The sequence below is a fragment of the Caballeronia sp. TF1N1 genome, assembly GCF_022878925.1.
GTDB lineage: Bacteria > Pseudomonadota > Gammaproteobacteria > Burkholderiales > Burkholderiaceae > Caballeronia.
On sequence record NZ_CP084628.1, the window covers coordinates 517,036 to 630,780 of the forward strand.

At 62.8% G+C, this 113,745-nt stretch carries 103 protein-coding genes and 1 riboswitch (2 of these 104 cut by a window edge); of the genes, 58 read left to right on the forward strand and 45 right to left on the reverse strand.

The features are described 5' to 3' along the window. Positions 1-101 carry the 3' portion of an FKBP-type peptidyl-prolyl cis-trans isomerase gene (locus LDZ28_RS23100; protein WP_244830929.1) on the forward strand. The gene continues 298 nt to the left of window position 1, outside the view, so only the last 101 of its 399 coding nucleotides appear in the window; its start codon lies off the left edge, out of view; its stop codon occupies positions 99-101. A gap of 89 nt (positions 102-190) precedes the next feature. Here the strand turns inward: LDZ28_RS23100 and LDZ28_RS23105 are convergent, their stop codons facing one another. Next, complete coding sequence (locus tag LDZ28_RS23105; protein WP_244830930.1) at positions 191-733, reverse strand: carbonic anhydrase; 543 nt, start codon at positions 731-733, stop codon at positions 191-193. A 269-nt stretch (positions 734-1,002) separates the two neighbouring features. On the opposite strand from LDZ28_RS23105, the gene LDZ28_RS23110 reads away from it, so the two are divergent. The 6 genes from LDZ28_RS23110 to LDZ28_RS23135 all read left to right on the forward strand — a co-directional run bounded on the left by LDZ28_RS23110 (position 1,003) and on the right by LDZ28_RS23135 (position 8,517). Continuing rightward, positions 1,003-1,950: a GlxA family transcriptional regulator gene (locus LDZ28_RS23110; RefSeq protein WP_244830931.1), complete on the forward strand. Its 948-nt coding sequence runs from the start codon at positions 1,003-1,005 to the stop codon at positions 1,948-1,950. 234 nt (positions 1,951-2,184) lie between these two features. Continuing rightward, a complete protein-coding gene (locus LDZ28_RS23115; RefSeq protein ID WP_244830932.1) occupies positions 2,185-2,676 on the forward strand; it encodes a polyhydroxyalkanoate granule-associated phasin in 492 nt (163 codons plus the stop codon). A 77-nt stretch (positions 2,677-2,753) separates the two neighbouring features. Then, positions 2,754-3,554, forward strand: coding sequence for a class I SAM-dependent methyltransferase (locus LDZ28_RS23120; protein ID WP_244830933.1), 801 nt, complete (start codon positions 2,754-2,756; stop codon positions 3,552-3,554). A gap of 482 nt (positions 3,555-4,036) precedes the next feature. Next, complete coding sequence (locus LDZ28_RS23125; protein WP_244830934.1) at positions 4,037-4,228, forward strand: hypothetical protein; 192 nt, start codon at positions 4,037-4,039, stop codon at positions 4,226-4,228. Between the two features lie 282 nt (positions 4,229-4,510). Beyond that, positions 4,511-6,112 carry a histidine kinase famiy protein gene (locus LDZ28_RS23130; RefSeq protein ID WP_244830935.1) on the forward strand — a complete coding sequence of 534 codons (1,602 nt, stop codon included), beginning with the start codon at positions 4,511-4,513 and terminating at the stop codon, positions 6,110-6,112. A gap of 107 nt (positions 6,113-6,219) precedes the next feature. Continuing rightward, positions 6,220-8,517 (forward strand): FdhF/YdeP family oxidoreductase, encoded by a 2,298-nt coding sequence (locus LDZ28_RS23135; protein ID WP_244830936.1) that lies wholly within the window; start codon positions 6,220-6,222, stop codon positions 8,515-8,517. On the opposite strand, the gene recD is transcribed toward LDZ28_RS23135, so the two are convergent. From recD to recC, 3 genes are read right to left on the reverse strand one after another with little or no spacing between them, the layout of a single operon-like run. Continuing rightward, the gene (recD, locus tag LDZ28_RS23140) at positions 8,514-10,631 is read right to left on the reverse strand and encodes an exodeoxyribonuclease V subunit alpha (RefSeq protein ID WP_244830937.1); all 2,118 of its coding nucleotides are present in this window, start codon (positions 10,629-10,631) and stop codon (positions 8,514-8,516) included. The two genes, LDZ28_RS23135 and recD, sit on opposite strands and share 4 nt — an antisense overlap. Beyond that, positions 10,628-14,350 (reverse strand): exodeoxyribonuclease V subunit beta, encoded by a 3,723-nt coding sequence (gene recB, locus LDZ28_RS23145; RefSeq protein WP_244830938.1) that lies wholly within the window; start codon positions 14,348-14,350, stop codon positions 10,628-10,630. The genes recD and recB overlap by 4 nt, the downstream gene beginning before the upstream one ends. Next, positions 14,347-17,907, reverse strand: a complete 3,561-nt coding sequence (gene recC, locus LDZ28_RS23150) for an exodeoxyribonuclease V subunit gamma (RefSeq protein ID WP_244830939.1) — start codon at positions 17,905-17,907, stop codon at positions 14,347-14,349. Before recC ends, recB begins: the two co-directional genes overlap by 4 nt. A gap of 182 nt (positions 17,908-18,089) precedes the next feature. Between recC and LDZ28_RS23155 the strand changes: the two genes are divergently transcribed. From LDZ28_RS23155 to LDZ28_RS23170, 4 genes are all read left to right on the forward strand, one after another. After that, complete coding sequence (locus LDZ28_RS23155) at positions 18,090-18,716, forward strand: glutathione S-transferase family protein (protein WP_244830940.1); 627 nt, start codon at positions 18,090-18,092, stop codon at positions 18,714-18,716. Positions 18,717-18,743: 27 nt separating this feature from the next. Beyond that, positions 18,744-19,376 (forward strand): glutathione S-transferase family protein, encoded by a 633-nt coding sequence (locus LDZ28_RS23160; RefSeq protein WP_244830941.1) that lies wholly within the window; start codon positions 18,744-18,746, stop codon positions 19,374-19,376. A gap of 64 nt (positions 19,377-19,440) precedes the next feature. Further along, positions 19,441-21,084, forward strand: a complete 1,644-nt coding sequence (locus tag LDZ28_RS23165) for an acyl-CoA synthetase (protein WP_244830942.1) — start codon at positions 19,441-19,443, stop codon at positions 21,082-21,084. A 13-nt stretch (positions 21,085-21,097) separates the two neighbouring features. After that, positions 21,098-21,886 (forward strand): enoyl-CoA hydratase, encoded by a 789-nt coding sequence (locus LDZ28_RS23170; RefSeq protein WP_244830943.1) that lies wholly within the window; start codon positions 21,098-21,100, stop codon positions 21,884-21,886. 3 nt (positions 21,887-21,889) lie between these two features. Here the strand turns inward: LDZ28_RS23170 and LDZ28_RS23175 are convergent, their stop codons facing one another. Then, positions 21,890-22,279 carry a DUF779 domain-containing protein gene (locus tag LDZ28_RS23175; RefSeq protein ID WP_244830944.1) on the reverse strand — a complete coding sequence of 130 codons (390 nt, stop codon included), beginning with the start codon at positions 22,277-22,279 and terminating at the stop codon, positions 21,890-21,892. 68 nt (positions 22,280-22,347) lie between these two features. After that, entirely contained in the window at positions 22,348-23,868 is a 1,521-nt protein-coding gene (gene adh / locus LDZ28_RS23180) for an aldehyde dehydrogenase (RefSeq protein ID WP_244830945.1), read from the reverse strand. Between the two features lie 383 nt (positions 23,869-24,251). Between adh and LDZ28_RS23185 the strand changes: the two genes are divergently transcribed. The 3 genes from LDZ28_RS23185 to LDZ28_RS23195 all read left to right on the forward strand — a co-directional run bounded on the left by LDZ28_RS23185 (position 24,252) and on the right by LDZ28_RS23195 (position 26,549). Continuing rightward, positions 24,252-25,640 carry an OFA family MFS transporter gene (locus LDZ28_RS23185; RefSeq protein WP_244830946.1) on the forward strand — a complete coding sequence of 463 codons (1,389 nt, stop codon included), beginning with the start codon at positions 24,252-24,254 and terminating at the stop codon, positions 25,638-25,640. Between the two features lie 13 nt (positions 25,641-25,653). Then, entirely contained in the window at positions 25,654-25,782 is a 129-nt protein-coding gene (locus tag LDZ28_RS23190) for an oxalate:formate antiporter (RefSeq protein ID WP_244830947.1), read from the forward strand. A 461-nt stretch (positions 25,783-26,243) separates the two neighbouring features. Beyond that, complete coding sequence (locus LDZ28_RS23195) at positions 26,244-26,549, forward strand: high-potential iron-sulfur protein (RefSeq protein WP_244830948.1); 306 nt, start codon at positions 26,244-26,246, stop codon at positions 26,547-26,549. 13 nt (positions 26,550-26,562) lie between these two features. Here LDZ28_RS23195 and LDZ28_RS23200 read toward each other — a convergent pair whose 3' ends face one another. After that, positions 26,563-27,063, reverse strand: a complete 501-nt coding sequence (locus LDZ28_RS23200) for a DUF4019 domain-containing protein (RefSeq protein ID WP_244830949.1) — start codon at positions 27,061-27,063, stop codon at positions 26,563-26,565. A 154-nt stretch (positions 27,064-27,217) separates the two neighbouring features. Beyond that, a complete protein-coding gene (locus LDZ28_RS23205) occupies positions 27,218-27,790 on the reverse strand; it encodes a hypothetical protein (protein WP_244830950.1) in 573 nt (190 codons plus the stop codon). A 451-nt stretch (positions 27,791-28,241) separates the two neighbouring features. Here LDZ28_RS23205 and LDZ28_RS23210 point away from each other — a divergent pair, with 451 nt between their 5' ends. From LDZ28_RS23210 to gstA, 8 genes are all read left to right on the forward strand, one after another. Further along, positions 28,242-29,558, forward strand: a complete 1,317-nt coding sequence (locus tag LDZ28_RS23210; RefSeq protein WP_244830951.1) for an MFS transporter — start codon at positions 28,242-28,244, stop codon at positions 29,556-29,558. 785 nt (positions 29,559-30,343) lie between these two features. After that, positions 30,344-30,973: a (2Fe-2S)-binding protein gene (locus tag LDZ28_RS23215; RefSeq protein WP_370652257.1), complete on the forward strand. Its 630-nt coding sequence runs from the start codon at positions 30,344-30,346 to the stop codon at positions 30,971-30,973. Between the two features lie 10 nt (positions 30,974-30,983). Then, positions 30,984-31,988: a xanthine dehydrogenase family protein subunit M gene (locus tag LDZ28_RS23220; protein WP_284503939.1), complete on the forward strand. Its 1,005-nt coding sequence runs from the start codon at positions 30,984-30,986 to the stop codon at positions 31,986-31,988. Between the two features lie 21 nt (positions 31,989-32,009). Continuing rightward, on the forward strand, positions 32,010-34,244 hold the full coding sequence (locus LDZ28_RS23225) for a xanthine dehydrogenase family protein molybdopterin-binding subunit (RefSeq protein ID WP_244830952.1): 2,235 nt from the start codon (positions 32,010-32,012) through the stop codon (positions 34,242-34,244). A gap of 133 nt (positions 34,245-34,377) precedes the next feature. After that, the gene (locus tag LDZ28_RS23230) at positions 34,378-35,088 is read left to right on the forward strand and encodes a UPF0149 family protein (RefSeq protein ID WP_244830953.1); all 711 of its coding nucleotides are present in this window, start codon (positions 34,378-34,380) and stop codon (positions 35,086-35,088) included. A 172-nt stretch (positions 35,089-35,260) separates the two neighbouring features. Next, positions 35,261-37,435 (forward strand): malate synthase G, encoded by a 2,175-nt coding sequence (locus tag LDZ28_RS23235; protein ID WP_244830954.1) that lies wholly within the window; start codon positions 35,261-35,263, stop codon positions 37,433-37,435. Between the two features lie 184 nt (positions 37,436-37,619). Beyond that, the gene (locus LDZ28_RS23240) at positions 37,620-38,588 is read left to right on the forward strand and encodes a LysR family transcriptional regulator (protein ID WP_244830955.1); all 969 of its coding nucleotides are present in this window, start codon (positions 37,620-37,622) and stop codon (positions 38,586-38,588) included. A gap of 172 nt (positions 38,589-38,760) precedes the next feature. Then, entirely contained in the window at positions 38,761-39,372 is a 612-nt protein-coding gene (gstA, locus tag LDZ28_RS23245; protein ID WP_244830956.1) for a glutathione transferase GstA, read from the forward strand. A gap of 95 nt (positions 39,373-39,467) precedes the next feature. Here gstA and LDZ28_RS23250 read toward each other — a convergent pair whose 3' ends face one another. The 5 genes from LDZ28_RS23250 to LDZ28_RS23270 form a co-directional block, all read right to left on the reverse strand. After that, positions 39,468-39,653: a 4-oxalocrotonate tautomerase gene (locus LDZ28_RS23250; protein ID WP_016347879.1), complete on the reverse strand. Its 186-nt coding sequence runs from the start codon at positions 39,651-39,653 to the stop codon at positions 39,468-39,470. Positions 39,654-39,680: 27 nt separating this feature from the next. After that, positions 39,681-40,457 carry a class II aldolase/adducin family protein gene (locus LDZ28_RS23255; protein ID WP_244830957.1) on the reverse strand — a complete coding sequence of 259 codons (777 nt, stop codon included), beginning with the start codon at positions 40,455-40,457 and terminating at the stop codon, positions 39,681-39,683. Further along, positions 40,435-41,385: an urea transporter gene (locus LDZ28_RS23260; RefSeq protein ID WP_244830958.1), complete on the reverse strand. Its 951-nt coding sequence runs from the start codon at positions 41,383-41,385 to the stop codon at positions 40,435-40,437. The genes LDZ28_RS23255 and LDZ28_RS23260 overlap by 23 nt, the downstream gene beginning before the upstream one ends. 128 nt (positions 41,386-41,513) lie before the next feature. Next, a complete protein-coding gene (locus LDZ28_RS23265) occupies positions 41,514-41,717 on the reverse strand; it encodes a hypothetical protein (RefSeq protein WP_244830959.1) in 204 nt (67 codons plus the stop codon). A 114-nt stretch (positions 41,718-41,831) separates the two neighbouring features. Next, positions 41,832-42,971, reverse strand: a complete 1,140-nt coding sequence (locus tag LDZ28_RS23270) for an iron-containing alcohol dehydrogenase (protein ID WP_244830960.1) — start codon at positions 42,969-42,971, stop codon at positions 41,832-41,834. 126 nt (positions 42,972-43,097) lie between these two features. On the opposite strand from LDZ28_RS23270, the gene LDZ28_RS23275 reads away from it, so the two are divergent. Next, the gene (locus tag LDZ28_RS23275; protein WP_244830961.1) at positions 43,098-44,027 is read left to right on the forward strand and encodes a LysR family transcriptional regulator; all 930 of its coding nucleotides are present in this window, start codon (positions 43,098-43,100) and stop codon (positions 44,025-44,027) included. Between the two features lie 7 nt (positions 44,028-44,034). Here the strand turns inward: LDZ28_RS23275 and LDZ28_RS23280 are convergent, their stop codons facing one another. The 6 genes from LDZ28_RS23280 to LDZ28_RS23305 are packed head-to-tail and all read right to left on the reverse strand — an operon-like array spanning position 44,035 to position 50,565. Continuing rightward, positions 44,035-45,054 (reverse strand): GntR family transcriptional regulator, encoded by a 1,020-nt coding sequence (locus LDZ28_RS23280; protein ID WP_244830962.1) that lies wholly within the window; start codon positions 45,052-45,054, stop codon positions 44,035-44,037. A gap of 56 nt (positions 45,055-45,110) precedes the next feature. Next, positions 45,111-46,106: an alpha/beta fold hydrolase gene (locus LDZ28_RS23285; protein ID WP_244830963.1), complete on the reverse strand. Its 996-nt coding sequence runs from the start codon at positions 46,104-46,106 to the stop codon at positions 45,111-45,113. A 9-nt stretch (positions 46,107-46,115) separates the two neighbouring features. After that, positions 46,116-47,225, reverse strand: a complete 1,110-nt coding sequence (locus LDZ28_RS23290) for a Zn-dependent alcohol dehydrogenase (RefSeq protein ID WP_244830964.1) — start codon at positions 47,223-47,225, stop codon at positions 46,116-46,118. A gap of 4 nt (positions 47,226-47,229) precedes the next feature. Continuing rightward, positions 47,230-48,066: a phytanoyl-CoA dioxygenase family protein gene (locus LDZ28_RS23295; RefSeq protein ID WP_244830965.1), complete on the reverse strand. Its 837-nt coding sequence runs from the start codon at positions 48,064-48,066 to the stop codon at positions 47,230-47,232. 26 nt (positions 48,067-48,092) lie between these two features. After that, a complete protein-coding gene (locus tag LDZ28_RS23300; RefSeq protein ID WP_244830966.1) occupies positions 48,093-49,286 on the reverse strand; it encodes an alpha-hydroxy acid oxidase in 1,194 nt (397 codons plus the stop codon). Between the two features lie 13 nt (positions 49,287-49,299). Continuing rightward, positions 49,300-50,565, reverse strand: coding sequence for an MFS transporter (locus tag LDZ28_RS23305; protein WP_244830967.1), 1,266 nt, complete (start codon positions 50,563-50,565; stop codon positions 49,300-49,302). A gap of 263 nt (positions 50,566-50,828) precedes the next feature. On the opposite strand from LDZ28_RS23305, the gene LDZ28_RS23310 reads away from it, so the two are divergent. From LDZ28_RS23310 to LDZ28_RS23320, 3 genes are all read left to right on the forward strand, one after another. After that, the gene (locus LDZ28_RS23310) at positions 50,829-52,019 is read left to right on the forward strand and encodes a GGDEF domain-containing protein (RefSeq protein WP_244830968.1); all 1,191 of its coding nucleotides are present in this window, start codon (positions 50,829-50,831) and stop codon (positions 52,017-52,019) included. A 372-nt stretch (positions 52,020-52,391) separates the two neighbouring features. Beyond that, a complete protein-coding gene (locus tag LDZ28_RS23315; protein ID WP_244830969.1) occupies positions 52,392-54,851 on the forward strand; it encodes a PAS domain S-box protein in 2,460 nt (819 codons plus the stop codon). A 197-nt stretch (positions 54,852-55,048) separates the two neighbouring features. Beyond that, positions 55,049-56,425 carry a CoA transferase gene (locus LDZ28_RS23320; RefSeq protein ID WP_244830970.1) on the forward strand — a complete coding sequence of 459 codons (1,377 nt, stop codon included), beginning with the start codon at positions 55,049-55,051 and terminating at the stop codon, positions 56,423-56,425. A 48-nt stretch (positions 56,426-56,473) separates the two neighbouring features. Here the strand turns inward: LDZ28_RS23320 and mntP are convergent, their stop codons facing one another. Further along, complete coding sequence (gene mntP, locus LDZ28_RS23325; RefSeq protein ID WP_244830971.1) at positions 56,474-57,043, reverse strand: manganese efflux pump MntP; 570 nt, start codon at positions 57,041-57,043, stop codon at positions 56,474-56,476. 15 nt (positions 57,044-57,058) lie between these two features. Then, positions 57,059-57,225: riboswitch (yybP-ykoY riboswitch) on the reverse strand. 85 nt (positions 57,226-57,310) lie between these two features. Here mntP and LDZ28_RS23330 point away from each other — a divergent pair. Beyond that, a complete protein-coding gene (locus tag LDZ28_RS23330; protein ID WP_244830972.1) occupies positions 57,311-57,757 on the forward strand; it encodes an ester cyclase in 447 nt (148 codons plus the stop codon). Positions 57,758-58,422: 665 nt separating this feature from the next. Continuing rightward, complete coding sequence (locus LDZ28_RS23335) at positions 58,423-59,322, forward strand: lipopolysaccharide biosynthesis protein (RefSeq protein ID WP_244830973.1); 900 nt, start codon at positions 58,423-58,425, stop codon at positions 59,320-59,322. A 6-nt stretch (positions 59,323-59,328) separates the two neighbouring features. Here the strand turns inward: LDZ28_RS23335 and LDZ28_RS23340 are convergent, their stop codons facing one another. Beyond that, a complete protein-coding gene (locus tag LDZ28_RS23340; protein WP_244830974.1) occupies positions 59,329-60,831 on the reverse strand; it encodes a PQQ-binding-like beta-propeller repeat protein in 1,503 nt (500 codons plus the stop codon). Positions 60,832-61,367: 536 nt separating this feature from the next. Between LDZ28_RS23340 and LDZ28_RS23345 the strand changes: the two genes are divergently transcribed. Continuing rightward, positions 61,368-61,505, forward strand: a complete 138-nt coding sequence (locus tag LDZ28_RS23345; protein ID WP_244830975.1) for a hypothetical protein — start codon at positions 61,368-61,370, stop codon at positions 61,503-61,505. 97 nt (positions 61,506-61,602) lie between these two features. On the opposite strand, the gene LDZ28_RS23350 is transcribed toward LDZ28_RS23345, so the two are convergent. From LDZ28_RS23350 to LDZ28_RS23360, 3 genes are all read right to left on the reverse strand, one after another. Continuing rightward, positions 61,603-64,179: a glucose/quinate/shikimate family membrane-bound PQQ-dependent dehydrogenase gene (locus tag LDZ28_RS23350; protein WP_244830976.1), complete on the reverse strand. Its 2,577-nt coding sequence runs from the start codon at positions 64,177-64,179 to the stop codon at positions 61,603-61,605. A 117-nt stretch (positions 64,180-64,296) separates the two neighbouring features. Next, positions 64,297-64,623, reverse strand: a complete 327-nt coding sequence (locus tag LDZ28_RS23355) for a hypothetical protein (RefSeq protein ID WP_244830977.1) — start codon at positions 64,621-64,623, stop codon at positions 64,297-64,299. A 50-nt stretch (positions 64,624-64,673) separates the two neighbouring features. After that, positions 64,674-64,922, reverse strand: coding sequence for a hypothetical protein (locus LDZ28_RS23360; protein WP_244830978.1), 249 nt, complete (start codon positions 64,920-64,922; stop codon positions 64,674-64,676). A 117-nt stretch (positions 64,923-65,039) separates the two neighbouring features. Here LDZ28_RS23360 and LDZ28_RS23365 point away from each other — a divergent pair, with 117 nt between their 5' ends. Continuing rightward, positions 65,040-65,408: a hypothetical protein gene (locus LDZ28_RS23365; protein ID WP_244830979.1), complete on the forward strand. Its 369-nt coding sequence runs from the start codon at positions 65,040-65,042 to the stop codon at positions 65,406-65,408. Here the strand turns inward: LDZ28_RS23365 and LDZ28_RS23370 are convergent, their stop codons facing one another. Continuing rightward, positions 65,409-66,605 carry an amino acid aminotransferase gene (locus LDZ28_RS23370; protein WP_244830980.1) on the reverse strand — a complete coding sequence of 399 codons (1,197 nt, stop codon included), beginning with the start codon at positions 66,603-66,605 and terminating at the stop codon, positions 65,409-65,411. Positions 66,606-66,636: 31 nt separating this feature from the next. Next, entirely contained in the window at positions 66,637-68,049 is a 1,413-nt protein-coding gene (locus LDZ28_RS23375; protein ID WP_244830981.1) for an amino acid permease, read from the reverse strand. Positions 68,050-68,357: 308 nt separating this feature from the next. On the opposite strand from LDZ28_RS23375, the gene LDZ28_RS23380 reads away from it, so the two are divergent. Both LDZ28_RS23380 and LDZ28_RS23385 read left to right on the forward strand, forming a co-directional pair. Then, positions 68,358-68,597 carry a hypothetical protein gene (locus tag LDZ28_RS23380; RefSeq protein WP_244830982.1) on the forward strand — a complete coding sequence of 80 codons (240 nt, stop codon included), beginning with the start codon at positions 68,358-68,360 and terminating at the stop codon, positions 68,595-68,597. Between the two features lie 88 nt (positions 68,598-68,685). Next, complete coding sequence (locus tag LDZ28_RS23385; protein ID WP_244830983.1) at positions 68,686-68,847, forward strand: hypothetical protein; 162 nt, start codon at positions 68,686-68,688, stop codon at positions 68,845-68,847. Between the two features lie 75 nt (positions 68,848-68,922). On the opposite strand, the gene aroQ is transcribed toward LDZ28_RS23385, so the two are convergent. Further along, positions 68,923-69,360 (reverse strand): type II 3-dehydroquinate dehydratase, encoded by a 438-nt coding sequence (gene aroQ, locus LDZ28_RS23390; RefSeq protein ID WP_244830984.1) that lies wholly within the window; start codon positions 69,358-69,360, stop codon positions 68,923-68,925. A gap of 216 nt (positions 69,361-69,576) precedes the next feature. Between aroQ and LDZ28_RS23395 the strand changes: the two genes are divergently transcribed. Continuing rightward, the gene (locus LDZ28_RS23395) at positions 69,577-71,136 is read left to right on the forward strand and encodes a sensor domain-containing diguanylate cyclase (protein WP_244830985.1); all 1,560 of its coding nucleotides are present in this window, start codon (positions 69,577-69,579) and stop codon (positions 71,134-71,136) included. A 93-nt stretch (positions 71,137-71,229) separates the two neighbouring features. Beyond that, positions 71,230-72,444 carry an MFS transporter gene (locus tag LDZ28_RS23400; RefSeq protein ID WP_244830986.1) on the forward strand — a complete coding sequence of 405 codons (1,215 nt, stop codon included), beginning with the start codon at positions 71,230-71,232 and terminating at the stop codon, positions 72,442-72,444. A gap of 14 nt (positions 72,445-72,458) precedes the next feature. On the opposite strand, the gene pssA is transcribed toward LDZ28_RS23400, so the two are convergent. Continuing rightward, on the reverse strand, positions 72,459-73,088 hold the full coding sequence (gene pssA / locus LDZ28_RS23405) for a CDP-diacylglycerol--serine O-phosphatidyltransferase (protein ID WP_244830987.1): 630 nt from the start codon (positions 73,086-73,088) through the stop codon (positions 72,459-72,461). Between the two features lie 278 nt (positions 73,089-73,366). Between pssA and LDZ28_RS23410 the strand changes: the two genes are divergently transcribed. Further along, positions 73,367-73,882: a MerR family transcriptional regulator gene (locus tag LDZ28_RS23410; protein WP_244830988.1), complete on the forward strand. Its 516-nt coding sequence runs from the start codon at positions 73,367-73,369 to the stop codon at positions 73,880-73,882. Further along, positions 73,879-75,444, forward strand: a complete 1,566-nt coding sequence (locus tag LDZ28_RS23415; protein ID WP_350029532.1) for an MFS transporter — start codon at positions 73,879-73,881, stop codon at positions 75,442-75,444. Before LDZ28_RS23410 ends, LDZ28_RS23415 begins: the two co-directional genes overlap by 4 nt. A gap of 40 nt (positions 75,445-75,484) precedes the next feature. Here the strand turns inward: LDZ28_RS23415 and LDZ28_RS23420 are convergent, their stop codons facing one another. The 3 genes from LDZ28_RS23420 to LDZ28_RS23430 all read right to left on the reverse strand — a co-directional run bounded on the left by LDZ28_RS23420 (position 75,485) and on the right by LDZ28_RS23430 (position 78,469). Further along, positions 75,485-76,582 carry a catalase family protein gene (locus LDZ28_RS23420; protein WP_244830990.1) on the reverse strand — a complete coding sequence of 366 codons (1,098 nt, stop codon included), beginning with the start codon at positions 76,580-76,582 and terminating at the stop codon, positions 75,485-75,487. Between the two features lie 63 nt (positions 76,583-76,645). Beyond that, positions 76,646-77,089, reverse strand: a complete 444-nt coding sequence (locus tag LDZ28_RS23425; protein WP_244830991.1) for a type II 3-dehydroquinate dehydratase — start codon at positions 77,087-77,089, stop codon at positions 76,646-76,648. A gap of 12 nt (positions 77,090-77,101) precedes the next feature. Further along, complete coding sequence (locus tag LDZ28_RS23430; RefSeq protein WP_244830992.1) at positions 77,102-78,469, reverse strand: MFS transporter; 1,368 nt, start codon at positions 78,467-78,469, stop codon at positions 77,102-77,104. Between the two features lie 184 nt (positions 78,470-78,653). On the opposite strand from LDZ28_RS23430, the gene LDZ28_RS23435 reads away from it, so the two are divergent. The 4 genes from LDZ28_RS23435 (at position 78,654) to LDZ28_RS23450 (ending at position 82,622) form a co-directional block, all read left to right on the forward strand. After that, complete coding sequence (locus tag LDZ28_RS23435) at positions 78,654-79,436, forward strand: IclR family transcriptional regulator (protein WP_244830993.1); 783 nt, start codon at positions 78,654-78,656, stop codon at positions 79,434-79,436. A 113-nt stretch (positions 79,437-79,549) separates the two neighbouring features. Continuing rightward, on the forward strand, positions 79,550-80,254 hold the full coding sequence (locus LDZ28_RS23440; RefSeq protein ID WP_244830994.1) for a GntR family transcriptional regulator: 705 nt from the start codon (positions 79,550-79,552) through the stop codon (positions 80,252-80,254). 63 nt (positions 80,255-80,317) lie between these two features. Continuing rightward, a complete protein-coding gene (locus tag LDZ28_RS23445; RefSeq protein WP_244830995.1) occupies positions 80,318-81,709 on the forward strand; it encodes an MFS transporter in 1,392 nt (463 codons plus the stop codon). A gap of 34 nt (positions 81,710-81,743) precedes the next feature. After that, positions 81,744-82,622: an oxaloacetate decarboxylase gene (locus tag LDZ28_RS23450; RefSeq protein WP_244829758.1), complete on the forward strand. Its 879-nt coding sequence runs from the start codon at positions 81,744-81,746 to the stop codon at positions 82,620-82,622. A gap of 31 nt (positions 82,623-82,653) precedes the next feature. Here LDZ28_RS23450 and LDZ28_RS23455 read toward each other — a convergent pair whose 3' ends face one another. Further along, positions 82,654-83,478, reverse strand: a complete 825-nt coding sequence (locus tag LDZ28_RS23455; protein ID WP_244829760.1) for an oxaloacetate decarboxylase — start codon at positions 83,476-83,478, stop codon at positions 82,654-82,656. 95 nt (positions 83,479-83,573) lie between these two features. Next, entirely contained in the window at positions 83,574-84,641 is a 1,068-nt protein-coding gene (locus LDZ28_RS23460) for an AraC family transcriptional regulator (protein WP_244831017.1), read from the reverse strand. 162 nt (positions 84,642-84,803) lie between these two features. On the opposite strand from LDZ28_RS23460, the gene LDZ28_RS23465 reads away from it, so the two are divergent. From LDZ28_RS23465 to LDZ28_RS23475, 3 genes are all read left to right on the forward strand, one after another. After that, on the forward strand, positions 84,804-85,238 hold the full coding sequence (locus LDZ28_RS23465; protein ID WP_244829762.1) for a GFA family protein: 435 nt from the start codon (positions 84,804-84,806) through the stop codon (positions 85,236-85,238). 115 nt (positions 85,239-85,353) lie between these two features. Further along, positions 85,354-86,187, forward strand: coding sequence for a class I SAM-dependent methyltransferase (locus LDZ28_RS23470; RefSeq protein WP_244829764.1), 834 nt, complete (start codon positions 85,354-85,356; stop codon positions 86,185-86,187). Positions 86,188-86,462: 275 nt separating this feature from the next. Next, on the forward strand, positions 86,463-87,011 hold the full coding sequence (locus LDZ28_RS23475; RefSeq protein ID WP_244829766.1) for a DUF4142 domain-containing protein: 549 nt from the start codon (positions 86,463-86,465) through the stop codon (positions 87,009-87,011). A gap of 58 nt (positions 87,012-87,069) precedes the next feature. Here the strand turns inward: LDZ28_RS23475 and katG are convergent, their stop codons facing one another. Beyond that, positions 87,070-89,331, reverse strand: a complete 2,262-nt coding sequence (gene katG, locus LDZ28_RS23480; RefSeq protein WP_244829768.1) for a catalase/peroxidase HPI — start codon at positions 89,329-89,331, stop codon at positions 87,070-87,072. A gap of 306 nt (positions 89,332-89,637) precedes the next feature. Between katG and LDZ28_RS32730 the strand changes: the two genes are divergently transcribed. Together LDZ28_RS32730 and LDZ28_RS23490 are read left to right on the forward strand one after the other, a co-directional pair. Continuing rightward, the gene (locus LDZ28_RS32730) at positions 89,638-90,048 is read left to right on the forward strand and encodes a DUF6516 family protein (RefSeq protein WP_255784655.1); all 411 of its coding nucleotides are present in this window, start codon (positions 89,638-89,640) and stop codon (positions 90,046-90,048) included. Continuing rightward, positions 90,045-90,563 carry a transcriptional regulator gene (locus LDZ28_RS23490; RefSeq protein ID WP_244829770.1) on the forward strand — a complete coding sequence of 173 codons (519 nt, stop codon included), beginning with the start codon at positions 90,045-90,047 and terminating at the stop codon, positions 90,561-90,563. Before LDZ28_RS32730 ends, LDZ28_RS23490 begins: the two co-directional genes overlap by 4 nt. Positions 90,564-90,567: 4 nt before the next feature. Here the strand turns inward: LDZ28_RS23490 and fae (LDZ28_RS23495) are convergent, their stop codons facing one another. The 3 genes from fae (LDZ28_RS23495) to LDZ28_RS23505 all read right to left on the reverse strand — a co-directional run bounded on the left by fae (LDZ28_RS23495) (position 90,568) and on the right by LDZ28_RS23505 (position 92,803). Further along, entirely contained in the window at positions 90,568-91,101 is a 534-nt protein-coding gene (gene fae, locus LDZ28_RS23495) for a formaldehyde-activating enzyme (protein WP_244829773.1), read from the reverse strand. A 174-nt stretch (positions 91,102-91,275) separates the two neighbouring features. Next, positions 91,276-91,656, reverse strand: coding sequence for a BON domain-containing protein (locus LDZ28_RS23500; protein WP_244829774.1), 381 nt, complete (start codon positions 91,654-91,656; stop codon positions 91,276-91,278). 31 nt (positions 91,657-91,687) lie between these two features. Continuing rightward, positions 91,688-92,803: a porin gene (locus LDZ28_RS23505; protein ID WP_244829776.1), complete on the reverse strand. Its 1,116-nt coding sequence runs from the start codon at positions 92,801-92,803 to the stop codon at positions 91,688-91,690. A 251-nt stretch (positions 92,804-93,054) separates the two neighbouring features. On the opposite strand from LDZ28_RS23505, the gene LDZ28_RS23510 reads away from it, so the two are divergent. Together LDZ28_RS23510 and LDZ28_RS23515 are read left to right on the forward strand one after the other, a co-directional pair. After that, complete coding sequence (locus tag LDZ28_RS23510) at positions 93,055-94,308, forward strand: aconitase X catalytic domain-containing protein (protein WP_244829778.1); 1,254 nt, start codon at positions 93,055-93,057, stop codon at positions 94,306-94,308. Continuing rightward, positions 94,295-94,747 (forward strand): aconitase X swivel domain-containing protein, encoded by a 453-nt coding sequence (locus LDZ28_RS23515; RefSeq protein WP_244829779.1) that lies wholly within the window; start codon positions 94,295-94,297, stop codon positions 94,745-94,747. Before LDZ28_RS23510 ends, LDZ28_RS23515 begins: the two co-directional genes overlap by 14 nt. On the opposite strand, the gene LDZ28_RS23520 is transcribed toward LDZ28_RS23515, so the two are convergent. Genes LDZ28_RS23520 through LDZ28_RS23550 form a run of 7 tightly spaced genes read right to left on the reverse strand, consistent with a single transcriptional unit; the run spans position 94,734 to position 102,321 of the window. Beyond that, the gene (locus tag LDZ28_RS23520; protein WP_244831019.1) at positions 94,734-95,432 is read right to left on the reverse strand and encodes a GntR family transcriptional regulator; all 699 of its coding nucleotides are present in this window, start codon (positions 95,430-95,432) and stop codon (positions 94,734-94,736) included. The genes LDZ28_RS23515 and LDZ28_RS23520 overlap by 14 nt on opposite strands. Before the next feature lie 59 nt (positions 95,433-95,491). Further along, positions 95,492-96,727 (reverse strand): amidohydrolase family protein, encoded by a 1,236-nt coding sequence (locus tag LDZ28_RS23525; protein WP_244829780.1) that lies wholly within the window; start codon positions 96,725-96,727, stop codon positions 95,492-95,494. A 16-nt stretch (positions 96,728-96,743) separates the two neighbouring features. Beyond that, positions 96,744-97,742 (reverse strand): 4-hydroxyproline epimerase, encoded by a 999-nt coding sequence (locus LDZ28_RS23530; protein WP_244829781.1) that lies wholly within the window; start codon positions 97,740-97,742, stop codon positions 96,744-96,746. Positions 97,743-97,755: 13 nt separating this feature from the next. Next, complete coding sequence (locus LDZ28_RS23535) at positions 97,756-98,658, reverse strand: dihydrodipicolinate synthase family protein (protein ID WP_244829782.1); 903 nt, start codon at positions 98,656-98,658, stop codon at positions 97,756-97,758. Between the two features lie 21 nt (positions 98,659-98,679). After that, complete coding sequence (locus LDZ28_RS23540) at positions 98,680-99,933, reverse strand: FAD-binding oxidoreductase (protein ID WP_244829785.1); 1,254 nt, start codon at positions 99,931-99,933, stop codon at positions 98,680-98,682. After that, positions 99,930-100,997, reverse strand: a complete 1,068-nt coding sequence (locus tag LDZ28_RS23545; protein WP_244829787.1) for a proline racemase family protein — start codon at positions 100,995-100,997, stop codon at positions 99,930-99,932. Before LDZ28_RS23545 ends, LDZ28_RS23540 begins: the two co-directional genes overlap by 4 nt. 10 nt (positions 100,998-101,007) lie before the next feature. Further along, positions 101,008-102,321, reverse strand: coding sequence for an MFS transporter (locus LDZ28_RS23550; protein ID WP_244829790.1), 1,314 nt, complete (start codon positions 102,319-102,321; stop codon positions 101,008-101,010). A gap of 279 nt (positions 102,322-102,600) precedes the next feature. Here LDZ28_RS23550 and LDZ28_RS23555 point away from each other — a divergent pair, with 279 nt between their 5' ends. From LDZ28_RS23555 to LDZ28_RS23585, 7 genes are all read left to right on the forward strand, one after another. Next, complete coding sequence (locus LDZ28_RS23555) at positions 102,601-103,692, forward strand: toxic anion resistance protein (protein WP_244829791.1); 1,092 nt, start codon at positions 102,601-102,603, stop codon at positions 103,690-103,692. Between the two features lie 14 nt (positions 103,693-103,706). Beyond that, positions 103,707-104,468, forward strand: coding sequence for a VWA domain-containing protein (locus LDZ28_RS23560; protein WP_244829792.1), 762 nt, complete (start codon positions 103,707-103,709; stop codon positions 104,466-104,468). 38 nt (positions 104,469-104,506) lie between these two features. Then, positions 104,507-105,532 carry a DUF475 domain-containing protein gene (locus LDZ28_RS23565; RefSeq protein WP_244829794.1) on the forward strand — a complete coding sequence of 342 codons (1,026 nt, stop codon included), beginning with the start codon at positions 104,507-104,509 and terminating at the stop codon, positions 105,530-105,532. Positions 105,533-105,599: 67 nt separating this feature from the next. Next, positions 105,600-106,265: a TerD family protein gene (locus LDZ28_RS23570; protein ID WP_244831020.1), complete on the forward strand. Its 666-nt coding sequence runs from the start codon at positions 105,600-105,602 to the stop codon at positions 106,263-106,265. A gap of 45 nt (positions 106,266-106,310) precedes the next feature. Next, positions 106,311-107,180 (forward strand): hypothetical protein, encoded by an 870-nt coding sequence (locus LDZ28_RS23575; protein WP_244829796.1) that lies wholly within the window; start codon positions 106,311-106,313, stop codon positions 107,178-107,180. Between the two features lie 28 nt (positions 107,181-107,208). Further along, positions 107,209-107,853, forward strand: coding sequence for an HAD family hydrolase (locus LDZ28_RS23580; protein ID WP_244829800.1), 645 nt, complete (start codon positions 107,209-107,211; stop codon positions 107,851-107,853). Positions 107,854-108,015: 162 nt separating this feature from the next. Further along, complete coding sequence (locus LDZ28_RS23585; protein WP_244829803.1) at positions 108,016-108,357, forward strand: zinc ribbon domain-containing protein YjdM; 342 nt, start codon at positions 108,016-108,018, stop codon at positions 108,355-108,357. 27 nt (positions 108,358-108,384) lie between these two features. Here LDZ28_RS23585 and LDZ28_RS23590 read toward each other — a convergent pair whose 3' ends face one another. Beyond that, on the reverse strand, positions 108,385-109,167 hold the full coding sequence (locus LDZ28_RS23590) for a phosphatase PAP2 family protein (protein ID WP_244829804.1): 783 nt from the start codon (positions 109,165-109,167) through the stop codon (positions 108,385-108,387). A 220-nt stretch (positions 109,168-109,387) separates the two neighbouring features. On the opposite strand from LDZ28_RS23590, the gene fae (LDZ28_RS23595) reads away from it, so the two are divergent. From fae (LDZ28_RS23595) to LDZ28_RS23610, 4 genes are all read left to right on the forward strand, one after another. Next, positions 109,388-109,900: a formaldehyde-activating enzyme gene (gene fae / locus LDZ28_RS23595; protein ID WP_244829806.1), complete on the forward strand. Its 513-nt coding sequence runs from the start codon at positions 109,388-109,390 to the stop codon at positions 109,898-109,900. Positions 109,901-109,910: 10 nt separating this feature from the next. Beyond that, entirely contained in the window at positions 109,911-110,948 is a 1,038-nt protein-coding gene (locus LDZ28_RS23600) for an aldo/keto reductase (RefSeq protein WP_244829807.1), read from the forward strand. Then, positions 110,945-112,384, forward strand: a complete 1,440-nt coding sequence (locus tag LDZ28_RS23605; RefSeq protein WP_244829808.1) for an NAD-dependent succinate-semialdehyde dehydrogenase — start codon at positions 110,945-110,947, stop codon at positions 112,382-112,384. The genes LDZ28_RS23600 and LDZ28_RS23605 overlap by 4 nt, the downstream gene beginning before the upstream one ends. A gap of 100 nt (positions 112,385-112,484) precedes the next feature. Then, a protein-coding gene (locus LDZ28_RS23610; protein WP_370652263.1) for an MFS transporter crosses the window boundary here: on the forward strand, positions 112,485-113,745 show its 5' portion. The gene runs 98 nt beyond the window's last position; only the first 1,261 of its 1,359 coding nucleotides appear in the window; its start codon is at positions 112,485-112,487; the stop codon falls past the right edge of the window.

Genomic DNA, 113,745 nt, shown 5'->3' on the forward strand with positions numbered 1-113,745 from the left:
CGTGCCCGGCAGCGACCGCTTACGGCGAACGCGGTATCGGCTCGATTCCGCCGAACAGCGATCTCACTTTCGAGATCGAGTTGCTTGGCATCGGAAAGTAAGCCGTTACCAGGATCGCTCAAAGGCGTGCTGCCTTGCCCGGAAGTCGTCCGGCAAGGCAGCATGCCAGGGCGCTCGCGGCACCGGTCAATCAGGCAGCCGCTTCACGCAACGGCGCCGGCGGAACAACCGTTTCGACACGACCGGTCGTTACGTCATAGACCAAACCCGACGCCACTAGATCATCCGGCAACGTCGTATTGGCCTTGAGCGCCGCGACGTCCAGCGCGACTGCCTGGTAGGGCTCGGTAATGGCAAGGGCATCGAGCGCGGAAGGCTCGACGTCGAGATACTGCGCAAGCAGCGCAGGCGCATGCCGATGGCATCCGATGATTCCGCAATCCGTATGCTGAAGCAGCACGAGGTTGCGCCCGCCATTCGGGCGTCCGGCCGCACGCGCCACGACGCTCAGCACGGCCAGCGTTTCGAGCAATGATCGATTGAGACGCCCGCCCACGTTGCGAATCACCGCCGCTTCGCCTTGTTCCAGCCCAAGCACGGCGGCAGGATCGACACGCGGATCCACACAGCCAACGACAATCGTCCCCAGCGACGGCAGCATCTTCAGTTCAGGCTCGAACCGCGTTTGAACGAAGTGCGCGTTACGTTCCGCGATGAGATGGTTGAAGTCCATGTCCTTTCTCCTGGCGATCAGGGCAAATAGCCCGATGGTTGTATTCGGTGCGCGACGCCCGCTCGAGACAATACTTTTAGACCATGCCTTCGCGGCTTCAAAGGATCGCCACTATCTGCTCGGCTGCGGCCCGGGCGATTTGCGACGCAATGTTCGTCGTCTCACTCGATGCGAGCGGATGTGGAAATCGCTTGTACCTTAACGTTCCGCGCCGTTACGATCCATGTCGTAGTTGCCACCATTCAGGACATCACACGGCGGGACTAACCATGCATCGGATCGGTTTCATCGTGCCGCAAAGGTTTCAGATGATGAGTCTTGCGGCCTTGACGGCGTTCGAACTGGCGAACCTTCCGCCGACCGGCCCGTACTACGACATTCGTCTGTTGTCCGAACACGGTGGCTTGATCGAGTCGTCGGGAGGCATGACGCTTTCGACCGAGGCTTTCGGCGACCCGGCTTTCGACACTGTCATCGTCGGGTCGATCACCGAACTCAAAATGCCTTCATTCGATGCGAATCTGATTGCGTTCGTGCAAGCGGCGGCCAAGGCATCGAGACGGATTGCTTCCATTTGCAGCGGCGCTTTCGTGCTCGCCGAAGCGGGACTGTTGGACGGACGGCGCGCGACCATGCACTGGGCGCATGCACCCGAATTCAGGGCGCGTTTTGCGGACGTGACGACGGACGAGGACCGGATCTTCATCAACGATGGCCCGGTCTGGACCTCGGCCGGCATGACCGCCGGCATCGATCTCATTCTGGCGCTGATCGACAATGACCTCGGCCCGGATGCCGCGAAGCTCGTCGCCCGGCTTCTCGTGATGCATCAGCGTCGGCTCGGCGGGCAGAAGCAGCATTCCGCGTTGCTCGAGATGACGCCTAGGTCCGATCGTATCGAGTTGGTCGTCGCGCACATTCGCCGCAATCTGCGCAATCCACTCACGGTCGAGGAACTCGCGGCGGTGGCGAACCTTAGCCCGAGGCAATTCAGCCGAGCGTTCATGGCCGAAACGGGTCAGTCGCCGGCCAAGGCCGTTGAACAGATTCGGCTGGAAGCCGCGAGATTCATGATTGAGCAAGGGCGTCACACGATCAACGTGGTCGCCGATGAAACCGGCTTCGCCGACCGCGAACGCATGCGTCGCGCGTTCTTGCGGACCTTTGGCGTACCCGCCGATGTGCTGCGCAGGAACGCACGCAGCGAACTGCGTTGAAAACTAGCTGATCGTCGCTTATGAATGACCGTTCTTTTCATGCAGGCATCGCATTGCTCGACTAATAGCAGCGACATGTGCTTTTATGTTGCGTCGCAACATTTATCGGCCTATCATGGGCCTGTGCATTGCTCGCGGTTCCATTAGCCGCGCTCGCATCGTCAAGTTGCAGTCGACTATCGACAATCGTCAGTAGGCCATCCGCCTAGTTTCCACTATCAAAGGAGCGCCTACATGGCCGCATCTACGTCCGCTTCCCCCCTTCGCGACCTCTCGACCAGCTGGCTCGAAACGCTCTCCGACGCAAGCGAGATGTTCCGCGCGACCTCGCAGGTGGTGGGACATCGCACGGTCCGCATGGCGATGGCGGGACCGCTGCCGAGCGAGCGCGATCAAACCGAATTCAGCCTGATGAGCACCGAAAAGAAAGAAGCCGCGACGGAAGCGTTGCAAGCGCTCGGCTCCGGCTGTCTCACCCTTGCCATCACCCTCGCCGCCGACACGACGCGGCTCATCTGGGAAGCCTCTTCCGCGACTATCGCGCTGGCATCCAGCCAGACTGCATCACAATGGCTGGAGCGGCAGGCCGTTTTGCTTGGCGTCGTCAATAACGCGCCGATCAATCCGCTGCGTCTGGCCAATTCGGCCACGCACGTGATCCAGGAAACGCTTGCTCCCATTCACGACCGCGCGACAGCCAATGCCAAACGGCTAGGTGCCTTGTGAGCACCGCGACTGTCCCGCTACGGCGCCGACGTGCCGCCGCGCGCCAGTCGAAAAGCGGCGAAGCGAAGGCAGATATCGTGGTGAACCTTCAGGGCGTATCGGAAACGATGCTGTGGACGCTGTATGACCGCGCGTGCGAGGCCAGACGGCCGAACCCCGTGTTGTCCGATCCCGAGAGTTCCAGAATCTGCGCTGCGATCGATTATGACTTCGCGGGACGCTTCGGTGTCCCGGACGGCTCGTTCGCGGCACGCGCCGCCGAAATCGATCATCTGGTCTTGCGCTGGCTCGAAGATCATCCGAATGGCGTAGTCGCTTCGCTGGGCGAAGGCCTTGAAACTCAGGCACACCGTGTCGATAACGGCCGCATGAAGTGGCTCACCGTCGACCTTCCCGCTGCCATCGCGTTTCGGGAGAATTTTTTGCAGCCATCGAAGCGCTTTCGTCACATTGCGGCGAGCGCGCTCGATCCGCTGTGGGCAAAAGAGATCGATTCGGACGGCGATGTGCTGGTCGTCGCTCAAGGCTTGCTGATGTACCTCGACCCGGCGGCAGTGAAGCGCCTGTTCAACGATATCGCCGCGCGCTTTCCCAAAGCCCAGATGATCTTCGATGTCATACCGCAATGGTTTTCGTCGCTGACCATGTGGGGTGTGATGAAAACGCCGTACTACCGCTTACCGCCAATGCCGTGGGGCATCGATACCAACGACATCGAAGCTTGTCTGCGCGCGTGGTCACCGGGCATCGAATCGGTGAGCTTGCTCGAATACCGCGCGCCGCGTGGCTGGCCGAGGCTCGCGGACAACTTGATCCGCATGCATCCGGGCAGCGAAAAGTATCTGCCGTGTCTGGTGCATGTGACGCTGGGTCGGTAGGAGTATTTCACTTTCGCTTCGCTTCGGCGTACAGGTCGCGGGGCGCATGACTCGACACCTGAGTCGTTTTGCCAGTTCCAAACACCTTCCCAGGCAACCATCTTCCGTCTACCGATACTTCCTGTGCGCGTCTCCACGGGTGCTGTCGCAGTCCGCGCTGGCAATCGAACGAACCTCCCTCGCTCGTCTACCGCTTGGCCTGCAAGCCACGCAAGCCCTACCGCAAGTCCTACGCGTTCCCCATCGAGACCGCCTTTTTTGACATTCGGAACGATTCATGCTGATTGTTAAGGATCACCGAGGGTCGTGGTCAGGGGATGTCTCCTGACGCGGTGATTTCGCCGGGCAGAGAGTCGACAGACCCGCCATTGCGCGCCGCCCGTGGCAGGCCCGTCGCGGGTGCTTTTTGGCTTTTTTGCGAATACCTCGGGCGCCTTGCGATTGCGCTTGCAACAGACCTTCAACTGGAATCAAGGGACGACATGAACTACAAACCCATGCCTTCGGGTAATGCAGAGCAGCACCCCGCCGATAAAACCGATTCGCTGACTGACGACGAAGTCCAGGAAAAACTGGATAACGGCGACAGTGAGAAGATCGACTCGGTGCTCGACGATCTGGATGTCACGGACAGCCCGGAGCACAAGGATCAGGCAGACAAGCCGGCTACCTAAGGTACGACGTCGTAGAGCACGAGAGGCGCTCATTGAAACGCGGGCGCTCGATGTCGCGAATTGCGCGGCGCTTGAGCGTTGCCAAGCGTAAAGCACGGACCAAGCCGAAAATCGAGCGCAAACCGCTTGGCGGCAGCTTTGTCTTCGTGGCGGTGAGGCTTCGATGGCGTATCGAACCATCATTCGCCCCCGGTGCTCAACCAGCTCGTGCAAATAATCACTCGCAGCCGGCGCAGAGCGCGCAAACTGCGTGTCTGCGGAAACGTTCTGCGAGCAGCGATCATGCACTCACCCATACATGGCCCACGACCTTTCGTCGAACAAAACCGAGGACTCGACCCGCGCCGGGACGATCTGTTCTTCGCGGCCGCCACCACCACGCGCACGCCCATGCTGGTGGCGGACGCACGCCTTCCCGACTACCCGATCATCTTTGCCAACGATGCCTTTCGCAAGCTCACGGGTTACACCGACGCCGAGATCTACGGCCGCAATTGCAGGTTTCTGCAAGGTCCGGACACCGACCTGACGGCGCTTGCCGATCTCCGCGTCGCGCTTAAGGAAGGCAGAGAGTTCGCCGCCGAAGTCCTGAACTATCGAAAGGACAAGACGACATTCTGGAACGAGCTTTTCATTGCGCCCATCTTCACCGAAGAGAACGAACTCGTGTACTTCTTCGCGTCCCAGGTCGATGTGAGCCGCAGGCACGAAGCCGAAGAAGGTCTGCATCAGGCGCGGAAAATGGAAGCGCTCGGTCAACTGGCCGGCGGCGTGGCGCACGATTTCAATAACCTGCTGCAAGTCATGGTCGGTTATGTCGATCTGCTCGACCTCAGCGTCAAGACCGATGCACGCGACGAAACCATCCTGAAGAACATCGCCAAGATTCGCGGCGCGGTCAAAACGGCGTCGTCGCTCACACAGCAAATGCTGTTGTTCGCGCGCAAGCAGGTGCTGGTCGGGCGCACGGTGAACCTGAACGGCATCTGCGACGACTTGCTGGAACTCGCGCGTCACACGCTCGGCGACACCATTTCAATCCGCACGGAATTTGCCAGTGACTTGCGCAATTGCCAACTGGACGTCGGGCAACTCGAAATGGCCATGCTCAATATCATCCTGAATGCGCGCGACGCATTGAGCGGCCAAACCGACGCGCAAGTGCTCCTGCGCACGGATAACTTCGAACTCACGAAGGCCAATTCAAAAGGCCTCGTCGATCTACCCGAAGGACGCTACGTCACGCTATCCATCACCGACAACGGCACGGGCATGACGCCGGAAGTTGCCGGCAAGGTGCTGACGCCGTTCTTTACCACCAAGGGCCGTGGCAAGGGCACGGGGCTTGGCTTGAGCATGGTGGCTTCGTTCGCGCGTCAGACAGGCGGCGCGCTCACCATATCGTCCGACTACGGCGTCGGCTCGACGCTCACGTTCTATTTCCCCTCGGTGGATGTGGCCGAGGAGGCGTCGCAAGACACCTCGCACGTGATCAGCCAAAGAGGAACCGAGAAAGTACTGATCGTGGATGACCGGCGCGACGTGGGCGAAGTCGCGCAAGCCATGCTCGACGAAATGGGCTATTCGACGAAGCTCGCGCTCAACGCAGCGGACGCGCTGGCCATTCTCGCATCCGACGAAGCATTCGATTTGCTCTTCACGGACTTCGTGATGCCGGGTGCCTTGACCGGCGCGGGACTCGCGCGCGAAGCCAAGCGTCTGAAGCCCGAACTGCGTGTACTGGTGGCGACGGGCTACGCCGAAACCATCGAGGATATCGCCGATGCAAATGGCGTGCGCTTCAAGGTCATCCACAAGCCTTATCGTCAGGCCGATCTTGCACGCGAAGTACGCCTGGTGCTGGACGACCCGCGCTGGCGATAACGTCGCCGTGCCTATCCGCTAAAACCGTTCGATCCTGCACGACCTCCCCCACTTCAGATGCGACGCTCACGTCATGGCAGCAACGCTATCAACGTCCGGGAGTCGTCATGGCAGATCATCGGAAAGTGCAAGGCATCGAGCTCTACGACAGCCCGGCAGGCGGCTGGGGGGCGCTCAACGCCACCGCGCGCGCCGTGCGGCAGCAAATGGACGCCTTCAAGGCGCCGCTCACGCTCTTGCGCACCAATCAGCCCGACGGCTTCGACTGCCCCGGCTGCGCGTGGCCGGATAAGGAGCATCGCTCGACATTCCAGTTCTGCGAGAACGGCGCCAAGGCCGTGACTTGGGAAGCCACCAAGAAGCGCGTCCCGCCTGAATTCTTCGCCAGACACACCGTCACGTCTTTGCTCGAATGGTCCGACTACGACCTCGAAAACGAAGGCCGCCTGACGCATCCGATGGCCTACAACAAGACCACGGACAAATACGAGGCGATCGAATGGGACGCCGCGTTCAAGCGCATCGGCGAAGTCATGCGTTCGCTCGCCTCGCCGGATGAAGCCGAGTTTTACACGTCGGGGCGCGCATCGAACGAAGCCGCCTTTCTGTACCAGCTTTTCGCACGCGAATACGGCAGCAACAACTTTCCCGACTGCTCGAACATGTGCCACGAAGCGACGAGCGTCGGCTTGCCGCAATCGATCGGCATCGGCAAGGGAACGGTCTCGCTCGAAGACTTCGATCATTGCGAACTGCTCATCGCGATGGGACACAATCCCGGCACGAACCATCCTCGCATGATGGGTACGCTGTGGGAAATGGCGCGGCGCGGCGTGCCCATCATCGTGTTCAATCCGTTGCGCGAGCGCGCGCTGGAACGTTTTGCCGATCCTCAAGACGCCGTCGAAATGGCCACCATGCGTTCGACGGACATCGCCTCTTCGTACTATCAGGTGAAAGTGGGCGGCGATGCGGCGGCGCTCAAGGGCATTCAGAAGGCAATCATCGCGCTCGACGACGCCGTCGATGCCGATGGCACCGTCATCGACCATGAGTTCATCCGAGGCCACACGAACGGCTACGAAGCCTTCGTCGCCGATCTGCACGGCACCGAATGGGCCGATATCGAGAAAGCCAGCGGTCTCACGCGCGACGAACTCGAACTCGTCGCGCGCGCCTACGTGAAGTCGAACGCGACCATCGTCACGTATGGCATGGGGATTACGCAGCACAGCAAGGGCACGGCCAACGTGCATCAGATCGCCAATCTGCTGTTCATGCGCGGCAACTTCGGCAAGCCGGGCGCGGGCATCTGTCCGTTGCGCGGACATTCGAACGTGCAGGGCAATCGCACGGTCGGCATCACCGAAAAGCCGCCCGCCGACATGCTCACGCGCATGGAAGCGACTTACGGCTTCGTGCCGCCCAAGGCGCATGGGCACGACGCCGTGCGCGCCATTCAGGCCATTCTCGATGGCAAATCTAAGGCGCTGTTTTGTCTGGGCGGCAATTTCTCGGTCGCCCTGCCCGACTCGACCAAATGCTTCGCCGCCATGCGCAAGCTCGATCTTGCCGTGCACATCAACACCAAGCTCAATCGCAATCACCTTCTCACGGGCAAGGAATCGTTCATCTTCCCTTGTCTCGGGCGCACGGAGATGGACGAGCAGGCGAGCGGCGCGCAAGCCGTGACCGTCGAGGATTCGATGTCGATGGTGCATGCCTCGCGCGGCAAGCTGCCGCCCGCGTCGCCTTCGTTGCGCTCGGAGCCTGCGATCATCGCGGGCATTGCGCAGGCGACGCTCTTGCATAGCAAAGTGCGCTGGCTCGACATGATTGCCGACTACGACCGCATCCGCGATGGCATCGAAGCCGTATTCTCAGGCTTCGAGCGCTTCAACGAGCGGATTCGCATACCGGGCGGTTTCCGCCTGCCCTTGCCGCCGACCGAACGCGTGTGGACGACGCCATCGGGCAAAGCGGAGTTCATCACGTTTGGCGGACTGAACGAAGAGAACGCGCTCGAAGCCGACGACGTGCTTAAGCTCACGACCTTGCGCAGCCACGACCAATACAACACGACGATCTACGGACTCGACGACCGCTATCGCGGCGTGTTCGGCCGTCGCGATGTGATCTTCATGAACGAAGCGGACATGGCCGTGCAGCAACTCGAACATGGAGATGTCGTCGATGTCGAAACGGCCCTGCCTGGCCATGCCAACGATGGCACGCAGAAGCTCGCGGGCTTCACGGTCATCGCGTACAAGATCGCTCGCGGCTCCATCGGGGCTTATTATCCCGAGGCGAACGTGCTGGTGCCGCTCGACTACATCGACAAGGAAAGCGGCACGCCTTCGTACAAGTCGGTGCCTGTGCGCATAGCGAAAGCAGCGGCCGCCTAATCCGATGCCTGCGTCCCGAAGCCCGCCGACAAGCCGCTCGCCCGCAGCACGCGCGCCTGCACCGCGCGCTCGACGACACTCTTGCCGCCCGCGCTCGCGATCGTGAGAAAACGCCGCGCCCGGGTAATGCCGGTATAGACCAGCTCGCGCGTCAGCACGGGGCTCAAGCGCTCGGGCAGCACGAGCGCCGCATGCGTGAACTCGGAGCCTTGCGACTTGTGCACCGTGAGCGCGAAGACGGTCTCCACGGCTTGCAGACGGCTTGGCAGCACCCAGCGAATGCGTTCGCTGCCATCGCCCGCGGTGAAGGCTACGCGCAGGCTCCAGGTGCCATCGTGCACCGGCAAGGCGAGCGTGATGCCGATATCGCCGTTCATGAGCCCAAGCTCGTAATCGTTGCGCGTCACGAGCACCGGGCGGCCGAGATACCACTCCGCGTTCGCGGCAATCAAGCCTTCCTCGTGCAGCATGCGTGCAATGCGCTTGTTCAGCCCTTCCACGCCCCACGCGCCGCGACGCAGCGCGCACAGCAACTGAAAAGCGTCGTGAGCGTGAAGCACCGCGCGCGCCCACGTGTCGAAAGCGGCGGCGTCGGCGTCGTGGGCGGGCTGCCGCTCGCGCATCGTTTGCAGATAGTGACGATAACCCTGGCGCTCCGGTACTTCGCTGGCGTGCCCCGCCGTGCCTTCCACGGCGAGCGCCTTCAGTACCGCGTCGCTATCCGGCGGACATTCGACGAAGGCGAGATCGTCGTGGCCATGCGACCAGACTTTCTGGACTTCGAGCGCATCGCCCTTGTTGACCGCATCGGCGAGTTGCCCGATACCGCTCGCCGCCGAGAAGCGATGACTCACCCGCAGCATCGCGATGGACTGGTCGAGCGCGCTGCCGTTCGCATCGATGTATTCGCCGTCTAAATGCTCGCCCGTCGCCGCTTCGATCCACGCTTGCGTTGCGGGCGTGTAATGCGCCTTCGATGCGCGTCTGCACAATTCGCCGAGTACCGCGCCCGCTTCGACGGACGCAAGCTGGTCCTTGTCGCCGAGCAGGATCAGGCGCGCGTCCGGCGGCAGCGCGGCGAGCACGGCGTTCATCATCTCCAGATCGACCATGGAGGCTTCGTCGATCACGAGGACATCGAGCGACAGCAAATTCTCCGCATGATGCCGAAAGCGCCGCGAATCCGGCACCGTTCCGAGCAAGCGATGCAACGTGGTCACGGCGACGGGGATCGCCGCGCGGATGTCGGCGCCGTTCGCGAAGGCATCGAGCGGCAGTCGCGCGACCGCGCCCGCGATCGATTCGTTCAGACGCGCGGCGGCCTTCCCCGTTGGTGCGGCGAGGCGAATGCGCAACGCGCGCGCGTCGCCGCCCGTGGCAAGCGCCTGTGCCTGCAATAACGCCAGTAGCTTGACGACGGTCGTGGTCTTGCCCGTGCCCGGCCCGCCCGTCACGATGCTGAAGGCGCTTTTGGCGGCGAGCGCGCAGGCGATCTTCTGCCAGTCGGTCGCCGCCGATGCGGAGGAAAACAGCGTGTCGAGCGCGGCACGCAACGCGGCTGCATCGGGCGCGTTCGCGGAGGCATCGAGCCGTTCGCGAATGGCGCGGCACACGTCCTGTTCGTAGCGCCAGTAGCGCCGCAGATAAAGCCGCGTGCCGGTGAACACGAGCGGCGTCGCACCCGCGCCATGGCCGACGAGCGCGGCATGCGCCAGCGCTTCCTGCCAGCGCGCGAGTGTCAGGCCTTCGAGCACTTTGGATGGCAGCAGGTCTTTTTCCTCGTCGTCGCTCGCGTCCGGGTCGAGATGGCCATCGGGCGGCAACGAGAGCACGAAGCCGGGATCGGCCAGCGTCGCGGCGAGATCGAGGCAGGCGTGTCCGCGTCCGAGTTGATGGCTCGCCAAAGCCGCCGCGAGGATCAGCAGACCGTGCGCGTCGGCGGCTTCGCGGGCGAGGAAACGGGCGAATGCGGCATCGACTTCACGCAGCCATCCACGCTTTACCCAGGCATCGAGCAGATGCGCGGTGTCTTCGGTCGTATCGAAGACGGATTGCGTGGGTTCGCTCTCTTCGAAGGAAAATTCGGCTTGCGTGCCGGACGGCAAAAGGCTCATTCCCACTCCGTTTCTGCGATGACAGCGCGGGCCTCGCCCATGAACAACGCGTCGAGTTGCTCGATCAGCGCGCGTGGCGGACGTTCGGCGTAGAGACCTTGAGTCGGGGCGTCGAGGCCGCGCACGAAGAGATAAACCGCGCCGCCGATATGCTCGTCGTAGTCGTAATCCGGCTGACGCGCCTTGAGCAGCCGATGCAACGCAAGCGTGTAAAGCACGAACTGCAGGTCGTACCGCGAGCGCAGCATCTGCGCGCGAATGCGCTCGGTCGTGTAGGCCGAATCGTCCGAACCGAGCCAGTTCGACTTATAGTCCGCCACGTAATAGCGCCCTTCGTGCTCGAACACGAGGTCCATGAAGCCCTTCAGCATGCCGTTGAGTTGCGCGTGTTCGAGCGCGGGCCGCGCGGCGCCGCCGGCCGTATGCGCGCACACGAGCCGGTCGACGGCGGTCGTGTCGACGTGCCGCGCCTCGAACCAGAACTCCATTTCGGCGAGCGACGTGTCGAGGTCCCCCAGCGCAATGGCAGTCGCCCGCATGCCGTGCGCGGCCTTCACGACGAAACGCGTCGATACGATCTTCAAGATCCACGCGGTGAGCGGCGCGATCCAGCGCTCCCAGCCACGCACGGCGCAGCGCCGCGCGACGAGTTCGCGTAACGCGGCGGGGTCGTCGGCGGTGTGTTGGAAGCCTTGTTGCGCGGCCCATTCCAGCAAGTCGTGCAAGAAGCTGCCTTGCTCCGAGCCACGCGGAAAGTCATGCAGCGTGCGTCCGGACGATAACACCGCGCGCGGTGCATCGGCGTCTTCTTCCTGCGACGCTTCGCTTTGCGCATCGCGCGTTTCGATGAAGACGTCTTCGACCGGCGTATCCGGCGCGGCATGCGTGCCGCTCGACGTCTTGAGACTCGAATAGCTCGCAATCCACCAGGCTTCGCGCACCACGCGCACCGACTTGCGGGCGTCGCTGGCGAGCGCGGTTTCGGCACGCGCGGCAAGGCGCTCGGCGCGAGCCTCGGGCGCGGGCAAAACCGCGATATTCGCCGATGCCCCGAACACATCGCTCAGCCGGTCGAATAATTCGGCCGGGACGACAGGCCCCCGCCCGCCCGTCAAATAACCGATGGCGCTGCGTTCGAGCGCTTCGAGCGGCGCCATGCCGATCCACGTCGCATAGCGCGCGCGCGTCAGCGCCACGTAGAACTTGCGCAGGTCTTCCCCGAGGCGTTCGTCGTCGGCCTTGACGAGGATGTCTTCGTCGCCGTCGAGCGTAACGTTGAGCTCGCCGGTTTCATCGTGCCATTTCAAGGGCAGATCCTTCGGCGTCACCGCACGATGCGCGCACGCAAAAGGCAGAAACACGAGCGGATACTCCAGCCCCTTCGACTTGTGGATGGTCACCACCTTGACGAGATCGCCGTCGCTTTCCAGACGCATCTGGCGCGCATCGCCGCCGCTGCCTTCGAGCGCCGCCTCGTGTTCTTCCACCAGATGCCGGATCAACCCGTGCTCGCCTTCGATCAGCACGCTTGCCTGTTGCAGCAGTTCGGCCAGATGCAGCAGGTCGGTCAGCACGCGCTCGCCGTTGCCGGCTTGCAGTTCGAAAAGACGCGCGGGCACGTCGAAGTCGTTCAGAAGGCGCCGCAGCATCGGCAAGACGCCCTGACGCCGCCAGCTTTCGCGATAGCCGCGAAATTGCAGCACGCACGCTTCCCATTGCGTTTCGTTGCTGAAGAGCGCGTCGAGTTCGCCGAAGTCGAGTCCGAGCGTCGGCGTGGAAAGCGCGGCGCGCACGAGCCGTCCGTCTTCCGGTTCGGCGCAGGCGGCAAGCCAATGCACGAGTTCGCCCGCCTGGTCACTCGCGAATACCGAGTCCTTGTCCGACAGATACACCGAACGCACGCCGCGCGCGCGCAACTCCCGCCGGATGGCTTCGGCTTCGGTGCGGTTGTTGACGAGCACGGCGAGATCGGCGGGAGAGAGCGAACGGCGGCCACGCGATCCCTCGAAGCCTGCTTCGCCGCGCTGCCCAAGGTTGAGCAAACGCACGATTTCGCTTGCGCAGCCCGGCGCCATCCGCTGAATGTAGGCGGTCTTGCTCGTCGGCTTGCCGTCGTCGCTGGGCGGCAGGCACCAGACGGTGAGCGCGGGTGGCGTTTCGCCATCGATGACGAACGCATCGTCGCGGCCTTGCGCGCTCACGTTGATGAACGGCACCGGGTTGTCGTCGCCGCTGCGAAACAGGAACGCGCCTTCGCCGTCCGCGCGCGCTTCGGCCATGTCGAAGCAATGGTTGGCGGCATCGACCATGGCGGCCGTCGAGCGGAAGTTCTTCGCGAGCGTAAAGAGTTGCGTGCCCGGCGCGCGGCGCGCGGCGAGATACGTGTAGATGTCCGCGCCGCGGAAAGCGTAGATGGCCTGCTTCGGGTCGCCGATCATGATGAGCGCCTGTCCCGCGTCTTGCGCGTGATAGACGGCATCGAAGATACGGTACTGGACGGGATCGGTATCCTGGAACTCGTCGATCAGCGCGACCGGAAACTGATGACGAATGACTTCGGCTAGACGCGCGCCGTTCGCGCCATGCAACGCGGCATCGAGCCGCGCGAGCAGATCGTCGAAGCCCATTTGCGCGCGCCGTGCCTGTTCGCCCGCAAAGCGTTCCGCGACCCAACGCGCCGCGTGCGTGAGAATCTCGGTGCGGCTCGCTTCGAGTGCGATGAGATCGGCCTGCAAGGTCAGCATGGCTTCGAAGGCTTCATGCGACGGCGGCTCGCCTTCGCAATGCTCCGCGAGCGCGGTGGGCGTAAGCCGCGACCACGCGGTGCTCGTCAGATCGGGCATGAGCGCGTGCGGGTCGTGCGCCCATTCGACGAGCGTCCTGAGCCAGCGGTCGCAATCGCTTTTGCCGTAACTGCGCGGCTTGAACCGCTTGGCAAGCCGCGCCTGATCGATCAACTCGCCCATGATCTCGGGCCACGTCTTCCACGGCTCCTTGATCTGCGCGAGACGCAAGGCGCGCGCATTGAGCACATCGGCGGGAGCTTGCGCATCGGGCAAACGCTCGGCTAGGTCGATGAGATTGCGCAGCGTCTTTTGCAGCTCGCGCGGACCGGATACCCACGTGGCCACCGTTTCCGCGCGGCGTTCGTCGAGCGGCGCTAAAAACGTGCGCCAGTAATCGCGTACGACTTGCGCCAGCAGATCGCTTTGATCGGTTTCGAGCGTCTGGTCGAAGAGGCTGTCGCTATCGAACGCATGCTCGCGCAGCATGCGGTTGCACCACGCGTGAATGGTCGACACCGCCGCCTCGTCCATCCATTCGGCCGCGAGTTGGAGCCGCCGCGCGCACGAAGGCCACGCTTCGGGCTCGTATTCTTCGCGCAAGGCGTGCAGCAGGTCTTCGTCGCCAGGGTCGAGCGCTTCGATTTCGCTTGCGTCTTGCTGGAAGTAGCGCGCCGCTTCGGTCAGACGCGCGCGGATACGGTCGCGCAGTTCCTTGGTCGCGGCATCGGTGAAGGTGACGACGAGAATCTCGGGCGGCGTGAGCGGGCGCGCCGCGTCGTTGCCGGGATCGTGGCCGAGCACGAGCCGCACATACAGCATGGCGATGGTGAAAGTCTTGCCCGTGCCCGCGCTCGCCTCGATCAGACTGCGCCCCGCAAGCGGAAAACGAAGTGGATCGAGCGGCTGGACGGTCTGCGAATCGAATGCGTTCATGCCTTGGCAGCCTTCTCTTTCTTGACCACGGTGGAGACGAGCGGGTCGAGCAGATGCTCCGCCAGTTCCGCGAATTCGCCGCTTGCCGCGAGCGCGGCGAAGTGGGGATACGCACGCAGCAGCGAGGCATTTTTCTGCACTTCGCCCTTGTTATAGTCGTCGCCTTCGTACTTGCGGCGCGCGGCGCCGTGCGCTTCGGCGGGCTCGATGCGATGTTTGAAAAGCCACTCGAGCGCGGATTCCAGCGCGAACGGCAGCGGCCGCGTCATGCCGCGCTCCCAGACCTGCAGAAGCGTGGTCATATGCCGCCGCGCCACGCTCGCTTCGAGCGGCGCGAATTCGACGACGCCCTTCTTGCTGACGATCACGGTCGTTACCTCGTGTCCGTCGAGATTCGCCGCGAGGTGTTCCACCCATGCGCCCGTGAGCCTTGCATACCGATACGCCTTGCCCGAGACGAGTTCGCGCGTTTCCATGATGAGGCGTGCCTCGCGGCCATCGGCGTCGGCGCGCCAGTTGCCGAGCCAATCCGCGAGCGCGAGCGTCTGCGTCGCGCCTTCGGTCGTGAAGCGCACTTCGCGATCGCGCTCCATAGCCACCGGCCAGCGCTCGACCTCCTTGCGCCACGCTTCGAAGAGCTTGTCCATCGGTTCGAGCAGCTTGCCGCTCGCGATGTCGCCGAAGCCGCCCGTTGCCAAATCGCCACGGCGGCGGATCATCGCCATGCGGTTATCGCGGGCTTCTTCCAGCGCGCCTTCTTGCAACGCGCCCGTTTCGTTCAATATCGATGCCTGCGCGCGGATCAGTTCGTCCTGAAGCTTCCAGATGGCGAGCGCATCGAGCTCGAAAGGCTCGTCGTCCTCGCTCGCCATCTGCTCCACTTCGAACGACACGCGCAGACGTTGCCGGAAGAACTGGCGCACCGGATTCTTCAGAAAGTCGGCGAGTTCGCGCAGCGTGAGCGGCTCTTCGCGCACGAGCGGCGCGAGCGTTGCAAGCGGCGTGTCATCGGATTGGGCGTGCCTCGGTCGGCTCGACGCCCGCCATTCGGCCGCATAGGTAAAGAGCGGCGATGCCTCGTCGTCCGCGTCGAAGTAGTCCGCGCTGAACGGTTGCAGGCGATGCTCCACGGTCAGCGCATTCACGAGCGATGCGTCTTCGTCGAAGAGACGCCAGCCTTGCGACAAATGATCGCGCAGTTGCCCGATCAGCACCGAAGGCGGCCGCTCGCTGTTGTCGTTGATGCTGCGCCCGACCCACGAAACATACAGATGGTCGCGCGCCGACAACACCGCTTCGAGCAGCAGATAACGGTCGTCCTCGCGACGCGAGCGGTCGCCCGGCCGGTAGTAGCCGCGCATCAGGTCGAAGTCCATCGGCACGCGCGCGCGCGGATAGTCGCCGTCGTTCATGCCGAGCAGGCAGACGTGACGGAACGGAATGGCGCGCATCGGCATGAGGGTCGCGAAGGTCACCGCACCCGCGAAGAAGCGCTGCGACAGCGCGCCCTGGTCGAGTTGCGAAAGCCAGTAGTCGCCGACGACGGAAAGCGGCAGTTCATCGTCGAGGCCCGCTTCGTTGCAGGTGTCGAGCCAGTCCTGCAGCACGTTGTCGAGACGCGCGAACGTGTAGGCGTCTTCGGCGTCGTCGCTCTCGAAGAACGCGACGCGCAGCGCGCGCAGGCGTTCGCACCAGACAGGCACGGTGGCCGGCTCGCGCAGACTGCGCCAGGTGTGATCGAGCGCATCCAGAAGGCGCACGAGCGGCCCGAGCAACGCGGCATCAAGCCCGCCGACTTCGCCGAACGGTTCGATGTCGTTCCACGCTTGCGCATCGCTACCGACGGCGTAGCCGAGCAGCATGCGGCGCAACCCGAACGCCCACGTATGCGGCGCGGCGCTTGCCTGATCGCGCGGCAAGCCGAGACTCGCGCGCTGTTCGGCATGCAGACCCCAGCGCACGTTGGCGCCGCGAATCCACGAACGCAGACGCGGCAAATCGCTTTCCTCCATGCCGAACCGGCGGCGCAACGCGGGCACGTCGAGCAGATCGAGCAGATCGCTCACCGCGAAGCGCGATTGCGGCAGGCCGAGCAACGCCTCGAGCGCGCCGAGCAGCGGATCGGCGGCGCGCTGTCCGCGATCGGCCACGCTGAATGGAATGTAGCGCGGATCGCTGCGCTCGAAGAGACCGAACACCGCCTGAATATGCGGCGCGTAGGTTTCGATATCCGGCACCATCACGATGATGTCGCGCGGCCTCAATTGCGGGTCCGCATTGAACGCGGCGAGCAACTGATCGTGCAGGATCTCGACCTCGCGCTGCGGGCTATGCGCGATATGAAAGCGTATCGACGTATCGAACTGCGGGTCTACTTCGGGCCAGTGGTCGCGGCTTTCCCGCACCGGCCGAAGGTCGCGGATATCGTCCTGCAACTGCTGCAGCATGGTGTCGGCTTCGCGCTCTTCGAAGAGATCGATACGCTGCCCGATACTCGCGAATTGCGGGCTATAGCTCTCGCGCGCCTCGGCGCTGTCGAATTCGTCCAGCAAGCCGATGAAGTCGCGTCCCTGCTTGCCCCACGACGCAAGCAGCGGATGCGCATGCAGATGCAACTGTTCCGGCTGCAATTCGGCGGGCGCGCCTTCGCGACGCGTCTGCCGCGCGTGCGAGGCGCGCAGCAACTCCTTGTCGGGCACGATGTCGGCCCAGTAATGCGCGCACGGATTCGGCACGCACATGAGCACCTGCGACCAGCGCGACAACGCCGCCAGCGCTTCCAAGGACTGACGCGGCAGACTCGATATGCCGAACACCACGATGCGGCGCGGCAAGCCCGCCGGCCGCTTGCCTTCCGGCCAGCTCGCTGCGCGCTGCATGAAGGCTTCGTGGACCGCCGCGCGGCCGCCGAGCGACGAGATTTCGTTGGGATTGTCGTGCGGACTTTGTTCGACATCGGCCAGCAGCGCGCGCCAGAGCGCCGCCTGCCAGCGCTGTTCGGCGGGTAGCGCATGCGCCTGCCCGCGCGCGTCGATCACGACATCCTCGCCCGAGGCCCACTTCGCGAGCCAGTCCGCGCGATACATCTGATACTGATCGAACAGATCGGCAATGCGCTCGGCCAGTTGAAAGCGCTTGCGGCGATCGTCGTCATGACGGATGAAGCGCCGCAGCGGTTCGAATTCCTCGCGCCCGACGAGCGCGGGCACCACGCGCATGAGCCGCCAGACGACGCGCGCCTTGTCGAACGGCGAGACTTCCGCGACCGCGTCCGCGCCCAGCACCGCGCGATACGCTTGCCAAATGAAGCGCGAAGGCAGGCTGATATCGAGCGCGGCGGCGATACCGCAACCGCCCTCGCCGCTCGCGGCATCGACATGCGCGGCGAGCGCCAACTTGAGCCACTGCGCGATACCGTTGCTTTGCACGAGGATGATCTCGTTTTCCAGCGGGGCGAGCGGATAGCGCTTCGTCCACTCGACGAGCAGATCGCGCAGCCGCTCGGAGCGGTTGCCGTGGATGAGCATAAGCCCCGGCGACAGCGAATTCGGCTTCAAAAAAGGCTCCGTGAAGAGTTCGACGGCGACAAGACATCGATTCTAAGCGACGCGGCCAGCGGCCCGCGCGCATGGGCAACCTCCAAACCGTCGTCACGCGGCTTGCGCCCGCACAGCGCGGCCGTGTCGCTTAACCGTTATGCTTGCAAAAAAGAACGCTGTGACAACGGAGACGACATCTCATGCTGACGATCTGGGGCCGGGCCAACTCGGTCAACGTACACAAAGTGCTCTGGTGCTGCGACGAACTCGGGCTCGCTTTCGAGCGCATCGACGCGGGGCTGCAATTCGGGCGCAACAACGAACCCGACTATCTCGCGATGAATCCGACCGGCCGCGTCCCCACGCTCGTCGACGACGACTTCGTGTTGTGGGAATCGAATTCCATCATTCGCTATCTCGCGATGCAGTACGGGCAGAATCAGGCGCTCTATCCGGCGGACCCGAAGGTGCGCGCAAGCGTGGACCGCTGGCTGGACTGGGCGCTTTCCACGCTGCAACCCGCCGAGCGGCCCGTGTTCTGGGGCTATGTGCGCACGCCCGCAGCCGAGCGCGACCCCGCCCAACTCGATACCGCCGCGCGCGAAGTCGAGAAACTCTGGCGCATGGTCGACGCGCATCTCGAAGGGCGCGAGTATTTCGAAGGCAGTACCTTCACACTCGCGGATATCGTCATCGCGGCGTATGCGCGGCGCTGGTTCGGAATCGCGGAACTTGCGCGCCCGACGCTGCCGGAGCTCGAACGCTGGTATGGGCAACAGGCTTCGCGCGACGGCTTCCGGCGCCATGTCTCGGCGCCGCTGACCTGAACTTCCACCCGGCATTGAAGCATCGACATGACTATCGAACTGCATACCTGGAATACGCCCAACGGACGCAAGATCAGCGTCGCGCTGGAAGAAATGCAACTGCCCTACTCCGTGAAAACGGTGAACATCTCGAAGGGCGAGCAACACGCGCCGGCTTTTTTGCGCATCAGCCCGAACAACCGGATTCCGGCGATTATCGATCCCGACGGCCCGGACGGACAGCCGATCAGCGTGTTCGAATCCGGCGCGATTCTGCTTTATCTCGGCGAGAAGACGGGCCAGTTCTTGCCCGCGAGTCTGCGCGATCGCGTACCGGTGCTCGAATGGCTCATGTGGCAAATGGGCGGCTTCGGACCCATGCCGGGACAAGTGCATCATTTTCGCGCCGTGGAAGCGGAAGCCGACCGGCGCTATGGCCTCAAACGCTATTCGGACGAAACGCGCCGGCTCTACGGCGTGCTCGACAGGCGGTTCGCGCAAGTGGAATTCGTCGCGGGCGCGTTGTCGGTGGCGGATTTCGCCATTCTTGGCTGGGCGTGGCGGCACGAGCGTCATCAGATTTCCCTCGACGACTATCCGAACGTCAAGCGCTGGTACGACACGCTATTCGCGCGCGAAGGCGTGAAGCGCGGCTTCGAGATCAAGCTCGACGACAATTAAGGCACATGTAATATTGGGAGCCTCACGCAGAATAAAACAGCACGCCGCCACGGAGGAGACGACCATGACAGCCGGCCAATACGACGAAGGGCTTCCCAAGACCGCCGCCAACTACGCGGTGCTCACGCCGCTGATGTTCATCGAGCGCGCCGCGACGGTGTATCCGACACGGCCGGCCGTCGTGCATGGCGACGTGCGCCGCAACTGGAGCGAGACTTACGCGCGCACGCGGCGGCTTGCATCGGCGCTGAGTTCGCGTGGCATCGGCTTGGGCGATACGGTCGCCGCCATGCTGCCGAACACGCCCGAAATGGTCGAAGCGCACTTTGGCGTGCCAATGACGGGCGCCGTGCTCAACACGCTGAACACGCGGCTCGATGCAGCGACGCTTGCCTTCATGCTCACGCATGGCGAGGCAAAAGCAGTGATCGTCGATCGCGAGTTTTCCGGCGTGATGCGCGAGGCGCTGAAAAGCGTGCCGCAACCCGTGCTCGTCATCGACGTGAACGATCCGCAGTACACCGGCGCGGGAGAAAGCATCGGCGAGATCGATTACGAAAGCCTGCTGGCAAGCGGCGACCCCGCCTGCGAATGGTCGCCGCCATCGGACGAATGGAACGCCATCTGCCTGAATTACACCTCGGGCACGACGGGCAATCCGAAGGGCGTGGTCTATCACCATCGCGGCGCCTACACCAACGCGCTCAGCAATATCCTCGAATGGGACATGCCGAAGCACGCGGTGTACTTGTGGACGCTGCCCATGTTCCATTGCAACGGCTGGTGTTTTCCGTGGACGGTCGCGGCGCGCGCGGGCGTGAACGTGTGTCTGCGCCGTATCGATGCAAAGACAGTCTTCGATCTGATTCGCCGCGAAGGCGTCACGCATTATTGCGGCGCGCCGATCGTGCAGAACCTGCTCGTGAATGCGCCCGACGAACTGAAGACGGGCATCGCGCACAAGGTCCACGCCATGGTCGCGGGGGCCGCGCCGCCCGCCGCGATGATCGAAGGCATGGAGCGCCTGGGCTTCGAACTCACGCATGTCTACGGGCTCACCGAAGTCTACGGTCCCGCGACCGTCTGCGCGCGGCAGGCTGAGTGGAGCGAACTCGACATCGGCGAGCGTGCGCGGCTCAATGCACGGCAAGGCGTGCGCTATCACTTGCAGGATGCGGTGAGCGTGCGCGATTCCCTCACCATGGAGCCCGTTCCCGCGGATGGCGAGACCATCGGCGAGATCATGTTTCGCGGCAACATCGCGATGAAGGGTTATCTCAAGAACGTGCCCGCCACCGAGGAAGCGTTTCGCGGCGGCTGGTTCCATACGGGCGATCTGGCGGTCGCTTATCCGGATGGCTACGTGCGTATCAAGGACCGCAGCAAGGACATCATCATCTCGGGCGGCGAGAACATATCGAGCATCGAAGTGGAAGACGTGTTGTACCGGCATCCGGCGGTGCTGGCGGTCGCCGTCGTTGCGAAGCCCGATGCGCGCTGGGGTGAAACGCCTTGCGCGTTCGTCGAATTGAAGGCGGGCGCCGAGGTCGGCGCGGAAGAACTGATCGCGCATTGCAGGAAGCATCTGGCGGGCTTCAAGGTGCCGCGCGCCATCGAATTCTGCGAGTTGCCGAAGACATCGACCGGCAAGATACAGAAGTTCGAGTTGCGCAAGCGCGCGGGCTCGGTTGCGGCAATCGACGTTTGATGGAGACAACGCGATGAACGAAGCGCTCGTGACGTCCGAACCCGATGCCTACGGCGTCGAAGGCGCGGTCAGGCTCACGCTGAACCGGCCCGAAGCGTTCAACGCGCTTTCCGAAGCCATGCTCGATGCACTCGAACGCGCGTTGCAGGACATCGCGCGATCGCAGGCGCGCGTGGTCGTGCTGGGCGGCGCGGGCCGTGCGTTCTGCGCCGGGCACGACTTGAAGGAGATGCGCGCGGCGCCGTCGCTCGATTACTACCGAGCGCTCTTCGAGCGCTGCTCGCGCATGATGCTGACCATTCAGCAAATGCCGCAGCCGGTAATCGCGCGCGTGCACGGCATTGCAACGGCGGCGGGTTGTCAGCTCGTTGCAATGTGCGATCTCGCGGTGGCATCGGGCGAGGCGCGCTTCGCGGTATCGGGCGTGAATCTCGGGCTATTCTGCGCGACGCCGAGCGTGGCGTTGTCGCGCAACGTGTCGCGCAAGGAAGCGTTCGAACTGCTCGTGACGGGCGATTTCATCGACGCGCACACGGCTCTGGAACGCGGGCTCGTGAATCGGGTTGCCTCACCGGACGCGCTCGACGAAGCGGTAGGCGCGCTTGCAAAGAGCATCGCGAAGAAGCCACGCGCGGCGGTTGCGGCGGGAAAGCGGCTGTTTTACCGGCAGATCGAGACGGGTATCGAAGACGCGTACGCGCTTGCATCCGAGACGATGGCCTGCAACATGATGGACGGCGACGCGCTCGAAGGCACGCAGGCGTTTATCGAAAAACGTCCGGCGCGCTGGAGCAACGAGTAATGCTCAGCCCGCGTGCTCCACGGGATGCTGTTCGAGCCACGCGTTTTCCGCATCGTCGTAAAGCCGGGAGCGCGTGAGAAAGCGCAGACCCGAAGGCCGTTCCAGCGAAAACATGCCGCCGTTGCCCGGCACGCAATCGATGATCAACTGGGTGTGCTGCCAGTACTCGAACTGCGATTCGCTCATGTAGAACGGCACGCCGCCAATCTCGCCGAGCTTTACGTCCGAGCCGCCGACCATGAACTCGTTGGTGGGAAAGCACATCGGTGCGCTGCCGTCGCAGCATCCGCCGGACTGATGAAACAGAATCTCGCCGTGTTCCGCCTTGAGCTTGCCGATCAGTTCGATGGCCGCGGGCGTCGCGATCACGCGCTCTATTACCTGTTCGCTCATGATGTCCCCGTTATTCGTTCGAAGCGGAACCGCCGCGTGAGCGGCGGCCCCGCTTTACAGCCGATGGATCAGAAAAAGCCGAGCGGCTTGTCGCTATAGCTGACGAGCAGGTTCTTCGTCTGCTGATAGTGATCGAGCATCATCTTGTGATTCTCGCGTCCGATACCCGATTGCTTGTAGCCGCCGAACGCCGCGTGCGCCGGATACGCGTGATAGCAGTTGGTCCACACGCGTCCCGCCTGTATGCCACGGCCAAAGCGATACGCACGCGTGCCATCGCGCGTCCACACGCCCGCGCCGAGACCGTACAGCGTGTCGTTGGCGATTTCGAGCGCTTCCTCTTCGTTCTTGAAGGTCGTCACCGAGACCACCGGCCCGAAGATTTCCTCTTGGAAGATGCGCATCTTGTTGTGACCACGGAACACGGTCGGCTTGATGTAGTAGCCTTTTTCGAGCTCGCCGCCCAGCGCGTTACGCTCGCCGCCAGTCAGGCATTCGGCGCCTTCCTGCTTGCCAAGATCGATATATGACAGGATCTTTTCGAGCTGTTCCTGCGATGCCTGCGCGCCGATCATCGTCTTGCTGTCGAGCGGATGGCCTTGCGTGATGGCTTCCACGCGCTTGAGGGCACGTTCGATGAAGCGGTCGTAGATCGATTCCTCGATCAACACGCGCGACGGGCACGTACACACTTCGCCCTGATTCAGCGCGAACATGGCGAAGCCTTCGAGCGCCTTGTCGAAGAAACTGTCGTCGGCGTTGAGGACATCGGCGAAGAAAATGTTCGGGCTCTTGCCGCCCAGTTCCAGCGTCACCGGAATCAGATTCTGACTCGCGTATTGCATGATGAGCCGGCCCGTGGTCGTCTCGCCCGTGAACGCAATCTTCGAGATGCGCTTGTTCGATGCGAGCGGCTTGCCCGCTTCCAGCCCGAAGCCGTTCACCACGTTGACGATGCCCGGCGGCAGCAGGTCTTCGATCAGTTCGAGCAGAACGAGGATAGATGCCGGCGTCTGCTCGGCGGGCTTGAGCACGACGCAATTGCCCGCTGCGAGCGCGGGCGCGAGCTTCCACACGGCCATCAGAATGGGGAAGTTCCACGGAATGATCTGCCCGACCACGCCTAGCGGCTCGTGGAAGTGATAGGCGACTGTGTCGTCGTCGATCTGCGAGATCGAGCCTTCCTGCGCGCGCACGGCGCTCGCGAAATAGCGGAAGTGATCGATGGCGAGCGGGATGTCGGCCGCCATGGTCTCACGCAACGGCTTGCCGTTATCGATGCTTTCCGCCACCGCGATACGCTGCAGATTCGCTTCCATGCGATCCGCGATCTTCAGGAGCAGGTTCGCGCGCTCGGTCGCCGAAGTCTTGCCCCATGCGGTCTTGGCGGCATGGGCAGCGTCGAGAGCTGCTTCGATATCGGCTTCGCGCGATCGGGGAATCGAGGTGAAGGCCTCACCCGTGATCGGCGAAATATTGTCGAAATACTCTCCCCCCGCGGGCGGCGTCCACTTGCCGCCGATGAAGTTTCCATACTGCTTCTTGTACGGGTAATCGGTACTCAGGAACTGCATCTCCGCATGGTTCATCTGTGTGCTCCTCGCATGTCGACATGGTTGGCCGGCGCAATGTCGATAGCTGTCGCCGGCGGCTTACATCTGCGAGTTCCGTGCCATTCGGGGTATACGCGTAACGACGCTTATGGCGCTTGATGAAGCGCGTGGCGGACCGCGAGGCGCGTTGTCCATTTTCGGAACACTTGTCGTGCCCTGTAGCGATGCGGCACAACCCGAGTCAGGACAAACGCTTATGGCACGGGGATTCATATTGCCAAGCGCATCGCTCTTGTCTAACGTCACGTCCATCCTTACTGAATGTTTCCATAAGGCTTGGAGCACATTTTGCGTGGGGTGAATTCAAGTAAAAGCAGAAGCGCGTACATGGCTTATCGATACGCGCAAAGGAGACCACAATGAACAGTACGATCAATCCCGGGCCTGCGCCGCACGGCCCACATGGTTTTTTTTCGAAGGAAGCGACCATCGCGCGGCCCGGCTTCTCACGCTGGATGGTGCCGCCCGCCGCGCTCGCGGTCCACTTGTGTATTGGCCAGGCTTACGCGTTCTCGGTGTTCAACGCGCCGCTCACGCGTGTGATCGGCATTACGCAGACCGCGCCCGATGACTGGTCGCTCACGACACTCGGCTGGATCTTTTCACTGGCCATCGTGTTCCTGGGACTGTCGGCGGCATTCGCGGGCAAGTGGCTCGAAAAGGTCGGCCCGCGCCGCACCATGTTCACGGCCGCTTGCTGCTTCGGCGGCGGCTTTCTCGTGTCGGCGCTCGGCGTGTCGCTGCATCAAATCTGGCTGCTGTATCTCGGCTATGGCGTGATCGGCGGAATCGGGCTGGGGTTGGGTTATGTATCGCCGGTATCGACGTTGATCCGCTGGTTTCCGGACCGGCGCGGCATGGCAACGGGCATGGCGATCATGGGCTTCGGCGGCGGCGCGATGATCGCGGCGCCCGGCTCGGTCGCCTTGATGAACCACTTCAAGAGCGCGACGAGCGTCGGCGTGACCGAGACCTTCGTCGTGCTCGGCGTGCTGTATTTCATCTCGATGACCATCGGCGCGCTCGCCATTCGCGTCCCGCCCGCCGACTGGAAACCGGCAGGCTGGATCCCGCCCGCGACGTCGAACAAGATGATTACGAAGAGCCACGTGCATATCGATCAAGCGCTCAAGACGCCGCAGTTTTATCTGCTGTGGCTCGTGCTGTTCCTGAACGTGACGGCGGGCATCGGCGTGCTCGGACAGGCTTCGGTGATGATTCAGGAAAGCTTCAAGACATCGATCACGGCGGGCGCTGCGGCGGGCTTCGTCGGCTTGCTGTCGCTCTTCAACATGGGCGGGCGTTTCGTGTGGGCGTCGGCGTCGGACTGGCTCGGGCGCAAGAACACGTACTTCGTGTTCTTCGCGCTCGGCGCCGTGCTGTACTTTCTCGTGCCGCAGTTCGCGCAGTCAGGGAACATCGCGCTTTTCGTCGCGGCTTACGGCGTGATCCTGTCGATGTACGGCGGTGGATTCGCGACCATTCCGGCGTATCTCGCGGACATGTTCGGCACGGCCTTCGTCGGCGGCATTCACGGACGGCTCTTGACCGCGTGGGCGGCGGCGGGCATCGCGGGACCGGTGCTCGTCAACTACATCCGCGCGTACGAAGTGGCGCATGGCGTCGCGAAAGCGGATGCCTACACGATGACGCTGCACATCATGGCAGTGCTGCTCGTGATCGGCTTTATCTGCAACCTGCTCGTGAAGCGGGTGGATGAAAGCCATCACATGAGAACTGCTGGCTAAGAGGAGAGAGACGATGGATGATCGACAAGCAGGTGCGCCCGCGAACAAGGGCTTGATGCTGGTGTTCTGGCTGTATGTGCTGATTCCGCTCGCGTGGGGGGTGACGAACACGTTGACGCAGGCGGGGAAGTTGTTTCATTGATTGGATTGATTGAGGCGGCGCCGGACGCTTGGTTACGTCGGGCGCGTCGCCTCTCGTCGTGGCTTCGTTCCCTCAATGCCCCCGCGCCTCAAGCCGTTTCAAACCGCGCCGCGCCAGCGTGCTCATGAACAAGCTTCCGCAAACGAGTGCGGCAACGTAAAAACCGGCCATCATCCATTCAGCTTCACTCACAGTCGTTCTCCTTGCAAAAAATCGCGGCGTTTGCAACCGCGCATTGATACGTTTGCGAACCCTTCTGGCCTGATTTACGGCACGAACGCGCAAAGGTTTAGCGTCGAGTGAAATACCTGTCGTTGCGCTCGCGTTAAGAGAAAATGCAAAGAAACTGAGCCCGTGATCCGACCGGTCGTTCGAATTGCAGTCGCGTTGAAAGCTGCCTGCAACGCATTGGGCGTATCGTGCTGAAAATTCTTACGTGTGCCGCGTCCACCTCAAACAAAATGAAACTGACCCGCCGAAAATTCGTCGTGATGAGCGCTGGAGCAAGCGCCTCTCTCTGGCTCATTCGCGCCGATGCCGCAGCCGCGCATCTAAACGAGACCGATCCCGCGGCCGCGGCAGTCGGCTACAGGGAAGACGCCGCGAAAGTGGATAGGAAGAAGTACCCCAACTTCGCAGCCGAGCAGTCGTGCGGCAACTGCTCGCTCTTTCAAGGCAAATCCACCGATGCATGGGGCGGCTGCACGCTCTTCGGCGACAAACTCGTGGCAGGCAAAGGCTGGTGCGCCTCCTACACGAATATGTGAGCCAGCCGCCCGGTCAACGTACCGAATACCCCGCGAAGCGCCAGCTATTGTCCGGATCGAGAATGAAAGTGACGATCTCGCGTGACGACTTCTGCGCCTGACTGAATTGCGTATCGAACGTAACGGTGATGTACGAGCCCGCAGGCATGTTGCCCGTGCCGTCGAAACGAAGGTGCCTGACACCCATCGGCATACGCATGCCGGCCGCACCGAGCGCGGCGCGATCATTCGTAACCTTCTTCACGAAGTCGTCGCGCGTAATGACTTTCCGGGCCAGCGGCGAGGAAAGATCCCAGATATCGCCCGCCTTGTTTTCATCGACCATCTTCACGATAGTCGACGCCACTTGCGCGATATCCTGATCTTGCTTGTCGAGTTGCGCCTGCTGCTCGCGGGTAAGCGCGTGCGGCGCTTGAGCGGTCTGCGGTGCTTGTTGTGCCTGCTGCGCCTGGCACGCCCCGGCAAACGATATCAGCGAAACAACGAAGAGAAAAAGTTTGAAGCTTGCTTTCATCGGGCGGGCCGTGGTGCGTGTTTCATGGAAGAGATTGTATCGCGCGATTTCGTCACGATAGTAAGAGATACTGAGTTTCTAAATTTCAAACCCGCACGCAAACAAAAGGGGGGTGACTGAAACTCGAGTCACCCTGGATCTGCGACGACGCTGGTTACTTCACAATCTCTCCGTTGCGCGTCACGTCCACCGCAGTTGCGGCCATGTACGTGGCAAGCACGCTGTCGCCAACCTTGAGCTTGTCGAGCGAGACATCCGGCGATACCTTCATGGTCACCACCCGCTTCGGACCCGCAAGCATGACTTCACGCGTCTGCGGATCGATCTTCTGCACCACGGCCACCACCTGCACGCCCGACGTCGACACCACCACGCCCTCCGATGCCGGCGATGTCTGGCTCGCGCTCACCCGCGAACGCACGCCTTTCGGGTCGACCTTGTCCGCGGACATCAACACCGCGCCACGGTACTGGATGTGCAATTCATCGCCCACTTTCAGCTTCTTCAGATCCGCAATCGACGGATCGACAGCGATGACCTCCTTGTCACCTCGCGCGTCCTGAATTTCCACGCCGTTGGTATCGGCGAAAACGTGCGTAATCTTGGCCGTTGCCTGGACCACAGCCGCATCGCCAATAGCCGGGCTTGCGTTCACTGCCGCAGCCGCGCCTGACTGAGCCTTGTCGTTGGCATGAGCGAAAGGCGCGCCAAGAAGAAGCGCGCTCATCGCGATGGTTGTGGAAACGAGTCGGACGAAACAAGAACTGCGTTGTTGCATGCTTTGCTCCAGACAAAAATCCAGGCCACCATGACCCGAACAAAACCGTATCGTCGTTTCCGACAAAAGGCGCGCGCGCTTCAAGTGATCACGCGACGTAATCGCATGCTTTGAATTTAAAGTCCTGAGGGTTGCTAATCAAGCGGGAATCGCCTCATCTTTAAGCAGGTGTGAAACATTTGGTAGAAGTGCGTATGAAAAGAGATGGTCGATGGCTGCCGGACCGCAAACACATCACGCAAAAAGAATTCGACGCGAGCCCTTCCTTTCTCAAAGCTTACGAAAACCCGTCGTAAATTATTTATTTTCTTAGTCCGTCAAGGCGTAATGTTCTGTTGTTGCAGAGGCGCGCAGGCGTTCTCCCGTGCGCACCCGAAGACCCACCATCGGAGCACACTCGATGAGTACCGCCTTTCCCGCTTCACATGCGGCCGAACAAAGCGCCACGTCCAATATGTCGGGCCGGCGCGCCATCGTCGTCTCGACCATCGGCAATGCGCTTGAATGGTTCGACTTCATGGTCTACGGCTTTTTCGCCGTCATCATCGCGAAGCTGTATTTTCCGGCAACCAATCCGACCATCTCGCTGCTTGCCACTTGGGCGACGTTCGGCGTGGGTTTTCTTACGCGGCCGCTCGGCGGCATCGTGCTTGGCGCCGTCGCCGATCGCGTCGGGCGCAAGTCCGCGCTCACGCTGACCATTTCGTTGATGGCGGTCGGTATCGCGATCATCGCCTTCGCGCCGACTTATGCGGCAATCGGCGTGGCCGCGCCCTTGCTCATGCTGCTTGGCCGCCTGATACAAGGCTTTTCCGCCGGCGGCGAAGTCGGCTGCGCGACGGCGTTTCTCGTCGAATACGCGCCCTCGAACCGGCGCGGTTATTTCGGCAGTTTCCAGATGGTCGCGCAAGCAGCTGCGAGTTTGTGCGGCTCGCTCTTCGGCGCGGTGCTAACACGCACGCTTTCGCCCGAACATCTCACTAGCTGGGGCTGGCGCGTGCCGTTCGTGCTCGGGCTGATGATCGTGCCCGTGGGGCTCTATTTGCGCTCGAAGCTCGATGAATCGCCGGTGTTCGTCGAAAAAGCGCAAAAGAACGAGCTCTCGGCGCGGCCTATCCGCGATACCGCCACCAAGCACTGGATGCCCGTGCTCGCGGGCTTCGGGCTGACGGTTTTCGGCACCATCGGCACGTACATCTTTCTGCTGTATCTGCCGACGCATGCAACGCGCGTACTGCATCTCGCGCTCACCGACGGTCTCATCAGTTCGAGCATCGGCGCGCTGGTGTATCTCGTCTGCTGCCCGATTTCCGGCAAGCTGTCCGACCGCGTGGGCCGCAAGAAGCTGATGACGGGCGCGCTCGTGCTGTCGCTCGTCACGGCGTATCCGATCTTCGCGGTGCTGACCGCGCATCCGAGCCTGCCGATGCTGATCGCCTGCCAGGCGGTGCTCATGATGTATCTCGGCATCTACCAGGGCTGCTATCCGGCGTTCATCTCGGAGTTGCTGCCATCGAGCGTGCGTTCGACGGGCATTTCGGTGAGCTACAACGTCGCGGTAATGATCTTCGGCGGCTTTGCACCCGCCATCGTGCAATGGCTGACGATGACCACCGGCGACGCGCTCTCCATCTGCTATTACGTGATGTTCGGCAGCGCGGTCGCGCTCGCGACCATCCTGCCGCTGCGCGACCGCTACAGCGACGCGCTGCGCTAAGTGCCGGTGCTTAGTGCCAAGCGCGGCCACGAACCCGACCAACGGCCGCTCATTTCGGGTATCTTCATGGCACGCCACGCGGACGCACTTGCCGGAGACGTCCACGCATGCGGATCGCAGCCAGACCGGCGCGCGCCTCAAGCCGCTCAAGGCCGCGCGAGGCCAGTAAAGCCGCTTAAGTCAGGCTTAAGAATGCGCCCCTAAGCTCTAATCTGACCGATCCACCCCTCCTTCTGGCCGCGTAAGCGGCCAATTTTTTTGGACCGACGCAATGCAATTGATCGTGCGCCTGCTCGTGATCGTCGTACTGCTGGTTGTGTTTTGCACGGCCGGCGCATTTGGCCTCTCCGTGATCGCGCGTATCTTCATGCCTCATTGAAGCCGGCGCGCATCGAATCGGGCAATTCGATTCGAGCCAGTTCACCGCGTTTTGCCGTCGCCGACGCCAGCCAGCGCCGGGCCTCTCGCAGAATCGTTCAACCGAATAGCACGCGTGTGCCTTCGGGCACGCTTCGTGCGGCCAACGCTTTCGAAACTCAAGCGCGGCCGGCCTTCACGTACTCCTTCTGTAATGACCGGACCGCTGCCTATACTGGCTGAGTGTCGTCCTGGCGTCATCGTTCCTGCTTCGCCGCTCGCGTACGCGCTGTTCGAACGTCCTGCCGCATCGCGCAGACCCTCGCCGCGTCGCTATCTTGCGCCGCATTCACGAGCGCGCATCGACACACTCTCGCCGCATCCCGTTGCACTTCCAGGCACTGCTGTCATACCCAGGAGAACGCTCGATGCAACATCCAGTCCCCCAATCCACGAACGAACGAGACAAGGCCAAGCGCGCCGCGACGCGCGTCCCTGGCGCCGACGTCGCCTCGCAGCCGCAAATGCAAATGCAGGCCGCGCAAGCCACCGCCGACGTGCTCGCGCCGCCGCCAGCAAAAACCGGCGACGCTAGCGTCAGCTTCAATCTCACCGTCAACGGCCAGAGCCACGCGCTCTCGCTCGATCCGCGCACGACGCTGCTCGATGCGTTGCGCGAACATCTGCATCTCACCGGCACGAAGAAGGGCTGCGATCACGGTCAGTGCGGCGCATGCACGGTGCATGTGAACGGCCGCCGCGTGAACGCGTGCTTGTGTCTTGCCGCCGCGCACGACGGCGACGCCGTGACGACCATCGAAGGCATCGGCGAAGTCGAGGACATGCATCCGCTGCAGGCCGCATTCGTGGAATGCGACGGCTATCAGTGCGGCTACTGTACGGCCGGTCAACTCATGTCGGCGGTGGCGCTGCTCGACGAACCCGTCGGCACGAGCGACGACGACGTGCGCGAAGCGATGAGCGGCAACCTCTGCCGCTGCGGCGCGTATCAGAACATCGTCATGGCGATCCAGTCCGTGCGCGGCAACAAGGCTTAAGGAGAGCGCCATGGAAATGTTCACGCTTTCCCGCGCGCGCGACGTGCGCGACGCGATTGCGGCGGGCGCGTCGGCGCATACCGCGCAGCAAGGCGCCGAAGTGCGCTTTCTCGCGGGCGGCACGACGCTGCTCGACCTGATGAAGCTCAATGTCGAAAAGCCCTTGCGGATTATCGATATCAGCCGTCTGCCGCTCGATCATATCGATGCCACCGATGACGGCGGCATGCGCATCGGCGCGACCGCGCGTAATTCGGACCTCGCGCACCATCCGCTCATCAAGGAGCGCTATCCGGTGTTGTCGCAGGCGGTGCTCGCGGGCGCGTCCGTCCAGTTGCGCAACATGGCGACGACGGCCGGCAATCTGCTGCAACGCACGCGCTGCGTCTATTTCCGCGATACGGCTTCGCCCTGCAACAAGCGCGAGCCTGGCAGCGGCTGTTCCGCGATTCATGGCTTCAATCGCACGCAGGCGATTCTCGGCACGAGCGACACGTGCATTGCGAGCAATCCGTCGGACATGAACGTGGCGCTCGCCGCGCTCGAAGCGACCATCCACGTCGAAGGCGCGAAGGGCCAGCGCGCGATTCCCATCGACGCGTTCTACGTCCTGCCCGGCGACACGCCCGAGCGCGAGAACGTACTCGAAGCCGGCGATCTCGTCACGCATGTCAGCCTGCCCGCGCCGGTGGCAGGCGCGCGTTCGGTGTACCTGAAGTTGCGCGACCGGGCGTCGTATGAATTCGCGCTGGCGTCGGCGGCGATTGTCGTCGGTGTGAAGGACGGGCGTATCGCGCATGTGCGCGTGGGACTCGGCGGCGTGGCGACGAAACCGTGGCGCTCGCGCGAAGCCGAACAGGTTCTGCAAGACGCCACGCCCGACGAAGCGAGTTTTGGCCGCGCCGCCGATGCCGCCCTCGCCGATGCGAAGCCGCAAAGCGAAAACGGCTTCAAGGTGGAACTGGCGAAGCGCTGCATCGTGCAGGCGTTGAAACTTGCCACCCAGGCATCCTGACACCGACCGAGGAACCCGCCCATGTCCACCGCACCCGACACCACGTCGTCCTTCATTGGACGACCCCAGTCGCGTATAGACGGACCGCTGAAAGTTTGCGGCCGCGCGACTTACACTTCAGACGTCGATCTGCCCGGCATGCTGGTTGCCGTGCCGGTTGGCAGCACCATCGCGAGCGGCAGGATCACATCGCTCGAATTCGCGGCCGCGCAGGCCATGCCCGGCGTGAAGCTGATTCTGCATCGCGGCAATATCGGCAAGTTGTATCGCATTCCCGGCAATTCGTTCGAAGACGGTTATACCGATGAACAACGTCCGCCCTTCGAAGACGACGTGATCCGCTATTACGGCCAGTATGTCGCGTGCGTGATTGCCGAAACCTTCGAAACGGCGAGCGCGGCGGCGGCCGCGATCAAGGTGAGCTACGACGTCACGCCGCACGACGTCAGCTCGGCCCTGACCGCCGCCGAAGAGCCGAAGGTCGCGAGCGAGCGCGGCGATGCCGCGAGTGCTTTCGACGAAGCGCCCGTGAAAATCGACGAGACCTACGTGACGCCCGTCGAAACGCACAATCCGATTGAACTGCATTCGACCATCGCGCATTGGAACGGCGACAGCTACACGTTCTACGAGACGAGCCAGGCGGTGTCGAACCATCGCGGCACGCTCGTGCAGATGCTCGGCGTGCCGAAAGAGAAAGTGCGCGTGATCTCGCGCTACCTCGGCTCGGGTTTCGGCGGCAAGCTGTGGATGTGGCCGCATTCCCTGCTCGCGGCGGTCGCGACGAAGCAGACCGGGCATCCGGTCAAGCTCGTGCTGAGCCGCAAGATGATGTTCCAGAACGTGGGACATCGGCCGACGACGCAACAGCGCGTGCGGCTCGCGGCCACGCAAGACGGCAAGCTCGTGTCGCTGCGGCATGATTTTCTGAACCACGCCGCGCTCGCCGACGAATACGCCGAAGACTGCGGCGAAGCCACGCCGCAGATGTACAGCACGGCCAATCTGCGCGTGACAGGCGGCGTCGCGAAGCGCAACGTCGGTTCGCCCACGTCGATGCGCGGTCCAGGCGCGGTGCCCGGTCTCTACGCACTCGAATCGGCGATGGATGAACTCGCGGTCGCCTTGAAGATCGATCCGGTGGAATTGCGGCTGCGTAACGAACCCACCGTCGATGAAAGCAGCGGCTTGCCGTTCTCGTCGCGGCATCTCGTCGAATGTCTCAAGACTGGCGCGGAGAAATTCGGCTGGGCGAAGCGCACGCCCGAGGTCGGGTCCATGAAGCGCGATGGCTTGACGCTCGGTTGGGGCGTCGGCGCATGCAGTTGGCCTGGCTTGCGCTTCTCGGCGGAAGCGGCGGTCGATCTGCGCGCGGACGGCACGGCGCGGGTTGCGTGCGGCACGCAGGATATCGGCACCGGCACGTACACGATCCTCGCGCAGCTGGTGGCCGAGCACACGGGCATTGCGCTACGCAAGATCGAAGTCGGTCTCGGCGATACGTCCTTGCCCATCGGTCCCATTTCCGGCGGCTCGGCGGCGACGGCATCGGTGATTCCGGCGGTGTCGGATGCCGTGCGCGCGGCGGTGAAGATCGTTCTCACACGTGCATCGCAGGCGGAAGGATCGCCGTTCGCGGGCGCAAAGCCAGACGATCTCGCGTTGAGTGGCGCACGCGTGCATCGCAAGAACGAATCGGCGGAAAGCGGCGTGCCTTATATGCGGATTCTCGAGTTGTCGAACATGCATGCGGCATCGGGGAGCGGCAGCGCAAAAGGCGGCTTCGACGATCCACTCAAGAAGAAGTGGTCGATTCACTCGTACGGCGCGCATTTCGCCGAAGTGACCTGGGACGCGGCGACGGCGCGCTTGCGCGTGAGCCGCGTGGTGACGGTGATCGACGGCGGCAAGATTCTCAATCCGCGCGCGGGACGCAATCAGGTGGAAGGCGCGGTGGTGATGGGCGTCGGCATGGCGCTCTTCGAGCATACGATCTACGACGAGCGCAGCGGCGCGCCGATCAACAGCAATTTCGCGGATTACGTCGTCGCCACCAACGCGGATACGCCGAAGCTCGACGTCACCTTCCTCGATCATCCGGACACCATCTTCAACGAACTCGGCGCACGCGGGATCGCGGAGATCGGGCTTGCCGGGATCGCGGCGGCGATCACGGGCGCGGTCTATCACGCAACCGGCGTGCGGGTGAGAAAGCTGCCGGTGATGATCGAGGACTTGCTGGAAGCGGCTGTGTGAGTCGATGCACGGTGATGGCCCGGTCTTTCGAGACCGGGCCTTTTCCTTGGCCTTCGATCGGAGGAAAACAAGCAGGCCGTACAATCGATGAAGTGACTCCTGCCCGAAAACTCTAAACGTCCAATCTTCAAACGTGCCCTCGATCCGCCCCGACAATCTTTCCGACGACGAACTCAACCAGCTCGACGACTTCCTCGCATCCGTTGGTCCGAACGCGATGAACGTCGAAATGGTCGATGGCTTCTTCGCTGCCCTGGCGTGTTGCCCCGACCTCATCAAGTCCAGCGAATGGTTTCCTGAAATCTGGAACACCGATTTCGAGTTCGATAGCGAACGGCAGGCGGCCGAGATCACCGGCTTGCTGATACGCCACTGGAATGTCGTCGTGGGCGAACTGGCGCGCACGCTCGATAGTTCGCATCATTACGAGCCTGTGCTCGAAGAAGACGAGAGCGGCGTGGCGAACGCGAACGACTGGGCGCATGGCTTCATCCGTGGCGTCGGCATGCGTGCCGAAAGCTGGAGCAGCCTGCTCAGGGACGACACGCGCGCGCGTTTGCTGGCTCCCGTGCTGGCCCTGCATCACGAACACGACGACAACCGCACCTTGCAGTCGCTTTCCATCGAAAACGAAACGCGCGATGGACTAATCGGCCAGATGTGCGAGAACCTGAGCACGATCTATCGATTCTTCGAGCCGCAGCGAAAGGCGCGGGCAGCCGGTCTCTCTCCCATGCCATTGAAGCGGCTGGAGCCGAAAGTCGGACGCAACGACCCGTGCCCGTGCGGCAGCGGCCGCAAGTATAAGCAGTGCTGCGGCGGCAATCTTCCAACGCTGCATTGATGCGCGGGCCAATCGTCTTCCGGCGCCGTTGCGTACGCACCGGAAAGGCGTTCCGTATGAAGCCCGCAGCGCCCACGCTTGCCGTTTCGAACAGCGACCCGCCGTCAATCCGCGCTACCATATTGCCCAGCCCGCCCAAAAACCCCTGAAGCATCGTTCAGCCGGAGTGCCCATGACCGACATGACCCAACAACACGGCCTCAAGGTCGCCACGAGTCTCGCCAAGTTCGTCGAAGAAGAAGCCATTCCCGGCACGGACGTCGATACTGCTTCCTTCTGGAAAGGCTTCGACGCCCTGGTGCACGATCTCGCACCGAAGAACCGCGCGTTGCTCGCCGAGCGCGACCGCCTGCAGACCGAACTCGACAACTGGCATCGCGGCAATCCTGGCCCGGTGCGCGACCTGCGCGCGTATCGCAAGTTTCTGGAAGAGATTGGCTATATCGTGCCCGCGCCTGCCAGCGTGCGCGCAACGACCGCCAATGTCGATCGCGAAATCGCCGAACAGGCCGGTCCGCAACTCGTCGTGCCGCTGTCGAATCTGCGCTATGCGCTCAACGCCGCGAACGCACGCTGGGGCAGTCTGTATGACGCGCTGTATGGCACCGATGCCATCGACGAAAGCGACGGCGCCGAGCGCACGGCCGAGTTCAATCCTAAGCGCGGCGCGAAAGTAATCGCGTATGCACGCGCCTTTCTCGACGACAATGCGCCCCTCGCGCACGGCTCCCATGCCGACGCCACGAAGTACAGCATCGAACAGGGCAAGCTCGTCGTCACGCTGAAGGACGACAAGAGCCGCCTCGCGAACCCGGAACAGTTCGCGGGCTTTCAGGGCGATGCCAGCGCGCCCCACGCCATCCTCCTCAAGCATAACGACCTGCATGTCGAGATTCAGATCGACGCCGATCATCCCATCGGCAAGACGGATGGCGCGCATGTCAAGGACCTGCTGATGGAAGCGGCGGTGAGCACGATCATCGATTGCGAAGATTCGGTGGCCGCCGTCGATGCCGCGGACAAGACCGCGCTCTATCGCAACTGGCTCGGTCTCATGCAGGGCAATCTCGCCGAGCAGGTGACGAAGAACGGCAAGAGCTTCACGCGCAGCCTGAACCCCGACCGCGAATACACCGCGCCCGACGGCTCGACGCTCAAGCTGCATGGCCGCTCGCTCCTCTTCATCCGCAACGTCGGGCATCTGATGACCAACCCCGGCGTGCTCGATCGCGACGGCAACGAGATTCCCGAAGGCATTCTCGACGCGGTGATGACCACGCTCGGCGCGCTGCACGACCTCAAGAACAAGATCAACTCGCGCACGGGCTCCATCTATATCGTCAAGCCAAAGATGCACGGCCCCGCCGAAGTGGCGTTTTCGGACGAGCTTTTCACGCGCGTCGAGGACCTGCTCGGCTTGCCGCGTCATACCATCAAGATGGGGATCATGGACGAGGAACGCCGCACCAGCGTGAACCTCAAGGCATGTATCGCGGCGGCGGGCGCGCGCGTCGCGTTCATCAACACGGGCTTTCTGGATCGCACCGGCGACGAAATGCATTCGTCGATGGAAGCCGGCCCGATGATGCGCAAGGGCGACATGAAGTCGTCCGCATGGATTGGCGCATACGAGCGCAACAACGTGCTCGTCGGGTTGAACACCGGCTTGCGCGGCCGCGCGCAGATCGGCAAGGGCATGTGGGCGATGCCTGATCTCATGCACGCCATGCTGCAGCAGAAAATCGCGCACCCGAAGGCGGGCGCGAACACGGCGTGGGTGCCTTCGCCCACGGCGGCCACGCTGCATGCGCTGCATTACCATCAAGTCGATGTGCAGCACGTTCAGCAGGACATGGAGAGCATCGACTACGACGGCGTGAAGAACGAACTGCTGGATGGCCTGCTGACCATTCCGGTGGTCGACAAGCCGAGCTGGTCGGAAGACGACATCAAGAGCGAGATCGAGAACAACGCACAGGGCATTCTCGGTTATGTGGTGCGCTGGGTCGATCAGGGCGTGGGCTGTTCGAAGGTGCCTGACATTCACGATGTCGGCCTGATGGAAGACCGCGCCACCTTGCGCATTTCGAGCCAGCACATTGCGAATTGGCTGCGGCATGGCATCGTCACGGAAGAGCAGGTGAGACAAACGCTGGAACGCATGGCCGCCGTGGTGGACCAGCAGAACGAAGCAGACCCGCATTATCGTCCGATGGCGCCGGCATTCGACAGTTCGTATGCGTTCAAGGCGGCGTGCGCGCTGGTGTTCGAGGGTCGTACGCAGCCTAGCGGGTATACGGAACCGTTGTTGCATAAGTTCCGGCTGGCAGCCAAGCAGACGGCTTGAGTTGCTTTGGATGAAGGGCCGCTTGGCGGTCCTTCGTCGATTAGTCACTTACGCAACGAGAGTTCGGCTGAAGGTACTTAGGTTGCATTCATCGGCGTCAGACCTTGTTCAAAAGCGGTCGATGCAATCGACGCATGGCGGCCCGAAGCGCTCGCCCGCGATTTCCCCTTAAGCCCATCCGATCATGATGAACTTGATGCATTGGCGTTTGCTGGTGGCCGTGGCGGATGCGCGATCTGTCTCGAAGGCCGCCGCACAGGTCGGCATTACGCAATCGGGTGCAAGCCAGGCCATCAGTCAGCTGGAGAGCATGCTCGGTGTGAAGATTCTGCAGCGCGACCGGCATGGCACCACAGCGACAGCGATTGGCGAACAGGTGATTGCGCACGCGCGGTGCATGTTGGTCGAGTGGGAGTCGATCAAGACACTCGTCGATGAGTCGCGCGGGCTGCATACGGGGCGCATCAAGCTGGCGACTTTTCCGTCGGTATTTGCGAGCCTGCTACCAAGTTTTCTGCAATCGTTCAGCCTTTTGCATCCGGGCATCGAAGTCGTCTCGCTGGAGGGCACCGACGACGAAATCGAACATTGGCTCGCCGACAGCACGGTAGATGTCGGCGTGGTACTGAACGCGGGAGCGGAACGGGAGACGTTCGCCCTTGGCCGTGACGCATGGGTGGTAGTGCTGCCGACCGGTCATCCACTCGGCCGTCGCTCGAGCAACGTCGGCGTCTCGCTCGCGGAGTTGGCGGATGAGCCGTACGTGCTCGCTACCGGCGGCTGCCGCCAAGACAGTCAGCGGCTTTTTGCAGAAGCGGGCTGCGCGCTGTCCGATGTCCGTGTATCGGTGAACGACTGGTCGACCGCATTCAAGCTGATCCGCGAAGGCTTGGGCTTGTCGCTCGTACCGGAATCGATTCTGCCGGTAGCGCGTCAAGGACTGCGTGTGCTGAATCTCGCCACGCCGCTGTATCGCGAATTCGGCTTGGTCTGCTCGGAGGCGGGCAACGTCTCACCAGTCGTGAAGGCCTTGTTCGATCAATTGCGGCGCACGCGCAGCGTGGTCAAGGACGCACTCGGTGACATGCCACTCAACGCGCGCCGGCTATCCGGGGCGCGCCGTTTGGAAGCCAATCCGCAGAGCTCACCCTGACAAAGTACGGCTTGTCACCGAGGTCATAAGCGTAGCTAATGTTGCCTCGGGCAAATCTAAACTATGCGGGCAAGCTCTGCGGAGCTTAGGATCGTCTCACCAACGGTCGCGAAGAGACGTCAAGCCCGACGCCTAAGCGGCCGCCCGTCCCGACACACCGCTGAAGCAACTCATGAAGCTCTATTTCGCTCCCAATGCCTGCTCCCTCTCGCCTCACATCGTCCTGCGTGAACTAGGCCTGCCATTTGAATTGGTTCGAGTGAACAACAAGACCAAGCAGACCTCCGAAGGCCGCAACTTTCTCGAAGTCAATCCAAAAGCCTACGTCGCGGCGCTCATGCTCGACAACGGCGAGGTGCTAACCGAAGGCCCCGCGATTCTCCAGTATCTGGCCGACTTGAAACCGGAAGCGAAACTCGCACCGGCGCTTGGCACCTGGGAACGCGTGCGGCTTCAAGAGATGCTTAACTTCGTCACCTCGGAAATCCACGCGGGTTGCAGCTTGCTGTTCAGCAGCGATATGCCCGAGGACGTCAAGGACATCATCAAAGCGAAGTTCTACAAGCGCCTGGATAACCTCGACGTCACGCTCTCGCGCAAGGACTATCTTCTCGGCGACTTCGGTGTGGCGGACGCCTACCTTTACACGATACTGTCGTGGCTGCCGCACTTCTCAATAGACATCGAGCGCTGGAAGTCGCTCGCACGCTTTGTGGACCGGATCGGCGCACGCCCTGCGGTGAAGGCCGCGCTTGCCGCTGAAGAGGCGTCGCCCGTCGTATGATGCGCGCATCGTGCTCGGATCCGGTGAAAGAATTGAGATCCGGCGATCCATCCAAAGCGGCAGACAGCCGAAACGTCAGCCACACGAACCAACAACTACTGCTCCGACCAGAGCTTCCCCGCCGTCGCCCAGTTCTCGCGCTTCACATCCGTCAGAATGATATCCACGGAGCCCGGCTCGCAGCCGAGCGTCTCGCAAGTCGTACGCGTGATCGCCTCGACGAACTTGCGCTTCTCTTCCGCCGTGCGGCCTTCGAACAGTTGAATGTTGAATGTCGGCATGCCGTTGATCTCCTTTGAGTTGAACCTTCATTCCCGATACGACGGGTCGATGCGCTCGAGCTTGCGCAGCAGCGCAGGCCATTCGAGCGCGCCTTCGATCGCATCGTCATCGTGCAATTGTGCGGCCGTGCGCGCGACGACATCCGGATTCGGCACGATCATCTTGCCCACGCCCGCCAGCGCGCGTAGCTGAATATCGCACGCCTTCACGAGCATATCCATCAGCACGTAAGCCTCGGCGATGGTGCGCCCAAGCGTAAGCGGCCCGTGATTGCGCAAGAGCATGGCGCGATGCGCGCCGAGACTCGCAACCAGCCGCTCGCCTTCCGCCGGCGAAAACGCGAGGCCTTCGTAATCGTGGTACGCCAGGTGCCCGTGAAAGCGCATGGCATGTTGCGAGCCGGGCAGCAAACCGTGCGGTTGCGCGGACACGGCGATCGCTTCGCGCACGTGAAGATGCATCACGCAAACGGCATCGGCACGGGCGGCGTGCACCGCGCCATGCAGCGCGAAGCCGGTCGCGTTCACGGGATGCGCGCTCGCGCCGATCACGTTGCCATCGATATCGATCTTGACGAGATTCGACGCCGTGACTTCGTCAAAGGAAAGCCCGAACGGGTTGATCAGAAAGCGGCCGGGCTCGCCGGGAACGCTTGCCGAGATGTGCGTATAGACGACATCGTCCCAGCCGTTGAGCGTAACGAGCCGATACGCCGCCGCCAGATCGGCGCGCGTCGCCGCTTCGGCCGCCGAACGCGGTCCGCTTTCCGCGATGCGGCGCTCAGGCGTGTGGGTGAACGACATGTGAGTCTCCTTTATCGACGAGAGCGGGCGCTGCCTGCATGCGATGCGACTTGTCCGTATGCGCCTCGAGACGGCGCGCCATGCAAAGCACCGTCCACGACGCCAGCACGAAAGGCGCGGTCAACGCGGCGACGCCCAGGCAATCGATCACGCGCTCGAACAACACCGATGCGACGATCGCCAGTAGCGCATAGCGGCCGCCGAGCGGCGCGGCGGCCAGCGCCGCGAGCGCCGCATTGAAACCGCATGCACCGGAGAGCGCGACGGCATCGCTTGCGCCGCCGAGTGCGTGCAGAAACGCGCCGAGTCCGCTGCCCGCGAGCGCCCACGCCGCACGCGACGGCCCGGCGGCAAACAGCCCGATTGCGATGAGCGCACCGGCCAGCGCGCCGGTCGCGAAGACAATCGGCGCGAGGCCCGCGAAAGCCGCCTGCAGCATGGAAACGAAGCCCGTCGCGACGGGCGGAATCGCGCCCGTATCGCCGCGCCCGGCCAGAAACGGCAGCCAGCACCAGGTCACGATGATCGCCGGGCTGGAGAAGATCGGCAAGCCAAAGCGCATGAGTTTGCCGGCGAGCGTGGGGGCGATGAGCGTCGCGACCATCGCCGCGACAATGGCCACAGCCGCCGCCTGCGATGCATCGCCGATAAACGTGAACGCCGCGAGCGCGGCCAATGCGCCGTTGAAACCGTAGAGATCGTCGCGCATGGCGGGTGAATCCGCGTCTTGCGTGATGACGGTAATGACGTTGCCCGTCAACGCGCCGATAAGCAGACCGCACGCGAGCCGGGGATTCGCGCACAGCAGCGCGACGAAGATGCAGACGCCCGTCGCGGCATTGCGCTGCAGGACGATCTGCCCGGTGCTGCGGGCAAAGCTCGTGATTTGATCGCCGAAACTGGCGTTGGTTTGGATGGCGGCGGACATGCGTGGCGGCGGAAACGGCTTGAGGAGCCGCCAGCATAAGACAAGGTGCGCGCGCCGTGCGACGGCGGGCCGTATAGCGGGTATGCGACTGCCGCGCTCGAAGAAGGCGAGCGCGGTGACGTTGAAGCTTAATTGAACGCCATGGGAACGAGCGGCGTGGCGTCGCCACCGGGGTTCGCCAACGAGAGGTCTGAACTCATCTTGACGATTTCCGTAACGTTCTCACGGAAATTAGGGTGGCTTTCCCATGTGATATAGCTCGCGTCCAGCACGGCGGACATCGTGAGCAAGGTAAAAGCGATCTTTTCTACGACAACGAAGCGGCGGCCCATGGCAAGTTCCCCAAAATTTGCCAATCATTGTAACAGAACCTAGGGTTTTCCCGTAAGGGTCGTGTTGCAATGCCGCAAATCGGCCGCCGTCGCTCGTCCTGGCTTTCGGCCCGATTACAGGGATGCCTCGAGAATCGCCGTGTAGTCTTCCGTCGATGCCTCGCGCGGATTCGTCTTATGACTGTGGTCCTTCAGCGCGCCCGCGATGATGCGCGGGAACAATTCGCGCGTCACGCCGAGATCGGACAAACCGCGCGGCAGTCCGAGCGTCGCGGTCATCGCGCGGATGGCCTCGCCGACTTCATCGCCGGATGCGAGGCCCATTGCCTGCGCGATGCGCGAAAGCTTGCCCTCTTCCTGCATGGTCGGCGCGCTGCTGTTGAACGCGATGACCGCCGGCAAGAAAATGGCGTTTAGCGTGCCGTGATGCAGCTTCGGGTTGATGCCGCCGAGCGAGTGCGACAGGCTGTGCACACAGCCGAGACCCTTCTGGAACGCAAGCGCGCCCTGCATCGACGCGCTCATCATGTTCCAGCGCGCCACGCGGTCGGCGGGATTGCGCGTCGCGCGTTCGATATGCCGCCACGCGCGCCACAAGCCGTCGAGCGCGATACCGTCGGCGGGTGCGTTGAACACCGGCGCCATGAAGGTTTCGAGACAGTGCGCCACGGCGTCCATGCCGGTGGCGGCGGTCATCAGCGGCGGCAGGCCGAGCGTGAGCTCGGGGTCGCAGATGGCGACCTTCGGCACGACATAAGGCGAGATCACGCCGACCTTGCGGCCATCGTCGAGAATCAGGATCGCGCCGCGACCCACTTCGCTGCCGGTGCCCGCCGTCGTCGGAATGGCGATGACCGGCGCGGTCGCCGCCGTGATGCGCGCAAGGCCGCCTTCGATCACCGCGAAACTTTGCAGCGGACCTTCGTGGGTTGCGCAGACGGCCACGCCCTTCGCCAGATCGATGGACGAACCGCCGCCTGCCGCGATCACGCCGTCGCAGTCGTTCTCGCGATACATCGCCACCGCCGCGCGCACGGCCGCTTCGTTCGGATTCGGCGGCGTCGCGTCGAACACCGGCGCGGGCGTTTTCGCGCCCAGCGCATCGACGACTTTATCGAGCAGACCGGCTGCGCGAATGCCTGCATCGGTCACGATCAGCGGGCGTTTGATGCCGAAGCGTTCGCACTCTCCCGCAAGCAGGCGCAACGCGCCGAAGTCGAACTGAATCTGCGTGATGTAGTTGATGAGGGACATGGTGACTGAGGAAAGGTTATATGGAGCGAAGCGCGCCGCGGTGGTGATCGAGTATACGTCGGAGAACTTCGCGGCGATACTGACGACAATTGATACCGCTATAACTTTTACTCAACCCTTGCGGCCATGACGCCCAGCATCGACTCGATCATCTCCCGCCTGCATGTCAAACAGTTGCGGCTTCTCATCGCGCTCGAAGAACGCGGCTCGCTGCTCGGCGCGGCAAGGCAACTCGCGCTCACGCAACCGGGCGCGAGCAAGGCGCTCCATGAAATCGAAACCACCTTCGGCGCGCCGCTATTCGTCCGGACCAATCGCGGGCTCGAACCCAACGCGATCGGCCATTGCGTGATCCGCTATGCGCGGCTCATTCATACGGACCTGGCGCATTTGCGTGAAGAGATCGTTGGCATCATGCGTGGTTACGGCGGGCGCGTGGCGGTCGGCGTCATCATGGGCGCGGTGCCGCTCGTGACCGATGCGATCACCGAAGTCGCCACGCGTCAGCCGGAGATGTCGGTGGAAATCGTGGAAGATACGAGCGCGACGTTGCTGAGTCTGATCGATGCCGGCCGGCTCGATCTCGCCGTGTGCCGCACGAGCGTGAGTCAGACGCCGTATCTCTACGACAGCGCGATCGTGCAGGACGAGACGCTCGCGGTCATCGCCAATACGGAGCATCCCTTGGCGAAGAGAAAGCGCGTGGCCTTGAAGGATCTGGCGAAGCACCGGTGGGTCGTGTATCGCGCGAACATGCCCATGCGCCTCTTGCTCGAACGCGAGTTTCACGATGCAGGCCTGCGTTTTCCCGCGCATCTGCTCGAAACCACATCTGCGTTCGCGACGCTTTCTCTGCTACAGAAAAACCCGTCGCTAGTGGCGCTGGTGTCCGTGGATGTCGCGCGCTTTTGCACGGCGCATGGCATCGTCTGCACCTTGCCGCTTGCATTGTCGTCGCGTAGCGAGCCTTACGAACTGGTCACGCGGCGCGACGCGCCTCTGTCTCCCGGCGTGCGTCTTTTGATGCAGGCGATCGAAGAAGCCGGCCGCGCGTGAACAGGAATCAGACGCTGCCGAGCGACGAAAGATACGGCGGAAGATCGGGCTGCCTCAAGCGCCGGATGATCTCGAAGCGCAGCATCCACCGTGTATCCGCTTCGCCGATGTGCTCCTGTAAGGTCTGCGCCGCGCGTTCGGGCTTGCCGGCGAGAATGTCGTCGATGATGCGCAGATGCTCCGTGAAGGCATCGCTGATGAGCTGATCGGGAATCTGCAGATATGGGTCGCTCAAATAGCGCGTCGGCACGAACAGCACATGCGTACGCTGCAGCGCAAACACGATCTCCTTGTTCGGGCAATGCGCGAGCAGGTCGATATGCAGGTCTGTTTCCGCCATGTCCATTTCGGCGCCGCCGCGATGCGTGGCCTCGATCGCGCCGATGAGCCGCTCGCGCACGCCTTCGAGAAATTCGCGCGAAACAAGCGGCGCGGCATGCACCAGCGCGGTCGGTTCGAGCAAACGGCGCATTTCGAAGAGATGCCCAATACGCGCCTCGGTCACCTGTTCGGCAATCCAGTGTCCATTGCGGTCCTGCGACAGCGCGCCCACGCTATGCATGCGCGCCATGACGCCGCGCGCCACAGTGCGGCTCACGTCGAAGTACTGCGCCAGCGCTTCCTCGGTAATACGCACCGAGCCGAACAGCACGCGCGTACAAAGTTCGCGCTCCAGATCGGCATACATGCGCTGCCATTGCGGCTCGTTAGTGAGTTCGACCTTGTCGAGCACGGCCGCCTTGCCCGCGCGTTCCGCCGATGCCGTTCCCGCCACGCGATACCCGCGCCCTTCGCTCTCGACGATGATCTTGTCAGCGCACAACGCCGCAAGCGCAATACGCGCAGGCGAGCGGCTGATGCAAAAAGACTTCGCGACCTGCGCTTCGAGCAGCTTTTCTCCAGGCGCGATACGTCCGTCCTCGATCATCTCGCGCAACAGCCGGTAAGTGCGGTGCTGGATGGAGCCGCCTGCATCGAGCGGCGGGGTATCGGCGGCATTCGTCGCGTAGGTGTTCAACTGGCTCATGTGTTCTTCGTGCAGATTCGATCGATGCTCAACCATACCCCAGCACGTATGCGCCGTCACCGCATGAATTCGGCGATGGCGTCGTTCAGCTGCGCCGCCGCCTGCGGGTCCGCTTCCGAGGCCATCATGTGCCCGCTCGTGCAGGGCAGCCGCAGCAAGGTCGCTTGCGGAATGTGCTCCGCGGCCCAGACGCCCGCTTCAACGGGATTGTAGAGATCGAGCGCGGGCACGCAGACGAGCGTGGATGCCGCGATCGCGGCCAGCGCCTTTGCGGTGTCGCCATCGAAGCCGGGGGTGGTGCCGACATCGTGGGTATCGTAGGCATGCGACTGCGCAATCCAGTCGAGCGGATCGGCGCGCTGCGTCGCCCACCATGCGGCGCGCGCATCGAGCCAGGCATATGTGCCGCCCGCTTTCGCGGCGTCATCGGCGAAGCGTTCGGGCGTACGCATGGCGATGATCTGCATCACCGCGAGCCACGCGCCCCAGTCTCCGTTCGACTTAGAAAGCGCGCTGCGTCCCGCATGATTGATCGCCTGCGACCAGGGCGTGGTCTTCGCCATCGGCGTTAGCGCGACGAGCTTGCGCATGAAGCGCGGAAACGTCACGCCCCACTGCAACGCCTGCATGCCGCCCATCGACGCGCCGACCACGGCGGCCACTTCATCGATGCCGAGATGATCGAGCAGTGCCTTCTGGCTCTTCACCATGTCGCGGATGGTAAAACGCGGAAAGCGCTCGCCGCCCTGGCTCAACGCATTAGAAGGCGAACTCGACAAGCCATTGCCGAGCGCATCCACGACGATGATGTTCACGCTTTGCGGGTCGAAGGCACGCGCCTCGCCGATCAGAAAGTCCAGCCGATGATGCGTGCTGCCGATCGCGCACAAGCCTAATACCACGGGCCGTGCGCGGTCGCCGATATCGCCGTGCACGACGTAGGACACGAGCAGATCGTCTATATGTTCGCCCGATTCCAGCGCGAAGCGCCCGAGCGTCGCGCTGCGATGCGGCGCGTCGATCCAGCCGGGTTGCATGTCGGGATGACGCATGACGTTCGCTTAGAATTCGATGACCGCGCGCAGCTCCGCGCCGGTGGCGAGCCTTTGCAAGCCGTCGTTGATATCGGCAAGCGCGATATGCGACGTCACGTACTCGTCGAGTTTCAGCGAGCCGTCGAGATACGCTTTGGCGAGCATCGGAAAGTCGCTGGCCGGGTTCGCGCCGCCGTAGCTCGAACGTACGATCTGTTTCTCGCCCATGAGGCTCGCCCAACGAAACGAGGCCTCTTCTTCCGCCGGCAGCTTGCCGAGCCACACGACCTGCGCGCCGGGCCTTGCAAGCTCCACGCTTGTCCGCAGCGATGCGCGATTACCCGCAGCCTCGAATACGTAATCCGCGCCGCGTCCCTGGGTCAGATCGGCATGCGCGGCAGCGAGGTTGTCGTCGGCTGAAAGCGCGAGAGTGGCGCCGACCGCGCGCGCAAGATTGAGCTTGTCCGACGCGCGATCCACCGCGATGATGCGCGCCGCGCCCGCGAGCCGCGCGCCCTGCACCGCCGACAAGCCGACCGCGCCGCAGCCGATTACCGTCACGGTACTGCCCGGCTCGACCTTCGCGACATTCAGCGCCGCGCCCACGCCCGTCATCACGCCACAGCCGATGAGACACGCGCGGTCGAACGGCATCTCGTGGGGCACCTTCACCGCACACTCTTCCGACACCACGCACAACTCCGCGAAGCTGCCCGAATACATCAACTGATGCACGGGCGCGCCATCGTCGAGAAAGAGGCGAGGCGCGCCATCGAAATGGAACGACTGCGCCGCGTGATCGCGATACGGCTGGCAGAGAATCGAAAGCTTGCGCGCACAGTAAAAGCACGCGCCGCAATGAGGATTCCACGACGTGACGACATGGTCGCCCACCTTCACGCCGCGCACTGCGTTGCCCGCCCATTCGACGATACCCGCCGCTTCGTGTCCCGGCACGAACGGAAGCGGCGTGCGTAAGTCGCCGCGCACCGCTTCGAGATCGGTATGGCACAGGCTCGTCGCCTTCACGCGCACGATCACATCCGTGTCGGCCAGATTGCCGAGCGTGACGCGCCTGATCTGCAAGGGCTCGCCTTTACGCTCCAAGACCGCTGCTTCGAATTTCGTGTTCATCATGCGTCTAGCGTCGTCCGGTTGCGGTTTGTCCCGCGCCCTTGTAGAGAATGTTCAGGTTGCGCTCGCCGATCTGCTGATGCAGCGCGACGAACGCCGGGTCCAGTTCCTCGGTCGGACGCGGCTCGTGCTCGAAGGTGTTGTACGTATCGATGCCGCGCACGAGCGTGGCGCTGTCCTCGCCTTCGAGCTGGCGCACGTAAGTCGGGATATAGCGGATGGCATAGCCGATGCGCCGCTTGTCCGAATGGTTGGGCGGCGAGCCATGCACGATCCGCACATGATGAAGCGACATCTCGCCCGGCGCGAGTTCGATCGATACCGCCTGCGCTTCATCCACTTCCACCGCGACTTCCTGCCCGCGTGTGAGCAGATTGTGCTCGTTGAAGGTATCGCGATGCGGCATCTGATCGAGCAGATGCGTGCCCGGCACGACCTGCATCGCACCGTTCGAACGGTTGCTCTCCGAAAGCGCGACCCACGCGGTCACGACATCGGGCTTGGACAACCCCCAATACGTCGAGTCCTGATGCCACGACACGTAAGCCGGGTCGCGCGCGTTCTTGATGAAGAAGCTGCTTGCCCAGACAAGCAGATTCTCGCCGTAGAGATCGTCGATTGCATCGACTACCTTGTCGTTGCGCACGAGATCGTTGAGCCACGGAAACAGCAGATGGCTCTTTACGTTGAGCGCCTTCTTCGCGAACGAACTTTTCTCGTGCTCGAAGTCCTCCAGGCGCTTGCGCAGTTCGAGCGCGGTCTCTTCGGACATCACGCGAATGGGCGCGACGTAGCCGTGTTGCTGGAAATGTTCAACCTGTTGCGGGGTCAATGCCTTCAGCATGATGCGAGTCTCCTTTTTTCCGTGATTCAAGCAACCTGCATGCGCACCGGTGTTTCCAGCGCGCCGCGCCCGCAGGTAAAGCCGCCTGAGCGCAATACGCGGCCGTCTATCGCGCGTGCATCAGTGACGCCTGCGAGGGCCATCGTCATATCGAGTTCATCGCGGATGATTTCGAGCGCACGTGTCACGCCCGCTTCACCTTCCGCGCCGAGTCCATACAGAAATGCGCGGCCTATGTACACGCCGCGCGCGCCGCAAGCGAGCGCTTTCAACACGTCTTGTCCCGAGCGGATGCCACCGTCCATGTGCAGTTCGATATCGCCATGCACGGCTTCTGCGATACGCGGCAGCATGGAAATGCTCGAAGGCGCGCCGTCCAGTTGACGCCCGCCATGATTCGAAACGATGAGCGCGTCCGCGCCGATATCGCGGGCAATGCGCGCGTCTTCCTCGTCGAGGATGCCCTTCAGGATGATCTTGCCGCCCCACTGCTTGCGCACCCAGTCGATGTCCTGCCACGTGAGCGTCGGGTCGAACTGCCGCGCGGCCCAGTCGGCCATCGACGCGATGCCCGTCACGCCCGGCGCATGTCCGACGATATTGCCGAAGGTGCGGCGCGGCGTGCCCAGCATGCCCGCACACCAGCGCGGATAGCGCGACAGATGCGCGAGGTTGCGCAGCGTGAGCTTTGGCGGCGCGGACAGACCGTTCCGTTTGTCCTTGTGGCGCTGGCCTTGAATCTGCAAGTCGAGCGTGAGGACGAGCGCGGAACACCCGGCAATTTTCGCGCGATAAATCAGGTCCGCAATGAAACCGCGGTCCTTCATCATGTAGAGCTGAAACCAAAAAGGCTTCTGCGTATGCGCGGCGACGTCCTCGATCGAGCAGATGCTGACCGTCGATAACGTGAACGGCACACCGAAGCGCGCGGCCGCGCGCGCCGCGAGAATCTCGCCATCCGCGCGCTGCATGCCGGCGATGCCGGTCGGTGCAATGGCGACCGGCATCGAAACGGGGATACCAGCCATCGTCGTCGTGAGATTGCGCTCGCTGAAATCCACGGCGACACGCTGCCGGAACTGCAGTTGCGCGAAGTCGTCACTGTTCGCGCGATACGTCGATTCGGTCCACGAACCGGCATCGACATAGTCGTAGAACATGCGCGGCACGCGCTTCCTGGCGGCGATGCGCAGTTCCTCGATGGTCGCGTAATGTCGCATGATTTTTTCGCCGTTACGCGAGTTCGGGTTGAAGCTGCAATTGATGCTTGGGCGGTCTTACGAACACCGCGACGAAGATCGCGCCGAGCGCGGCGATCGCGCCGGTCAGCAAGAACGCGCTCTTGAAGTTGCCGGACCATTGCACGAGAAAACCCGTCAAGGCCGGCGCGACGATCCCCGCCAGATTCGCGATGAAGTGCACGAAACCGCCGACCGCGCCGACGCGCCGCTTTTCCACGGTATCGAGCACGATCGCGAAGTAGGTGTTGTACGACGCGTACATGAAGAAGACGGCGATGGCCATCAACGTGACCGCGCTCGTCAGGTCCGTCACCGTGCCTGTCACGCCGATGCACACCGCGCCCGCGCCCAGGCTCGTGATCAGCACGATCTTGCGCGCGAAGATGGCGCGGCCGGTCTTCTTGTAGATCCAGTCGCAGACCAGGCCGCCGACCACGAGGCCCGTCGCGCCGACCGCCCACGGAATCACGCTCACCACGGCCATCTTCTGAATGCTGAGGTGATGCGCCATCGTCAGATAGCTCGGGAACCACGACAGGAAGAAGTACAGGATGTAGGCGTAGCCGAAGAAGGCGAACGCGGTCGAAAGGATCGCTGGGCGCAGCAGGTAAGTGGACAACGGCGCGGGGGAGCCATCGGCGGCGAGGGCCGCGTCGTCTTGCGCGAGGGCTTCGGCGGATTCCTCGATGGGCGTCGACGGCTTGTCCTTCGCCAGCAGCAACCACGCGAGCACCCAGAGCGTGCCGACCGCGCCGATGATCACGAACGACGTGCGCCAGCTCGTCGCCAGCGCGAGAAAGCCGACCACGGGCCCCGCGATCGCCGCGCCCACCGACTGTCCGGAATTCGCGATACCGATCATGCTCGCCTGCTGCCTGCGCGGAAACCAGTTCGACACGAGCTTGTTGATGTTGGCGCAGAGCGGCCCTTCACCCATGCCAAAGACAATGCGCACGAGCAACAGACTGACGATGCCGACCGCCGTTGCCGTCAATCCGCAAAAGAGCGACCAGACGAGCATGGAGACGGCGAGCACGGATTTCGGTCCCCATCGATCCGCCGAATAGCCGCCGACGAAACAGAAGATCGCGTAGCCCACAAAAAAGCTGGAAAACACGATGCCGAGTTGCGCGGGATCGAGGTTGAGCTCGCGGGAAATGAGCGGCGCGGTGATCGATAACGCCGCCCGGTCGAGATAACTGATCGCTCCACCTACGAACAACAGACTTACGAGAGTCCAGCGCGCACGCGTCTCCATCGATGTCTCCTGGTGAGGGCCTCGGTTTGCGCTGAAAACGTTCAGTGCATCCAATGTACATTCAGCGTAGTTGAGACAAGCGGGGCGTGTCAATGAAGGAGTTGCAGGGGTAAACCTTTACGGCTTCGATCGGTGGAGGCGGAACGCTTTGCGTCGAACGGCCATCATCGGCGCCCTAAAGCTCCCCGCGCCCCCGCCGTTAACCGATGTGATGGATGGCTTTTCGCCACTCCGGCCTTTGCCGATCCGCGCATCGCACCGACATGGACCAACTGACTGAGGTGTACACACTGCCCCGCTTGCGGGCAGCCAAGTGGTTACTGCACGCGGGGCCGGACATCCCCCGCGCGATTCGCGTCGCCCTGGTCGGCAGTCTGTTCGGCACGCTGCCCATTTTCGCGGGCGGCGTGCTCAACACGATTCTCGTAGCCTGGGTCCTGACGCGCCGTCATCCGACCATCGCGTTTCATGTGTGGCTCGCGCTCGAAATCGCCGTGTGTTTCGTACGGCTCGTCGTGCTCGTCCTTGCACGCCGCCGCGCGCGCGAACGGCGCGCCACGTTCACCGATCTCTACGTGCTGCTCGCGCCCATGTGGGGCGCGACGGTCGGCTACGGCGCCCTTGTCAGCGTGCTCTCCGGCGACTGGGTCGCGGCCACGCTCTCGTTTTTGTCAGCGGCCGCGATGGTCGGCGGCATCTGTTTTCGCAACTTCGGCGCGCCGCGTCTGGTCGCCGTGATGATCTTCCTGTCGCTCGGGCCGTGCTGCGTGGGCGCACTCCTGTCGGGCGAGCCGACGCTCTGGGTAACGTGCCTGCAGATTCCGTTTTATCTCTTCGCGATGAGCGCCGCCGCGTACCGCCTGAACGGCATGCTCGTCACGACGATGAAGGCCGAGCAGGAAAACGACCGCCGCGCGCGCTACGACGAGCTCACCGGCCTGCTAAATCGCGCCGGTCTGTTCCGGGCGTTGCGCTCGCGCGTGCCAGGCAAGCGTTATCAGAACGATGAAAGCGCGCTGCTCTATCTCGATCTCGACGGCTTCAAGGCGATCAACGACGATCACGGCCACGAAATTGGCGACACGCTCCTCGCGCTCGTCGCGAAACGCTTGCGCCTGGTATCGGGCGAAGGCGCGCTGGTCGCGCGCCTGGGCGGCGACGAATTCGTGATCGTGACGCCGCCCGAAGCCGACCCGCCGGCACTCGCCGATACGCTCGTGCGCGAACTGTCGAAGCCATTCATGGCGAACGACGGGATGGCGCTTGGGATCGGCGTGAGTATCGGCATTGCGAAGTTCAGCGACGACGACCGCGAACTCGACGGTGTGTTGCGCGACGCCGACAACGCGCTCTACGAAGCCAAGCGCGCGGGCAAGAATCGTTGGGTGGCGGCAGAACGCTGGTTCAAGGCGGCGCGGCCATCCGGCATTCGTCCGGCGGCGCGGACTGCATGAGCCCGAAGCCGGAAGCCGGAAGCCAAAATTTACCGGCTTCTGACGAAGGCAAGTAAATCGGTATTCGAAGTTCGCTGTTTTTACCGCTGAAGCTACAAAGAATATTGTTTTTCAATCGGTCCGGCGTTTAAAAGGCATGCATGACTTGCATCCGAAAGGCGGGTTTCGCCGTATCGACTCCTAATCGATTCAGCTTCGCCTTACAAACGAAGTCAAAATTTCCTCTCCTCGCAAACGTTTGCGCAGGATTTTGTGTTTCAATACCAAAATAAAATATCGGCTGCGCTTTTCGATATTTCCGCGATTACAATTCGCGATCCGTCGATTGGAACAAGAGCTATGCACTCGCAATTCGAGGCTTCGACTCCGAACATGAAATCAAAGGCGGAACATAACCGTCAGGCGCACTTTCAGCGCTGGTTCGCTATTTTTGCAAGTCTCGCCCATTCCCGGCTGCCGCTTCCCGCTTATCTGCAAAGAGTCACGGATACCTTGAGGGAAGTTGCCGGCGTGGCGTCCGCGGTTGTCGAGTGGATCGAAGGCGATCAGCTCGTCTATTGCGCGGCGAGCGGAGTCGCCGCGAAAAGCGTCGGCACGCGTCTGCCCACCGCGGGCAGTCTTTCGGGCTTGTGCATCACGCGGCAACAAGCGCTCATCAGCCGCAATACGGCGAATGATCATCGCGTGGATCGTGCTGCATGCGAAGCCGTCGGCGCTGTCTCCATGGTGGTCGCGCCGGTCATTTACGAAGGCCGGTCGGTCGCAGTGCTGAAACTCATTTCAAGCGAAGCCGATTACTTCAGCCAAAGCGATATCTCCATTCTCAACGCGTTTTGCGCGTGCATTGCGGAAACCTTTGCACGCGAGGAAATCGCGCAGGAGAACCGCAAACTCCTGCAAGAGAATCAAAGCGTAAATGCAGACCTGACGGTCGAATTGTCGTTACGTATCGAATACGAAAAAAAGCTCGCCGATGCCATGCGTCGTCGCCGCACCGTGCTCGACAACGCGCATATTGCGTTCGTCGCCATGGACGAAGCCGGCATGGTCGTGGACTGGAACGAGGCTGCGACCAGCCTCTTCGGCTGGCGCGCGCAAGAGGCGCTCGACCGCGAACTCGCGCAGCTCATCGTGCCGGAGCGTTATCGCGATGCGCATCGCGCCGGTCTCACGCGCTATCTCGCCACCGGCGAGGCGCGCATGATGAATACGCGCGTGGAACTGCATGCGCTGCGCCGCGACGGCAGCGAATTCGCCGCCGAGCTGACCATCAGCGAAGTGTGGTTCGACGGGCAGCGGCAGTTCGCGTGCTTCATTCACGACATCACGGATCGCCGCCGCGCGACGGAAGCGGACGAACGCCTGCGGCTCCTCATCCATTCGGTGAGCGATTACGCCATCTGCATGCTCGACCACGACGGCATCATCCGTTCGTGGAACGACGGCGCGCGCGCGCTTTACGGCTTCACCGCGCAAGAAGCGATCGGCCGGCATTTCGCGCTCTTCTATCTGTCGGACGAACAGGGCCGCGACCGTCCTGGCGACGACTTGCGCCTCGCGGCGGAACGCGGCCGCACGGAACACGAGGACTGGCGCACGCGCAAGGACGGCTCGGAGTTCTGGGCGCACGTCATTCTGAGCGCGCTGCCCGCCGCCGATGGCCGCGAAAAAGGCTTCGTCGCCATCACGCGCGACATGACCGCGCGCAGGCGTTTGGAAGAACTCGAGGCGTCGAGCCGCCGCATGAACGAGTTTCTCGCGTTGCTCGGCCATGAACTGCGCAATCCGCTCGCGCCCATCCGCAACGCGGTGAGCATTCTCAAACTGAAGGCTTCCGACGATGCCGATGTCATTCGCAGCCGCCATATCGTCGACCGGCAGCTCGCGCATCTGACCAAGCTGGTGGACGATCTGCTCGAAGCGGGCCGCGTGAGTTCCGGCAAGATCCGGCTCGCGACCGAGACCGTGGATATCGCCGATGTCGTGCACCTGAGCGTCGAAGCGAGTCAGCCGCTTTTCGAGGCGCGCAGGCAGCGGCTCGACGTGGACGACAGCGGCCAGCGCCTCTTCGTCAATGGCGACCCGACGCGGCTCGTTCAAGCGCTCAATAACCTGCTCAACAACGCGGCGAAATTCAGTCCGCCCGAGTCGACCATCCGGCTGGAAATCGGTCCACGCGGCGGCGCGGCGCTTCTGCGCGTGACGGATCAGGGTCGCGGTATTTCCGCCGATGCGCTCGCCTCCGTATTCGATCTTTTCGTGCAGGAGCATGCGCCGGGCGCGCATCCGGATGAAGGCGGGCTTGGCATCGGCCTCACGCTGGTTCGAGCGATCGCCGAACTGCATGGCGGCCACGTCGAGGCGAAGAGCGGCGGCACTGGCAAGGGCAGCGCGTTCAGTTTGTGGCTGCCGCTCGCGCAACCGCCCACGCAGGGGATCATGCCGCCTTCCGCGCCGAATGCGGTGGCGAGCCGTCAGCTCGACGTGCTCGTTGTCGACGACAATCGCGACTCGGCCGACAGCATGACCTTGCTCGTCGATATGCTCGGTCACGCGGCGCGCGCGGCGTATGACGGCCCGGAAGCGCTGGCATCGTTCGGGACGACGCGTCCGCAAGTCGTGCTGCTCGATCTATCGATGCCGGGCATGACGGGCTTCGACGTCATTCGTCAGATGCGCGATGAAGGCAAGCGCGTGATCGTCGCCGCAATGACGGGTCTTGGTTCCGACGAAGACATGGCGCGCACGCGGGCGGCCGGGTTCGACGCGCATCTGGTCAAGCCAGTGGATTTGCCTGAGCTGGAGCGCGTGTTGGCGATGGCGGGGAAGTGAGGGTGTGCGGGCGGTTGGCGGTGGGCATCCTGCGGGCCTATGCCAAGCGTTGAGCCGTCGGCGTCAAGTCGCGACCGCCTGCGCCGCCTCGCGGACCACTTTTTCCGCTGATCCACGCGCTTTAGACAAGCGCAACGTGCGCGCTCAACCAATCGGCGCGACAATGCGTCATCGCTGACCCGCGCGCACTCATCGCCATGACTTCTTTCGCAACGCTTACGAATCTCTGGCAACTCGCCGGCCTTCCCGACGATGCCCTCCACCTCGTCGATCTACCCGGACACGACCCGGTGTTTCCGTCATCGTTCGCCGTGGGCGAAGCGGCGCAATCGACCATCGCGGCGGCAGCGCTCGCGGCCTCCGAGCTGGCTCATGCGCGCGGCGTCGACCGCCAGCGCGTGAGCGTCGACATGACGCACGCGGCCGTCGAATGCACCGACTGGTTCACGGTCGATGGTGCCGAACCCGAGACCTGGGGTGAATTCTCGGGCCTCTACCGCACGGCCGACGGCTACGTGCGCATACACGCAAACTTCGAGCATCATCAGGATGGCGCGTTGCGCGTGCTGGGTCTCGACCCGCACAGCGCCACGCGCGCCGATGCCGAACGCGCGCTGCTCGAATGGCGCGCGAACGATTACGAAACCGCGTGCGCCGAACGCGGCCTCGTCGTGACGATGCTGCGCAGCTTCGAAGAATGGGATGCGACGCCGCAAGCCAAAGCCATCGCCGCGCAGCCGTTGCTGAAGATCACGCGTATCGGCGACGCTGCGCCTCTCGCGCTGCCCGCGCTCGACAATGACGCGCGCCCGCTGACCGATATCCGCGTGCTGGACGTCACGCGCATCCTTGCCGGTCCCACGGGCGGTCGAGCGCTCGCCTCGTTCGGCGCGGACGTGATGCTCGTGAATTCGCCGCATCTGCCGAACATTCCCGCTATCGCCGAGACGAGTCGCGGCAAGCGCTCCGCGCATCTCGACCTGCGCACGGAGGACGGTCGCGCGACGCTGTGGCGGCTGATCGATGAGGCGCATGTCTTCTCGCAAGGCTATCGGCCGGGCGGGATCGCCGAGCTTGGCTTCGGGCCCGAGGCGCTGGTGGCGCGGCGGCCGGGCATCGTGTACGTGTCCTTGTCGGCTTATGGCACGGAAGGTCCGTGGGCGGATCGGCGTGGCTTCGATTCGCTCGTGCAGACCGCGATAGGCTTCAACGCCGCCGAAGGCGAAGCGCAGGGCGATGGCAAACCGCGAGCGCTGCCCATGCAGATGCTCGACATGGCGAGCGGCTTTCTGATGGCATTCGGCGCGGCCGCCGCGCTATGGAAGCAACAAACGGAAGGCGGTAGCTGGCACGTGGAGGTTTCGCTCGCACAGACGGGACACTGGCTGCGCGGGCTTGGACGTATCGACGGAGGGTTGAAGACGGCGCGGCCGGACATCGCCGCATACACCGAGGAAAGCAAATCGGGTTTCGGCATGCTGCGCGCGGTCACGCCGAGCGCGCGCTTCGAGCGCACGCCGGCGGGTTACGCGAGGCCATCGGTGCCGCCGGGAACGGATAAGGCGAAGTGGTGAGTTCGTGGCATGGGCGGCGATTTCAAACGCGACATGCAGAACTTCGCATCAACTCAAGTAACCCAGATGCTCCGCAAGGATCACGCTGCCCACGCCGATGAGAATCAGCCCGCCCAAGATCTCCGCGCGCTTGCCGATAGTCGCGCCGACCAGCCGTCCGACCATCACGCCGATGGTCACCATGAGCATGGTTGCGAAGCCGATGGTCGCGGCGGTCGAGAAGATATCGACATCGATGAACGCGAGGCCCGCGCCGACCGCCATCGCGTCGATGCTGGTGGCAAAGCCCGTGACGGCGAGCACCCAGAAGGAATGTGAGTTGGGCTTTTCTTCTTCGTGAGCCGATTCGCTTAAGCCTTCGCGGATCATGCGCGCGCCGAGCACGAAAAGCAGGCCGAAAGCGATCCAGTGGTCCCACGCGGTGACGTATTGCGCGGCGGCGCGGCCGAGCGCCCACCCGGCGAGCGGTGTGAGCGCCTCGATTACGCCGAAGATGACTCCCGCCTTGAGCGCCTCGCCGATGCGCGGTTTATGCAGGCTCGCGCCTTTGCCCACGGCGGCGGCGAAGGCGTCGGTGGACATGGCGAAAGCAAGGAATACGGTGGAAGCGAGGTTCATCGAGTAGCGCTCTGGTCTGGTCGGGCAAGCACAAGGACAGAAGGCGCGCCCGACCGGAAGCGCATTCTGTCGATGGTCTTGCCAACCTGTGACGGCTGCCCATGCCACGGTCGAAAGACCGAGCGTGTTGACATGGACGCTTTCCCGGGCGGGAAAGCCGGCTACTCCCCAACGAAGAAATGCGAGCTTAACACGACAGATCACCCGATCCGGACCATTGGGTTAAAGTGGGTTGCAACGCCGCATCCCTAACGCTCAGGAGGCACCATGGAGGCAGAACACATCACCCAGTCAGAAGCCCGCGCGGCCGTCGAGCGTCTTTACGCCGCCTTCGCGCAAAAGGACGTGAACTTGCTGCGCCAAGCCGTGACGTCGGACTGGGAATATCTGCCTGAGCCGGCCGGCTTCAAAGCCGGTCCCGACCAGATGATTCCCATCTTCGCGGAGATGGCGGCTGCGCTGCCTGACATGCGCATCGAGATTCTAGACATGCTCACGCAGGACAATCGCGTCGGCGTGCGCGCGGAAGTGAGCGGTACGCAGTCCGGTCCGTTGATGGGCATCGCGGCGACATCGAAGCCGGTTCGATTTGCCATTCACTCGTTCCATGAGATACGCGATGACCGTGTGTCGAAGACGTGGCATCTGGAAGACTGGTTGAGCATGTTTCGGCAAATTGGCGAAGTGCCGCGCGGTATTGGATCGGGTGCGTAATTCGAGAACGCGCGAAGTCGATTGAAACGAGAAAGGTCTGAAGCGTACGTCGTTTTTTATTCTTTCCAACACGTCGTGGGCGGCGCGTCGCGAATTTTCTATTTTCAAATGCGCCGCGCATTGCCCGCTGACTATTCAGCTTTAATTTTTCCGACCAAATAAATCTCGCAACGCGCTTGCTTCTGAAGCCTGAATCGCTGTCGCCATTAAGATTACATCCTCCGATCTTCGATTATCTCGCAAAGATAAGCGCGGTTCGTGAAAGTGACGCGATTAAGTCTTGATTATCCCGTCTGCCACCGTCTATATTTCTCGACGCACCGCGCCATTCCCATCGGCAAAAGGCGCGGCCCCGCTTGCGCTTCGCGTTATCAGCATCGCGCTATTCACCTGTCTTCGCGTCCGCGAATGAATTTAATTTTCCGCGACATAAGCGAGCACACGTCATCGGCTTATTTTGGATTATGCAAATCGCTCATCGCTTAATTAGTTTTTGCAGAAACACAAAACCTGTTTTGCCTGCAATCTTTTCAGCAAGTCTGTTATTAACCGCTTGCGGTGGTTCGGACAGCGCTAACGTGCCATCGAGCGTCGATAATTCACGCTATCGTCATCACGCCGCGTCCGCCGCCATAAATCCCGTCGCCAACGATTTATTCTACGGAATGAACGGTCACAACAGTTATGGCGATGTCTATTATCTCGCTGGCGCCGCCAGACAATTAGCGCAGCTTCAGGATCTCGGCATCAAACTGTATCGCAACGAGGTGTATAGCAAATCAACCGCCATGCGTCTCGCCAATGTAGCCAACGCGCTGGCCGCCGGTGGGGTCACTGTGTACCCGGTGATCTTGATGGGAATCGATTTCGCCGATGAAGACTCCGCGTATCAATCGGCCTATGCGCTCGCGCGCGACGTCGTGAGTGTGCAGCGTTACGCCTACTACGAAGTCACCAACGAACTCGGCTCGGCAACGGTCGCCGGATGGGTGGACGGCGTGCGGCCCACGGACTTCGACAACCAAAAGTTCCAGATTGCGCGTGGCGTCATCCGAGGCATGATCGCCGGCATCAAGTCGATGGACCCGTCGGGAAAGATCGTCATGGGCGGCAATGCGTGGATGCAGTACGGCTTCGTGACGATGCTCGCGAACGGCACACAGCCGGACGGTTCGGGCGGGCATCCCATCGTGACGTGGGATATCACGGCATGGCACTGGTACTCCGACCAGGGCAACATCGAGCACGCGTGCGGCGGCACGGGTTGCTACAACGTCATCGGCGCGCTTGCCCGGTTCGGCAAGCCGGTATGGATCAATGAAATGGGCGTGCGGCCCGACTTCGGCACCGATCAGCAAGCGGCCGCCTTCCTCGCCAACGACATGCTCGGCGACCTGAGAGCGATCGCGGTGCGCTACGACATCGAATCCTTGCAGATCTACCAGCTCTACGACGATCCGCCAGGCGGCGAAGGACCTTACGGCGTAATCCTCGACGACGGCCAGACGCCCAAGCCCGCCTACGCCGCCGTGAAGCAATTCATCGCCACCAATCCGCGTCCATGACAGGCATCACCGCAGACCGAACACGCCCACGCCGTTGCGCGTCCCCACATAGACCTTGCCGTTCGCGATCATCGGCGTAATGAACTTGTTGCCCTGCCCGAACTGATCGCGCGCGCCCGCCGCCTGATTGCTGTTGTAAAGCTCGCGCGCGAGATTGCTGGCGTCGTAGGCGTGCAGCACGGCGATGGTGCCATTCTCCACCGCCCACACGATGCCGTTCGCCGCGCCGTTCGCAGACACGCTTGGCGTGGCGCCCGGCGAGCCGAAACTGTTTGCGGTCTGGCTCGTCGGCGTCGTGGACAAGGCGGCGTTCGCGATGCCGAACGCCTTGATGCTGTCGCCAATCGAGCCGAAATAAACGGTGTTGTTGAAGTACGCGGGCATGGCGAACATCGGGCCGCGAATCTGCCCGACGATCTCCTGATAGATGTGATCCGCATTCGAATCGAACTTGCCCATCGCGTCGCGGTTGACCACGTAGATCGTCGATGTCTTGCCCGCGCCGAGCGCGAGATGATGCGTCGTGCCGCCCGCATCGACGAGATCGGGCAATACGAGCGCGCCGCCTGAACCCAGATCTTCATCGGCCGCCGATTCGTTCACCGTGTTCGACGGCTGGAAATAATCAGTGACGGCGAGGGCGGGCGAAGTCCCGAGTTTCAGAAAGCCGTTGCCGAAATTGCCATGAATCGGCATGCCGTTGCCGTCGAGCGTGGCGTCGAAAGTGCCGTTGGCATCGAGGAAATAGATCGACGTGCCGTCCGACGCGAGGCCCGCGCCGCTCATCCAGATCGCGCCCATCTGGCCGTTCGGCGTGAGATTGAGCACGTTTGCCTGCTGCAGCGTGCTGGCGTTATAGCCGATCACCCAACCGGTGTACGGCATGATGTCGCAATGCGATGTCCACGCGGTATAGACCACGCCGTTTTGCAGCAAGAGCGAAGCGCGCTCGGCGTACTGGCCGGGATCGAAGCTCACGCGGCCATTCGCGCTGCCCGCGCCCGTGCCGGGATACGACGCGGCGATTTCGGTCGGACCGTTGAAAAGTTCCGCGCCTGTCGTGATGTCGAGCGCGTGAATGCGCTGGTGATACTTGCCCGACGTGTCTTTCGACATGCCGACCACGTAGATTGCGCCATTCGGGCCGCGCGTGCGGTCGATGACCGGCGTCGCCGTAATGCCGATAGTCGGCGTGATCTGGCCGCAGCCATGGTCGTCGCTCGGTGTTTCGCCTGCGCCTAACATCGACGATTTCCACAGGATCGCGCCGGTGTCGGCGTCGAACGCGTAGACACTGGCGTTTTCGGTGGCGACGTAGAGCACGTTGTGCGTGCCGCCCGCGATCGCCACGCTCGTCAGGAAGAGCGGTTCCGCGTCCACGGGTCCGTCCGCCGCAAGCACGTTGAGCTTGCCGAAGGTAGTCGAATTGACGTTCGCCGGCGTGAGCTTCGTTTCCGCGAGTTGCTGGCCGGTGCGGCCGATGTCGTTGTGATAGGTCGCAACGTCCATCGGATGGGCGACAGGGGTAACTACGGTGCCCCCGCCCGCTCCGCCCGAAGACCCCGAAGACCCCGAAGACCCCGAAGCGCCCGATGCGCCTGAAGGGCTCGATGCGCCCGCGGGACTCGACGCGCCTGACGGAGTCGATGCCGCTGACGGACTTGAGGCCGCTGAAGGATTCGACGCCGGCGCGCTGCTGCCCGCCGCCGGAGTCGAACTGGAACCGCCTCCTCCGCTGCAACCGCCAATGATGGCCGACACGATTACTGCGCTACACAGCCACGGCAACGCGCCGGCACGGCTCGAGCGATCCCCTTTCATACATCCTCCCTTCTGGAAGAACGGCGTAATCAGTCGGTTTTGCCCTGCATTGGAGCAATTTGGATTCCACTTCCATCACATGCGGCCTGTGCCCTTTAGCTTGCACGCAAACCACACTTTTGGAAATATTGAAAGCAACTTGTTGCACTGCGTCACAACATGCTAATATAGGGTTATTACCTAGTTAGTTACCCTAGGTCGTTCATTTTTAAGGGAGTTTAGTCATGGCCGTCATCGCCGTTACCTCAAGTTCGTTTGTTTTCGCCATTGCCAAGACCGTGCGCGCCGCTTTTCTGGACGCGCTCAAGACACGCGCAAAAGTCAGCAAGCTCATGGCCGATGCCTATCGGCGCGCGGCTTGAGTTGCTCCATACGCGGCGGCGATCATGCTGTCGCGCAGGTTGAAAAAGGAACGGCGGGCAATTGCCCGCCGTTCCTTTTTTTCGCTTACCGTTTGCGTCACTGCAGCGTGTAGGCAATCACGTAGTCGCCGGCTTTCGTGCCGAGCGAACCGTGGCCGCCAGCCGTGACCAGCACGTATTGCTTGCCGCTGGCATCGGCGTAACTCATCGGCGTCGCCTGGCCGCCCGCGGGCAGACGCGCTTCCCACAGTTTGTGGCCATCGCGCACGTCGTAGGCGCGCACGTACTGGTCGAGCGTACCGGTGAGGAACGCCACGCCGCCTGCCGTGACCATCGTTCCGCCTAGGCTTGGCACGCCGAGCGGCATCGGAATGGGCAGCGGCGCGCTATCGCGGATCGTGCCGTTCTTGTGCTGCCATGCAATCCCGCCCGTGCGCAGATCCACGCCCGCCACGTAACCCCACGGCGGCGCCTGACACGGAATGCCGAGCGGCGAAAGAAACGCGCTGATTTCATAGGCGAACGGCGTGCCGCGCGCCTGCTTGATACCGCTCGTCTCGCTGCCCTTCTTTTCTCCTTGCTGCGCGTCGAGCTTCTCGCGCGGAATCAGTTTCGACACGAACGCCATGTAGTCTGGATTCGCGATGAGGATCTGCCGCACCGGATCGACTGACACGCCGCCCCAGTCGAACACGCCGAAGTTACCCGGAAACACGAGCGTGCCCTGCTCGGACGGCGGCGTGAACGGGCCTTCGTAACGCAGACTCTTGAACTTGATACGGCACCAGAGCTGATCGAACGGCGTCGTGCCCCACATGTCGGCCTCACGCACGCGCGGCGGATTGAAGTTGAGCGCGGAAACCGCCTGCGTCGGCGCGGTGTGGTCGCCACGCGCAGCGCCTTGCGGCACCGGCGTCTCGGTAATGGGCACGATCGGCTTGCCGGTCTCGCGGTTCAGCACGTAAATGCTGCCCTGTTTCGTCGATGCGATCACCGCCGGTTGCGTGCCCTCCGCCGTCTGCAAATCGACGAGCGTCGGTTGACCGCCCACATCCATGTCCCACAAATCGTGGTGCGTAAACTGGTAGTTCCAGCGCAGCTTGCCCGTGAACGCATCCAGCGCAACCAGGCCTGCCGCGAAGCGCTCGGCTTGCGGCGTGCGCTGTCCGCCCCACTGATCGGGCGTTTGGTTTCCCATCGGCAGGTAGATGAGACCGCGCTTTTCGTCGACGCTGAACATCGACCACATGTTGGGCGAGTTGCGCACGTAGGTGCCGCCCGGCGCGATCGGTTCGGTAGCGTCCGGATTACCCGAGTCCCAGTTCCAGATTAGATGGCCGTCGTTCACGTCGAACGCGCGGATCACGCCAGAAGGTTCGTTGTTCGATTCGTTGTCCGTTACGTGACCGCCGACGATTACCAGATTGCGCACGACAGCGGGTGGCGAGGTGGAGTAATAGCCGCCGGGCGTGAACGGTCCGATGTTCAAACGCAGATCGATCGCGCCGTTCTTGCCGAAGTTCGTGCAGGGCTTGCCGGTATCGGCGTCGAGCGCAAAGAGCCGGGCGTCGGCGGTCGGCAGAAAGAGACGGCGCGAGCACTCGCCGGTGGCGGCGGTTTGAGCAACGGCTACGGGTGCGGCCGGTGCGGCCGGTGCGCCGGGCGCGGATGCTTCGGCGGGCGCGGAGGCGCTGGCCGAAGCGGTGGCGTCGGAAGCCGTCGTATCCGTCGAAGCCGCGGGCGCGGATGCGCTCGCGTCGAGCGCTGGCGCGGAAGCGGAAGCAGCCGCATCGGCGGCGGAGGGCGGACCCACGTGCATTGCCGCATCGTAATAAGCGACGCCCCGGCAAGTCATGTGCTCCCAGTGCTTGAAGCCGATGGGACTTTGAATTTGCGGATCGAAGCGCCAGCGTTCCGCACCCGTCGCGGCATCGAGCGCGATCACCTTGCTATGCGGCGTGCACAGAAAAATGGTGTTGCCGACCTTGATCGGCGTGTTCTCGTCCGTCGTCTCCGTGGGATCGTCGGGGCCGGGCATGTCGCCGGTGCGAAACGTCCACGCCACTTTCAGCTGATGCGCGTTCTCGGGCGTGATCTGCGCGATCGGCGCATACCGTTGCGCCAGCGGCGAGCCGCCGTAATCGGTCCAGTCGCTCGCCGCACGTCCGGTGCCGGCGTTCAGATCGGCCTGATTCGGATCGGCGGCTACGTTGACATCGATACGTCCCGGACGGTCATGGAAGTCCTGAAAGTACGTGCCTGCACCGAGCAACAGTGTGAGGATGACGGCAGCGGCCAGCGGCACGCGCGCGGCGCGTGCAGTCGAAGGCGGCCCGAACAGCGCGCCGCGATGCACGAACGGAATCAGCAGCCACAGTGCGAGCAGCAGCCAAATCCAGAGACGCGGCATGAGTTGCCAGAAATCGAACTTGACTTCGAAGACGGCCCAGATCGTCGAGGCAAACAGGAAAATTGCAAACAGCAAGAGCGCGGAGCGCCGCCGTATCAACAGCAAAAGGCCGGTCAGTACGATGGCCGCGCCCGCGATTACGTAGTACCACGATCCTTGCAAGGTCACGAGGTAAGCACCACCGGCCGCAAGCACCGCGCCGATGATGATGAACCCGACGGCCGTGACGAACGTGAGCGGATGAAGTCTTCCGGTGCCAGCCATACTGCTACCCTCCGTGATGATGAATGGCGGAACACAGCCGTCCTGCGGCCGTGGTTCGGACATGGTGAACCGGGGGAGGGTAGCAATTCGCGTGCCGTGACGACACGTCGCAATGGCTCAAGCCAGAGCGCGCGGCCAGCGTCCGAGATGAACGTCGGCCATGGGGAGATCGGCGAGTAATGCAGCTTTCAGATCGCTTCGTTCGGAGAAGCGCGGCGCGTCGAGCCACGCGAGGAACTCGTCGCACCACACGCCCCACGCGTTCTCGTCGAAATCGAAGTCTTCGTCGATACGCCCGTTATCGCGCAGGTACGCGCCCATCACTTGCTTGCCGTTCCAGTAAGCCACGGCCACGTCGTTGAAATCAGCGGTCATGCCGCGCGGCAGGTCGCGCAACAACATGGCGACATGCGCTTTGAACGAGGCAAAATCGGTCGGTCTCATCGCGTGCTCCGCTTCAAGGATGTCATCGTGCCCGATATCGCGTGCCCGCCTCAGCCGAACACGCGCTTGTTCAGATCCTTCTCGAAGGCAACGGTCCAGTGGGAGCCATGCCCGATGCGATATTCGCGTTCCTTCGAAGTGGATCGCCGCACGATCGTCACATAGCCCTGCAATGGATAGACGTCGTCGACGACATCCGACGCGCCTGCTTCGGTCACGAGGAAATCGCCCTCGGTGAAACGGTGGCGCGCGAGAATCGCAAGAAACTCCGCTTTCTCGTCCGGTGCGATCACTGACATGGCGGCCCTCCGGGACTGAACGCTGCTTCATTCAAGGTAGCACACGCGCGCGGGAACGTCGGGCAAAACGCGCGCGGAGTGTGGGGCGCAGCCCTTTATCGAACGAGGCCGATACTAATGAACATTCGTGTGATTTCGCTATGCGCGATGGCGTTGATGCTTCGCGCTGTCGCGGCAAGCAGCGCCGAAGCCGCGCCATGCGGCACACTCGAAGGCGCGGCGGGCAGCTCATTCGCGTTGCGCGAAGGCGAAAGCGTGAATCTGAAACGCGGCGACGAGACGGTACACGGCGCGCTGCACGTCTATCGAGACGATGCGGTGTATCGCGTGTACTGGCAGCCCGATGGAAGTCCCGAGCAGTACGTGCTCGCGAATGCGGGAGAGAACAGCGTGCGGCTCGTTGCGACGCCGCCGCGCGGTTCGAAGGTGGATGCGGGACCGGGCACGCTGCCTTCGCAGAGCGTGCTCTCGTGTCCCGCTTTATGACTAGCGCGCCAGCACCTTGCCGATGGAGTCCGCCACCACCTGCACGTTGCTGTCGTTCAGGCCCGCGACGCACATGCGGCCGGAGCGCAAGATATATACGCCGAACTCCTCGCGCAGACGGTCCACTTGCTCCGCCTGCAAGCCGGTGTACGTGAACATGCCGCGTTGCTTGATATAACGCGCAAGCGCCTCGCCGCGTACATGCTCGCGCAGGCCGTCGTGAATCGCGTGCCGCATACGCGCGATGCGCTGACACATCGCCGCCAGTTCCTCGCGCCACGATTGCGCGAGTTCCGGCGTGTTCAGCACCTTGGTCACGATCTTCGCGCCATGCGTCGGTGGATTACTGTAGTTCGCGCGCACCGCGCTCGTCAATTGACCGAGCACGCGATCGGCTTCAGCGGCATCGTCGCATACGACATGCAGGCCGCCACAGCGCTCGCCGTACAGCGAGAAATTCTTCGAGAACGAGTTGGCGACGAACGCCGGCACGCCGCGCCGCGCAATCTCGCGCACCGCGAAGGCATCGGCGTCGAGCCCTGCGCCGAAGCCTTGATACGCCATGTCGACGAAGGGCAGCAAGTCGCGCTTTTGCAGTACGTCGATGACCTCCACCCACTGCGCTTCGTCCAGATCGACGCCTGTCGGGTTATGACAGCACGCATGCAGCAGCACGACGCTCTTTGCAGGCAGCTTGTCGATGGCGTCCAGCATGGCATCGAACAACAGCCCGCCGGTTGCTTCGTCGTAATAGGGATACGTGTTCACTTCGAAGCCCGCGCGCTCGAAGATGAAACGGTGGTTCTCCCACGTCGGATCGCTTACCCACACCTTCGCGTCCGGGAAGTAACGCCGGATGAAATCCGCGCCCACTTTCAACGCGCCCGAACCACCGAGCGTCTGCACGCTCGCAATGCGTCCGTCGGCACGCGGTGCGCTCTCGGCGCCAAAAACGAGCGTCTGCACGGCATCGCGATAATGCGCGAACCCGGCCATCGGCAGATACGGCTTCGGGCCGAGTTCCTGCAAGAGCGAAAGCTCGGCTTCGCGCACGGCTTGCATCACGGGAAGACGGCCGGCATCGTCGAAATAGATGCCAATACTCAGATTGACCTTGTCGGTGCGCGGGTCCTTCTGAAAGTTTTCGTTCAGCGTGAGAATCGGGTCGCCGGGGTAGGCATCGATATGTTCGAACATGGTGGTGGTTTCAGGACTTCGGGACGGGAGTTCAGCGAGTCGGCGCGCGGCGTGATTGGCCCGCGCTGCCGTTCCTTTTTCCGAGATAGTAGCCGATTCCGAGAACGGCCAGCCAGATCGGGATCAGCCAGACGGAGAGCCGCAAGCCCGGCGTCTCGAACATCACCCAGACTATGCCCGCGACGAATGCAAGACACAGATAGTTCGTGAGCGGATAGCCGAGGCTCGGGAACGCCGTCACCGAGCCGCTCGCGCGCTTCCTAGCGCGGAACTTCAGATGGATGATGCTGATCATCGCCCAGTTGATGACGAGCGCGGAAACCGCGAGACCCATCAGCAATTCGAAGGCGCGTCCCGGAATGAAGTAATTGATGAGCACGCAAGCCGCCGTGACGAGCGCCGACACGCCGAGCGCGACGAGCGGAATGCCGCGCGCGCTCACCCGCAACAGGGCGCGCGGCGCATTGCCTTGCTGCGCGAGACCGTAAAGCATGCGGCTGTTGGCATAGACGCCGCTGTTATAGACCGAAAGCGCGGCCGTCAGCACGATCACATTGAGCACGTTCGCGACGAGGCCGCTGTTCATCTCGCGGAAGATCAACACGAACGGACTGCCGCCCGTCACGACCTTGTCCCACGGATACAGCGAAAGCAGCACGCCAAGCGCGCCGATATAGAAAATGAGAATGCGATAGATGACCTGATTGGTCGCGCGCGGAATGCTGCGCGACGGGTCTTCCGCTTCCGCTGCCGTGATGCCGACGAGTTCGAGCCCGCCGAACGAAAACATGATGACGGCCATGGACATGACGAGCCCGCTCACGCCATAGGGAAAAAAGCCGCCGAGCTTCCACAGGTTGGTGACGCTCGCTTGCGGCCCCGCGTGACCCGAGATCAGCAGATACGCGCCAAACAGGATCATGCCGACGATGGCCGCGACCTTCACGATGGCGAACCAGAACTCCATCTCGCCGTATGACTTCACGCTCGTCAGATTGATGGCGTTGACGAGCGCGAAGCACACGAGCGCCGACACCCACGCGGGCAGCATCGGCCACCAATACTGCATGTAGATGCCGATGGCCGACAGCTCCGCCATGCTCACGAGAATGTAGACCGCCCAATAGTTCCAGCCGGAGATGAAGCCCGCCGCGTTGCCCCAATAACGTGCAGCGAAATGGCTGAACGAGCCGGCCACCGGTTCATCGACGACCATCTCGCCCAACTGCCGCATGATGAAAAACGCCGCCAGCCCGGCGATGGCATAGCCGAGCAGCACGGACGGCCCCGCGAGCCGGATGGTCTGCGCGACGCCCAAAAAGAGCCCGGTGCCAATTGCGCCGCCAAGCGCGATCAACTGGATATGCCGGCTCTTGAGACCTCGCCGAAGCGTCGTCTGCGATGCCTGTACTGCCTGTTCTGTCTGTGAAGTGCCTAAAGCCATGTCGATGCCTGCCTGAACTGCGCGAAAACCCCTAGGGTTCTTTTGAGCCGCAAAGCGGCCCACTGTTGTTTTTTTGTCCGAATGACACGCAAACGTTGCTTTTATCGTTTTGGCCAGCGAAGCGGACGAAACGCGATTCTACCGCCTGGCCGCCGCGGAGCCTTATCGGGCGGACCTTGCTCGCCGTTCCCAGCAACTTTAGGCCTACCGCGCAAACGATCTGAGGCCGGAATCAGGGCTTGTTCGGAGGATTGATTCGGCATCCGCGACCGCAAAATTCATCTCATGCACTCAACGGGGAAGTCGACATGTTTCAGACGATGGAAGGCAACGCGGCACCGCATCGCGTAATCGGTTCGAAAGCGGATTCGGAAGCGGAACTCTTGAGCACGCTGCAGGCGGCGTCGGAAAACATCATGCGCCTCGCGGGCAAGCTGCTCGCCGGACACGACGCCTCGGCGCAAGACGCGGTCTCCATCACCGAACAGAACGAACTGGCGCAACTGACCATCGGCCGACTGCTCGCGCTACCGGCATCGAAAATTTAAGCACCAAAGAGAAGCGCGGCGGCTCCATGTGGAAGCCGTCCGCGATCAGGGAATTAGACGCGCAAGCCGAAAGAATCTGGAAGAGAACATGAACTACCTGACGATCATCGCAACTGTGTGGGCGATTTGCGCGATCTGCGCGGTGCTGTTCATCCGCGGCTCGGCGGCGCAGCAATTGAAGCCGGCGCGCGTGCGTCGTGACCAACGCACGCTTGCCGAGCGCATCAAGGATTTCAGCCACACGGCCTGAAGTAGCGCGGTCCCGAAGTACCGCGTCCGAATACGGCAGGCCGTTGTCGCCCGACAAACGGCCGCTGCCGATGAATTATTTGATTGCCGCCACCGCCGCGCGCAAGCCGAGCAGATAGCTGTCCACGCCGAAGCCGGAAATCTGCCCCTTCGCGACTTCCGCGAATACCGACTTGTGACGGAACTCCTCGCGTGCATGCACATGCGACATGTGCACTTCGACGATAGGCACGGTGAGAATGGCGAGTGCATCCCGAATACCGTAGCTGTAATGCGTCCACGCGCCCGCGTTGATGATGATCGCATCCACCTTGTCTTCGAACGCCTTGTGGATGCGCGCGCACATCTCCCCTTCGATATTGGTCTGGTAACTTTCCACCTCGACGCCCAGTTCCTTGCCGAGCGCTTGCAACTGTTCGTCAATCTGCGCGAGCGTGGCCGTGCCGTACTGCTTGGGGTCGCGCTTGCCGAACATGTTGAGATTGACGCCATGCAGCGTGAGGATCTTTGCCATAACGAATTCCTTTCGGTGGATGAATGAAGCGTGGAAAGCTCGAACCTCGCTTTCGACGATGCGCAGATTCTGCAACCCGCGGCGCGCACTGACAATAGCCATGCGTCGCGCGTTGCGCGCTAAAGCTCGTCACCGGGCAGCCGATAACGCGTATACCGGCGCTAACGGCGATTCATCCGCTCTCCCGCGCAACTACAACGTTTAGCCGGTCTCAGTATGTCAGCCACTTCGTCCTTGCGCGATTCCATTTTGGCCACGCCTTCGACCACGGACGGACCGATCACGGCGGCCATTCGCGCGTCGCTGCTATCCACCCTCGTCGAGGACATTCGGCCGCTTCTGCTCTCCGGTCTTTCCAGCGCTTTCGTCGCGACGATCGCGCTCTTGCGTCTGCATGCGCTCTGGACCGTGCTCTGGCTCGGCGCCGATGTGCTGTTGCTCGCGGCGCGCGTCGGTATCGTGTGCCGGTATCGCGCGTTGAGCCGCCCGGACGCGCCGCATCCCGAGCCCTGGGCCGCGCGCTATGCGCCCTTCGCGCTCCTTGCGTGTCTCGCGCTGGGACTCGGCGCGATGGCCTGCGTCATCTCCGGCGATACCGTGCTGGCCGCGCTCGCGATCATGGTGACGGCGGGATTGCTCGGCGGCATCGCATCGCGCAATGCGGGCACGCCGTATCTCGTCAGCGCGCAGATTTGCCTCGGCGCGGCGCCGATCGGTTTTGGGGCGCTGCTCGCGGGCGGAAGTTTCTGGATGCTCGTGCCGCCGCTTTTCCTGTATATCGGCGCGATGGGTTCGGTCGTGCGCCGCCACTATCGCACGCTCGTCGCGCTGATGATCGCGGAGCAGCGTCACGCCGAACTCGCCGCGCGCTTCGACGCCGCCCTCGCCCACATGCCGCACGGCCTTTGCACCGTCGATGCGGAAGGCAAGGTGATCATCGCCAATCGACGGGCGGCGGAACTGTTCGGCTCGACCGTCGAGATGCTGCGGCTGAATATATCGTTGCCGGATTTCATCGGCCATGCGGGACTCGCGAAGTTCGGCGAGACCTTGCGTGCGCAACTGGTCGAACGTTGCGCGCTGTGGCTGAAAGACGGGCAAGGCGCGCTCGAACTGAATCTCGCCGATGGCCGGCAACTCGAACTTTGCCGCAACGCGGTGCCGGACGGCAGCGCGGTGATCATCATCGAGGACGTGACGGAGCGGCGCCGCTCGGAAGCGCGGCTTCTGCATTGGGCGCATCACGATTCGCTCACGGGACTGCCCAACCGCCGCTATCTCGGCGATCACGCCGAACGGCTGATGGCGAACGGCGCGGGCCGCGAGAAGGTCATGGTGATGTATGTCGATCTCGACGGCTTCAAGCGCGTCAACGACACGCACGGCCACAACGCGGGCGACGAGCTGCTGACCCAGGCCGCCGACCGCCTGCGTAACGCGATGCGGCGCGGCGAGCTGGTCGCGCGGCTCGGCGGCGACGAGTTCGCCATCGTGGCGACTTACATTGCGCGAACGTCGGGTGCGGCATTCGCGCGGCGCATCATCGGCGATCTGTCGGCGCCTTACGAACTCGACGATGGCGGTATTGCGCGCGTGGGCGTGAGCGTCGGTATCGCGCTGGCGCGACGCGGCGAGTTGTTCGAGAGCGCCCTGAAACGCGCGGATGCGGCGCTCTACGAAGCGAAGCGCGAGCAACGCGGCACCTACCGGTTCGCGGCAGGCGACGAGGATCTGTTTCAGGTCGATGCGCACGCGGAAGCGCATCGCGAAGGTTGATCGAACGCGCATCGGCATGCGCCTTTCAAAACGCCGCGCCCTGCAAGCCGCTTCGCGAACACGTATCCTTGCGGCTTCACACAGGGATCATCCATGTCGACACCAGCATCGTCCGGGCTCGATGGCGCGCGGCGCATCGAGCTCACGCGCGGCCTGATCGCGCTTTTTGCGTTTTGCTGCGGCGCCATCGTCGCGAATCTGTATTACGCGCAGCCGATCACCGAACTCATCGCGCCCGATCTGCACATGAAAGGCGGCACCGCGAGTCTGATCGTCTCGTTGACGCAGATAGGCTATGCGCTCGGCCTCTTCTTCATCGTGCCGCTCGGCGATCTGCTCGAAAACCGAAGGCTCATGATCGTGACCGCGCTCGTTTCCATCGCGAGCTTGACGGCCGCCGCGTTCTCGCACGATCCCGTCTGGTTCCTCTGCATCTCGCTTCTCGTGGGGTTTTCATCCGTCGCGGTGCAGATCCTGATTCCGCTCGCCGCGCATCTCGCGCCCGACGAGTCGCGCGGCAAGGTCGTCGGCACGATCATGAGCGGCTTGCTGCTCGGTATCCTGCTTTCGCGGCCGATTTCCAGTGTGGTCGCGGGCCACTTCGGCTGGCGCGCCATGTTCGGCGCGGCCGCCGTGCTGATGGTCATCGTGACCAGCGTGCTTGCCTTCACCATTCCGCGCCGTCAACCGAGCCATCAGGCGACTTACTTCGAACTGATCGCCTCGCTCGGCCATCTCGTGCGCACGATGCCCGTGCTGCGTCATCGCTCGCTGTATCAAGGGCTGATGTTCGCTTCGTTCAGTCTCTTTTGGACCGCCATACCCGTCGAGCTCACGCGCGGCTTTGGGTTGACGCAGACGCAGATCGGCTTGTTCGCATTGATCGGCGCGATGGGCGCCACTTCCGCGCCGATCGCCGGCCGCCTCGCCGATGCCGGTCACACCGTGCGCGCCACCTTCATCGCGCTGGCGCTTGCGGCGCTCGCGTATCTTCCGGCGTTGATTCATCCGGCGTGGGGCGTGGGCGCGCTCGTCGTCACGGGCGTGGTGCTCGACTTCGCGGTGCAAATGAACATGGTGCTCGGCCAGCGCGAAATCTACGCGCTGCATGCGACGAGCCGGAACCGGCTGAACGCCGTGTATATGACGAGTATCTTCGTGGGCGGCGCGTGCGGCTCGGCACTGGCGGGCCCGCTCTACGAGCACGGCGGCTGGACGCTGGTGGGATGGGTCGCCACGGCGTTCCCGCTTGTGGCGTTGGTGCATTACCTCGCGCTCGGCCGACACACCGCCGCGCGCGGTCACTGATCTGGGCTCGCCACTCAGGGCTTCGGAATGCGGATACGGCTGATCATCAACGAGCCGGAGACGGCATAAACGAGCGTCAAGGGATGCAGCGTGAAGCCCGCGAATTCCCACGCGCCGAACCAGAGATTCGCGCCGACCGCGTTGTACCAGCCCGCGATGCCGAGCATCAACACGATGGCAAACGACGTCGGAATGGGCGTGCCTTCGAAGTGCGTGACCTTGCCGCTGCCGGCCGACATTTCCTCGGTGGTCACGTTATAACGCGCGAGCCGCGAGACGCCGCACGCGACGAAATACGCGAGCATCACGCGGTCATAGAGGCCGCGCATGCCGCACGCATAACCGATGACCGCCGGCGCCACGCCGAACGAGATCACATCGGCGAGCGAGTCGAGCTCTTTCCCCAAGAGCGACGCCTTCTGACGCCAGCGCGCGATACGGCCATCGAGAACGTCGAAGACGAGCGCGGCGAATACCAACGCGCATGCAAGATAGATATGGAGGACGTCGTTGTCGTCGAGATAGGACATTGACGAGAACAGCGCGCCCGTGCCGCAGACCGCGTTGCCCAGCGTGAACCAGTCGGCCAGATGAAACTCGCGGATCATCGAGAAACGTTTCTTGCCGGTGTTGTTGGTATTCATGGCGAACTCGTGAGGGCGCGACGTCCCTGATGGTTTTAAAAACTGCTCAAGTCTATCATTCAAAGAGGCCACGGCTTGCGCAGAAAGCGTCGGAAATCGAAAGATCTTCGCCGATTATTTCCACTTTGGCCGTTTCACGAAATTTTTTACAGAAACGATTGAACTTCGCCCGAGGCTGGCTATGCTCGATAGCAAGACGCGCGGCCGCTTCAACCTGAACGTGAACGTACACGTTGCTTTATAATCCAGCTCGTTTACGTATCCGCGAGTGCATTCACATGACGACGAAGCCCGCGCTTCTGACTATTCGCGACGCCGCCGAGCGTCTTCAGGTCACGCCGCGCACGCTGAAGTATTACGAGGAGCGCGGTCTCGTCACGCCGGATCGCAGCGAGGGACGTTACCGGCTGTACAGCGAACAGGATCTGGAGAAGTTCGCGCGCGTTCTGCGGCTGCGTTCGCTTGGCTTTTCCTTGCAAGGCATTACCGAGATCCTCAAGCGCCCGCTGGAAACGCTCGGCGCGGGACGCACGGGTTTTTCGCCGGATTCGCTGCGCGAGATCGAACAGGCGTTGTCGCAACAAATCGATTCGCTCGATGCGCGGATTGCCAGCGTGCGTCGTGAACTCAAGGAAGCGCAAGCCGTGCGCGGCGAGCTCAACGCGGACCTGGATTACTTGCGGCGAAGAATCGCCGGAGAAAGCAAGGAAGACTTGTTTCAGGAGCGTATGGCCACGCAGAAAAAGACGAAGCGCGGCAACCAGCCAGGCAGTCAAGAGGTCGATGGCGAATGACCGCAGCACGCTTACCACGCTTACCCGCACCAAAGCTTGGCGCCGCCACGCTTCGCGACGTCATGTTTCCGTGGGCCATCGCGCTTGCCACCGGACTCGATTACTTCGACAACTCGATCTTCTCGTTCTTCACGAGCTATATCGCGGGCGGCATTAACTCATCGACCGACGAACTCGTGTGGGCGTCGAGTGCCTACGCGGTTGCGTCCGTGCTTGGCATCCTGCAACAGCAATGGTGGATCGAGCGGCTTGGCAACCGGCGGTATATCGGCGGAAGTCTCTTTCTGTTTGCCGCCGGCGCAATAGCCGCGACACTGTGCGAATCGTCGTTCGAACTGGCGCTCGCGCGCGGCTTTCAAGGCTACTTCATCGGCCCCATGATGAGCGCATGCCGCATCCTCATTCAGATGCGCTTCACGCCGCAGCAACGTCCGCGAGCGACGCGCGCGTTTCTCAACATGATCTTGCTCGGCAGCGCCCTTGCGCCGCTCATCGGCGGATATCTGGTCGCGTCGTTTGGCTGGCGTGCGCTATTCACGAGCACGGCGATAGCGGGAGCCGCGTGCGGCCTCTTTGTGCTGCTCGCCGTGCCGTCGAGCGGACGCGTGCAACCCGAAGCGCGCGGCGAGGCGCATTTCTGGCCGTACATCATGTTCGCGTTTGCGCAAGGCGCGTTGCAGATCGTCATGCAGCAAGTGCGCTTTCAACTCTTCAGCAGCTCGCCGCTGCTCATCATGCTCACGGCGGCGGGACTTTTTGCGCTCGGCTGGTTCGTGTGGCATCAGTGGCATCATCCGCGGCCGCTCATCCGCTTGCATGCGTTGCGCGAGAAGCCGTTTCGCGTGGGCATCATGTTGTATATCGCGTTCTATTACGTGAACACCACGCTCAGTTTTCTTGTCTCGCGTTTTCTCGAAGGCGGGCTGCACTATCCGGTGGAGAACGCCGGCAGGCTCACAGGCTGCACGTCGCTCGTCGCGCTTGCCGCGGCTTATTTGTACTTTCGCTACTCGGCGCGCGTCGCGCACAAGAAGTGGCTGATCGGCACGGGCTTTCTAATCTCCGCGTTCGTCAGCGTGTGGATGGTGAATATGCCGCCCGATGTCAGCATGCCATGGCTCATCGCGCCGCTCACGCTGCGCGGCATGGTGCTGCTGTTCATCGCGCTGCCGGTGGCGAATATCACGTTCCGCATCTTCGCGATCGAGGAATTCAACCATGGTTATCGCTTCAAGAACATCGTCAAGCAACTGACGGTGTCGTTCTCCACGGCGACGGTGATCATCCTCGAACAGCATCGCGCGGCCGTGCATCAGACGCGGCTCGTGGAGCGGGTCAACCCATTCGATCCGGTGTTTCAGGAGACGTATGCACGGCTGATAGGCGGCTTCGAGGCCCTGGGACGAAACGCCGCCGATGCAAAGGGACTTGCGCTCGCGGAAATAGGCCGCGCGGTGACGCAGCAAGCGAGCTTTCTGAGTTCGCTGGACGGCTTCTGGTTCGTGATGGGTGTGGCGCTTTGCGGCGCCGCGCTGGCGTTCTGGCAAAAGCAGATCAATTGACGAAGCGCGCGACACTCGCCGCGCGCGCCAACCTTAGCCTTCATGCTTCAACCGATCCCTTCGGCTCATGCATCGGGCAGCCGTTGCGCTCACCACGGAAGCGCGACGACATCTCGTAAGCCGGCTTGCGCGAGCGCATCACGCCGCCCAACGGTCGATGCGCCTCCACCCCATGCCAAGGACTGAACGCCATGCCATCGTCGATAGCGGCCGCGCGGCTATCGCTCCACGAAGTCTGCGGCGCCACGCGAATCCGCGCCACAGTCACGTATGGACTTTCATCTTCCGGCCAGCGCTTCGATGCATCTTCGATCGGCATCTTCTCGATATCCGTTGCAAGCTGTACGCGCACTTCCCATTCGCCGCTATTGGCCGCGAAGAAATCGCTGACGGCTTCGCGCAGGCCGTTGGGTTTATCGTCGAGATCGACGGGCGCATCCGTCAAGGCGGTCAGTTCCGGCGATACCGGCGCCACGCTGATCTTCCCGAAGTACTGGCCATAGAGGTGCGGCACGGCCGTATAGAAAGTCTCGCCAAGAATATGCGTTTCGGGATGTCCGCCAAGACTCTTGATCGTGCCGCTCTCGCCGCCGAGTTTTTCGATCACCGCTTCCGTGCCGCGCAACACAGCCGAAAGCGCCTGCTTCGTGCCGGGCATTTTGTCGGTGGTCTTGGCGAGCAACTTCAGGTTGCCGAGGAAGGCTTTAGGCGTCGCCGCCGTGAACGCGGGTGCATTGATCATCACCAAGTCTTGCGTGACATCGCCTTCGCTCCCGGGCAAGCGCGCGCCTTCCACGCCGATCACCTTCAACGCGAGGCCGCGCGGTGTCGAGACTTTGTCATCGAGAATATCGCCGGGATTCGTCGATAAACGCAGCACCACCGGATACGTGCCGCCGTGCGCGAAGATGCCTTGTGCGAGCTCAGGCGCCAAGCCATCGACCACTTGCAGCTCGCCGGTTAGAAGCCCGTGACTCTTCGCGTGCACGCTGCGAATTGCGTGACCGCTATCGGCGTAAGTCTTCTCCGTGATGCTACGCATGGCTTCGGCGAGTTGCTGCGTGGTCTCGGCTTCGTCGTCGGGGATTTGTTCGAACGAGGGATCGAAAGGCAACGGTTGATAGGCGTGCGTATCCATTTGAACTCCGGGGACGTTGGTATGTTTGGCTATTCAGCAACGCGCGTACCCACGCCCTAAAGCTCACCCCTCACGCAGCATTTCGTCCACCGCGCGGATCGCCAGCACGTATCCTTGCACGCCCAGACCGCAGATCACGCCACGCGCCGCAAGCGAGATCAGCGAGTGCCGATACTGCTCGTCACGCCGATGAATATTCGTCACGTGAACCTCGACGAGCGGCTTCGAGATGAGCTTCACGGCGTCGAGCACGGGTATCGACGAGAATGAGAATCCGGCCGGGTTGATGACCACCGATGCGTCCTTTTCAAACGCTTCCTGCAGCCAGTCGACCATCACGCCTTCATGGTTGGTCTGACGAAAATCGCATTGCAGACCGAGTTCGTCGGCGAGCGCTTCGCAACGCGATTGCACTTGCGCGAGCGTCGTCGTGCCATACAAATGCGGCTCGCGCTTGCCAAGCAAGTTCAGATTCGAGCCGTTCAAAACATAGACGAGAGGTTTCATGTTGTCGATGAGTCAATGAGTGTTCGATTGCATCGGCGCCTGCGTCGTCGCGCCGATCACTTCAGCGGTGGAATCGGTACGGTTCAGGTCGATGCCGAGCGTTTCGGGCGCGGTGAGGATCATCGCGAGCGAGATGACGTTGAAGATCACGCACACCGCCACGACGCCCCACGGCGAACCGTTGCACAGCGCGAAGAGCCAGACCGCGACGACCGGCATCGGGCCGCCCGCGATCAGGTTCGCGCCGGTATAGGCGAGCGCCGAGCCAGAGTAGCGCACGTTGGTCGGAAACGCTTCGGCGAACGCGACCGGTTGTATGCCGCTCTGGAACTGCGTGAAGCCGAGGAAGAAGCCCATCGCGAGGAGCATCGGCAGGAAGCTTTTCGTGTCGAGAATCTGGAAGTAGACGAAAAGCATCAGCAAGGTCGCCGTCGAACCGATTGCCAGCGCCTTCCTTCTTCCGATGCGGTCACTCAGCATGCCGCCCGCCAGCGCGCCCACGATGGCGCAGACATTCGCGCCCATCAGCAGCAAAAAGCCGGTTTGCTTCGGCACGCCGAGCGTCTTCGTCACATAGCTCAGCGAGAACACGACGATCAGATAGAAAATCGCCGCCGGTCCGCAGAAGAAGAGCATCCAGCGCAGCACGGTGCGCCAGTGAAGACGCAGGGCGTCGCGCAAGGGACTGCCGACATCCGCGACTTCGGTTTTCGACAAGGCGACGAACGCGGGCGTCTCCGCCACGCGCAAGCGGATATACACGCCGACCATCACGAGCACGAAGCTCAGGATGAAGGGAATGCGCCAGCCGTAGGCATCGAAGGATTCGGCCGACATGGTCGATGAAAGCGTCAGCAGCACCCCGTTCGCCATGATCTGCGAGAGCGGCGAGCACAGACCGAGCAGGCCCGAATATTTGCCACGCGCGTTGGGGCTCGCGTGCTCGATCGCCATCAATTGCGCGCCGGTTGATTCGCCGCCGAGCGCAAAGCCTTGCAGGATACGCAGGATCACGAGCAGCGTGGGCGCCCATACGCCGATGCTCGCGTAAGTCGGCAAGAAGCCCATCAGCATGGACGCGAGGCCCATCACGGTGACGGTGCCGAGCATGAGATTGCGGCGGCCGAGCTTGTCGCCGAGATGCCCGCAGATGATCGCGCCGAGCGGCCGCGCCGCGAGCCCGACGCCGAAGGTGGCAAGCGAGGCGAGCAGCGCGGAGGTCGAATCCATCGCGGGGAAAAAGAGCTTGGGCAGCACGGTCGCGGCAAGCGCGCCGTACAGGGTGAAGTCGAACCATTCCAGCGCCGTGCCGATGGCGGCGGCCGTGACGGCTCGGGTGCGCATCGACTGGTGCGCGGTGTCTTCCATGTGCGATTGCATCTTGTCTCCTCTTCGGGCGTGTCTCTGTGTACGTTCATTCGCTTCCCCGGGAATCGTCGTATCCCGATAAAACGATGTGGCGCACAGATTAACAGCGCCGGGTGGGATACCGTTCCAGCGTGGAATCTCTTCCCGCAATATGCAATCATGCGCGAATCATCGACTCGAACGATAGGTAAAACCCATGCCCGGCGTCACCGAACGAACGCTTGCCGTCCTCGAATTCCTCGCGACGCAAATGGAAGGCACGCCGCTCGCGATGATCTCCGATCAACTCGAAATTCCACGTAGCGCGTGCCATCGGCTGCTGGTCGATCTCAAGCAGTGCGGCTACGTGCGGCAATTGCGCGAACACGGCGACTACGTGCTTACGACCAAGCTCGTCGGGCTCGGCCTCAGCTATCTGGCAACGTCGGGCATCGTCGATATCGCGCAGAGCATGCTCGACCGGCTCGCGGAAAGCTCGGGCGAACTGGTGCGGCTCGCAATCGTCGATGGCGACCGGCTGACGTGGGTCGCGAAGTCACAAGGCGCGCTCAAGGGCCTGCGCTACGACCCGGACATGGGCATGGACACGGTCTTGTCTTGCAGCGCCACCGGCCACGCCTGGATGATGACCATGAGCGACGAACGCGCGCTCGAACTCGTGACGCGGCAAGGCTTCGGCACGCCGAAGCAATACGGCCCGCGCGCGCCGACCACGGTGACGGGTTTGCTCGAATTCGTGCACGCCGCCCGCATGCGCGGCTACGCGACCATCTACGAAGTCTTCGCGCCCGGCATGACGGCCATGGCGGCGCCCGTGCAGCGGCGTGGTTATCCGGCTATCGGCGTCATCAGCATCGCCGGGCCGGCCGTGCGGCTCACCGAGAAGCGCATGGCCGCGCTCGGCTCGACGCTGCTTGCTGCCGCCGGCGAACTGGCGGCTGCGAGTCTCGCGTCACCGCTTTTCGGGCGCGTTCGGTAACGTTCGGCCGCGTTCGGCCGCGTTCGGCCGCGTGATGCTGCGGGAAATCCCCACGTTTTATTTGCGGAACATTGCATACAATGAATCCCGTTCACTTCCCGGACGGGGCCTCGATGGCTGTTATAAGCGCCGCTTTGCATACAATCACGCCCGAAATGTCTCGTCCTGGCGATGACGTCTACCTCGCCATCAAGCGCGCGCTTGCCGGCAACGAGTATGGCGCGGGCCAATATCTGCGCGAGGAACAACTCGCCAAGAGTTTGGGCGTGAGCCGCACGCCGGTGCGCGAAGCGTTGCGAAGACTCGACGCCGAAGGCTGGGTCGAAACGCGCCCGAACTACGGTGTGCGCGTCAAGGCGTGGACCCTGCAGGACGCGCGCGAAATTTTCGAGTCGCGTCTCTTGATTGAACCGTATCTCGCGGGGCGCGCCGCGCTCAAGATCGAGCCTGCCGATATCGAGCGCCTTCGCACGCTGGCGGACGCCATGCTCGCCATTACGCATCGTCCGTCCACGGCCGAATCGTGCGAGGCATGGTTCACCGCGAACGGCGAATTCCACGCCATCGTCACCGCCGCCGCGAACAACGCGCGGCTCGACCGGTCGCTCAAGTCGATGAAGGAAACGCCGCTCATTAAATGGACCTTCGACGCCTACAGCGACGAAGACCGCGAACGCAGCGCGCGTCAGCACTTCGAGATCGTGCTCGCGCTCGAACAGCGCAATGCGGCGTGGGCGGAAGCCATCACGCGCTGTCACATCATGGCCGCCGAAAAAGCCGTGCTGGACCGCCACGAGCGGGAGCATCTCAGTCTGTAGCGTTGTTGCCCCTTGCACCGTCGATAAAAAACCGTCGCACACGAAAGACATCGGAGACACGACATGCAGCCAAGTACGGTGAACGCCGGTCCGCGTCTGGACCGCCTGCCCATTTCCGGGTTCCACAAGCGCGTGCTCTGGCTGATCGGCGCGGGCATGTTCCTCGATTCCTTCGATATCTATCTCGCGGGCGGCGTACTCGGCGCGCTCTCGAAGACCGGCTGGTCGTCCATGCATCTGAACGCGGCGTTTTTATCGTCGACGTTCATCGGCATGTTGCTCGGCGCGTTCACCGCGGGCGTGCTCGGCGACGCCAAGGGCCGCAAGTTCACGTATCAGTTCAATCTCGCGGTCTTCGGGCTCGCGTCGATTGCGGGCGCGTTTGCCCCGAACATGACCTGGCTCATCGTCTGCCGGTTCTTCATGGGCCTGGGACTTGGCGCGGAGATCGTCGTCGGTTATGGATCGGTCGGCGAATTCATGCCGCCCGCCGTGCGCGGCAAATGGTCGGCGTATCTGTCGCTCATCACCAATTCGGCGCTGTTCTTTTCGACCTTCCTCGGCTATTTGATCATTCCGACCGTCGGCTGGCGCGCCATGTTCGCTATCGTCGGCGTGGGCGCGATGATCGTCTGGGTCATCCGCAAGAAGATGCCCGAGTCGCCGCGCTGGCTCGAATCGAAAGGCCGTTACGACGAAGCCGAAGCGATCCTGCGCGCCGCCGAGGAAGAGTCGGCGCGCGTGCGTCCCTTGCCGCCGATTGCCGACCTACCGCGCGCCATCACCAAGAAAACCACGCTCATCGAGCTGTTTTCGGGCGCACTGATTCGCCGCACGTTCGTTTCGATTGTCGTGCAGGTCGCGGTGAACATGGTGATCTACGGCTTCATCGTGTGGGTGCCCACGTTCCTGATGAAGCAAGGCATCGGCATGGCTTCGTCGCTCGGATACACCACGCTGATGTCGCTCGGCGGCCCGGCGGGCGCGCTCGTCGGCGTGCTGATCGCGGACAGGATCGGCCGCAAGAACGGTTTGATCGCGGTGGCCGCGCTCGCCGCGGTCATCGGCTGGTTGTACAGCCATTCGACCAGTGTCGAGATGGCGACGCTTCTCGGCTTTATCCTCTTCACGCTGACGTATCTCATGGTCGCGCTCGGCATTGCCACGTATATCCCCGAACTCTTCGCGACCGAAAACCGCATGCGCGCAAATGGCATAGCCGGATGCGCGGGCCGCATCACCGGCATTTTCGCGCCGCAGCTCGTCGTCGTGATGTACGCGACGGGCGGCATCAAGGACGTGTTGTCGATGATCATCGGCGCGTGCGTGGTGATGGCCGTCGTGCTCGCGGTATTCGGCATCGAAACGAACAAGCGCTCGCTCGAAGAGATCGCGCCGACGCTCGATACGGACGCCGACGCCGCGCTGGCGTTATCGCGCGAATCGCATCATTGACTCTGCAACGTCGAACTTCACACAAGGACACGCTATGAACACCACCAGTCAGGCCAAACGGCAGGCATTGAAGGCACGTTTCGCGCAGAAGGAAATCGTGACGGCGCCCGGCATCTTCGACATGATCTCCGCGAAGATGGCCGATTCAATGGGCTTCGATTGTCTCTACATGACGGGCTTCGGCACGGTCGCGTCCTATCTGGGCTTGCCCGATGCGGGACTCGCGACCTATACGGACATGGTGAATCGCGTCGCGGCGTTTTGCGGCGGCACGAACACGCCGATGATCTGCGATGGCGACACCGGCTACGGCGGCTTGCTGAACGTCGCGCATACGGTGCGCGGTTACGAGCAGGCGGGCGCGGCGGGCATTCAGCTCGAGGATCAGGAATTCCCGAAAAAATGCGGCCACACGCCGGGGCGCCGCGTGATTCCGCTCGAAGACATGGTGCGCAAGATCAAGGTGGCCGTCGAGAGCCGTACCGATGACGGGTTTCAGATCATCGCGCGCACGGATGCGCGTACGTCGCTCGGACTCGACGAAGCATTGCGCCGTGGCGAAGCCTATGCGAAGGCAGGCGCCGATGTATTGTTCATCGAGTCGCCGGAAAGCGTGGAGGAGCTGGAAAAGATCGGCCGCGCCTTCGATATGCCCTTGCTCGTGAACGTAGTCGAAGGCGGACGCACGCCGCAACTCGCGCCCGATGAATTGCAGAAGCTCGGCTTCTCGCTGGCGATTTATCCGGCGTCCGGCTTCCTCACGGTCGCGAAGGCTCTCAAGGATGTGTACGGCCAGATCCTCGCGAAGAAGAGCACCGAAGGCGCGAAGGACGCGATGTATCCGTTCTCGGACATGTGCGAGTTGATGGGCTTCGCGCAAGTGTGGGCGTTCGATCGCGAGCACGCGGATTGATTCGTCCGCGCACTCGAACGCGTCATGCGCCTCATGCGCGCGGCTTGAAGATGCCGTTGAGCTTGTCGCCGGGCGCGGCATCCGCGAAGCCGTCGAAGCGCCCTTCCACGAGGCCTTCCGCGGCGCGCATGACGCCGCCCCAGGCCGCGCGTGCCAGCGCGCCGCCGACGCTCACGCGCCGTACGCCCAGCGCGGCGACATCGGCAAGCGTGAACTCAGATGCCGAGCCAATCAGCAGATTGACGGGCTTCGGCGCGACGGCCGCAACCACCGCCGCAATCTGCTCGCGCGTCTTGATGCCGGGCGCGTAAAGGCAATCGGCGCCGGCTTCGGCGTAGGCCTTCAGACGCGCGATGGCATCGTCGAGGTCCGGTTTGCCCGCGAAAAAATTCTCGGCGCGGCCAATCAGCAACGTGTCGCCGCCGTTCTCGTCGATGGCGCGGCGTGCGGCCTTCATGCGCTCCACCCCGACATCGATGGCGAACAAAGGCGCGGATTCATCGCCGGTGGAATCTTCGATCGATAGTCCCGCCACGCCGGTCGCTATCGCCAGCTTCACGCTCGCTGCAATCTCTTGCGGCGTCTTGCCAAAGCCGCTTTCGAAGTCCGCGTTGACGGGAAGGTCGGTGGCATCGACCAGTTCTTTCAGATGCGCGAGAACGGCGTCGCGCTCGACCGTGTTGTCGGCGTGACCCTTGGACCAGGCGAAGCCGGAACTCGTCGTTGCGATAGCCTTGAAGCCCAGTGTTTCGAGGTATCGCGCGCTGCCGATGTCCCATGGATTGGGCAAGACGAAGCAGCCGGAATCATGAAGTGCGCGGAAGGCCGAGCGTTTTTCGGCGACGGTGCGAGGCATGAGCGTGTCTCCCTGGTTGGTCGCCCATGATCTTGCGGTTGGGGATGAAGCGCAAGGGCAAGCCCCAAGCAATGCGCTCGCTTCTTGCGCAACCGCTACGCGATCTGGCCTTCGGCCGAACCGCCCGCGGCTCTGACGGCGAGCGCGTCGCCGACATCTTCCGTATCGGCCAGCGAATCGCTCGCATCCGCCAGGCCGAGATTGCGTCGCCAACTCGCGGGCGGCGTGCCGAACTCGCGCTTGAACGCGCGATTGAACGCCGCCTCGGATTCATAACCCACTTGCTCGGCGACGGCCGCAAGCGAGCTGGTCCCGTTGCGCAATTCCTGCGCGGCAATCTGCAGACGCCAGCGCGCAAGATATTGCATAGGCGGCTGGCCGAGCAGTTGCGTGAAGCGCTGCGCCAGCGCGGAACGCGAGAGGCCTGCCTTGCGCGCGAGTTCATCGACGGTCCAGCCGTGTGCCGGCTGCGCGTGCAGCAACGCGAGCGCGCGTCCCACGAAACGATCGCTCACGCCCGCGAGCCAGCCTTTGCGATCGTCCGGCAATGCGTCGATGCAGCGCCGCACCGCTTCCACGAAAAGCAGTTCCGACAATCGCGCCAGCACGATCGCGCTGCCGACGCGACATTCGGCGGCCTCGACAGCCGCGAGTTTGAGCGATGTTTCGAGCCACGCCGATTGCGGGTCGTTGCGCATGTCGACCTTGAACAAGCGCGGCAGTGCCGCGAGCACGGGATTGGTCAGGGTATCGTCGCAAGCGAGAAAGCCGCAGATCAGACGCGTGTGCGCGCCGCCTCCGCCATAACTCAGCTTCATCACTTCGCCCGGCGACGTTTCCAGATACTTCGAGAGCATGGCGCTTGCCGACGCGGGCGTGAGTTCGAGCGAACTGCCCATCAGATGCGCTTCGCCTTGAGGCACGACAAGCAATTCACCCGCGCTCACGTGAATGGCGGAAGCGGGGTCGCCTGTAAGCGAGGCCCAGCAACTGCCTTCCGTGATGAGGTGATACGAGACGATGCGCTCGGTGCGCGGCAAAAACGTCGCGCACAAGTCGGGCGTGGCGTGGCCGAAGACGCACCAGGGTGCTGTGAATTCGCCATTTAGATAAACCGCCCCGCCGAGACGCACGAGGCGAAGCACGTCGGAAAGCGCATCCATGTAGGCGCCCATCAGTTTCGGCGTCCTGCGCAAAATATCTGGACGCGTGGTCATTCCATAAGCCGGCTCGCGTGCTGATACTAGCACTCATGCGACCTTGCAACAACGAACGCGAAACGGTTCGTCGGACGAGACGCGCATCCACGAAATCAGGAGGACGGCATGAGTCAGGCAGAGGAGTATCGCGGTCAATGTTTTTGCGGTGCAGTGCAATTCACGGTACATGGAAAACCAGAAGGCATGGGCTATTGCCATTGCGCGTCGTGCCGAAGCTGGTCGGCAAGTCCGCTCAACGCATTCACGCTCTGGAAGCCCGAGGCATTGGAAGTGACGCGCGGCGCGGATGATATCGGCACTTACAACAAGACCGAGAACAGCTATCGCAAATGGTGCAGGAACTGCGGCGGTCATCTCTTCACGGAACATCCGGGGCTCGGGCTCGTCGATGTCTTCGCCGCCAACCTGACGGACTTTCCCTACGAAGCCGGTGTGCACGTCAATTACGCCGAAACGGTGTTGCGCATGAAAGACGGCTTGCCCAAACTGAAGGACTTTCCAGCCGAATTGGGCGGCTCGGGCGTGAGCGTGGCCGAATGATCGCTAGATTGCCCGTTGCCGCGCGGGCAGTCTCGATTGCGATATCGCGGCGCCATCGGAACAGCAGCACATCATGCATGTCGCATCGCTGCCCTTGCCTTTTCAGGAGTTCGTCATGACCGCAGCCGATTCCGCTTTCTCGCCCGCCGCCGACCTCGCCGCCGTCAAGGTTCGTCAACAAGCCGCCTGGTCGACCGGCAACTACGCCGTCGTCGGCACCACGCTGCAGATCGTCGGCGAGAATCTTTGCGAAGCGCTCGACTTGCGCGCGGGCAGCCGCGTGCTCGACGTCGCCGCCGGCAATGGCAACGCGACCCTCGCCGCCGCGCGCCGCTGGTGCGATGTCACGTCGACCGATTACGTCGCCGCGCTGCTCGATGCAGGCCGCGCCCGCGCCACGGCTGAAGGGCTCGCCGTGCAGTTTCAGGAAGCGGACGCGGAAGCGCTGCCCTACGCCGACGCATCGTTCGATATCGTGATGTCCACGTTCGGCGTAATGTTCACGCCCGATCAAGCCAAGGCGGCCCGCGAACTTGCGCGCGTGTGCAAACCAGGCGGCAAGATCGGGCTCGCGAACTGGACGCCGGAGAGTTTCATCGGACAAGTGTTCAAGACGATCGGCAAATACATTGCGCCGCCAGCCGGCGTGATGTCGCCTGCGCTCTGGGGCACGAAGGCGCGGCTCGACGCGCTGTTCGACGGCAGCGCGCAGGAAATCGTCGCGACGAGTCGCGATTTCACGTTTCGGTATCGCTCGGCCGCGCATTTCATGGACGTGTTCCGCACGTATTACGGGCCGATGAACAAGGCTATCGGCGCACTCGAAGGCGAGCGTCAGGCGGCGTTTCTAGGTGAGATGATGGCGCTGATCGAGAGCCGCAATCGTTCGGGCGACGCGACGCTCGTGCTGCCAAGCGAGTATCTCGAAGTCGTGGTGACGCGGCTGTGAAAGGCTCGAAACGCCGCCGGCTTTTCGACTGCGGCTCGCGCCTGTGGTCGTCCGTCTGCCTGTTCGGCCTTCGATACGGCCACGTGCTTCTGGCGCTGCCGCTCTGCTCGTCGGTATGTTTCTTCGGATGGCGGTTCGCGTTATCGACTTTAGGGCTGGGCGTTTAGACCTGTTTCGCCGCGCTCGCGTGCGCGGCGAAACAGGTGCGGTCATCGTGTGTTATTCCGTCAGGTGCGACCCTGCGAGGCGCGAATACCGCAAAGGGCCCGATATCCATGAGACAGGCGATCACCATCAGAACCGTTGCGCGCACGCTCTTGCTGCTGCTCGCTTCGCTTCACGCGTTCGCTCAATCCTCGCGTCCGTCCGATGCGCAGATGCTCGGCATTCTGCTCGTTGCGAATCAGGCCGAGATTGCGACCGGTCAGCTTGCGTTGCGCCGGACGCAATCGCGCAGCGTGCAGAGCTTCGCGAGCCGGATGGTCTCGGAACACGGACAGGTTTATCAGGAAGGCTTGGCGCTGTTGCAAAGACTCGGCGCAGAGGCGCAGCCAAGCGGCGTAAGCGACGACCTGACACGACAAACGCGCGATGACTTGCGAACCCTCGACAACGCCGATGCCCGCGATTTCGACCTTACTTATCTGAACCGCGAAGTCTTCTTCCTGCAACAGCTCGTGAAGTCCGTGGATGGCTTCATCCGTTCGACTGCGAGCGCCGATCTCAAGACGTTGCTCGTGCGCTCGCGTCCGTCCTTCATTCTGCAACTGGATCAGGCGCACAGGCTGCAACTGGCGCTCGATCGTCCGGGCTTTTCGCATTGACAAAAAAACGCGGCGGCCCGGAAAGGCCACCGCGTTCGTCGAACACGCTTTGCAGCGATTACTTCAGGTCGAAGCGGTCTGCATTCATCACCTTCGTCCACGCCGCCACGAAGTCGCGCACGAACTTCTCCTTGCCGTCTTCGCTTGCATAGACTTCGGCGAGCGCGCGCAGTTGCGCATGCGAACCGAAGATGAGGTCGACGCGCGTTCCCGTCCACTTCACCGCGCCGGTCTTGCGATCGGCGCCTTCGAACGCGTCACGCGCTTCCGTGATCGGCGTCCACTCCGTTTCCATATCGAGCAAGTTGCGGAAGAAGTCGTTGGTCAGCGTCTCCGGCTTGTCCGTGAACACGCCGTGCGTCTCGGTCCCGGCGCGCACGTTCAAGACGCGCAAGCCACCGACGAGCGCGGTCATTTCAGGCGCGGTCAGGTTCAGCAACTGCGCCTTGTCGATCAGCAACGCTTCCGCCGGCACGCCGTACTTCTGCTTGAGATAGTTGCGAAAGCCATCGGCGGCGGGTTCGAGCATGCCGACCGATTCCAGGTCCGTCTGATCCTGCGACGCATCCATGCGGCCCGGCTTGAACGGCACGCTCACCTCGTGCCCCGCCTTGTCCGCGGCCTGCTCGATAGCCACGCCGCCCGCAAGCACGATCAGATCGGCAATCGACACTTTCTTGCCGCCCGACTGCGCGCCGTTGAACTCGCCCTGAATGCCTTCGAGCGCCTTCAGCACCTTCGCCAGTTGCGCCGGCTGATTGACTGCCCAGTCTTTTTGCGGCGCGAGACGAATACGCGCACCGTTCGCGCCGCCGCGCTTGTCCGAGCCACGGAACGTCGAAGCCGATGCCCACGCGGTCGTCACCAGTTCCCCGACCGATAACCCTGCCGACGCGATTTTCTGCTTCAACGCGGCCACATCCTGCTCGTCGATCACGGGATGATCGAGCGCGGGAATCGGGTCCTGCCAGACGAACTCTTCCTGCGGCACTTCCGGCCCGAGATAGCGCGCACGCGGTCCCATGTCGCGGTGCGTGAGCTTGAACCACGCCTGCGCGAAGGCATCGGCGAACTCTTGCGGGTTGTCCTTGAAGCGGCGCGAGATCTTCTCGTAAGCCGGATCGAAGCGCAGCGACAAGTCCGTGGTCAGCATGGTGGGCCGCAGCTTTTTCGACGCATCGTGCGCGTGCGGAATGGTCTCTGCCGAATCTTTGGCGATCCACTGATTCGCGCCCGCCGGGCTCTTGGTGAGTTCCCATTCGTGGCCGAAAAGGTTCTCGAAGAAGCCGTTGCCCCATTGCGTCGGCGTCGAGGTCCAGGTGACTTCGAGACCGCTCGTGATGGTGTCCGCGCCACGGCCCGTGCCGAACGTGCTGTTCCAGCCGAGGCCCATGGTTTCAAGTTCCGCGCCTTCCGGCTCCGCGCCCACGTTATCCGACGGACCCGCGCCGTGCGTCTTCCCGAAGGTGTGGCCACCCGCGATCAGCGCGACGGTTTCTTCGTCGTTCATGGCCATGCGGCCGAAGGTATCGCGAATATCATGCGCTGCCGCAAGCGGATCGGGGTTGCCATCCGGGCCTTCCGGGTTGACGTAGATCAGGCCCATCTGCACCGCGCCAAGCGGATTTTCCAGATCGCGCCCGCCATCCGTGCGGCTTTGTTCGATGCCGTGCATTTGCGCATCGGCGGTGATCACGCCTTCATCGTCGTCCTTGCCGGCCGCGCCCTTGCCGTAGCGGACATCGCCGCCGAGCCAGGTTTTTTCGTTGCCCCAGTAGACGTCCTGGTCCGGCTCCCACGTATCTTCGCGACCGCCCGCGAAACCGAGCGTCTTGAAGCCCATGGTTTCGAGCGCGACGTTGCCGGTGAGAATCAGCAGGTCAGCCCACGAGATTTTCTGACCGTATTTCTGCTTGATCGGCCAAAGAAGGCGTCGTGCCTTGTCGAGACTGACATTGTCCGGCCAGCTATTGAGCGGCGCGAAACGTTGCTGACCGCGCCCGCCGCCTCCGCGTCCATCGCCGGTGCGATACGTGCCCGCGCTATGCCATGCCATGCGGATGAAAAGCGGACCGTAGTGGCCGAAGTCGGCGGGCCACCACTCCTGCGAGTCGGTCATGAGCGCGGCGAGATCTTGCTTGACTGCCGCGAGATCGAGACTCTTGAAAGCTTCCGCGTAATTGAAGTTGCTGTCGAGCGGATTGGACTTGTTCGAATGCTGACTGAGCAGGTCCACGCGCAACTGTTTTGGCCACCAGTCACGGTTCGTCGTGCCACCGCCAGCGGTGTGATTGAACGGACACTTCGATTCGTTTGACATGCGTTACCTCCTTGGGGGACTTGCCTCTGCTTGCTTGTTTTACATGGCGCCGACGCGTGGTCCCGTGTGGACGAAGAAAGCGCCGGCTGTGTCGATGGGTCCGACCTTGGATTCAGGTTGCCGCCGATCATTCGTTGGCGTCACGCGTCTGACATGGTGCGTCGCACAAGCATTGTGTCGATGACAGCCGGCGGCTTCCAACAATATATGTGAGAGCCGTCGGCAGATGAAATGCATTTGTGGCAATGCCGCCGATAGAACGCCCCTATAAGAATAGCGAGGCTCGCGAGAATTTGCAGGTGGAGTGTGAGCGACGGTCCGACACCCTGGCGTTACGTCAAGTCGTCCATTCGGGAAATAGGCAGCAAGTCGGCGACGTTGGACCATTTGACAACACACTTAGGCGTTGTCAAAATATCCAACACCAAAGCGGTTTTGATTGAGGATGAGCGACTCGAATTCGCGGGATCGGGGTTCGCGGAAATCGTCTTGTGGCACGTTCCCGTGCGCGTGCAAGGGTGTACTCATTTCTATAAATATCGGTTCGCTTATGTGGCGGCAAGCACATGCGTTCTTCGCTATGACAACGAACGCGGCAAGGGCGATCATCGGCACTTTGCCGGCGTCGAGTCGCCCTACGAATTTTCTACGCCTCAGCAGTTGTATGCAGACTTCTGGGCCGATGTAGCAATCTGGAACAGATGGAGGGCAAGATGAAGAAAACCGCAACTATCCGCATTTCTTCACTCGAAGAACTCACCGAGCGCTTCAATGCGGCAGTAGAGAATGGCAAACCCCTCCACGGCCGCAACTTCTCCTACGCCACGCCCGAGCTCCTCTTTCGCACCTTCACCACGCCGCGCTGGCGCATCATTCGCGTGATGACGGGCGCGGGGCCGATGTCCATCCGCGAGCTGGCCCGCCGGCTCGAGCGCGATGTGAAGGGCGTGCATCGCGATGTGCAAGCGCTTTTGCAAGCCGGCCTCATGGAAAACGATGCGAACGGCGCGATTATCTTTCCCTACGACACCGTGCACGTGAATTTCAAACTGAAGGCGGCCGACTTATCGCCGTTGGCGAGCGAGCACGAGTCGGCAGCCGCGTCTGTTGTCGAAGATCGCGCGGCCTTGCCTCAACGTACGCCGAGTACGCCCCGTACGCCACGCACATCACCCGCACCACGCGTATCACGCAAGCGCGCCGCAAGCGCACGACCGGCGGGTAATCGCTAGCCACCTAACTCCAGTCGTCCATGTCGTGCTTGATGCTGTGCCGATTTGCAATGAGCGTCTCAACGCTGGGCTCGTTATTCATCGCACGCTGAATGGCGAGCTTGGTCGCTTCGTAATTCGTGCGATACATGTCTTTCTTGTCGAGGTTCGCGTCGGTGGCGCAGCGCGGGTCGATCCACACGAGGCTGATGATGCACAGATCGTTGGCCTGATCCTTCGGCAAGATGCCTTCGATCAAGCAATCGACCACTGCGTCCGCCGTCGCGGATTGCACCACGCCGCCGAACAGGTCGATATTCGCCATGTCCTTGAGCGTGACCTTCGGGACGATGATCGTCGCCGGACGCACCAACTGGTTGCACGCGCGGATGGCGAACATGGCGGTATGCCCTTTCGACTGCGCCATCATGTTGGCGAAGGCGTGACCGACCGGCCCATCCACGCGGCCGATCAGGATTTCGGGCATTGCATCGGTGGCTTGTCCGGGGGCGGCAAAAACGGTGGCCTCGCCGGCGCGAAACGTCAGGTCCAGACTCATGGTGTCTCCTTGCAGGGCTCGAAGTGGTCGAAGGAGAACAGCCAACGCAAGGACGATGCCAGAACAGATCCGGAGCCCGAGGCGCTTTACCGATCGACGATCACGCGCTGGCTGTACCAAAACAGTAACCGCTCAGCGTGACACTTTGTCCATCTCGCGACAAGCGCGACCTGCTCAGAACGTCGACAACGTCAACGTGTTCTGCACGGACTTCACGCCCGGCACGCCTTCCGCGATATGCGTCGCCAGGTCGACCTGCGCCGTCTCCGGCACCCATCCTTCCAGTACTACGGCGCCGTTATTCGCTCGCACGGTGATGCCGCTTGCGCGCAAGCCTTTCGCTTTCTCGAGCGCATTGAGCACTCGCCGCACGAGCGCGCGGTCCGCGGCTTTCGACGATGACGCCGCCGCGCCCGTTACCGCCGAAGCCATTGTCACGCTTGCGGGCGACGCAAATTTCGCGGCGCCGCCCTGCGCGAACGCACACACCGATGCCATGCCGACACATGCGAGCGCCGCTGCCGTCGCGCGCACTCCAATTCGAATCAGAACCATGACCACCTCTCATGTGAAAACCAGCGCTTACTCAGAACCGATGCGTCATGCCCGCCGCGACCAGCGTTTCCGTTGCATTGAGCCCGTTCGGCGAGATGCCCGGCCAGCCCGCCGTCGACGTGCCGTTGTTCTTGAGAAAGCCCGCGCGCCCGTAGAACGCCGTGCGCTTGGAAATGCTGTGATCGAAGCCCGCTTGCACGAGCCACGCGTTGTCGTGCACGCCACGCGCGACGCGCTGCATGGCCGCGATCTCGATGGTGTCGGCGGGCGTTGCCTGGATCGTCGCGCCTGCTTCCATCGTGCTGAATGGATGCCCGGCGTTCAGACGCGCGGCAAGCGAACCCGCGGGCGTATCCTTCGGGCGGTGATAGGCGTAGTTGAACTGGAAGTTCACCGGCCCGACGCGATAGGCAAGCGCGCCCGTGAAGTGCTCCGTGCCGAGCGTCGGCAGCGTGGCGGGCAGGCCCGGCATGGTCTTCGAACCCGGATGCTGATTCTGGTAAGCGACGCCCGCGTAGAGGCCGTGCCCCGCGTAACTCGCGGCGATGTCGAGCATGTTGCCGGTAGTCAGCGGGTACGGCTGCGCGACACTCGCCGCGAGCGCGTACATGCCCCGCAGCTCGACACCTCCCATGTTCTGGGTCTTGTAGACGATGGCGTTGCTCGAACGCCCGCCAGCCGTTTGCGTGGCGAGCGTATTGCGATCGACAGTCGTCGAGGCGGCGGCGAGCGGCGAGAGCGCTTCGTTGGCACGGAACGGGTCCGACGGATAGAGCAGCCAGAAGGTCGGCTGGTACTGACGCCCGACTTGCAGCGAACCGTACTTTTCGTGCGTCAGGGCAACCCAGGCCTGTCGATAAAACATGGCGGACGAGTCCACCTGCGACGTGCCGTTGTTGACGTTGAAGCCGCCTTCGAGCGTGAATACCGCCTTCAATCCGCCGCCCAGATCTTCGCTGCCTTTGAAGCCGAGCAGCGAGGCGCTATTGCCGCCGCTTCTGAGCGACCACGATTGCTGCCCGCCATTGGCGAGAAACTGGAAAAACGTGTCCGCCACGCCATACAACGTGACGCTGGACTGCGCGGCCGCGCTTCCTGCTGTCAGCCCGAGTATGGCGGCGCATAGCCCTTTGCTGCTGAAGCGCATGCATGTCTCCTGGTTATATCCTGCCGATTCGCGGCGAAACATCGCGATCGGGCGATGACCGCCATTGCAGCCACGTCATCGCCCTTCGCAGCCAGTGTTGCAGCGGCGCGCGGCAAGGCGACCCCCCTTGCAGGGTGGGGGATGGGATAACCCCGATTATTCAGTATGTCTTATTATCGAGATGCATCGCGATTTGAGCGCAACGCGCGATTCCGCTATCCTGTTGCAACCGATACCAAAACGCCCCGCCGATGCTCACCCTCGACTCCCGCGACACCGCCATGCTGCAGGGCGCTTTCGGCGCCGGCCCCGCGCTTGCCATGCGCATCGTCGCTGCGACGGCGCGTGTCATGAACGCCAGCGCGCTCATCGACGTCACCTGCGCGCATATCGACGGCTGTCTGTATCACGGCGCGGCGAGTCTCGACTTCGTGGAACGTTTCGTCGCGAGCGGCGCGAAAATCGCGGTGCCGACCACGCTCAATGTCGGCTCGCTCGATCTGATTCACCCGGAGCTGTATCGCGGAGATTCGGCAACGGCCAACGCGGCGAAGCGCCTGATGAACGCGCATCTCGAACTCGGCTGCGAGGCGAGCTTCACGTGCGCGCCGTATCAGTTGAAGCGTCGGCCGCGGCTCGGCGATCAGATCGCGTGGGCGGAATCGAATGCCATCGTGTTCGCCAATTCCGTGCTCGGCGCGCGCACCAGCCGTTACGGCGACTTTCTGGATCTCGCGGCGGCCATTACCGGCCGCGTGCCGCATGCGGGCTTGCATGTCACGGAGAATCGCGCGGCGCGGGTGGTGATCGAAGCGCCGGACTTGAACGCGTCGTCACATCGCGACGCCGACTTCGCCACGCTCGGTTTTCTGCTGGGCGGCGAAGCGGGCGCCACGGTCGCGGCCATCACCGGTCTGCCCGGCGACACCAGCGAAGACGAACTCAAGGCGCTCGGCGCGGCGGCGGCATCCAGCGGTTCGGTGGCGCTCTTTCATGCGGTCGGCATCACGCCCGAAGCGCCGACGCTCGATGCCGCGCTGCAAGGCCGCAGGCCCGAACGGACCGTCCGCGTGAGCGCCGCCGATCTCGCCGCCATCCGCCGCCGCTGGAATCAGGCCCGACCCGGCGCTCCGCTCGCCGCCGTGAGCCTCGGCACGCCGCATTTTTCCGTCGATGAGTTCCGCGCGCTCTCGTCGCTCTTCGATCGCTACAAAGGCGCCATGCGTTGCGACTTCTACGTGAATACGAGCCGCTACGTGCTCTGGCAACTGGAAGACGACGGCATGGCGGAGCGGCTGGCCGCGCGTGGCGTGCAGATCGTCGTGGACACCTGCACGTACATCACGCCGGTAATGAAGCAGATCACCGGTCTCGTCATGACCAATTCGGGCAAGTGGGCGCATTACGCGCCCGCGAATATCGGCGTGACGGTGGCCTTTGGCAGCATGAACGAATGCGTACGCTCGGCGTTCGAAGGAAAGGTGTGTATCGATGAAGCCAACTGATTCCTTGAGCGCCACCGTGCTCGTTCCGGGCCAGGCGCGTGGCCTTTCCATAGCCCTTGCGCCGCTCAGTTTCTGGGGCGGCTACGACGCAGAACGCGGCGTCATCGTCGACAAGACGCATGCGGGTTGCGGCCAAAGTCTCACCGCGCGCGTGCTGGTCATGCCGCGTGCGCGCGGGTCGAGTTCGAGCAGCAGCGTGCTTGCCGAGGCCTTGCGCAATGGCATGGGGCCGTGCGGCATCGTGCTTGGCGAGCGCGATCTGATTCTGTCCATTGGCGCAATCACGGCCAACGAGCTGTACGGGCTGAACGTGCCCGTCGTCATGGTCGATGAACCCGCGCTCGCCACGCTAGGCAAAGGCGAATTCATGCTCGAGATCGACGCACCGGATCACGAAGACCCAACGCGCGAGGCATGCATTCGCGTCACCGCGCCATGATCGCCTCGACCACCGCGACAATCTGCTGCGCCGCGATCTTCACATGCTGTTCGAGCAGCTTCGCGCCGAGTTTCGCATCGCGCTTGCGGCATGCGGCGACCATCGCCATGTGCTCGTCGTGCGACTGCTGACGGATCGGCACCTGCTTCACCTGAAACCGGAAATAGCGGTCGCTGCGGTCGTGCAGCACGCGCAACATCTGCAGCGTGATATCGCGGTGCGCAGGCACGTAGAGCGTTTCGTGAAAGCGCCAGTTGAGTTGCCCCCACATGCCGGATTCCGCGCCGTCCATCTCCGTGACGAGATTTTCGGCCCGGGCAATTTCGCCTTCGGTGATATGCGGAATGGCTTGCGAAAACAGCCACGGCTCCAGACGCAAGCGAATCTCGAACGTCTCCTGCACTTCCTCGATCGACAACTCCGCCACGTACGCGCCTTTGTGCGGCACGTTGGTCAAAAGGCCCTCACCCGTCAGACGCGTGATCGCTTCGCGAATCGGCACGCGGCTCACGCCGAGCTCATCCGCGAGCGCTTCCTGCCGCAGCGCTTCTCCGGGCGCGAGATCGCCGCTCAGAATACGCTGCCGGATAGCGGTCGTGACGAGTTCGACCGTGGTCGTGCGCACGATCTTGCGGGTGGCGTCGCTCGCGGCGGCGGGTCTTGATTTCGGCGCGGCCAATGGCATGGCGTGGGTCTTCTTGGTTTCTGCTGCGGACATTCGGCGCGGGAATCGTAGCACGCGGCCTAGAGTAGGTTCTCGCGCACCCACGCGCCGTTTTTCATCACGCCGGAGACGCGCTCCCCTTGCCCCGTCAAGACGCGAATGTCCTTGAGCGGATCGCCGTCGACGACGAGCAAATCCGCGTACGCGCCCGCCGCGATCACGCCGAGCTTGCCCTGCATGTTGAGGATGTCCGCGCCCACGGCAGTGGCCTGGCGAATGGCTTCGAACGAGCCGACGATATCCGCGCGTATCGACAGTTCGTCGCTCTGATACTCATGCATCTCGCCCAATAGATCCGTGCCGAGGCCCATTTTCACGCCGCGCTCGTGCAGCAGTTCGAGCGCCTTCAACCCTTGCACGCGCACCGCTTCGTTCTTTTCGAGCGACAAGGCCGAAATGCCGATCTGCGCGCCGACGCGGTTCATCGCGTCATAGACGACGAGCGTCGGCACCGCGAACGCGCCGTGTTCGGCCATGACATCGGCGGCTTCTTCATCGATGAGATTGCCGTGCTCGATGGTCCGCACTCCGAGCTTCACCACGCGCGCGATGGCTTTCGGCGTGTACGCATGCGCCATCACGTAGGTCTGATGCGACGCGGCTTCCTCGACGGCGGCCTTCACTTCATCGACGGAGAATTGCAGATTGCCGATAGGGTCCGTCGGCGATGCCACGCCACCCGACGCCATGATCTTGATGTGATGCGCCCCGGCGCGCATCTCTTCGCGCACGGCCTTGCGCATGGCATCGACGCCATCGACCACGCGGCCGATCGCGCCCATGTTGCGGCTGCAACCGCACGGGTCCGGGTCGGAGTTGTCGAAACGCTCGCGGAAGTCTCCATGACCGCCGGTTTGCGACAGCGCCTTGCCCGCGACGAACAAGCGCGGTCCCGCGATCACGTCTTCCTCGATTGCGCGCGACAACGCGTAATCCGCGCCGCCCGCGTCGCGCACGGAGGTGAAGCCGCGATTCAACATGCCCGCGAGAATGGGCACGGCGCGCAGTACGGCGAACGTGTTCGGCAAACGGCTGTTGTTGCCGAGATGCGCCACCGATGCAATGACATGCACATGGCAATCGATCAGGCCGGGCATCACCGTCTTGCCGCCGACATCGATCACTTGCGCGCCGCTCGCCTCTACCGGCTCGCGCGTGACTTCGCGGATGGTGTCGCCATCGATCACGACGGAATAGCGGCCGTCGTCGCGTTCGTGCTCGGCGTCCAGCACGCGTGCGTTCTTCAGAATCAGCATGACGTTATGCTCCTTTTCACTTCAGCAGGAATCCGTGGGCCAGGGGATCGCGGTCATCGACGAAGAGAGTGTTGTGGCCCGTGATGCGCGCCCAGCCTTCGATGGTCGGCACGATCGCGTCGTACTCGCCGACTCGCGCGGCCGATACCGGCACGCCTTCGAACAGCGTCCCGATGATGCTTTCATGCACGAAACGCTCGCCTATCTTCAAGCGCCCTTTCGCGACGAGTTGCGCCATGCGTGCCGAGGTTCCGGTGCCGCACGGCGAACGGTCGATGGCCTTGTCGCCGTAGAACACCGCGTTGCGCGCGCTCGCGCCTTCGACTGTCGGCGCACCGGTCCACATGACGTGGCTGAGGCCGCGAATCTGCTCGCTTTCCGGGTGCACGAAGCTGTACTTCTCGTTGGCCTTCTGCCGCAGCAGCGGGCTCAGGCGCTGAATGTCCGATGGCTTGAGCGCGTGCAGACCTCCGAAGTTGCGCTGCGGCTCGACGATCGCATAAAAATTGCCGCCATAAGCAACATCGAAACGAATCTCGCCTAAGCCTTCCACTTCGACGGAAAGGTCCTGCGAATGCAGATACGAAGGCACGTTGACGAGTTGCACCGAATCCACGTGTTCGCCGTTGACGCGATAACGCGCGATGACCACGCCCGCTGGCGTATCGAGCCGCAAGACGCCCGGCTCGCGCGGCCGCACGAGACCGTTTTCGATCGCCGTCGTCACCGTGCCGATGGTGCCGTGTCCGCACATCGGCAGACAGCCGCTGACTTCGATGAAGAGAATGGCGAGATCGCAGTCGTCGCGCGTCGGCGGATAGAGAATGCTGCCGGACATGACTTCGTGGCCGCGCGGCTCGAACATGAGCGCGGTGCGAATCCAGTCGAACTCGCGCAGAAAATGCGCGCGCCGCTCGATCATGTTCGCGCCGGCAAGCGGCGGCGCGCCGCCCGCGACGACGCGCACGGGGTTGCCGCACGTATGACCGTCGATACAGAAGAACGTGGACTTCACATTAGTGCTCCGTTCATTGAGCGAGCGCACGCACGTTGGCGAGCGCCTTCTCGACGATCGCGATGGTGCGCTGCCGCTCCTCGCCTTCGAGCACGAGACGCGGCGCCTTCACGTATTCCGGATAACCCGCCGTGATGTTTTCGGCGAGCTTGATGTATTGCACGAGCTTCACGTGCGTGTCCAGATGGAACAGGTCGATCAATGCCCGATACAGCGCACGCGCCTTGTCGTATTCGCCATTCACGGCGAGCTTGAGCAGTTCGACGGATTCGCGCGGCACCGCGTTGGCCATGCCCGATACCCAGCCCTTGACGCCGAGCGCGACCGATTCCAGCACGAGATCGTCCACGCCGCAGAACACGGTGAAGCGGTCGCCGAAGCGCGCATAGAGATCGGTGACGCGTGTCGTATCGTAGGTTTCTTCCTTGATCGCGACGACGTTGGCTTCGTCCTTCAGTTGTTCGAGCAAGTCGGGCCGCATGTCCACGCCATAACCGCGCGGATTGTTGTAGATCATGAGGCCGAGCTTCGTCGAGCGCGCAATCGACCGATAGTATTCGACGGTTTCTCTATCGTCCGAGCGATAAGTGAGGCCCGGAAACACCATCAGCCCTTGCACGCCGATGGCTTCCGCATCCTTTGCGAACTGCATGGCGTTGGCCGTGTTCAGTTCGGCGAGACCGGAGATCACGGGCACGCGGCCGTTCACCGTTTCGACCGCGAGCTTGAGCACCGTGCGCTTTTCCTCGGGCGTGAGTTGCGCGTTCTCGCCGACCATGCCCATCATCACGACGCCGCCCACGCCGTTGTCGAGCAGACGATTCAGCCCGCTCACGATGGCCTCCTGATCGAGCGCGCCGGTAGCGGTGAGTTTGGTCGTGACCGCGGGGAAAACGCCTTGCCAGTTGACTTGCATCTCTTCTCTCCTGTCGTTTGGTCAGTGCTGAAAACGTGCGATGGAATAAGGTTCGAGGGGCACGCGCGGCATGCGCTCGCCGAGCACATCGGCGACGAGCGCGGCCGTGGTCGCCGATTGCGTCAGACCGAGATGGCCGTGTCCGAACGCATAGACCACGGACGGCGCGCGTGGCGATACGCCGATTACCGGCAGCGAATCCGGCGTGGACGGGCGATGCCCCATCCAGTTGACCGCGTCCGTTTCGTCGATGTCGGGCAGAAAGCGCCGGCCGAGCGCGAGCAACGCCTCGCTGCGCCGATAGTTCGGCGGCGCGGCGAGCCCCGCGAATTCCGCCGCCCCGCCGATGCGCAAACCGATATCCAGCGGCGTCGCGACGAACTTGCGTTCCGCGAAGATCACTTCGCGCGACAACGCAATGCCGTGCCTGGGCAGCGTCGCGTTATAGCCGCGTTCGCTGTCGAGCAACACGCGGTCGCCGACAGACTTCGCAAGCGTCGCCGACCACGCGCCCGCCGCCACGACGATGCGGCGGCCGAAGACGCGGGCGCCGTCGTCGAGCAGAACGCCATCGGCGGGTTCGAGCGCGCGCGCGACGCCGGTCACGAAGCGCGCCCCCAACGCCATCACGCGTTCGCGCAGCAAAGTGACGAGCCGGCGCGGATCGCCGATATGCGACCAGTCGTCGAGAAACACGCCATGCCGGAACACCGGCGCAAGCGCTGGCTCGGCGGCGCGTACTTCATCCTGATTCAGCGTATGCCAGCGCACGCCGAGTTCGCGCTTGAGCGCCCATTCGGGCTGATCGGCGGCGAAGGCCGCATCGGTCTCATAGACGGTAAGCGCGCCGCGTCGATACAGCATCGCGGTGGCGCCGATATCGTCGAACATCGGCAAGATGTCTTCGTACACGCGATTGTTGAGCCGCGAAAGCGCACGCGAGATGGCGTCGAACCGCGCGGGTTCCGCCGCGCGCCGAAACGCCATGAACCACGGCAGCGCGCTTGGCACGTGTTTCCAGTCGAGCGCGAGGGGCCCGAGCGGGTCCATTAGCCACTTGGCCGCTTGCGTGAACATGCCGTGCACGGCAATCGGCGTGTTCTCCGACACGGCGATACCGCCCGCGTTGCCGTGCGACGTGCGGTCGCCTTCGAAGTCGCGATCGATCAACGTCACGCTCGCGCCTTCGCAGAGCAGCGCCCACGCGCACGACAAACCAACGACGCCCGCGCCGACCACGATTACATCCGCTATTTCCTGCCGCGGCTGGCTCATGGCTTCGCGCGCGATTTGATGAGCTTGTCGTCGACGGCTTCGAGCCACGTGTCCGACAACGTGAAGCCCGTCTGATAGCGGTCGGTCGGATCCACGCCCACTTGCGATATCGCGCTGATCCACGCCTGTCCCGCGACCACGGGCACGACTGCGGGCACATCGCCGAGTTGCGTCAGCGAATCGATACGGCTTTCGAAGCGCGAGCCGATGATCGATTCATGCACGAAGCGCTCGCCCGCTTCGATCAGCCCTTTCGCGTGCATCACCGCGAGCCGCGCCGATGTGCCGGTGCCGCATGGCGAGCGGTCGCAGCGTCCGGGAGAGACGATCACGGTATTGCGCGAGGTCAGGACGCCGTTTTCGCGCCGCAAGGGCATGACGAATTCGGTCTGCGTGATGCCCTTGATGTTCGGGTTCAGCGGATGCGGCGATGGCAATTGCTCGGCCGCGGCGGCCTTGATCGTTTGCCCGAGCTCGCATAGTTGGCGCGCTTCGTCGGGCGTGATGGCAAAGCCGAGCTTTTGCGCATCGACGATGACATAGGTCATGCCGCCGTAGCCGACATCGACTGTCAGCGTGCCGACGCCTTCGACCTCGATCGTCTTGTCCAGATGGTTCGCGAAGGCCGGTTGATTGGTGAACTCGACTTGCGTCACCTTGCCGTTTTCGCAGCGGCAGCGCACGTGAATGAGACCGGCGGGCGCTTCGAGCACGAGTTCGGTGACGGGCTCGGTCATCGGCAGGATGCCGGTTTCGAGCAGCACGGTGGCCACGCAGATCGTGTTGGAACCGGACATCGCCGGATATTCGGTCGATTCCGCGATCACGTAGCCCATCTGCGCGCGCGGATCGGTCGGCGGCAATAGAAAGTTCACGCTCTGGTTGGCCGAACCGCGCGGCTCGAAAATGCAGATGCGGCGCAGGTCGTCGCGCACTTCTTCGAGATGCATCATCTTGTCGAACATGGTGGCGCCGGGCACGTCGAAGACGCCGCCCGTCACCACGTTGCCCACTTCGCCTTCGGCGTGGCAATTGACTACCGTGAGAGTTCTGCTCCAGCGCATGCGAAAGTCCTCATTGCAACGGTTGATGCGCCGTTTCCCGGATCGTCGCGACCGTGATCGTCGAGAGCAGCGCCGCGAGCATCACGAAGTACGCAGGCGAGACAGGCGAACCGGTGGCCTTGATGAGCGAGATCGAAATGACCGGCGCGAAGCCGCCGAACACCGCATTGGCGATGCCGTAGCCGATCGACATCCATGTCGTGCGGATCTTCGTCGGAAAGAGTTCGGAGAGCACGGCGGGGCCGACGCCCGAGAAGATGCCGATCAGCACGCCGCCCAGCACCTGCACGAGACCGACGACCAGCGCGGACTTGTATTCGAGCATCAAGTGAAAAATAGGATAAGGCAGGATCAGGAACGCGACGCAGCCGATAGCGTAGATCGGTTTGCGTCCGACGCGGTCCGACAACGCGCCCCAGAACGGAATGGATGCCGTCATCACAAAGAGCCCCGCCGTATTGAGCCAAAGCGCCGCCGACGAACTCATGCCCGCGTATTTCTGCGTGAACGACGGCAGATAGTTGAGCAACGTGTAGAGCGAGACCGTCCAAACGATCACGAGCCCGCAAGCCTGCAAGCCGAGCAGCGCGGGCGCGCGATGCGGCGGCGGCGCGACATCGCTTGCCTGCGCGAAGGCGGGCGTCTCTTCGCTGCGTTTGCGGATGATCCAGCCGATCGGCCCGATCACCACCGCGCCGATGATGAACGGCACGCGCCAGCCCCAGTCGAGCATGGCTTGCGAGGACAGCGTCGAGGTCATCAACGCGGCCGCGCCGGAGCCGAGCAGCGTACCGCCTAGCGTGCTGCATTGCTGGAAGCTGCCGTAGAAGCCGCGGCGGTTTTGCGGCGCCCATTCGACCAGAAACGCAACCGCGTTACCAAGCTCGCCGCCGACCGAAAGGCCTTGCAGCATGCGCGCGGCGATGAGCAGGATCGGCGCGTAGATGCCGATCGACGCATACGAAGGGATCAGCGCCATGAAGAGCGTGGCGGCGGCCATGAGCGGCATGACGAAGGTGAGCGTCCACTTACGGCCTTTTTTGTCGCCGAGCCATCCGAAGATGATCGCGCCGAGCGGACGCGCCGCGAAGCCGAGACCAAACGCGCCGAAGGTGCCGAGCATGGCGGCGAACTCGTCGCCGGCCGGAAACATGACCTTGGCGATGACGGTGGCGAGAAACGCGTATGTCCCGAAGTCGAACCATTCGAGCACGTTGCCGACGACAGCGGCGGTGACGGCGCGACTGGTTTGCGTTCTGGATGGTGCTCGGGCGGTGTCGCTGGTGGCGTATGCGCCGGCGACGGTCTGCGCTTGGTCGGTCATGGTGGCTCCCGGGGCTGTCGGTTCGAAGGCGAAACGGGATGCGGCTTGAGGGGCATTCTGAACCAGAAAATTTTCTGAATCAAGGATTTTGGATCCAATATAAAAGAACGATCGATCCTTTAACGCCAGCGCGCTCGCCCATTCCTCAGGCATATCTGATTCAAAGTGTTGTTGCGGCTTGCGGAACCTTTACTTCGCGCGTCCAATGCCCGGGGTTGTCGGGGGCGTTCATCGACAAACCATAGCTTGGCATTACTTAGAATAACGAGATAGAGAAAAATGAAACCCATTTTTGGGGATGGCAACGCGAAGCCTTTTCACCTCGCGACAGACGACACGCGCGGCGATGCATCGCCGTCATCGGCGCCGGTCCTGCGTGACGCGGCCAAGACGGTTCGCGAAGCCTCGGCCGAACTACTCACGGACGATCAGATCGACCAGCTTGGCGCCACGGCTGGCGAGCGCGTCGCCAGCCTTTCGCAGCGTCTTCTGTCCGAGGCGCGTGCCTCCGACGCCGACCACTTTGGCGAGTTGCTCAACAACCTGATCGTGACCGCCAAGGGCCTCGACCCTGCTTCCATCCAAAAACGCGGCCTGGCCGGGAAACTAGTGTCGATGTTCAGATCGACCCGGGAACAGTTGCTCGCCCAGTTCGATTCAGTGGAGAAGCGCATCGGTACGCTCGTCGTCGAACTGGAGGCCACGGCGAGCCGGCAGAACCGCGATATCGCGGAACTGGATCAGATGTACGCGGACAACTACGAAACGTTCCGCCAGTTCGAAGCGGCCAAGGCGCATGGCGAGGCTTCGCTCGAGTCGTACCGCGTGGCGCTTGCGCAAGAGCCTCAAGCCGGCGACGCGTTCGCCGCGCAACGCATGATGGACACGCGTCGCCGCGCAAACGCACTGGCGCAAAAAATCGACGACTTGAGCCGCGCCATGCTGATGGCCGAACAACTCGCGCCGCAGATCCGCATGGAGCAGGATCACAAGCGAACGCTCATCTCCAAGTTCGGCACGGCGAAAACCGTGTTGATTCCCGCGTGGACCAACGCGTTCTCGCTCTACATCAAGCAACTGAGTTCGAAGAAGGCGGCCGACCTAGCCAACGCCACGTTCGATGCCGCCGACATGGCGCTACGCGCGCAGGCCGACCAACTGCATGCCAACGCCGGCGCGGTGACGAGACTGGCGGAGCGTCCCGTCATCGCGACCGAAACCTTCGAATACACGCAGCAGAAGTTGTTCGCCGCGCTCGATGAAATGGCAAAGATCATCGACGAAGGCCAACGCAAACGCAAAGCCGACGAACCGCGGCTGCGCAAGCTCGAGCAGGATCTCATCGCCCGGTTCAACGACCGTAACCACTAAAAGAAAAATCTCGCATGTCCATCATCAACCTCAAGAAACCGGCCCTCGCTGCGCGCGCCGACAGCGTTTCGATCATCCTGAGCAAGCGTAGCCTGCCGCGTCCGCCCGTCGTGCGAGTAGCGGCGGCGCTGGACATCTCGGGTTCAGCGAAGGGTCTGTACGAATCCGGGATCATCCAGGAAACGCATGACCGCATGCTTGGCATCGCCATGAAGTTCGATGACAACGGCGAAATCGATACCTGGACCTTCACTGACACCTTCGACCGCCTGCCAACGGCGACGCCCGAAAACTATGGCGCCTATATCACCGAAGAGGTGATGAAGAATGCGTCGGTGCGCAAGTGGGGCGCGACGGAATACGCGCCCGTGATGACGGATATCGTCAATTTCTTCTTCGCGGCGGCAGCGCCCGATGCGAACGACAAGCCTGGCTTTTTCCGCCGGCTTTTCGGCGCGCCGCAGAACGACGTCACCGTCGCCAATGCCGCACCCGCCAACAACATGCCCGTGTGGGTCCTGTTCGTGACGGATGGACAGAACCCTGCTTTCGACCGCGCGCGCGTCTGGAAGCTGCTGCGCGAGACGCAGAAGTTCCCGATCTACTGGTCGCTCATCGGCGTGGGTAATCCCGACGAATTCGCCTTCCTCGAAGAAGTCGCCGAGCAATTGCCGAATGCAGGCTTCCTGCATCTCGAATCGCTCGACATCTCCGATCAGGCGATCTACGAGCAACTCATTACCGAGGAATTCTGTGACTGGGTGCGCGGTAAGTAAGCGATTCATCCCGGCCATTTTTTTCTCTCGAGCAATACATGATCAAGCAATTCAAAATCCCGTTCGCGTTGACGTTCATCGCGCTCATGCTCGCATTCCTGATCGGCGGCGTGAAGGACATGATCCTCGTGGCCGTGCTGTGCGTGCTCGAAATCTCCCTCTCACTCGATAACGCCGTGGCCAACGCGGCCGTCCTGCGCAACTGGTCGGACAAGTGGCGCGACCGTTTCATGACGTTCGGCCTGCCGGTCGCCGTGATCGGCATGCGGCTGCTGTTTCCGCTGCTGATCGTCGCGGTGGCGGGCGGCATTGGCTTGTGGCAGGCCGCCAGGCTCGCGCTCGAAGCGCCGGATCAGTACGCCGCCATTCTGACTTCGGCGCATCACGAAGTCTCGGCATTCGGCGGCGCGTTTCTCTTGATGGTGTTCTTCGGCTTCATGTTCAACGCCGACAAGGAAGAACATTGGATCGAGGTCATCGAGAAGCCCTTCGCGCGACTGGGCCGCCTCTCCGCGATTGAAGTGGCGTTGACGCTCGGCATCATCGCGCTCGTTTCCACCCAGTTGCCGGACGGCGAGCGTGCATCGTTCCTGCTGGCGGGCGGCGGCGGCGTCATCGCCTTCATCGTCGCGCATGGCGTCGGCGATCTGGTCGGCGGCGACGCGACCGGCGAACGGATCGTGCGCGAAGGCGTCGCGGGTTTCATGTACCTCGAAGTACTCGATTCGTCGTTCAGCTTCGACGGCGTGATCGGCGCATTCGCCCTGACCAACAACATCTTCCTGATTGCGCTCGGACTCGGCGTGGGCGCGGCTTATATCCGTCAGATGACGCTGATCCTGCTCAAGAAAGGAACGCTTGCGCAATATCGCTTTTTGGAACACGGCGCGTTCTGGGCGATCGGCGCGCTTGCGGCAATCATGCTGTGCGTCAACGTCGACGTTCCGGAAGTAGTCACGGGGCTAATCGGCGCATGCACGATCGGCGTTGCGGTCGTCAGTTCGATCATCGTGCAACGTCGCGAAGTCACGCGCGACGCGACTTCCGACAACCCTGCTTCCTGATCCGGACGCGCCGCCCAGAGTCGCGGCGCGATCCAAACCTTCAAACGAGAGCAAGTAATCCATGTCAATGATCAATCTGTCCAAAGGCGGCCGGATCAATCTGTCGAAAGAAGCGCCGCACGCAAGCAAGTTCCGCATCGGCCTGGGGTGGGATGCCAATGCCACCGATACCGGCGACAACTTCGACCTCGACGTCTCCGTGTTCCTGTGCAAATACGACGAACAGAGCAATCCGAAGCTCTTGTCGCAGAAGCACTTCATCTTCTACAACACGGAAATTCGCACGCTCGACCGCGAAACCACGTTTTTCCAGCCCGGCGACGAATGGCCACGAAAGGGCATGTCGTCGTCCGAGTGTCTCGGCGTCGTGCATAGCGGCGACAATCAAACCGGTAGCGGCGGTGGCGACGACGAAGTCATCTTCATCGACAGCAAAAAACTCGACGCTGCGGTAGACGAAATTTCGGTCGTCGTGACGATCGATCGCGCAGCGGAGCGCAAGCAGAACTTCGGACAGGTTCGCAACAGCTACATCGAAATCTCCGAGGAAGATACCGGCAAGGTGCTCGCCCGTTATCCGCTCGAAGAAGATTTCTCGCTGGAAACCGCCGTGCAGGTGGGAAGCTTCTATCGTCGCGACGGACAGTTCATGTTCAAGGCGGTCGGCATGGGCTACAACCGTGGGCTCGCGGATTTCGTCGCCGCTTATGGCGGCCGCGTCGACCGCGCCTGAAACGGAGATTTGTCATGGCGTGGCGTTACCGGCAAGAGTATGCGAATGTCCAGTGAACCCGGACCGCTGAGCTTCCCGGACACACCGGGCACGTTGCAAGTCGACGATTCCCGAGCCGACCGCAGTTCCAATGCGCGCAGCAACGTCGTCCGTGAGCCATCCGTGCGCCCGCTTTTTGTGTCGCGCGAGGAACGCGCCGCGAGCGCACCGCAAAGCTTGGGCGAGCCGGGAAAGACGCCCTTCGGAGACGCTGGCCATCCGTTGCTGAACCAGTGTTTCGAGTGCGCGCGCCAACAGTTTCCCGGCCTGTATCCTCGACAGCAGGCACGCATCGAACGCGCGATTCGCCGGCTCGTACCGCCACGGCTCGAACACATCGTCGTCATGGCCGAAGCGCCGTTGCATGCATGCGGCGAGGCTGTCAAAACGTTCACCCGCATGATGCGCGACTTCGCTGAACTGGATGGCGCCGGCCTGATGCGCGACCTGCTCGAACGTGCTGCACATAAACCTGGTCTGATCGACCGCCTAACAGGCCGATACCTGGGCACGGAAACGCCGGAACTGGATTTTCGCGGCCTCCTGACCACGCTCAAGACTTCGTTGCACTCGTTTCCGGCGCGCGTGGTGTCGTCGCGGCAACACATCGCGGAAGCGCACGACGGTCTGGCTATCGGTCTTGCCGCCTTGAGCGCCGTCGCCGATTTGCCGGAGCCCTCGGACAACGCGAGCGCCGCGCGCGCATTGCTCGATCGCCGCGCGATGGTGCGTCAGGCATTTCAGCAACTCGAACTGTTGTCCCTGCAAGTCGATGCGTTCGAAACCGATGTTGTCGATCTGCTTTCGCGCGCCGATCAACTGATGAACGTGACCCTCCCCGCCGCCCTGGCTGCGCGGTCGCAGCCCAAGCGTTGAGAAACGAGCGTTTTACATGGAGCCTTCGATGTCCAAGCAACACCGCACCGTCGCCGCATTCGATTTCGACGGCACCATTACCACCGGCGACAGCCTCAAGGCTTTCGTGCTGCACACCGTCGGGCCGATTCGTTTCGCCACATCGGCCATATGGGCGGCGCCGGCGCTGACAGGCATGGCACTAGGCCGATGCGACCGCGGAACCGCGAAGGCCGAATATTTGAAATACGCTCTGAAACACGTCTCGCGCGATGCGCTACAACTCGCTGCCCAAAGCTTCTGTGCCACGCGCCTGCCGGCCATGATCCGGCCGGAGATGATCGAACGCGTGCGGCAACATCAGGCGCTTGGGCACGAGGTGGTGATCGTGAGCGCGTCGCCTTCTCTGTATCTTCGTCTCTGGGCGCAGACCATCGGAATCGGCACGGTGCTGTCGACTGAACTGGAATTGACGGAATCGGGATACGCGGGCCGGTTCATCGGCGCCAATTGCTGGGGGCCGGAGAAAGTCGAGCGTCTGAAGGCATGGTGGGGCGCATATCGCCCAATGACCTTGTATGCCTATGGCGACAGCGCGGGCGACACGGAGATGGCCGAAGCCGCCGACGTTCCATGGATTCGCGGATGCGGCGCCTTGCCGACCTTGCCAGCCCTGAGCGATACTCATTATTAAGACAGCGCGGGAGTCGGCAGGCGATCTCCGACCGCTATACTTCGTCCCGCTTATTCGTTCCGCTTTTTCGTTCCGCTTTTTCGTTCCGCTTTTTCGTTCCGCTTTTTCGTTCCGCTTTTTCGCCCTGCTTCCGCACCACCTCCTCGCATCGAAGGACCCCGCATGACCGCCCTGCCCCCGTGCCCCCAATGCCATTCCGAATTCACCTACGAAGACGGCAAGCTCTTCATTTGCCCCGAATGCGCGCATGAATGGTCGGCCGATGAATCTCCCGCCGCCGAAGCCGAAACGAAGGTTTATCGCGATTCGGCGGGCAACATTCTGCAAGACGGCGACACCGTCACCATCATCAAGGATCTCAAGCTGAAGGGCTCGTCCGGCGTACTCAAGATGGGTACGAAGGTCAAGAACATCCGCCTTGTCGATAGCGATCACGATATCGATTGCAAAATCGACGGCTTCGGCGCCATGAGTCTCAAGTCCGAATTCGTCAAGAAGATCTGAGCGCGCACGTCGTGGACGAGGTGCGCCTTACCTCGTCCGCATGCCGCTAGCCGGCACGCGGCGCGCCAACTCCGCCAGGCCGATACAAAACGCGAGCCACGCGCCGCCCGAGGCGAATCCGCCCGCGACATCCGTCAGAAAATGCACGCCGATCACCACGCGGCTCGTGCCGATCAGCAGCACTAGAAGACAGGTCGAAGCGACGATGAGCGCATCGCCGCCGCGCGAGGCGACGCGCATCAACACATAGGCGCACATGCCGTAGCAGACCATCGATCCGAACGAATGGCCGCTCGGAAACGAATAGCTCTCGGGCAGCGGCACGAGCGCGCCGATGGGCCGCTCGCGATGCATCGACAGCTTGAGCACGCGATTGAGCAGACCGCCCAGGCTCGTCGTCGCGATCAGAAAGAGCGCCAGTCCGAAGTGCCGCTTCCACGCCAGCGCCACGCAGACGAGCGCGCACAACAACGCCAGGAACAGCGGATCGCCAAGATGCGTCAAGCGCGCGAAGCTTTGCGCGGCCAGCGGCGGCACGCCTTTGCGGATGCTATCGAGCAGAAGCTGATCGGCGCTCGAAAACGCCTCGCCGCGCTCGACGCGCGTGGCGATTGCTGCGAACACCATCACGCCGCACGCAAGCGGAACCAGCGCCGCGAACACGACGAGCGTCCTCTGCGTGGGCGGTTCGCGCGTGTCGAGCAAGCGCACGAACGCGCTCCAGGCGAGCGCCGCGCCAAGCGGCGCCGCCACGAGCACGAACGCGATGACCCACAACGCGTGAGCTTCTGCTAAGCCTGCATAGTCCATCGATCGACAACCTCCGTTTGATTCGACTTGGCTAGACGTTCTACCATGCCCGCCGCCGATGGAAATTAGGACGGACTAAGTCGAGCTTCGGATTCGCCCTACGGGTACTCCCGGAGTTGATTGAATCTCACACCCACGCTGACAAATCGTCGATTCCTCATCGCGCAACGCCCGCCGCAAAATCGCTTCATCCTCAACGTAACGCAAAGGATTGGAGTCCATGCGAAAGAATCTGTATATCGGCGAAGGCTTCGAGGGACCGGGCGTGAATCTCGCCCATATCAACGTGCTGGTCGGTCCGCGCGACGGTCCCGCCGGTCAGGCCTTCGCCACCGCGCTCGCGACGCCATCGGCCGGGCACGCGCCCTTCGTCGTGATCGCACGGCCCGGCGTGCCGACCAAGCCGCTCACGCTCTACGTGAACAAGGCGCCGATCGACGGCGACTTCCACGGCAACGCGACCTGGGGCGCATCGCAGGCCGGCATAGCGAAAGCCGTGGCCGAAGCGCTCGAACAAGGCACGCTGCCGCCCGAGGCGGAGAACGAGTGGGTGGTCGTATCGGCGAACTGGGTGAATCCCAAGACCGACGATCTCGACGCCGTCTTCGAGAACAACTATCGCGCGTGCAGGAACGCAATCGTCGCGGCCATGGAAGGCTTGCCGTATCGACATGCCGTGTTCGAGGCGGCACGCGATGTCTCGAACCCGTTCTACACGCCGAAGAAGCGCTGAGGAGACGACCATGGAATACGTACGTCTCGGCCAGTCCGGACTCAAGGTTTCGCGCCTGTGTCTCGGCACCATGAACATGGGCACGCCGCAATGGAAGCCCTGGATTTTCGATGAAGCGCAAAGCGAGCCGATCGTGCGCCATGCGCTCGATGCGGGCGTGAACTTCATCGATCTCGCCGATTTTTATTCGACCGGCGTCGGCGAGGAAGTGGTCGGCCGCATCCTGAAGCGGCTCGTGCGGCGCGAGGATATCGTCGTCACCACGAAGGTCGGTTACGACATGGCGAGCACGCCGAACGCGGGCGGCCATTCGCGCAAGCACGTGATGGACGGCATCGACGCGTCGCTCAAGCGTCTCGACATGGACTACGTCGACATTTACATGCTGCATTTTTTCGACGTGAACACGCCCGTCGAAGAAACCCTGGCCGCGCTCGACGATATCGTGCGCGCGGGCAAGGCGCGCTATATCGGCGTCTCGACGATGTACACCTGGCAGTTCGCCAAGATCGTGCAGGCGTGCGAACGCCACGGCTGGCACAAGCCGATCAACATGCAATTGCAGTTGAACGCCGCGTATCGCGAGGAAGAGCGCGAGATGATTCCGTATTGCATCGATCAGGGCGTCGGCGTGTCGGTGTTCAGTCCGCTCGCGCGCGGCCTGCTGACGAACGACGCCGGCTCGAATCGCAATCAGACGGACTTCTTCACCGCGCAAATGTATGGCGATGCCGCTTCGCGCAGCGTCGCGGCATCCGTGGCGCGAGTGGCGGCGCGACGCGGCGTGACATCCGCGCAGATTGCGCAGGCATGGGTGCTGAACCGTCCGGGTGTGTCGAGCATGCTGGTTGGCGCGGATTCGGCCGCGCAGTTCGACAGCGCGCTCGCCGCGCTCGACACGCATCTCAGCGACGACGAAATGCACGAACTCGACCGCAACTACACACCGTGCGATCTCATCAACGATTACACGGCGGGACGGCGTATCGCCCGCGAAGCGCGTGAGGCGCGCGGCGCATTCGACGAACTCATGGAGCGCGCGGCATGAGCGACCTTTTACGATCCGGCCATTACATCGACGGCGCGTGGCGCGAAAGCGCAAGCACGTATGCCGTGCGCAATCCAGCGACGGGCGAAGTCATCGCGAACGTGGCGCGCGGCGGCAGCGCGGAGACATCGCTTGCAATCGATGCCGCGAGCAACGCGCTGCCCGCGTGGCGCGCGCTCACGGCGAAGGAACGCGCCGCCCGCGTCAAGCGTTGGGGCGAACTCATGCTCGCCAACCGCGACGCGCTCGCCGCCCTGCTCACGCGCGAGCAAGGCAAACCGCTTGCCGAAGCGCTCGGCGAAGTGGCCTACGCCGCGAGCTTCCTCGAATGGTTCGCGGAAGAAGCGAAGCGCAGCTACGGCGACGTGATCCCGAGCCCGAAGCCGCATTCGCGGATCATCGTCACGCGCGAGCCAGTCGGCGTGGTCGCGGCCATCACGCCGTGGAACTTCCCGCTCGCGATGATCACGCGCAAAGCCGGCCCCGCGATTGCGGTCGGTTGCACGATGGTGCTGAAGCCATCGGAGGAGACGCCGTTATCGGCCTTCGCGCTGGCGGTGCTGGCGGAAGAGGCGGGTATTCCGGCCGGCGTGTTCAACATCGTATCGGGCGATGCGGTGGCTATCGGCGAGACGCTCACGGCGTCGCCGCACGTGCGCAAGCTCTCGTTCACCGGCTCGACGCGCGTCGGCAAACTGCTCGCGAAGCAATCCGCGGATACGCTCAAGAAGCTTTCGCTGGAACTCGGCGGCAACGCGCCCTTCATCGTGTTCGACGACGCCGATATCGACGCCGCCGTGCAAGGCGCGATGGCATCGAAGTTCCGCAACACGGGACAGACGTGCGTGTGCGTGAATCGTTTCTACGTGCAGGACGGCGTCTACGATGCCTTCACGCAAGCCCTGACGCGCGCCGTGCACGCCTTGCGAGCGGGCAACGGTCTCGAAGGCGCGTTCGATCAAGGTCCGCTCATCAACGAGGCGGCGCTCGATAAAGTGAAGACCCATGTCGCGGATGCCGTGCAAAAAGGCGCCAAGGTGCTGACAGGCGGCAAAGCGCATGCATTGGGCGGCACGTTCTACGAGCCGACCGTGCTCGCCGATGCCATACCTTCGATGCTGATCGCCGAGGAGGAAACCTTCGGCCCGGTCGCGGCGTGTTTCCGCTTCGCGACCGAGGAAGAAGTCGTCGCGCTCGCGAACGACACGCCCTACGGCCTGTCGGCCTACTTCTACACGCGCGATCTGGGCCGCGCGTGGCGTGTCGCTCAGGCGCTGGAAAGCGGCATGGTCGGCATCAACGAGGGAATCATCTCGACGGAAGTCGCGCCGTTCGGCGGCGTGAAGCAGTCGGGGCTCGGCCGTGAAGGTTCGAAGTACGGGCTCGATGAATACGTCGAACTCAAATACATGATGATGGCGGGGCTTGGCCGCTGAGTCATCTTCTGTCGGCGCCGCGCGCACGCCATAACCACAAGCACGCACCAGCACGCGCGCGGCAATTCATGCAGTGGAGGAGACACCCTTGGATACTCGAATCGTCATTCCCGATGCGCTCGATGCGCATCTCGCCCCGTCGCCTGGCGCCGGCCGCGTCACGCTCGACGACGTTCCGCTCAACCGCTTTCATATCAAGATCGCGGGGCTGACTTTCGGCGCGCATTTCACGGAAGGTTATGCGCTTGGCACCATCGGTTACGCGCTGGCGTCGATGAACCGGCAGATTCCGCTCGATGCGTTCTGGATGGGCATGCTCGGCTCGTCAGCGCTGATCGGCATCTTCTTCGGCAGCCTCGTATTCGGCTGGCTGTCCGACCGGCTCGGACGGCAGAAGATTTTTCTGCTGAGTTTCATCATCATCACGGCGGCGGCGTTCGCGCAGTTCTATGCGACCACGCCCGCGATGCTCGTTGCGTTGCGCGTGTTGATCGGCTTCGGCATGGGCGGCGACTTCGCGGTCGGTCATGCGATTCTCGCGGAGTTTTCGCCGCGCAAGCATCGCGGCACCCTGCTCGGCTCGTTCAGCGTGATCTGGACGATCGGCTACGTGATTGCGAACGTGCTCGGCATGCATTACGCCAATGCCTCGCCGGACGCCTGGCGCTGGCTGCTCGCCTCGGCCGGCATTCCGGCGTTTCTCGTACTCGTGTTGCGTATCGGCACGCCGGAGTCGCCGCGCTGGCTGCTCGGCCGCGGTCGTGGCGATGAAGCGCGGCGTATCGTGCGCAAGCACTTCGGCCCGAACGTGACGCTCGACGCCGACGCCGGCGAACACTTCGCTCCGCCCGGCGGCTTCGCGCGGCTCTTCAAGCCGGATCTGATCCGCCGCACCATCTTCAATTGCGCATTCTTCGTGTGCCTCGTGATCCCGTATTTCGCGATCTACACGTTCCTGCCGAGCATTCTCAAGGCGATCGATCTGAACGAAGGCTCGGGCGCGGATCTGCTGCTCAACGGCGTGCTCGTGATAGGCGCGTTGCTCGGCATCTGGCTGACGATCAAGCTATCGCGGCGCGCGTTCCTGATCGGCTCGTTCGCGGTGACGTGCGTGTCGCTGCTGGCGCTTGCGGTGCTGCCATCGTCGGCGTCGCTCTGGATGATCGCGGCGTTCGCGCTTTTCACACTGACCATGTCCGCGTTTTCAAACCTGGTCGGCGTGTTTCCGCCCGAGTGCTTTCCGACCGAGGCGCGCGCGTGCGGCGTCGGACTGGCGATTGCATGCAGCCGCCTTGGCTCGGCTATCGGCACGTTTCTGTTGCCACTGGGCATTGCGGGCGTCGGCGTCAAGGTAACGATGC

Excerpts from the sequence above, each read along its gene's own strand:
- LDZ28_RS23570 (WP_244831020.1), top strand. The coding sequence starts at position 105,600 with ATGATCAATCTGTCCAAAGGCGGCCGGATCAATCTGTCGAAAGAAGCG.
- recD (WP_244830937.1), bottom strand. The coding sequence starts at position 10,631 with ATGAGCCTTTTGCCGTCCGGCACGCAAGCCGAATTTTCCTTCGAAGAG.
- LDZ28_RS23365 (WP_244830979.1), top strand. The coding sequence starts at position 65,040 with ATGAACATTCGTGTGATTTCGCTATGCGCGATGGCGTTGATGCTTCGC.
- LDZ28_RS23545 (WP_244829787.1), bottom strand. The coding sequence starts at position 100,997 with ATGCGCTGGAGCAGAACTCTCACGGTAGTCAATTGCCACGCCGAAGGC.
- LDZ28_RS23260 (WP_244830958.1), bottom strand. The coding sequence starts at position 41,385 with ATGTCCGCCGCCATCCAAACCAACGCCAGTTTCGGCGATCAAATCACG.
- LDZ28_RS23440 (WP_244830994.1), top strand. The coding sequence starts at position 79,550 with ATGGCTGTTATAAGCGCCGCTTTGCATACAATCACGCCCGAAATGTCT.
- LDZ28_RS23350 (WP_244830976.1), bottom strand. The coding sequence starts at position 64,179 with ATGGCTGGCACCGGAAGACTTCATCCGCTCACGTTCGTCACGGCCGTC.
- LDZ28_RS23430 (WP_244830992.1), bottom strand. The coding sequence starts at position 78,469 with ATGCAATCGCACATGGAAGACACCGCGCACCAGTCGATGCGCACCCGA.
- LDZ28_RS23285 (WP_244830963.1), bottom strand. The coding sequence starts at position 46,106 with ATGCGTCATCCCGACATGCAACCCGGCTGGATCGACGCGCCGCATCGC.
- LDZ28_RS23385 (WP_244830983.1), top strand. The coding sequence starts at position 68,686 with ATGAACTACCTGACGATCATCGCAACTGTGTGGGCGATTTGCGCGATC.
- LDZ28_RS23165 (WP_244830942.1), top strand. The coding sequence starts at position 19,441 with ATGACAGCCGGCCAATACGACGAAGGGCTTCCCAAGACCGCCGCCAAC.
- LDZ28_RS23515 (WP_244829779.1), top strand. The coding sequence starts at position 94,295 with ATGAAGCCAACTGATTCCTTGAGCGCCACCGTGCTCGTTCCGGGCCAG.
- aroQ (WP_244830984.1), bottom strand. The coding sequence starts at position 69,360 with ATGGCAAAGATCCTCACGCTGCATGGCGTCAATCTCAACATGTTCGGC.
- fae (WP_244829806.1), top strand. The coding sequence starts at position 109,388 with ATGCGAAAGAATCTGTATATCGGCGAAGGCTTCGAGGGACCGGGCGTG.
- LDZ28_RS23590 (WP_244829804.1), bottom strand. The coding sequence starts at position 109,167 with ATGGACTATGCAGGCTTAGCAGAAGCTCACGCGTTGTGGGTCATCGCG.
- LDZ28_RS23135 (WP_244830936.1), top strand. The coding sequence starts at position 6,220 with ATGGCAGATCATCGGAAAGTGCAAGGCATCGAGCTCTACGACAGCCCG.
- LDZ28_RS23375 (WP_244830981.1), bottom strand. The coding sequence starts at position 68,049 with ATGGCTTTAGGCACTTCACAGACAGAACAGGCAGTACAGGCATCGCAG.
- LDZ28_RS23310 (WP_244830968.1), top strand. The coding sequence starts at position 50,829 with ATGGACCAACTGACTGAGGTGTACACACTGCCCCGCTTGCGGGCAGCC.
- LDZ28_RS23305 (WP_244830967.1), bottom strand. The coding sequence starts at position 50,565 with ATGGAGACGCGTGCGCGCTGGACTCTCGTAAGTCTGTTGTTCGTAGGT.
- LDZ28_RS23205 (WP_244830950.1), bottom strand. The coding sequence starts at position 27,790 with ATGAGCGCGCTTCTTCTTGGCGCGCCTTTCGCTCATGCCAACGACAAG.
- LDZ28_RS23460 (WP_244831017.1), bottom strand. The coding sequence starts at position 84,641 with ATGGATGCGCTTTCCGACGTGCTTCGCCTCGTGCGTCTCGGCGGGGCG.
- LDZ28_RS23505 (WP_244829776.1), bottom strand. The coding sequence starts at position 92,803 with ATGCGCTTCAGCAGCAAAGGGCTATGCGCCGCCATACTCGGGCTGACA.
- LDZ28_RS23475 (WP_244829766.1), top strand. The coding sequence starts at position 86,463 with ATGAGACAGGCGATCACCATCAGAACCGTTGCGCGCACGCTCTTGCTG.
- LDZ28_RS23450 (WP_244829758.1), top strand. The coding sequence starts at position 81,744 with ATGAACACCACCAGTCAGGCCAAACGGCAGGCATTGAAGGCACGTTTC.
- LDZ28_RS23435 (WP_244830993.1), top strand. The coding sequence starts at position 78,654 with ATGCCCGGCGTCACCGAACGAACGCTTGCCGTCCTCGAATTCCTCGCG.
- LDZ28_RS23455 (WP_244829760.1), bottom strand. The coding sequence starts at position 83,478 with ATGCCTCGCACCGTCGCCGAAAAACGCTCGGCCTTCCGCGCACTTCAT.
- LDZ28_RS23220 (WP_284503939.1), top strand. The coding sequence starts at position 30,984 with ATGGAAATGTTCACGCTTTCCCGCGCGCGCGACGTGCGCGACGCGATT.
- LDZ28_RS23115 (WP_244830932.1), top strand. The coding sequence starts at position 2,185 with ATGGCCGCATCTACGTCCGCTTCCCCCCTTCGCGACCTCTCGACCAGC.
- LDZ28_RS23525 (WP_244829780.1), bottom strand. The coding sequence starts at position 96,727 with ATGCTGATTCTGAAGAACGCACGCGTGCTGGACGCCGAGCACGAACGC.
- LDZ28_RS23240 (WP_244830955.1), top strand. The coding sequence starts at position 37,620 with ATGATGAACTTGATGCATTGGCGTTTGCTGGTGGCCGTGGCGGATGCG.
- LDZ28_RS23280 (WP_244830962.1), bottom strand. The coding sequence starts at position 45,054 with ATGAGCCAGTTGAACACCTACGCGACGAATGCCGCCGATACCCCGCCG.
- LDZ28_RS23125 (WP_244830934.1), top strand. The coding sequence starts at position 4,037 with ATGAACTACAAACCCATGCCTTCGGGTAATGCAGAGCAGCACCCCGCC.
- pssA (WP_244830987.1), bottom strand. The coding sequence starts at position 73,088 with ATGAATACCAACAACACCGGCAAGAAACGTTTCTCGATGATCCGCGAG.
- LDZ28_RS23210 (WP_244830951.1), top strand. The coding sequence starts at position 28,242 with ATGAGTACCGCCTTTCCCGCTTCACATGCGGCCGAACAAAGCGCCACG.
- LDZ28_RS23105 (WP_244830930.1), bottom strand. The coding sequence starts at position 733 with ATGGACTTCAACCATCTCATCGCGGAACGTAACGCGCACTTCGTTCAA.
- LDZ28_RS23340 (WP_244830974.1), bottom strand. The coding sequence starts at position 60,831 with ATGGACGTTGCGACCTATCACAACGACATCGGCCGCACCGGCCAGCAA.
- LDZ28_RS23235 (WP_244830954.1), top strand. The coding sequence starts at position 35,261 with ATGACCGACATGACCCAACAACACGGCCTCAAGGTCGCCACGAGTCTC.
- LDZ28_RS23580 (WP_244829800.1), top strand. The coding sequence starts at position 107,209 with ATGTCCAAGCAACACCGCACCGTCGCCGCATTCGATTTCGACGGCACC.
- LDZ28_RS23160 (WP_244830941.1), top strand. The coding sequence starts at position 18,744 with ATGACTATCGAACTGCATACCTGGAATACGCCCAACGGACGCAAGATC.
- LDZ28_RS23155 (WP_244830940.1), top strand. The coding sequence starts at position 18,090 with ATGCTGACGATCTGGGGCCGGGCCAACTCGGTCAACGTACACAAAGTG.
- LDZ28_RS23465 (WP_244829762.1), top strand. The coding sequence starts at position 84,804 with ATGAGTCAGGCAGAGGAGTATCGCGGTCAATGTTTTTGCGGTGCAGTG.
- LDZ28_RS23250 (WP_016347879.1), bottom strand. The coding sequence starts at position 39,653 with ATGCCGACATTCAACATTCAACTGTTCGAAGGCCGCACGGCGGAAGAG.
- LDZ28_RS23270 (WP_244830960.1), bottom strand. The coding sequence starts at position 42,971 with ATGTCCCTCATCAACTACATCACGCAGATTCAGTTCGACTTCGGCGCG.
- LDZ28_RS23380 (WP_244830982.1), top strand. The coding sequence starts at position 68,358 with ATGTTTCAGACGATGGAAGGCAACGCGGCACCGCATCGCGTAATCGGT.
- LDZ28_RS23470 (WP_244829764.1), top strand. The coding sequence starts at position 85,354 with ATGACCGCAGCCGATTCCGCTTTCTCGCCCGCCGCCGACCTCGCCGCC.
- LDZ28_RS23185 (WP_244830946.1), top strand. The coding sequence starts at position 24,252 with ATGAACAGTACGATCAATCCCGGGCCTGCGCCGCACGGCCCACATGGT.
- LDZ28_RS23415 (WP_350029532.1), top strand. The coding sequence starts at position 73,879 with ATGACCGCAGCACGCTTACCACGCTTACCCGCACCAAAGCTTGGCGCC.
- LDZ28_RS23190 (WP_244830947.1), top strand. The coding sequence starts at position 25,654 with ATGGATGATCGACAAGCAGGTGCGCCCGCGAACAAGGGCTTGATGCTG.
- LDZ28_RS23555 (WP_244829791.1), top strand. The coding sequence starts at position 102,601 with ATGAAACCCATTTTTGGGGATGGCAACGCGAAGCCTTTTCACCTCGCG.
- LDZ28_RS23510 (WP_244829778.1), top strand. The coding sequence starts at position 93,055 with ATGCTCACCCTCGACTCCCGCGACACCGCCATGCTGCAGGGCGCTTTC.
- LDZ28_RS23170 (WP_244830943.1), top strand. The coding sequence starts at position 21,098 with ATGAACGAAGCGCTCGTGACGTCCGAACCCGATGCCTACGGCGTCGAA.
- LDZ28_RS23605 (WP_244829808.1), top strand. The coding sequence starts at position 110,945 with ATGAGCGACCTTTTACGATCCGGCCATTACATCGACGGCGCGTGGCGC.
- LDZ28_RS23130 (WP_244830935.1), top strand. The coding sequence starts at position 4,511 with ATGCACTCACCCATACATGGCCCACGACCTTTCGTCGAACAAAACCGA.
- LDZ28_RS23540 (WP_244829785.1), bottom strand. The coding sequence starts at position 99,933 with ATGAGCCAGCCGCGGCAGGAAATAGCGGATGTAATCGTGGTCGGCGCG.
- recB (WP_244830938.1), bottom strand. The coding sequence starts at position 14,350 with ATGAACGCATTCGATTCGCAGACCGTCCAGCCGCTCGATCCACTTCGT.
- katG (WP_244829768.1), bottom strand. The coding sequence starts at position 89,331 with ATGTCAAACGAATCGAAGTGTCCGTTCAATCACACCGCTGGCGGTGGC.
- LDZ28_RS23215 (WP_370652257.1), top strand. The coding sequence starts at position 30,344 with ATGCAACATCCAGTCCCCCAATCCACGAACGAACGAGACAAGGCCAAG.
- LDZ28_RS23195 (WP_244830948.1), top strand. The coding sequence starts at position 26,244 with ATGAAACTGACCCGCCGAAAATTCGTCGTGATGAGCGCTGGAGCAAGC.
- LDZ28_RS23255 (WP_244830957.1), bottom strand. The coding sequence starts at position 40,457 with ATGTCGTTCACCCACACGCCTGAGCGCCGCATCGCGGAAAGCGGACCG.
- LDZ28_RS23360 (WP_244830978.1), bottom strand. The coding sequence starts at position 64,922 with ATGTCAGTGATCGCACCGGACGAGAAAGCGGAGTTTCTTGCGATTCTC.
- LDZ28_RS23490 (WP_244829770.1), top strand. The coding sequence starts at position 90,045 with ATGAAGAAAACCGCAACTATCCGCATTTCTTCACTCGAAGAACTCACC.
- LDZ28_RS23370 (WP_244830980.1), bottom strand. The coding sequence starts at position 66,605 with ATGTTCGAACATATCGATGCCTACCCCGGCGACCCGATTCTCACGCTG.
- LDZ28_RS23335 (WP_244830973.1), top strand. The coding sequence starts at position 58,423 with ATGAACGGTCACAACAGTTATGGCGATGTCTATTATCTCGCTGGCGCC.
- LDZ28_RS23535 (WP_244829782.1), bottom strand. The coding sequence starts at position 98,658 with ATGCAAGTCAACTGGCAAGGCGTTTTCCCCGCGGTCACGACCAAACTC.
- LDZ28_RS23320 (WP_244830970.1), top strand. The coding sequence starts at position 55,049 with ATGACTTCTTTCGCAACGCTTACGAATCTCTGGCAACTCGCCGGCCTT.
- LDZ28_RS23225 (WP_244830952.1), top strand. The coding sequence starts at position 32,010 with ATGTCCACCGCACCCGACACCACGTCGTCCTTCATTGGACGACCCCAG.
- LDZ28_RS23295 (WP_244830965.1), bottom strand. The coding sequence starts at position 48,066 with ATGCTGAAGGCATTGACCCCGCAACAGGTTGAACATTTCCAGCAACAC.
- fae (WP_244829773.1), bottom strand. The coding sequence starts at position 91,101 with ATGAGTCTGGACCTGACGTTTCGCGCCGGCGAGGCCACCGTTTTTGCC.
- LDZ28_RS23445 (WP_244830995.1), top strand. The coding sequence starts at position 80,318 with ATGCAGCCAAGTACGGTGAACGCCGGTCCGCGTCTGGACCGCCTGCCC.
- LDZ28_RS23275 (WP_244830961.1), top strand. The coding sequence starts at position 43,098 with ATGACGCCCAGCATCGACTCGATCATCTCCCGCCTGCATGTCAAACAG.
- mntP (WP_244830971.1), bottom strand. The coding sequence starts at position 57,043 with ATGAACCTCGCTTCCACCGTATTCCTTGCTTTCGCCATGTCCACCGAC.
- LDZ28_RS23420 (WP_244830990.1), bottom strand. The coding sequence starts at position 76,582 with ATGGATACGCACGCCTATCAACCGTTGCCTTTCGATCCCTCGTTCGAA.
- LDZ28_RS23315 (WP_244830969.1), top strand. The coding sequence starts at position 52,392 with ATGAAATCAAAGGCGGAACATAACCGTCAGGCGCACTTTCAGCGCTGG.
- LDZ28_RS23110 (WP_244830931.1), top strand. The coding sequence starts at position 1,003 with ATGCATCGGATCGGTTTCATCGTGCCGCAAAGGTTTCAGATGATGAGT.
- LDZ28_RS23200 (WP_244830949.1), bottom strand. The coding sequence starts at position 27,063 with ATGAAAGCAAGCTTCAAACTTTTTCTCTTCGTTGTTTCGCTGATATCG.
- adh (WP_244830945.1), bottom strand. The coding sequence starts at position 23,868 with ATGAACCATGCGGAGATGCAGTTCCTGAGTACCGATTACCCGTACAAG.
- LDZ28_RS23395 (WP_244830985.1), top strand. The coding sequence starts at position 69,577 with ATGTCAGCCACTTCGTCCTTGCGCGATTCCATTTTGGCCACGCCTTCG.
- LDZ28_RS23330 (WP_244830972.1), top strand. The coding sequence starts at position 57,311 with ATGGAGGCAGAACACATCACCCAGTCAGAAGCCCGCGCGGCCGTCGAG.
- LDZ28_RS23400 (WP_244830986.1), top strand. The coding sequence starts at position 71,230 with ATGTCGACACCAGCATCGTCCGGGCTCGATGGCGCGCGGCGCATCGAG.
- LDZ28_RS23565 (WP_244829794.1), top strand. The coding sequence starts at position 104,507 with ATGATCAAGCAATTCAAAATCCCGTTCGCGTTGACGTTCATCGCGCTC.
- LDZ28_RS23500 (WP_244829774.1), bottom strand. The coding sequence starts at position 91,656 with ATGGTTCTGATTCGAATTGGAGTGCGCGCGACGGCAGCGGCGCTCGCA.
- LDZ28_RS23520 (WP_244831019.1), bottom strand. The coding sequence starts at position 95,432 with ATGCCATTGGCCGCGCCGAAATCAAGACCCGCCGCCGCGAGCGACGCC.
- LDZ28_RS23600 (WP_244829807.1), top strand. The coding sequence starts at position 109,911 with ATGGAATACGTACGTCTCGGCCAGTCCGGACTCAAGGTTTCGCGCCTG.
- LDZ28_RS23300 (WP_244830966.1), bottom strand. The coding sequence starts at position 49,286 with ATGCGACATTACGCGACCATCGAGGAACTGCGCATCGCCGCCAGGAAG.
- LDZ28_RS23585 (WP_244829803.1), top strand. The coding sequence starts at position 108,016 with ATGACCGCCCTGCCCCCGTGCCCCCAATGCCATTCCGAATTCACCTAC.
- LDZ28_RS23410 (WP_244830988.1), top strand. The coding sequence starts at position 73,367 with ATGACGACGAAGCCCGCGCTTCTGACTATTCGCGACGCCGCCGAGCGT.
- gstA (WP_244830956.1), top strand. The coding sequence starts at position 38,761 with ATGAAGCTCTATTTCGCTCCCAATGCCTGCTCCCTCTCGCCTCACATC.
- LDZ28_RS23345 (WP_244830975.1), top strand. The coding sequence starts at position 61,368 with ATGGCCGTCATCGCCGTTACCTCAAGTTCGTTTGTTTTCGCCATTGCC.
- LDZ28_RS23560 (WP_244829792.1), top strand. The coding sequence starts at position 103,707 with ATGTCCATCATCAACCTCAAGAAACCGGCCCTCGCTGCGCGCGCCGAC.
- LDZ28_RS23575 (WP_244829796.1), top strand. The coding sequence starts at position 106,311 with ATGTCCAGTGAACCCGGACCGCTGAGCTTCCCGGACACACCGGGCACG.
- LDZ28_RS23425 (WP_244830991.1), bottom strand. The coding sequence starts at position 77,089 with ATGAAACCTCTCGTCTATGTTTTGAACGGCTCGAATCTGAACTTGCTT.
- LDZ28_RS23265 (WP_244830959.1), bottom strand. The coding sequence starts at position 41,717 with ATGGGCCGCCGCTTCGTTGTCGTAGAAAAGATCGCTTTTACCTTGCTC.
- LDZ28_RS23175 (WP_244830944.1), bottom strand. The coding sequence starts at position 22,279 with ATGAGCGAACAGGTAATAGAGCGCGTGATCGCGACGCCCGCGGCCATC.
- LDZ28_RS23550 (WP_244829790.1), bottom strand. The coding sequence starts at position 102,321 with ATGACCGACCAAGCGCAGACCGTCGCCGGCGCATACGCCACCAGCGAC.
- LDZ28_RS23355 (WP_244830977.1), bottom strand. The coding sequence starts at position 64,623 with ATGAGACCGACCGATTTTGCCTCGTTCAAAGCGCATGTCGCCATGTTG.
- LDZ28_RS23290 (WP_244830964.1), bottom strand. The coding sequence starts at position 47,225 with ATGATGAACACGAAATTCGAAGCAGCGGTCTTGGAGCGTAAAGGCGAG.